Annotated in this window: 94 protein-coding genes (2 of these 94 running past the window's edge); 38 read left to right on the top strand and 56 right to left on the bottom strand. The window is 34.0% G+C overall.

From position 1 onward, the window contains the following. The 3 genes from DDD_RS16415 to DDD_RS16425 form a co-directional block, all read right to left on the bottom strand. Nucleotides 1-678, bottom strand: partial view of a DUF2339 domain-containing protein gene (locus tag DDD_RS16415; protein ID WP_015364084.1) — the 5' portion only. 1,815 nt of this gene lie to the left of the window's left edge; only the first 678 of its 2,493 coding nucleotides appear in the window; it begins with the start codon at nucleotides 676-678; its stop codon lies off the left edge, out of view. Between the two features lie 256 nt (nucleotides 679-934). Next, complete coding sequence (locus tag DDD_RS16420) at nucleotides 935-1,774, bottom strand: 1,4-dihydroxy-2-naphthoyl-CoA synthase (RefSeq protein ID WP_015364085.1); 840 nt, start codon at nucleotides 1,772-1,774, stop codon at nucleotides 935-937. A 34-nt stretch (nucleotides 1,775-1,808) separates the two neighbouring features. Next, nucleotides 1,809-2,075, bottom strand: coding sequence for a hypothetical protein (locus DDD_RS16425; RefSeq protein ID WP_015364086.1), 267 nt, complete (start codon nucleotides 2,073-2,075; stop codon nucleotides 1,809-1,811). Between the two features lie 274 nt (nucleotides 2,076-2,349). Here DDD_RS16425 and DDD_RS16430 point away from each other — a divergent pair, with 274 nt between their 5' ends. Further along, nucleotides 2,350-2,760 (top strand): DUF2452 domain-containing protein, encoded by a 411-nt coding sequence (locus DDD_RS16430; protein ID WP_015364087.1) that lies wholly within the window; start codon nucleotides 2,350-2,352, stop codon nucleotides 2,758-2,760. Here the strand turns inward: DDD_RS16430 and DDD_RS16435 are convergent. Next, on the bottom strand, nucleotides 2,757-3,818 hold the full coding sequence (locus DDD_RS16435) for a DUF3137 domain-containing protein (RefSeq protein WP_015364088.1): 1,062 nt from the start codon (nucleotides 3,816-3,818) through the stop codon (nucleotides 2,757-2,759). The two genes, DDD_RS16430 and DDD_RS16435, sit on opposite strands and share 4 nt — an antisense overlap. 8 nt (nucleotides 3,819-3,826) lie before the next feature. After that, a complete protein-coding gene (locus DDD_RS16440; RefSeq protein ID WP_015364089.1) occupies nucleotides 3,827-4,417 on the bottom strand; it encodes a LemA family protein in 591 nt (196 codons plus the stop codon). A gap of 149 nt (nucleotides 4,418-4,566) precedes the next feature. Between DDD_RS16440 and DDD_RS16445 the strand changes: the two genes are divergently transcribed. The 8 genes from DDD_RS16445 (at nucleotide 4,567) to DDD_RS16475 (ending at nucleotide 11,782) form a co-directional block, all read left to right on the top strand. Then, nucleotides 4,567-4,929 (top strand): BlaI/MecI/CopY family transcriptional regulator, encoded by a 363-nt coding sequence (locus tag DDD_RS16445; protein WP_015364090.1) that lies wholly within the window; start codon nucleotides 4,567-4,569, stop codon nucleotides 4,927-4,929. Then, nucleotides 4,926-6,713 (top strand): M56 family metallopeptidase, encoded by a 1,788-nt coding sequence (locus DDD_RS16450; protein ID WP_041567233.1) that lies wholly within the window; start codon nucleotides 4,926-4,928, stop codon nucleotides 6,711-6,713. Before DDD_RS16445 ends, DDD_RS16450 begins: the two co-directional genes overlap by 4 nt. A gap of 354 nt (nucleotides 6,714-7,067) precedes the next feature. After that, the gene (locus DDD_RS18360) at nucleotides 7,068-7,196 is read left to right on the top strand and encodes a hypothetical protein (protein WP_262491814.1); all 129 of its coding nucleotides are present in this window, start codon (nucleotides 7,068-7,070) and stop codon (nucleotides 7,194-7,196) included. A gap of 181 nt (nucleotides 7,197-7,377) precedes the next feature. Further along, on the top strand, nucleotides 7,378-8,571 hold the full coding sequence (locus tag DDD_RS16455) for a PQQ-dependent sugar dehydrogenase (RefSeq protein ID WP_015364093.1): 1,194 nt from the start codon (nucleotides 7,378-7,380) through the stop codon (nucleotides 8,569-8,571). A gap of 153 nt (nucleotides 8,572-8,724) precedes the next feature. Beyond that, nucleotides 8,725-10,155, top strand: coding sequence for a S41 family peptidase (locus DDD_RS16460; protein ID WP_015364094.1), 1,431 nt, complete (start codon nucleotides 8,725-8,727; stop codon nucleotides 10,153-10,155). Nucleotides 10,156-10,287: 132 nt separating this feature from the next. Next, a complete protein-coding gene (locus DDD_RS16465; protein WP_015364095.1) occupies nucleotides 10,288-10,935 on the top strand; it encodes a hypothetical protein in 648 nt (215 codons plus the stop codon). A 4-nt stretch (nucleotides 10,936-10,939) separates the two neighbouring features. Next, nucleotides 10,940-11,317 (top strand): VOC family protein, encoded by a 378-nt coding sequence (locus tag DDD_RS16470; protein ID WP_015364096.1) that lies wholly within the window; start codon nucleotides 10,940-10,942, stop codon nucleotides 11,315-11,317. 48 nt (nucleotides 11,318-11,365) lie between these two features. Further along, nucleotides 11,366-11,782 carry a hypothetical protein gene (locus DDD_RS16475; RefSeq protein ID WP_146250809.1) on the top strand — a complete coding sequence of 139 codons (417 nt, stop codon included), beginning with the start codon at nucleotides 11,366-11,368 and terminating at the stop codon, nucleotides 11,780-11,782. A 70-nt stretch (nucleotides 11,783-11,852) separates the two neighbouring features. Here the strand turns inward: DDD_RS16475 and DDD_RS16480 are convergent, their stop codons facing one another. Both DDD_RS16480 and DDD_RS16485 read right to left on the bottom strand, forming a co-directional pair. Continuing rightward, nucleotides 11,853-14,348, bottom strand: a complete 2,496-nt coding sequence (locus DDD_RS16480; RefSeq protein WP_015364098.1) for an ABC transporter permease — start codon at nucleotides 14,346-14,348, stop codon at nucleotides 11,853-11,855. Nucleotides 14,349-14,395: 47 nt separating this feature from the next. Next, nucleotides 14,396-15,085, bottom strand: coding sequence for an ABC transporter ATP-binding protein (locus DDD_RS16485; RefSeq protein WP_041567235.1), 690 nt, complete (start codon nucleotides 15,083-15,085; stop codon nucleotides 14,396-14,398). Between the two features lie 75 nt (nucleotides 15,086-15,160). Between DDD_RS16485 and DDD_RS16490 the strand changes: the two genes are divergently transcribed. The 5 genes from DDD_RS16490 to DDD_RS16510 all read left to right on the top strand — a co-directional run bounded on the left by DDD_RS16490 (nucleotide 15,161) and on the right by DDD_RS16510 (nucleotide 22,369). Next, entirely contained in the window at nucleotides 15,161-15,862 is a 702-nt protein-coding gene (locus DDD_RS16490; protein WP_015364100.1) for an arylesterase, read from the top strand. Between the two features lie 249 nt (nucleotides 15,863-16,111). Then, on the top strand, nucleotides 16,112-17,365 hold the full coding sequence (locus DDD_RS16495; RefSeq protein ID WP_015364101.1) for a hypothetical protein: 1,254 nt from the start codon (nucleotides 16,112-16,114) through the stop codon (nucleotides 17,363-17,365). A gap of 60 nt (nucleotides 17,366-17,425) precedes the next feature. Continuing rightward, nucleotides 17,426-18,244, top strand: a complete 819-nt coding sequence (locus tag DDD_RS16500; protein ID WP_015364102.1) for a hypothetical protein — start codon at nucleotides 17,426-17,428, stop codon at nucleotides 18,242-18,244. 342 nt (nucleotides 18,245-18,586) lie between these two features. Beyond that, nucleotides 18,587-19,156 (top strand): hypothetical protein, encoded by a 570-nt coding sequence (locus DDD_RS16505; protein WP_015364103.1) that lies wholly within the window; start codon nucleotides 18,587-18,589, stop codon nucleotides 19,154-19,156. 81 nt (nucleotides 19,157-19,237) lie between these two features. Continuing rightward, complete coding sequence (locus DDD_RS16510; RefSeq protein ID WP_015364104.1) at nucleotides 19,238-22,369, top strand: WD40/YVTN/BNR-like repeat-containing protein; 3,132 nt, start codon at nucleotides 19,238-19,240, stop codon at nucleotides 22,367-22,369. Between the two features lie 76 nt (nucleotides 22,370-22,445). Here DDD_RS16510 and DDD_RS16515 read toward each other — a convergent pair whose 3' ends face one another. The 3 genes from DDD_RS16515 to DDD_RS16520 form a co-directional block, all read right to left on the bottom strand. Then, a complete protein-coding gene (locus DDD_RS16515) occupies nucleotides 22,446-23,882 on the bottom strand; it encodes an NADP-dependent isocitrate dehydrogenase (RefSeq protein ID WP_015364105.1) in 1,437 nt (478 codons plus the stop codon). 374 nt (nucleotides 23,883-24,256) lie between these two features. After that, nucleotides 24,257-24,403, bottom strand: coding sequence for a hypothetical protein (locus tag DDD_RS18120; RefSeq protein ID WP_015364106.1), 147 nt, complete (start codon nucleotides 24,401-24,403; stop codon nucleotides 24,257-24,259). A 76-nt stretch (nucleotides 24,404-24,479) separates the two neighbouring features. Continuing rightward, nucleotides 24,480-25,064 (bottom strand): RNA polymerase sigma factor, encoded by a 585-nt coding sequence (locus tag DDD_RS16520; protein WP_015364107.1) that lies wholly within the window; start codon nucleotides 25,062-25,064, stop codon nucleotides 24,480-24,482. Nucleotides 25,065-25,272: 208 nt separating this feature from the next. Between DDD_RS16520 and uvrA the strand changes: the two genes are divergently transcribed. The 4 genes from uvrA to DDD_RS18065 all read left to right on the top strand — a co-directional run bounded on the left by uvrA (nucleotide 25,273) and on the right by DDD_RS18065 (nucleotide 30,745). Continuing rightward, nucleotides 25,273-28,077 carry an excinuclease ABC subunit UvrA gene (gene uvrA, locus DDD_RS16525; protein WP_041567237.1) on the top strand — a complete coding sequence of 935 codons (2,805 nt, stop codon included), beginning with the start codon at nucleotides 25,273-25,275 and terminating at the stop codon, nucleotides 28,075-28,077. A 65-nt stretch (nucleotides 28,078-28,142) separates the two neighbouring features. After that, complete coding sequence (gene corA / locus DDD_RS16530; protein WP_015364109.1) at nucleotides 28,143-29,219, top strand: magnesium/cobalt transporter CorA; 1,077 nt, start codon at nucleotides 28,143-28,145, stop codon at nucleotides 29,217-29,219. Further along, entirely contained in the window at nucleotides 29,210-30,505 is a 1,296-nt protein-coding gene (locus tag DDD_RS16535) for an SH3 domain-containing protein (RefSeq protein WP_015364110.1), read from the top strand. Before corA ends, DDD_RS16535 begins: the two co-directional genes overlap by 10 nt. A gap of 99 nt (nucleotides 30,506-30,604) precedes the next feature. Then, complete coding sequence (locus tag DDD_RS18065) at nucleotides 30,605-30,745, top strand: hypothetical protein (RefSeq protein ID WP_015364111.1); 141 nt, start codon at nucleotides 30,605-30,607, stop codon at nucleotides 30,743-30,745. On the opposite strand, the gene DDD_RS16540 is transcribed toward DDD_RS18065, so the two are convergent. Further along, a complete protein-coding gene (locus DDD_RS16540) occupies nucleotides 30,742-31,743 on the bottom strand; it encodes a PorP/SprF family type IX secretion system membrane protein (RefSeq protein ID WP_041567238.1) in 1,002 nt (333 codons plus the stop codon). The genes DDD_RS18065 and DDD_RS16540 overlap by 4 nt on opposite strands. Before the next feature lie 5 nt (nucleotides 31,744-31,748). Beyond that, nucleotides 31,749-37,832 carry a T9SS C-terminal target domain-containing protein gene (locus tag DDD_RS16545; protein WP_041567239.1) on the bottom strand — a complete coding sequence of 2,028 codons (6,084 nt, stop codon included), beginning with the start codon at nucleotides 37,830-37,832 and terminating at the stop codon, nucleotides 31,749-31,751. Nucleotides 37,833-38,070: 238 nt separating this feature from the next. Here DDD_RS16545 and DDD_RS16550 point away from each other — a divergent pair, with 238 nt between their 5' ends. Next, on the top strand, nucleotides 38,071-38,631 hold the full coding sequence (locus tag DDD_RS16550; protein WP_015364114.1) for a hypothetical protein: 561 nt from the start codon (nucleotides 38,071-38,073) through the stop codon (nucleotides 38,629-38,631). A gap of 120 nt (nucleotides 38,632-38,751) precedes the next feature. Here the strand turns inward: DDD_RS16550 and DDD_RS16555 are convergent, their stop codons facing one another. The 3 genes from DDD_RS16555 to DDD_RS16565 form a co-directional block, all read right to left on the bottom strand. Then, complete coding sequence (locus DDD_RS16555) at nucleotides 38,752-40,008, bottom strand: aminotransferase class I/II-fold pyridoxal phosphate-dependent enzyme (RefSeq protein WP_015364115.1); 1,257 nt, start codon at nucleotides 40,006-40,008, stop codon at nucleotides 38,752-38,754. A 208-nt stretch (nucleotides 40,009-40,216) separates the two neighbouring features. Further along, nucleotides 40,217-41,257: a PLP-dependent cysteine synthase family protein gene (locus DDD_RS16560; protein WP_015364116.1), complete on the bottom strand. Its 1,041-nt coding sequence runs from the start codon at nucleotides 41,255-41,257 to the stop codon at nucleotides 40,217-40,219. Nucleotides 41,258-41,380: 123 nt separating this feature from the next. Beyond that, nucleotides 41,381-43,432 (bottom strand): S9 family peptidase, encoded by a 2,052-nt coding sequence (locus tag DDD_RS16565; RefSeq protein ID WP_015364117.1) that lies wholly within the window; start codon nucleotides 43,430-43,432, stop codon nucleotides 41,381-41,383. A 148-nt stretch (nucleotides 43,433-43,580) separates the two neighbouring features. Here DDD_RS16565 and DDD_RS16570 point away from each other — a divergent pair, with 148 nt between their 5' ends. Beyond that, the gene (locus DDD_RS16570) at nucleotides 43,581-43,904 is read left to right on the top strand and encodes a YbaB/EbfC family nucleoid-associated protein (RefSeq protein WP_015364118.1); all 324 of its coding nucleotides are present in this window, start codon (nucleotides 43,581-43,583) and stop codon (nucleotides 43,902-43,904) included. Between the two features lie 107 nt (nucleotides 43,905-44,011). On the opposite strand, the gene DDD_RS17425 is transcribed toward DDD_RS16570, so the two are convergent. From DDD_RS17425 to DDD_RS16585, 3 genes are all read right to left on the bottom strand, one after another. Next, on the bottom strand, nucleotides 44,012-48,190 hold the full coding sequence (locus DDD_RS17425; protein ID WP_015364119.1) for a PQQ-dependent sugar dehydrogenase: 4,179 nt from the start codon (nucleotides 48,188-48,190) through the stop codon (nucleotides 44,012-44,014). A 75-nt stretch (nucleotides 48,191-48,265) separates the two neighbouring features. After that, nucleotides 48,266-53,980 carry a GEVED domain-containing protein gene (locus DDD_RS16580; RefSeq protein WP_015364120.1) on the bottom strand — a complete coding sequence of 1,905 codons (5,715 nt, stop codon included), beginning with the start codon at nucleotides 53,978-53,980 and terminating at the stop codon, nucleotides 48,266-48,268. 288 nt (nucleotides 53,981-54,268) lie between these two features. Then, entirely contained in the window at nucleotides 54,269-54,646 is a 378-nt protein-coding gene (locus tag DDD_RS16585) for a LysM peptidoglycan-binding domain-containing protein (RefSeq protein ID WP_015364121.1), read from the bottom strand. Nucleotides 54,647-54,673: 27 nt separating this feature from the next. Between DDD_RS16585 and DDD_RS18070 the strand changes: the two genes are divergently transcribed. Then, nucleotides 54,674-54,811: a hypothetical protein gene (locus DDD_RS18070; RefSeq protein WP_015364122.1), complete on the top strand. Its 138-nt coding sequence runs from the start codon at nucleotides 54,674-54,676 to the stop codon at nucleotides 54,809-54,811. Nucleotides 54,812-54,829: 18 nt separating this feature from the next. Here the strand turns inward: DDD_RS18070 and DDD_RS16590 are convergent, their stop codons facing one another. The 6 genes from DDD_RS16590 to DDD_RS16615 form a co-directional block, all read right to left on the bottom strand. Then, nucleotides 54,830-55,573 (bottom strand): YebC/PmpR family DNA-binding transcriptional regulator, encoded by a 744-nt coding sequence (locus DDD_RS16590; RefSeq protein WP_015364123.1) that lies wholly within the window; start codon nucleotides 55,571-55,573, stop codon nucleotides 54,830-54,832. Nucleotides 55,574-55,687: 114 nt separating this feature from the next. Further along, nucleotides 55,688-56,065 carry a hypothetical protein gene (locus DDD_RS16595; RefSeq protein ID WP_015364124.1) on the bottom strand — a complete coding sequence of 126 codons (378 nt, stop codon included), beginning with the start codon at nucleotides 56,063-56,065 and terminating at the stop codon, nucleotides 55,688-55,690. Between the two features lie 93 nt (nucleotides 56,066-56,158). Next, nucleotides 56,159-57,061, bottom strand: a complete 903-nt coding sequence (locus tag DDD_RS16600; protein ID WP_015364125.1) for a hypothetical protein — start codon at nucleotides 57,059-57,061, stop codon at nucleotides 56,159-56,161. Between the two features lie 123 nt (nucleotides 57,062-57,184). Further along, entirely contained in the window at nucleotides 57,185-58,069 is an 885-nt protein-coding gene (locus DDD_RS16605; protein WP_015364126.1) for an OmpA/MotB family protein, read from the bottom strand. A gap of 99 nt (nucleotides 58,070-58,168) precedes the next feature. Beyond that, nucleotides 58,169-59,167: a glycosyltransferase family 2 protein gene (locus tag DDD_RS16610; protein ID WP_015364127.1), complete on the bottom strand. Its 999-nt coding sequence runs from the start codon at nucleotides 59,165-59,167 to the stop codon at nucleotides 58,169-58,171. After that, nucleotides 59,164-59,610, bottom strand: a complete 447-nt coding sequence (locus tag DDD_RS16615; protein WP_015364128.1) for a type I restriction enzyme HsdR N-terminal domain-containing protein — start codon at nucleotides 59,608-59,610, stop codon at nucleotides 59,164-59,166. The genes DDD_RS16610 and DDD_RS16615 overlap by 4 nt, the downstream gene beginning before the upstream one ends. Before the next feature lie 33 nt (nucleotides 59,611-59,643). Between DDD_RS16615 and holA the strand changes: the two genes are divergently transcribed. The 3 genes from holA (at nucleotide 59,644) to DDD_RS18280 (ending at nucleotide 62,446) form a co-directional block, all read left to right on the top strand. Continuing rightward, a complete protein-coding gene (gene holA / locus DDD_RS16620) occupies nucleotides 59,644-60,654 on the top strand; it encodes a DNA polymerase III subunit delta (RefSeq protein WP_015364129.1) in 1,011 nt (336 codons plus the stop codon). Then, on the top strand, nucleotides 60,654-61,721 hold the full coding sequence (menA, locus tag DDD_RS16625; RefSeq protein ID WP_015364130.1) for a 1,4-dihydroxy-2-naphthoate octaprenyltransferase: 1,068 nt from the start codon (nucleotides 60,654-60,656) through the stop codon (nucleotides 61,719-61,721). The genes holA and menA overlap by 1 nt, the downstream gene beginning before the upstream one ends. Nucleotides 61,722-62,248: 527 nt before the next feature. Further along, nucleotides 62,249-62,446 carry a hypothetical protein gene (locus DDD_RS18280; RefSeq protein WP_041567242.1) on the top strand — a complete coding sequence of 66 codons (198 nt, stop codon included), beginning with the start codon at nucleotides 62,249-62,251 and terminating at the stop codon, nucleotides 62,444-62,446. A 160-nt stretch (nucleotides 62,447-62,606) separates the two neighbouring features. Here the strand turns inward: DDD_RS18280 and DDD_RS16635 are convergent, their stop codons facing one another. Continuing rightward, nucleotides 62,607-63,545: a hydrogen peroxide-inducible genes activator gene (locus DDD_RS16635; protein ID WP_015364132.1), complete on the bottom strand. Its 939-nt coding sequence runs from the start codon at nucleotides 63,543-63,545 to the stop codon at nucleotides 62,607-62,609. Between the two features lie 418 nt (nucleotides 63,546-63,963). Between DDD_RS16635 and DDD_RS18380 the strand changes: the two genes are divergently transcribed. From DDD_RS18380 to DDD_RS16705, 14 genes are all read left to right on the top strand, one after another. Next, nucleotides 63,964-64,410: a c-type cytochrome gene (locus tag DDD_RS18380; RefSeq protein WP_322785941.1), complete on the top strand. Its 447-nt coding sequence runs from the start codon at nucleotides 63,964-63,966 to the stop codon at nucleotides 64,408-64,410. A 68-nt stretch (nucleotides 64,411-64,478) separates the two neighbouring features. After that, entirely contained in the window at nucleotides 64,479-64,979 is a 501-nt protein-coding gene (gene tpx, locus DDD_RS16645) for a thiol peroxidase (RefSeq protein ID WP_015364135.1), read from the top strand. Further along, nucleotides 64,980-65,357 carry a diacylglycerol kinase gene (locus DDD_RS16650; protein WP_015364136.1) on the top strand — a complete coding sequence of 126 codons (378 nt, stop codon included), beginning with the start codon at nucleotides 64,980-64,982 and terminating at the stop codon, nucleotides 65,355-65,357. Between the two features lie 107 nt (nucleotides 65,358-65,464). After that, complete coding sequence (locus tag DDD_RS16655; RefSeq protein WP_015364137.1) at nucleotides 65,465-67,888, top strand: FtsK/SpoIIIE family DNA translocase; 2,424 nt, start codon at nucleotides 65,465-65,467, stop codon at nucleotides 67,886-67,888. Nucleotides 67,889-67,897: 9 nt separating this feature from the next. After that, on the top strand, nucleotides 67,898-68,542 hold the full coding sequence (locus tag DDD_RS16660; protein WP_015364138.1) for a LolA family protein: 645 nt from the start codon (nucleotides 67,898-67,900) through the stop codon (nucleotides 68,540-68,542). Between the two features lie 38 nt (nucleotides 68,543-68,580). Beyond that, nucleotides 68,581-69,957 carry an LptF/LptG family permease gene (locus tag DDD_RS16665; RefSeq protein ID WP_083892409.1) on the top strand — a complete coding sequence of 459 codons (1,377 nt, stop codon included), beginning with the start codon at nucleotides 68,581-68,583 and terminating at the stop codon, nucleotides 69,955-69,957. 96 nt (nucleotides 69,958-70,053) lie between these two features. After that, complete coding sequence (ribB, locus tag DDD_RS16670; RefSeq protein ID WP_015364140.1) at nucleotides 70,054-71,202, top strand: 3,4-dihydroxy-2-butanone-4-phosphate synthase; 1,149 nt, start codon at nucleotides 70,054-70,056, stop codon at nucleotides 71,200-71,202. A gap of 38 nt (nucleotides 71,203-71,240) precedes the next feature. Then, nucleotides 71,241-72,056 (top strand): N-acetylmuramic acid 6-phosphate etherase, encoded by an 816-nt coding sequence (murQ, locus tag DDD_RS16675; RefSeq protein WP_015364141.1) that lies wholly within the window; start codon nucleotides 71,241-71,243, stop codon nucleotides 72,054-72,056. Nucleotides 72,057-72,058: 2 nt separating this feature from the next. Next, the gene (locus tag DDD_RS16680) at nucleotides 72,059-72,292 is read left to right on the top strand and encodes a DUF6095 family protein (protein WP_015364142.1); all 234 of its coding nucleotides are present in this window, start codon (nucleotides 72,059-72,061) and stop codon (nucleotides 72,290-72,292) included. Beyond that, complete coding sequence (locus DDD_RS16685) at nucleotides 72,292-73,071, top strand: hypothetical protein (RefSeq protein ID WP_015364143.1); 780 nt, start codon at nucleotides 72,292-72,294, stop codon at nucleotides 73,069-73,071. The genes DDD_RS16680 and DDD_RS16685 overlap by 1 nt, the downstream gene beginning before the upstream one ends. Before the next feature lie 44 nt (nucleotides 73,072-73,115). Continuing rightward, the gene (locus tag DDD_RS16690; RefSeq protein ID WP_041567243.1) at nucleotides 73,116-74,813 is read left to right on the top strand and encodes an OstA-like protein; all 1,698 of its coding nucleotides are present in this window, start codon (nucleotides 73,116-73,118) and stop codon (nucleotides 74,811-74,813) included. Further along, the gene (locus DDD_RS16695) at nucleotides 74,800-76,017 is read left to right on the top strand and encodes an aspartate aminotransferase family protein (RefSeq protein ID WP_015364145.1); all 1,218 of its coding nucleotides are present in this window, start codon (nucleotides 74,800-74,802) and stop codon (nucleotides 76,015-76,017) included. The genes DDD_RS16690 and DDD_RS16695 overlap by 14 nt, the downstream gene beginning before the upstream one ends. Before the next feature lie 78 nt (nucleotides 76,018-76,095). Continuing rightward, a complete protein-coding gene (locus DDD_RS16700) occupies nucleotides 76,096-77,478 on the top strand; it encodes a tetratricopeptide repeat protein (RefSeq protein WP_015364146.1) in 1,383 nt (460 codons plus the stop codon). A 3-nt stretch (nucleotides 77,479-77,481) separates the two neighbouring features. Then, entirely contained in the window at nucleotides 77,482-78,219 is a 738-nt protein-coding gene (locus tag DDD_RS16705; protein WP_015364147.1) for a tyrosine-protein phosphatase, read from the top strand. A gap of 23 nt (nucleotides 78,220-78,242) precedes the next feature. Here DDD_RS16705 and DDD_RS16710 read toward each other — a convergent pair whose 3' ends face one another. From DDD_RS16710 to DDD_RS16860, 31 genes are all read right to left on the bottom strand, one after another. Beyond that, nucleotides 78,243-80,639, bottom strand: coding sequence for a GumC family protein (locus DDD_RS16710; protein WP_015364148.1), 2,397 nt, complete (start codon nucleotides 80,637-80,639; stop codon nucleotides 78,243-78,245). A gap of 3 nt (nucleotides 80,640-80,642) precedes the next feature. Then, nucleotides 80,643-81,422: a polysaccharide biosynthesis/export family protein gene (locus tag DDD_RS16715; protein WP_041567244.1), complete on the bottom strand. Its 780-nt coding sequence runs from the start codon at nucleotides 81,420-81,422 to the stop codon at nucleotides 80,643-80,645. An 18-nt stretch (nucleotides 81,423-81,440) separates the two neighbouring features. Then, the gene (locus tag DDD_RS16720; protein ID WP_041567245.1) at nucleotides 81,441-83,390 is read right to left on the bottom strand and encodes a polysaccharide biosynthesis protein; all 1,950 of its coding nucleotides are present in this window, start codon (nucleotides 83,388-83,390) and stop codon (nucleotides 81,441-81,443) included. Nucleotides 83,391-83,516: 126 nt separating this feature from the next. Next, entirely contained in the window at nucleotides 83,517-86,909 is a 3,393-nt protein-coding gene (locus DDD_RS16725; RefSeq protein ID WP_015364151.1) for a T9SS type A sorting domain-containing protein, read from the bottom strand. Between the two features lie 236 nt (nucleotides 86,910-87,145). After that, entirely contained in the window at nucleotides 87,146-88,285 is a 1,140-nt protein-coding gene (locus DDD_RS16730) for a DegT/DnrJ/EryC1/StrS family aminotransferase (protein ID WP_015364152.1), read from the bottom strand. Between the two features lie 12 nt (nucleotides 88,286-88,297). Then, nucleotides 88,298-88,807, bottom strand: a complete 510-nt coding sequence (locus DDD_RS16735; protein ID WP_052329279.1) for a sugar transferase — start codon at nucleotides 88,805-88,807, stop codon at nucleotides 88,298-88,300. A gap of 210 nt (nucleotides 88,808-89,017) precedes the next feature. Beyond that, nucleotides 89,018-89,854 carry a formyltransferase family protein gene (locus DDD_RS16740; protein WP_041567247.1) on the bottom strand — a complete coding sequence of 279 codons (837 nt, stop codon included), beginning with the start codon at nucleotides 89,852-89,854 and terminating at the stop codon, nucleotides 89,018-89,020. Between the two features lie 11 nt (nucleotides 89,855-89,865). Then, the gene (locus DDD_RS16745) at nucleotides 89,866-90,429 is read right to left on the bottom strand and encodes a sugar transferase (RefSeq protein WP_015364155.1); all 564 of its coding nucleotides are present in this window, start codon (nucleotides 90,427-90,429) and stop codon (nucleotides 89,866-89,868) included. A gap of 7 nt (nucleotides 90,430-90,436) precedes the next feature. Continuing rightward, complete coding sequence (locus DDD_RS16750; RefSeq protein ID WP_015364156.1) at nucleotides 90,437-91,120, bottom strand: PIG-L deacetylase family protein; 684 nt, start codon at nucleotides 91,118-91,120, stop codon at nucleotides 90,437-90,439. A gap of 56 nt (nucleotides 91,121-91,176) precedes the next feature. Beyond that, nucleotides 91,177-92,082: an NAD-dependent epimerase/dehydratase family protein gene (locus DDD_RS16755; protein WP_015364157.1), complete on the bottom strand. Its 906-nt coding sequence runs from the start codon at nucleotides 92,080-92,082 to the stop codon at nucleotides 91,177-91,179. A 6-nt stretch (nucleotides 92,083-92,088) separates the two neighbouring features. Next, nucleotides 92,089-93,270 (bottom strand): glycosyltransferase family 4 protein, encoded by a 1,182-nt coding sequence (locus tag DDD_RS16760; protein ID WP_015364158.1) that lies wholly within the window; start codon nucleotides 93,268-93,270, stop codon nucleotides 92,089-92,091. After that, the gene (gene wecB / locus DDD_RS16765) at nucleotides 93,263-94,396 is read right to left on the bottom strand and encodes a non-hydrolyzing UDP-N-acetylglucosamine 2-epimerase (RefSeq protein WP_015364159.1); all 1,134 of its coding nucleotides are present in this window, start codon (nucleotides 94,394-94,396) and stop codon (nucleotides 93,263-93,265) included. Before wecB ends, DDD_RS16760 begins: the two co-directional genes overlap by 8 nt. 3 nt (nucleotides 94,397-94,399) lie before the next feature. Then, nucleotides 94,400-95,521, bottom strand: coding sequence for a polysaccharide biosynthesis C-terminal domain-containing protein (locus DDD_RS16770; protein ID WP_015364160.1), 1,122 nt, complete (start codon nucleotides 95,519-95,521; stop codon nucleotides 94,400-94,402). Continuing rightward, nucleotides 95,518-95,976 (bottom strand): cupin domain-containing protein, encoded by a 459-nt coding sequence (locus tag DDD_RS16775; protein ID WP_015364161.1) that lies wholly within the window; start codon nucleotides 95,974-95,976, stop codon nucleotides 95,518-95,520. The genes DDD_RS16770 and DDD_RS16775 overlap by 4 nt, the downstream gene beginning before the upstream one ends. Then, nucleotides 95,954-96,964 carry a polysaccharide biosynthesis protein gene (locus DDD_RS16780; protein ID WP_174270039.1) on the bottom strand — a complete coding sequence of 337 codons (1,011 nt, stop codon included), beginning with the start codon at nucleotides 96,962-96,964 and terminating at the stop codon, nucleotides 95,954-95,956. The genes DDD_RS16775 and DDD_RS16780 overlap by 23 nt, the downstream gene beginning before the upstream one ends. A 61-nt stretch (nucleotides 96,965-97,025) precedes the next feature. Continuing rightward, nucleotides 97,026-97,652 (bottom strand): HAD family hydrolase, encoded by a 627-nt coding sequence (locus DDD_RS16785; RefSeq protein ID WP_015364163.1) that lies wholly within the window; start codon nucleotides 97,650-97,652, stop codon nucleotides 97,026-97,028. Next, a complete protein-coding gene (locus DDD_RS16790) occupies nucleotides 97,649-98,386 on the bottom strand; it encodes a 3-deoxy-manno-octulosonate cytidylyltransferase (protein WP_015364164.1) in 738 nt (245 codons plus the stop codon). The genes DDD_RS16785 and DDD_RS16790 overlap by 4 nt, the downstream gene beginning before the upstream one ends. Nucleotides 98,387-98,388: 2 nt before the next feature. Then, complete coding sequence (locus tag DDD_RS16795) at nucleotides 98,389-99,933, bottom strand: aldolase catalytic domain-containing protein (RefSeq protein ID WP_015364165.1); 1,545 nt, start codon at nucleotides 99,931-99,933, stop codon at nucleotides 98,389-98,391. Continuing rightward, nucleotides 99,917-101,308, bottom strand: coding sequence for a hypothetical protein (locus DDD_RS16800; RefSeq protein ID WP_015364166.1), 1,392 nt, complete (start codon nucleotides 101,306-101,308; stop codon nucleotides 99,917-99,919). The genes DDD_RS16795 and DDD_RS16800 overlap by 17 nt, the downstream gene beginning before the upstream one ends. Then, nucleotides 101,305-102,531, bottom strand: a complete 1,227-nt coding sequence (locus DDD_RS16805; protein WP_015364167.1) for an MATE family efflux transporter — start codon at nucleotides 102,529-102,531, stop codon at nucleotides 101,305-101,307. Before DDD_RS16805 ends, DDD_RS16800 begins: the two co-directional genes overlap by 4 nt. A gap of 1 nt (nucleotide 102,532) precedes the next feature. Beyond that, nucleotides 102,533-104,065 (bottom strand): capsular polysaccharide export protein, LipB/KpsS family, encoded by a 1,533-nt coding sequence (locus DDD_RS16810; RefSeq protein WP_015364168.1) that lies wholly within the window; start codon nucleotides 104,063-104,065, stop codon nucleotides 102,533-102,535. Nucleotides 104,066-104,070: 5 nt separating this feature from the next. Beyond that, complete coding sequence (locus DDD_RS16815; RefSeq protein ID WP_111474750.1) at nucleotides 104,071-105,303, bottom strand: O-antigen polymerase; 1,233 nt, start codon at nucleotides 105,301-105,303, stop codon at nucleotides 104,071-104,073. A gap of 65 nt (nucleotides 105,304-105,368) precedes the next feature. Continuing rightward, nucleotides 105,369-106,064, bottom strand: a complete 696-nt coding sequence (locus DDD_RS16820; RefSeq protein WP_015364170.1) for an acylneuraminate cytidylyltransferase family protein — start codon at nucleotides 106,062-106,064, stop codon at nucleotides 105,369-105,371. After that, on the bottom strand, nucleotides 106,061-107,104 hold the full coding sequence (locus DDD_RS16825; protein ID WP_041567248.1) for a nucleotidyltransferase family protein: 1,044 nt from the start codon (nucleotides 107,102-107,104) through the stop codon (nucleotides 106,061-106,063). Before DDD_RS16825 ends, DDD_RS16820 begins: the two co-directional genes overlap by 4 nt. Nucleotides 107,105-107,376: 272 nt before the next feature. Then, nucleotides 107,377-108,489, bottom strand: coding sequence for a UDP-N-acetylglucosamine 2-epimerase (neuC, locus tag DDD_RS16830; RefSeq protein ID WP_015364172.1), 1,113 nt, complete (start codon nucleotides 108,487-108,489; stop codon nucleotides 107,377-107,379). Continuing rightward, nucleotides 108,486-109,508: an N-acetylneuraminate synthase gene (gene neuB, locus DDD_RS16835; RefSeq protein WP_015364173.1), complete on the bottom strand. Its 1,023-nt coding sequence runs from the start codon at nucleotides 109,506-109,508 to the stop codon at nucleotides 108,486-108,488. The genes neuC and neuB overlap by 4 nt, the downstream gene beginning before the upstream one ends. Further along, nucleotides 109,508-110,149, bottom strand: a complete 642-nt coding sequence (locus tag DDD_RS16840; RefSeq protein ID WP_015364174.1) for an acetyltransferase — start codon at nucleotides 110,147-110,149, stop codon at nucleotides 109,508-109,510. Before DDD_RS16840 ends, neuB begins: the two co-directional genes overlap by 1 nt. A gap of 101 nt (nucleotides 110,150-110,250) precedes the next feature. Beyond that, nucleotides 110,251-111,411, bottom strand: coding sequence for a LegC family aminotransferase (locus DDD_RS16845; RefSeq protein ID WP_015364175.1), 1,161 nt, complete (start codon nucleotides 111,409-111,411; stop codon nucleotides 110,251-110,253). A gap of 4 nt (nucleotides 111,412-111,415) precedes the next feature. Continuing rightward, complete coding sequence (locus DDD_RS16850) at nucleotides 111,416-112,603, bottom strand: UDP-N-acetylglucosamine 4,6-dehydratase (RefSeq protein ID WP_015364176.1); 1,188 nt, start codon at nucleotides 112,601-112,603, stop codon at nucleotides 111,416-111,418. A gap of 83 nt (nucleotides 112,604-112,686) precedes the next feature. Further along, nucleotides 112,687-114,084 carry a nucleotide sugar dehydrogenase gene (locus DDD_RS16855; RefSeq protein ID WP_015364177.1) on the bottom strand — a complete coding sequence of 466 codons (1,398 nt, stop codon included), beginning with the start codon at nucleotides 114,082-114,084 and terminating at the stop codon, nucleotides 112,687-112,689. A gap of 1 nt (nucleotide 114,085) precedes the next feature. Beyond that, nucleotides 114,086-115,343: the 3' portion of a nucleotide sugar dehydrogenase gene (locus tag DDD_RS16860; protein WP_015364178.1), read on the bottom strand. It continues 23 nt past the right edge of the window; the window shows 1,258 of its 1,281 coding nt (coding positions 24-1,281); the start codon falls outside the window, past its right edge; it ends in the stop codon at nucleotides 114,086-114,088.

Here is a 115,343-nt window from a genome sequence, read left to right on the forward strand (position 1 = left end):
GGTAAACACAACCATTAAAATAAAAGCAACTGTTTGAGGTATCAACTCATAAAAGCTGTAAGCAAAAAAGGTAATAAAGTAAAGAATTACCGTTGCTCCACTAACTAAAACAGCACTGTAAGCCTCATATTTTTTCTTCAATTTAATTCCAAAACCTAATAAGCCTAAAGCAGAAAGATAACCAAGAATAATGCGAGTCAGCGGACTGATTAACTCATTTTCTATAGAGTATTTTGCTCCTATTCCTACACCTATAATTGTAATTAAAATTCCAATTTTATTCAGTAAGTTTTCACCTATGAATTTTTCAAGATTGGATTTTCTATTTCTAGTTAGCCTATTTAAATTTTGAGACTGCTTTGGTTGAGGCTGATTTGATGGCTCCCTACTTATGGTTGAAGGGTAATTAAAAACCTCTTTGGGTTTGTTGGGTATTTCTTTTTGTAAGTCCTCTTTTTCAACAGGGTTTATAGCTTTTTCTTTCTGATTTACGTCTGTTGAAATTTTAAACTGATTTTCAAGTTTTTGATCCGTTGAATTCTTTTCTAATTCTTCAGCGGCAAGAAGATCAATCTTATTTTTGAGTTCGAATATCTCGTATTTAAAAGTCTCTTGCTTTTTAGAAAGCAATTCTAATTTTTCAATTAGTTGCTGTATTGCTTTTTGATTACTAGCCATAAAAAGTGCTTAAACAGAATAGATGTAGGATTACATCTGAGGCTAATTTAGTAAAAAAGAAATCGTGAAAGATTTTTCCTAAGTAGATATTTCTGGCAATGCAAGTCCAATTGTCCCGAGGACATTTCTCCAAAATGGAAATTATTTAAAGACCTAGTAAAAAGTACTGCCTACTTCTATTTGAAAACGCAGCGAACAAATAAATCTACTACCTCCTACTATAAACTGTTACTGCGACTGCGACTGCGACTAAAACTTACGGAATATACCGATCCTTACCCCAATCTGGAGCGCGTTTTTCTAAAAAGGCTTCTCTTCCTTCTCGAGCTTCGTCAGTCATGTAAATAAGACGTGTCATTTCTCCAGCAAATACTTGTTGACCTACCATACCATCGTCCGTAGCGTTCATTGCAAATTTTGCCATTTTAATAGCAATAGGAGATTTTTTAAGGATTTCTTGTCCCCAATCGTAGGCTGTTTGATCTAATTCGTCATGGGTTACAACTGCATTCACCATTCCCATATCCATGGCTTCTTGAGCGCTGTACGTACGTCCTAAAAAGAAGATTTCGCGTGCTTTTTTCTGTCCTACCATTTTAGCTAGATAAGCACTTCCGTAGCCGGCGTCGACACTAGCAACATCAGTATCCGTTTGTTTAAAAACTCCGTGTTCTTTACTTGCTATAGTCATATCACAAACTACATGCAAACTGTGTCCACCACCTACTGCCCAACCTGGAACCGCGCAAATCACCACCTTAGGCATAAAACGTATCATGCGTTGTACTTCTAGAATGTTTAATCTTCCTGTTCCAGAATCATCTTTATAACCATCGTGTCCACGAGCATTTTGATCGCCACCACTGCAAAATGCCCAGCCACCATCTTTCTTTGATGGACCTTCACCAGTAAGAATAACAACTCCTATAGAAAGATCTTCTTGCGCATCATAAAATGCTTTTATAAGCTCAGCAACAGTTTTAGGTCTAAAAGCATTGCGCACTTCTGGCCTGTTAAAAGCAATACGAGCAATACCATTACTTTTTTTATAGGTGATATCTTCAAATTCTATGGCAGTTTTCCAGTCGATGGACATAAGTCTAATTTTATTACAAATATAAGGTCTATAACTATGTATACCACACACGTATGGTTTCAATCATATACACAATTCCTCCTTGCATATTTAACTTATTGGTATTGGTATTCTTTAAAGAAGTACTGGATTTTGGAACAATGATCGTCTCCACATTAATAATTTTGCGATTGTAATTCTTCCTTACCCATTCATTAGCTCGTTCCAGAACGATTGCCGTAGTCTCGTAGGTTTTTGTACCCCAAAAGTTCTTTTCTAAAATTTGAGGCTCAAAGTCGATGTAATTGATTTCGTTAGTCATATCATATTAGTAGTATGATACTTGTTTTTGTTACGCTTTCGCGAAAGCGAGATCACATCAAACCAACATAACCGTTCCTGCCATGAGAATATCAAATCATCTAGTGACGCTTTATGGAAGCCAAGAACAGGTGTAAGTTAGCAGTGTAATTTTACAATTTGGGGGAATTGAAAAATTGGCCAAATCGAGATAGAGTAATTCTATCTCGATTTTTTGTTTAAGAAAATCATGTTAATCTTCTACAAGAAAAGCTGCCAAGTTGTAAATTTGCTATATGAGTGAAGAAAAAAAACCAGATTACGTAGTTTACGATGAAGAAACCGGCACTTATAATGCTGCGCTTCTTCCCTATTCCAGTGGCGTGTCTGCTCCTAAAATTACTACTCCAGACATCACTTCGTGGAAACAGACTAATATCAATAAAGTCAACCATGAGATTAAATCACAATTTGACCAACTCAAAGAGCAATATGATGCCATGGTTAAAAAATATGAGGATAACCAGCTGGTTTATGGTGCAAAATTCTCCTTTGAACCTATTGTAGGAGAAACTTACCACCTTTATAAAGGACGTAAAGATGGATTACCGTTCTTATCTGTAATACATCCTACAGAGTGTTCATGGGATTTTGTCGGTACGTATCGATTGACTTCTGAAAAGCTTTGGGAAGAAATAGAAGGTTAAGATTTACTCCATATTCTTACATCTAATTTCAAATGCTTGATGATTTTTTCAAAGGATTTGATATCTTCAATATAATTGGTAAAATAAGCCGCTCCGTTTACCGGTTTATTGATATCTACACTGAAGTAATCGCGATCCCAAGGAATAGTCATGTACATTTTGCCCGACCTAAAAGAAATCATAGGATGTACTTTCTCATTATCGATGATTTGAACTATAGAGTTAATCAAGCTAGGCGATAATACATAATACCCCATTTGCGCATTAGTAGTATAAACAGAGTAAGTACTGCTAATGGTATGATCTTCTACTTCCATTTTTGAATAAGTTGATCCAAAAACAGAATCACTAAATTTCTCCCAATTACTTTCTAATTTTTTAGGAATCAAGATCACGTCTCCATCAAAACTTTTATGGAAGTCTGCATAAAGGAATAAACCACGATAGTATTTAATGGTATCTCGCACAAAACCAAATTCTACTATAGGTTCAACGCCGTCTTCCTGATTAAACAATCCATGGATTATGGCTATAGGAAATAACAAAATGGCGAGAATAAATGCACCAAATGATTTTAACCAATTAATATCTTTTCTATAAAACGCAACTTCAGTAAAATCAACAGCCACATTATCTACTGTTCCTGTTACACGATCTTCTCCATGAATGAAAACATTATTTTTAAAAAATGATTTATTAAAAAAACCACTATTACTTAATGCCTCGTTGTTGATACCAAATGGATGGTATTCATAATTAGGATGGACCTCTTTAAAAATTTGAGGTAAAACATCTTCCTTAACGTAGTCGTGGTAACTCTCCTTCGGATGTGGTACAAAGCTCAGTCCTATATAAATTGCAAATAGTAAAATAAGCCAAAGCCAAAACGGTGGAAAAAAAATCCCGACCACTATGACTGCAACTGTAGCAATTTGCAGTAAAAAATTGAGAGGTAATATGGTTATTTTATACAAGCCGTAAAAGCGTTTTAATTTAATACGCTTTTTTTCTAATTGAGTTGCTTTAGTTTCCAGCAATTGAAAGAGTTGATGCTCCATGAATTTGATTATTTAAATAAAGAACTAACGTTTGGGTTACTTTTCTCACTTTCGCTAGCTTCAAAATATATAGCTGGCTTGTATTCTAAATATGCGGCTATCACATTAGTAGGAATACTTACTATTTTATCATTAAGAGCAAGAACATTAGAATTATAAGCTCTTCTTGCGCCGCTTATTTGTTCTTCCATCTCCGTAAGCGTTCTTTGCAACTGGATCATATTCTCGTTAGACTTCAAATCTGGATAGTTTTCCATAGAAACATTGATGCCTCCTAAAAGTTGGGACATTTGATTTTCCATCTCAAAACGTTCTTCTTTAGAAGTTGCATTGGGAATTTTACTTCTCAACGAAGTAATACTTTCAAAGACTTCTTTTTCATGATTCATATATTCTTTTACACTTTCAACAAGATTAGGAATAAGATCGTATCGCTTTTTAAGAACTACATCAATACCACTGTAACTCATGTCTACCCTATTCTTCTGTCGTACCATACCGTTATAAACAATTAATAATACAGGAATCCCAATGAAACAAAACGGACTTGTAACGATAAGAAAAACAATGATGATAATTAAAGCAGTAGACTTACTCATTTGAATAACTATTATGCTGCAAAATACTTCATTTAGCGCTTTAAAAAAAGGTTCATAATGAACCAACAACATATTTTAACTAAATAATTAGTTTAAACTAAAAACTTAGTTTATATTTGAACTAAGTTTTTAGTTAATCTTTTATATTTATGAAAACACTCACTACTGCCGAAGAAGACATTATGCAACACCTTTGGGTGCTTAAGGAAGCAAACGTTGCTCAAATCATTGAGCAAATGCCTGAACCTAAGCCAGCTTACAATACCGTTTCTACTATTATAAGAATTTTAGAGAATAAAGAGTTTGTCGATTACCGTAAAGAAGGTCGTGGACACATTTATTTTCCTAAGGTTTCTAAAAGTGCCTATTCTAAAGCAACGGCAAATAAATTAGCTAGTAATTATTTTAAAGGATCTTATAAAAGCATGGTCTCCTTTTTTATGCAACAAGAAGATTTGAGTGTTAAAGACTTAGAAGAAATATTAAACGAAATAAACAAAAAGAAATCATGATACAGCATTTGATCCACAGTTCGGTATTGGCTTTTTTATTTTATAGCGTTTACCATTTGTTTCTAAGAAAAGAGACTTTTTTTCAATGGAACAGAGCTTATTTGCTTGCCATTCCTCTATTAAGTATTGTAATACCGTTTATCAGTGCTCCTTTTAGTATTGAATTAGCACCATTAAATGAAACTGTTATTGCACCAGTATCTCTAGAAATGTCAGAAACGTTAGTGATTACAGATAATGCAACTACTGCTCCTATAGAAAAGCCTATTGATTACCTGATGATCGCATTCCTTATATATGGAATAGGTGTTTTTATAAGTCTATTATTATTTCTCTATAAAATTTCAACCATAAAAGAAATTATTAGAAAAGGAACGACTCAATTTACTAATGGACTTTTAATAACGAAAACAAATCAAAAGCTCACCGCTTTTTCATTCTTTAATAATATAGTTATTGATGAAAATATAAATCCAGAAAAAACAGAAGAAATCATTGCACATGAGCGTATTCATATAAAACAGCTTCACTCCTATGATTTAGTCGCTTATGAGATCTGCAAAATTATTTTTTGGTTCCATCCTATTCCTTATATAGCACAACGTGAGTTGAAGTTAGTTCATGAATATATCGTAGATCAATTCTTCTTGAAAAATCAAGAAAGTAATACCTATCAAGAATCTTTATTAAAAGCCGTTTTTGGAACCGATCAATTTACACTAGCCAGTTCTTATTTCAATAAATCCTTATTAAAAAACCGCATCCTTATGTTACAGAAAAAGAAAAGTACCGCAAAATCATTAGTTAAACTCGCCTTCATTATTCCTGTCGTTTTAGGTAGTATCATTTTTACGGCTTGTACGCAGGATCCAGAAGTAACTGCTGAATCCACTGAAATAAATGAACAAGAAAAATCAGCGTTTATACCTAGGCTTTCAAAATTTGAATATGGTCAAAAGGATTTTTATCAAGGGCTGAGTGAAGATGATATTGCATTTTATAATTCAGATGTGTTTCCAAACAGTATTTTAAAAGATTCCACAAGAAAAACTAGTAAGGAAGAGATTTGGAATAAAATGCAATCGGATGATGGACAACGTTATCTTAAAATCTTATCAATAATTATGGACAACTCTAGAACGTTAGTCGTAGACGATCTAAATGAAAACTTTAATGTGACTTATATAACTGAATCACCTAAAATGGAACCAAGCTATATGACTGCTCCTTTTAGCTGGAATAGTGAGCAAATCCACTCTTATGTAGATGGTTATTTAAGTGGTGCATTTAAAGATCGAGTTTCTGAGTTAAGTGATAGTGAATATCAAAAAATGATATCACGTGTTGTTGAACTACACAATGAGATCAGTATTGAAGAAACCATAGAAATAGAAGAAATCAAAAATTCTGAATTTGGTGTTGAATCTATTGATACAGACGTCCCATTTGCCATAATAGACGAAGTGCCACATTTTGAACACTGTACCGGTACAGAAGCCGAGATTAAGAAATGTACACAAGACAAGATCACTCAATTTGTAAACAAAAACTTTAATACTGGTATTGCTAAGGATATGGCAGGTCGTCACAAAATATCCGTTCAATTTAAAATTGATCAAAATGGAAATGCAGTAGATATAAAGTCTAGAGCTAAAAGTCCAGAACTTCAAGAAGAAGCTGCTCGTGTCATCAATATGCTACCTCAAATGATTCCAGGAAAGCAAAATGGTCAACCAGTGAATGTTATTTATGCGTTACCTATAATTTTTCAAGTTCAAGAGTAACTGGTTTATAATCTCGCTTTCGCGAAAGCGGAACACAACAACCTAAAGCGGTTCTTTACTAATAAGAATCGCTTTTTTATTGCGCTGCTAAAATAATTAGCAATTTATTTATCTGTAAATCAGTATTTTAAATAATTTATTAAAAATAATTATTCCTTTTGCTGTAACAATTGAAAAGTAGAGTCGTCTATTAGATATAACCACAAAATATAAATATTATGAAAACGACTAAAGGATTTTTAAACGGAAACAACGCAACGAACAACAGAACTAGCAACCAGAATACATTTGCAGATTCTTGGAATTCTAAACGTAGACATAGATAATTCAAACCAAACTCTTAAAACCAAAAACATGAAAAATTCAAACAGAATTCTCAACCTCAACTCTGACTTCCCGATTCTCTCTAGAAATCGCTCTTTTGATGAAAATCTACCATTTGATGAAGATATGGAGGCTTCAAGATTGTTTTTCTTATGCTAAGAAAAAAAGTGTTTTTTAAATATCATTTATTTGAATTAGCCATCTTTAAATTTATTAGAAAACACTACCATATAATAACCACCAGAAACTGATTAATCCCTTTGCATTCACAAAGGGATTTTTCTTTTAATTAACGTTTTGTAACTTGTTAAGATTTAATTTTAAATTAAATAATTAAGCCATGATACGTTTTACTTTAATTATCTGTTTCTCATTAATACTAATCAGCTGTAAGAATGATTCAAAATCTATTGATAACCTAGCAGTGAATGATAGTTCTCCGATACTAGAATCAAATGATAAGAGCAATCAATCAAAGCCTGCCGTTCAAAACATACCGCTTATTGAAGACCAAAAAGACTATACCGTTACTACTGTAGTAAAAGATCTTACCAATCCTTGGGGAATGACATGGTTGCCAAATGGTGATGTGATTTATACCGAAAAAGCTGGTGAAATGTACAGGTTTGATGGTACTACTTCAAACGAAATATCTGGTGTTCCAGAGGTTTATTTAAGAGGACAAGGCGGTTTACTAGATGTAACGATACATCCTAATTATAAAGAGAATAATAAAATTTATATCTCCTATGCGAGTTCTGAAGGTGAAGGTTCTGGCGGTAATACCGCTATCGCCAGTGCTGTTTTGAAAAATGATGAACTTACTGATTTAAAAGTACTCTACAAGGCAACGCCCAATACGAGAAAAGGACAGCATTTTGGAAGTCGTTTTGCTTGGGACAGTGAAGGATATTTATATTTTTCTATTGGTGAGCGTGGTGAGCGAGATGTGAATCCGCAAGATTTAACTAGAGATGGTGGTAAAATTTACAGGATTCATGATGATGGACGTATCCCAGAGGACAATCCTTTCGTGGACGTAACCGGAGCAAAAACTGCTGCTTTTACTTATGGAAATAGAAATCCGCAAGGGATGACTGTTCATCCTAGGACTGGAGAAATAATTGCTCATGAGCATGGTCCACAAGGTGGAGACGAGATTAATTTTATAAAAGCCGGACGCAATTACGGCTGGCCAGTCATCAGCTATGGAGAAAATTATGGTGGTGGCGAGTTTGCAGAAAGCACTGCAAAAGAAGGAATGGAACAACCATTTTATTACTGGGTACCTAGTATTGCGCCTAGCGGTTTTGCGATTATTGATAATGAAGCATACAAAAACTGGAACGGCAATTATCTCGTAGGTTCTTTAAAGTTCCAATATTTAGAGATGCTTTACGTTAATGATAAAGGAGTATCCAAAAGAGAAAAATTAGTCGACGGATTAGGTCGTATGCGCAATGTAAAAATAGGTCCAGACGGAATGATTTATATAGGCGTGGAAGGAAAAGGAATCTTCAAAATTACGAGGTAGTAATCGGCTTATACGTTTGATACTAAAGTGAATATTTTTATCTCAATTTTCGAAATATAACAGTACGGAAGTGATAAAGCTTTAGGAGTACACCAGATTCTTTAATCTTTTGTGAAGTGTTTTCTTTATTTTTGGTTCAAAATAAGCCATTAGATGAATAAATTTTTTAAGTATATAGTTTTTGCATTACTCGCTGTAGTAACACCAACCAGTTGTTTTCAGGATAATGATGATGTTTTTGCTGGCAAAAGCGAGATCAATAATTTCGTTTATCGTGGCATGAACGCATTTTATTTATACAAGCCAGAAATTGATGTGCTAGATGATGATAGATTTGCAACTATTGGAGAATTAGAAGCTTTTCATGCGCAGTATGACTCACCAGAAGAGTTTTTTGAAACACTAGTTTTTGATAGAGCAAGAACAGATCGTTTTAGTGTCATATTTGATGATTATGTGGCTCTTGAAAATATTTTATCCGGAAATTCTTTAACTACTGGAATGGAATTCGGTACTGTTGCTGAAGCTGGTAGCGCTACTGATATTTATGGATACGTAAGATATGTTCAACCCAATACTAGTGCTGAAAGAGAAGGCGTTACTCGTGGTATGATCTTTAATACTATAGATGGCATTAGAATGACCAGAGAAAACGTTAGAACTTTACTTGCTCAAGACGTTTATACTATAGGTCTTGCAGATCTTAATAATGGGATGACTACTTCAAATGGAATAGAGATTACACTTTCTAAAGAAGTAAATCAAGAAGATCCTATACTAGTCACTAACGTGATAGATCAAGGAACTCAAAAAGTAGGCTATTTAATGTACACGGGATTCTTATCACAATTTGACGAGCAACTTAATGATGTTTTTGGTGATTTTAGAGCTCAAGGCGTGACGCATTTAGTACTTGACCTCAGGTATAACGGTGGTGGCTCGGTAAATACTGCGATTATTCTTGGAAGTTTAATTTCTGGAAATCCAGTTACCGATGTATATTCTACTGAGGAGTGGAACCCAGACATTCAAGCGCAGTTATCAGCAAATTCTCCTCAAGATTTAATTAATTTCTTTAAAAATCAAACCAACTCAGGAACCACTTTAAATAGCTTGAATCTTAGTAAAGTCCATGTGATTACTACAGGCAATACGGCGAGTGCTAGCGAGTTAGTGATAAACTCTTTAGAACCTTATATAGATGTGGTTCAAGTAGGTGATGATACTGCAGGGAAGTTTCAAGCAAGTGTAACCTTATATGACAGTCCAAATTTCAGAAGAAATGGCGCTAATCCAGCACATCGTTATGCGATGCAACCGCTAGTTCTTAAAAGCTTGAACTCCGTAGGAAATACAGATTATTTTGATGGTTTATTTCCAGATATTGTACAAGAAGAAGACTTTGAAAATTTAGGAATTCTAGGTGATGAAAATGAACCACTTTTAGCCAGATGTTTAGAAGATATAAGACTCAATGGTCGTGCTTCTAGATTTGAATCATCTCCTAGAACTTATGATGAGTTTATAGGTAGTAATGAGTTGCGCCCTTTTGGCAATGGGATGTGGAAAGAGATAAATTTGTGATTTTGATTGCCTTAAACACCATTTAACTCTGGAAATCATAATTTTAATTTAAAGCTGTAACTACTATTTAAAAATCATATACATTTGATGCGTTCTAAAGGAAAATAACTTTCTATCCTTTTGAAAATCAACATGATAAATATTTATTTTTTCCGTTTTAATATTTTGATAATAGTAGCATTGCTTTTTGCGTGTAGTACTGGTTTTGCGCAGCAATCAATTGAAAAACCCAGCTATTATTTTGGTAACAAAGGAGAAACTATTTCCAAAGAAGAGTTTGCTCAAAAAGCGATGTCGTTCGGTTATGATTATAAGTACAAAGAAATGGACACTGCTTTTGTGGGACGTCTTATATTAAAAAGAGAAAAAGGAACTCTAACTAAAGAGCAGCTTGTAGAGGTAAGAAAATACCTGAAAAAACTTACTGGCAAAAACATTAATACAAATTCGACTATTGTAATCAACTACTTTGTAGCTCCTAAAGATGGAGACAAAACTTGTGCAGACTCCTATGTAAATGATAGCGATTATGCTAAAAGATTGCAACAACTTGATTTAACTGAACAATTCTTTATAGCCGAAAAACGATACCAACTCGAAAAAAAGAATGTTTATCAAGAGAGCGCAGATTTCTTAAAGCATTATCTATTTGAAAATGCAAGAACTTGCGGTAATTACATGATTCTTAGACCAGATGGCTCCTTTTATTCTAAATATGGCGAATACGAGCAAGATAAAATCATATCTCTTATTGACGTAACTTGGGATATTAACAAGTAACAAAATGAATCTTAATCAAATCACACTTCCTGTTTTAGATCTTCATAAATCCATTTCATTTTATGAAACGCTAGGATTGAATTTGATTGTTCACACTCATGATGCTTACGCACGTTTTGAATTTCCTCATGGAGATGCTACTTTGAGTCTTTCTGTGGTAGACCAGTTACCTCAAGGAAATGGTATCAAAGTATTTTTTGAATGTGACGATCTTGATAAAAAAGTCAGCTATTTGAAAGCTCAAGAAATTAAGTTTGAGTCCGAATTAGAAGATCAACCTTGGTTGTGGCGAGAAGCTCATCTATTCGATCCAGACGGCAATCACTTAGTTCTTTATCGCGCAGGTGAAAATAGAAAGAATCCGCCGTGGAGGAAAAAGTAATCTCACATTGAAATTTCAAAATGGAATAATTATTGAAGTTTCTATGCCATGAAATTACTTTACTCCGTTTTATTTATTCTAGTCGGCTCCTTTGTTTATTCTCAAAATGAGACGTCATTGTCCACTGGTTATATGGTGGGAAACTGGAAACAAAGTCAGATCAATTTTATCGATGGTAAAAAAGTAACCACTTTTGTGAGAAGCAATTATAAGGAAGACGCAAATATGTTTCGTTTTTCTAGAAATTTCATCGTCACTTACATCCCTTATTATAAGTCTTCAAAACCCCTTAAACCGCGCGGCTGGTGCGGTAATGAATTAGGGAATCGTCAAAAACCCTATTACTACACTTATCATCCAAAAAAGAATCAATTGATTTACTCAAATGACGATCGTAGTGTTATAAATCAAATAGAGCTTATTGATAAGAATACTTTTATCATGTACATTGCCTCTAGTGATTGAATAAATTGTATTACTTATCTCGCTTTCGCGAAAGCGGAATAAAAATTTCAAACTCATTTAAAAGTAAATATTAGCCTTCTCTTCTTAGCACTTCTAATGGAGAACTGCTCAAAACCGTACGAATATTGCTTAGTCCTATCAATAATACCAAAAGTGTTATTCCAGGTAAAAAGATTAAAAACGGAATCCACGATGGTACAAATGGTTCTTGGAAAACAAATAGTGCGAGACCGAAGCTGCTCAATAAAGCTAAGGAAATACCAACTAAACTTCCCAGTAGCCCTAAAAACACATATTCTAAAGTGGCAATTTTTAAAATCTGAGTGTTCTTTGCGCCTAAGGTTCGTAGTAAGGTGCTTTCCTTAATACGCTGGTATTTACTAGTTCTTACAGAGCCTATTAAAACAATAATTCCTGTAAGAATGCTAAAAAAGGCCATAAAATTGATGATCCAAGAAACCTTATCTAAAACATCCTCTACAATAGTAAACACCTGTCGCAGGTCTATTATTGTAAGATTAGGTAATTTTGCTACTAAATCCCGCTGTACTTTTGCTGAAACTTCTTCATTAGGAACCGAGGTTGTAACGACATTAAATTGAGGCGCTTGCTCTAAAACGCCTTTAGGAAATACGATACTAAAATTAAGCTGAATTTGTCCCCAATCCACTTTACGGATGCTTCCCACGGTGGTTTCCATAAGTACTCCTTGCACATTAAAAACGATGGTGTCGCCTACAGTGACTTTAGCATCTTTGGCAAGATTATCTGAAATCGAAATCTTTACGAGGTCATCAGTCTTTGACTCTGGAATCCATTTTCCTTCTATAATTTCTTCTGAATCGATTAATGTATCACGATAAGTAGTCCTGAATTCGTGATTTAAAATCCAACCGCGAACTTCTCTAGTGGAATCCTGCTGGATCTCATTGATCAATCGATCTTTTAACTTATGCATGCGCATGGTCACCAGTGGTATATTATCAAGAATAGGCAGGTCATTACTATTAAGTTGCTTTTCTACTTCCTCACGTTGATCTGTTTGGACATCTAGAATGATCATACTGGCATTTTCTGTAGATTGCTCGATATCTGTTTTGGCTAATAGAATATCTTTAGTAAAATATAAAGTACTGATTAAAAAAGTTCCTAAACCGATTGCTACTACTAATACTACAGTCTGGTTATTTGGTCTAAATAGGTTTAAAAGACTTTGGCGCGAGGTAAAACCCCATCGCTTTGGGAAATAGGTCCTGATGAGTTTCATAAACCACAAAGCGGTTCCTGCCAAAATAAGAAAGGTGACCAGCGTGCCGCCAACAAAACTCAAAGCATAGAGCGCATCCTCAAGCAACCAGAAGGAGAATAAAAACAAAAATATCAGTATGCCTGCAAACACTATAAATCGTACTTTTTTAGGTCCTTGAGCGGCCTCTTCATTTACACGTAAAACTTCTAAAGGTGAAACATACCAAGTACCGATAAGAGGCAAAAGTGCAAATAATACAGACATAAACAATCCTAAAAACACTCCTATGAGTATAGGTTGTAGTGAGATACTTATCTCTACTGTAAATGGAAGAAACTCTTGCAAGATATAAGGGAACAAAACTTGAAGTCCGACGCCTATGAGAGATCCTATTAAACCGCCTATCATACCTATTCCAGCGATTTGAATAAGGAAAATAAGAAAACTTTGCTTTCTAGAAGCTCCCATACATTTTAATACTGCAATGGCTTTTAATTTTTCTTTGATATAAATATGAACCGAACTAGCAATACCTATACAACCTAAGAGCAAAGCAATAAATGCTGCCAGATATAAGAATTTGCCGACGTTCTCATATCGTCTTCCTAAACGTTCACTGGTACTAGTATGTGTATCTAAGTCTGAGTTTTCTGCATCCAGCATGGGATCTATTTTCTCCTCAAACTGACTTAAATTTAAAGTGTCCGCAGCTTTATAGAAGAATTGATATTCCTTACGACTTCCAAATTGTAAAAGCTCTGTGCTTTCCACAAACCTGTTAGGAATGATTACTGGTGGAGCTACAGAAGTAGAAATTGCCGTTGATCCAGGAATAGCCTTCAATGCTCCAGCTATAGGAAGAGTAAGTTTGCCAACTTTTATGGAATCACCTGGCTTGATATTGAACTGAAGCATTAAAGTGGCATCTACTAATGCTTCTCCATTATTTTGATACGTACTAGCCACTGATGCTGGCTCTGTATCAATAGTACCATAAAAAGGAAAATCTCCTTTCAAGGCACGTACTTTTACCAGTTTAGTACCTCCATTTTTAGGAAATGCTATCATAGATACAAAATTGACCTCAGAAGCATCTGGCTTAAGAGAATCAATAATGGCTTGCGCGCGTTCGGTAGGTTTTTGTTTGCTGTCTATAATGTAATCTGCACCCATTAAGGCTTTAGATTGAAGCTGTATATTGTCTTTGAGATTAGTACTGAATAATTGTATAGAAACTACAGCCGCAATTCCTAAAATGATCGAAGCCATAAATAAAAGCAGACGCACTTTACTCGCTTTGGCATCACGCCATGCCATCTTAAACAGCCATTTTGTATGTAGATTCATAAAAATAGGATAGTTCTTTACTGCACCTTGGTGCGTTCATTAGTTAAAATTTGACCACCTTTAAGACGTAATATTTGCTGCGTCCTACGGGCTAATTCTAAATCGTGCGAAATAATCACCAGCGTCGTTCCTGCCTCCTTATTCAATTCAAATAACAATTGGATGACTTTTTCTCCGGTTTCTTCATCAAGATTCCCTGTAGGCTCATCGGCAAATAAAATAGAAGGTGCATTTGCAAAAGCTCTCGCTAAAGCCACTCGCTGTTGTTCACCACCGGAGAGCTGAGTAGGATAATGGTCTGCACGTTCACCTAGACCTACTTTCTCTAGTAAAGTAATACTCTTTTGAGTAGCTGATTGATCTCCTTGCAACTCTAAGGGAACGCTCACGTTTTCTAAAGCAGTAAGAGTTGGCAACAATTGAAAATTTTGAAAAATAAAACCTACTTCTTTATTTCTTAGTTGGGCTTTTTGATCTTGATCCAAAAGACTTAAATCTTGACCACATAACTCTACGCTTCCAGTATTGGGATCATCGAGTCCTGCACACAAGCCTAAGAGAGTAGTTTTTCCACTTCCCGAAGGTCCAACAATAGAAAAGCTCTGACCTTTCTCTACTTCAAAGGAAATATCTTGTAGGACTGTTAATTCTTTTTGACCACTAGAATAAGTCTTTCCCAACCCAGTAATCTTCAATATCTTTGACATATATGCTTAATTAAAACGACAATAACTTTAGAAGCTCAAAATAAACAATTGAATCTGATCCTACCCAATCTCGATATGCAGAAACTCTTAAGACTTTGTTATATTCTTCCTCTACTCTTTATATTAAGTTGTGGAAGCGATAAAAAAGAAAATATTACCTCAGGAAATATAGACACCGAACCAACGGAAGAATCCCAAATCACTGAAACATCAGACAATGGTTCGGGCACCATTTTATTTTTTGGCGATAGTATTACTGCCGGCTATGGACTAGACGATAGTGCAAATGCTTTCCCTGGTTTAATTCAAGAAAAGATAGATTCTCTAAATTTAAATTACACAGTGATCAATTCAGGATTAAGCGGTGAAACTACAGCTGGTGGTAAAAGCCGCATCGACTGGATTTTAAATCAAGATATCGATATTTTTCTACTGGAACTTGGTGCAAATGATGGTCTACGCGGCGTTCCTTTATCTGAAACACGAGCAAATCTTCAAACTATAATCAATACCGTACAAAAGAAAAGTCCTGATACCAAAATTATCCTCGCTGGTATGCAATTGCCTCCTAATATGGGACAAGATTATACCACAGAATTTAAGGAACTCTTCATTGAGATAGCAGCGACTAATGACATTGCCTTTATTCCGTTTATCTTAAAAGACGTTGGCGGAATTGCAGATCTCAATCAGAATGACGGAATCCACCCTACCGAAGAAGGACATAAAATTATAGCTCAGACAGTTTGGGAAGTAATGGGACCGATGGTTAATTAAAAATGAGTCTTTTCCGTCTTTTGGCTTGATTTTAGTTGTTGACATTAACAAATCACTTAAATTTTATACTTTTCATTTTAAGGCTTTATCTTTAAGTTTTTAAGGAAAAACTCAGGGAAAAAACCTTTTGATTAAATAATGAAATTAAAATTCCGCTTTCGCGAAAGCGTATTATAATTAATAAATATCACAATAGCCTCTAGATTTTACTATAGAGATTTAATTTCAGCAATTCATTCAACTATATCAATGCAAAAAATAATTCTTTTTACTTTTCTCTTTTTCACTACGATCTTATACAGTCAGAAAATTTATATCAATCCAAACGGAATTGAAATTTCTAAAAAAGAATTTAGAAAAATGAAAAGAAAGGGAAAGGACAGTTTAATCGCTATCTCTTCGTATGATAAGGAATTCAATGAATTATTTCTTAGAAGAAAATCTGCTAAATTTAACGATGCAAAAACTGAAATTGAGTCCATTAATCAAATCACAAATAATGAATTTAATTCAGATATACCGTTGCTTGTACTGTATTATCCATCCATTGAAGAAGCCACCTTATCTCGCGATGAAATTTTACAATCAAAACATTGGTACACCTCTCAGTATGCTATCATTTTGAGAGACATTCAAAACAATCTAGGTAATATGTTGATAGTAGCCGCGCCCAATGTCTATGATAGTTCATTACCTGGTATCTATAATGATGAGCTAGATTTTTTCCATCTGACATATTTTAATTCTACCGTTAGAACACCTCATTTTTTATGGATATCAAAGGAAAATAGTTTTATAGAACCTATAGACTTTATACAAAATTATGCTGTTTTAAATACTCGAAATGTTACCAGAATATCTAATAATATAAAAACTGATAGTATCGTAACAGTTGATAAAAATTTAAAGAAAGTCGATCCAGTCAAAATTAAAAAACCTATTTCTAAAATTGAATACCTAAATTTTGATAACTCTAAATTATTCAAGGTTCTTTATGAAAATGATTTAGAGAGAAAAATAGATACTACCATACGCAACGGTTATGCAGAGTATTTGAGTGAGATAACAGGTCAAAATCTTAAACGTAACGATACCATCATAGTAGACTATCATTTGTACACTACTAACTACGATTTTTTTGAAACAGAAAATCAAAGGCGTAGAATGTTGCAAAAAAAAATCAATAACACAAAGGGTATGAAACTGGTTTGGATTGCTCAAGCAGGTTCTCTATACGTTCCAGAAGGCTGTTATTATGATTATGATGATAAAGTAAGAAAAAAACTAGCTACTCAAGGTCCTACCGATGGTGATCACTTTATTTTATATCCAGATGGTACTATACTAAGCCTACCCTATGATCACAAAGATAATATCGATATCACACTACTCAAAAAAGGTGAAAAAACAAACCTAAGAAGAGAGGTTAATGATAGGCCGTTTTCATTACTAATCTCCAAAAATCCGTTACCACCTCCCAAGATTTTTGATCCTTCTAGGTAAATTTTTATCTCGCTTTCGCGAAAGCGAGACAACAACTATCTTTATTAAAAATATTAACTAATGCGACATATCCTAACTAGCCTTTTCCTGTTATTAAGTCTTTCTTTATCAGCTCAAAACTTAGAAAAAAAGGCAACCGAAATACTCAAAGAAGCTAAAGAACTACTTGTTATGGAGCAGGCATCTTGGCATGCTACAGATCATTTTCTAGCTACTTATCCAGAAAAGCGTGCTGATATAAGAGGTTATTTTTCGTATGTAAATAAAGACGAAGATGCCGTTACACTATTTTATGGAGAAGAGAATGCAGTGCTAGCTCGTTACCTATTTAAAGGTGTTCCAGTTCCCGAGAGACTTTTTGTAGAAACTGAAAATCTGGTAATAAAAGAACAAGAAACCGAACTACTAGAAATTAGGAAAAAGGCTTTTGAAGACATGATGAGTAATGAAGATGGTTTTTATTCCTTTTATGAGAATGTAAACCCAAACCTGATTCCCATAATATATGAAGGGAAGAAAAAGGTTTATATCATATCAGGATCTTCAGAGCCTCAAATGCTTATAGGAAATGATTATAAATTGACCTTTAACAAAAAAAACAAGATTAAAAAGCGTGAAAAACTGCATAACAGTATCTTAAGCTTTGATTATACTGAAAATGAAAATATAGAATCTTCTTTCCATACTCATATTGTTTCAGACTTTATTGATGTTACTGATGTTTGTACTTTGTTACTTTATAAAAACTACACTCGTATAGGTCAACATATAGTGATGAGTAAAAAGTATGTTTCTATTCTTAACTTAGAAAAAGAGACCTTAATAATCTTGACAAGAAAAGCTTGGGATAAAATTAATGGAGATGGAGAAAAAAAGTAGATTAGTTATCAATGATCAACTTGAATAAAATATCCTTTGTTATAACTATCGTGATTCATATTTACATAGCATTGTCATATAAACTATTAGATAATTTTAATTCAATCATATTCACTTACGCAATCAGTACTTTATTTGGCTTTCTGTTAAAATTATTTTGTTCTAAAAATTTAAAAAAAATAGGATGGGGAATCTATTATGGCTCCATAGTGCCACTCATATTGTTAGGGGTTTTTATGATTTGGTTATATGCTTACTATCCAAAATAAACGAAATCCAATTATTTTTAAATTCGAAATTAAATAGGTTATTTACAATGATATTATTGCATTAGGTTTGAAGATGAACGACACCCAACTTATATTTATAACGATAGGACTTATCAGCCTATTTTTAATCTACCAAGCATTAAGAATTTTTATAAAAGCTTATAGATGTAAGACAATAACTGAGTTTCCTTTAGAAAATGGCGAACAAAACATAACCTTTCAAAAAAGCGGATTATACACCATTAGTTTCATAGGTGCCAGGCACGTTAATTTTCAGAGAGGTTTTCAACTTAAAATGACATCTAAATCAGGAGCACCTATTCATTTAAATCAATCGATACCGCAATTTACGTTTCGTTCTAAAGGTATTTATGGAGTAACCTGTTGGAGTTTCTCTATAGATTCACCAAGAGAATGTGATATAGTGTTATCAAATATTGAAAACCTAGCTTTTAGTCAATCTCAATTATCACTGAAGAGAATATTTACTAAAGAGGAACCTCCTAAGTTTGTAAAAGTTTTAATTAAAGAAGGTATTACTACTTTTGAAAGACTAGTTTCGATAATTGGATTGGTTTTGGGAGTAAACGGTCTAGGATGGGGAATAATGATAGGTGTTTTTAATATGTTTGATAATATTTAAAATTGCTTTTAACTTAGATTCCTTCCTGTTCTATATTCTCACATTTAGGTTTTATCTTTAGGTCTTCAAGAAAAACCAAAAATGAAAAGACTCTTACTTCTCGCATTTTTATGCGTCGCAGCAACTACAAATGCTCAAAAATTAGATTTAGAATTGGTCAAAAACCTAGAACCTAGAAATATAGGCCCAGGAGGCATGTCAGGTCGTGTCACTTCAATTGATGTCGTACACGACAATCCAGAAATTATTTATGCAGGAACCGCAAGTGGTGGTTTGTGGAAATCGGCTAATGGTGGGATCACTTGGGACCCTATTTTTGATGATCAAGAAACCGCTTCTGTAGGAGCTGTTGCCGTACAGCAATCTAATCCTAGCGTGATTTGGGTGGGAACTGGTGAAGGAAATCCGCGTAATTCTCTTAATGGTGGAGAAGGAATTTACAAATCTCTAGACGCTGGAAAATCGTGGAAACGTATGGGACTGGAGAAAACACGCAACATTCATCGAGTGGTTATCGATCCTACAAATCCTGATGTGGTTTACGCTGCTGCAATAGGTTCGCCATGGGGAATTCATCCAGAACGTGGGGTTTTTAAAACTACCGATGGTGGAAAAACATGGAAGAAAATACTTTACACTAACGACAAATCTGGAGCGGCAGATCTTGTAATGGATCCTACCAATCCTAATAAATTAATCGCTGCCATGTGGGAACACAAACGTGATCCATGGTTCTTTAAATCTGGTGGAGAAGGTTCTGGACTCTACATGACTCACGATGGTGGAGAGAATTGGAAGAAAATAACTGAAGAAGATGGATTACCTAAAGGAGAATTAGGACGTATAGGTGTTGCCATCGCTCCTAGCGAGCCTAACGTAGTTTATGCACTTGTAGAAGCTGAGAAAAATGCGTTGTACAAATCTACCGATGGTGGTTTCAACTGGAAAATGATTAATAATAAAAGTGACATTGGTAATCGTCCATTTTATTATTCAGAGATTTATGTAGATTCTCAAAATGAAAATCGCGTCTATTCTGTATTTACCTATGTAAATGTGTCTGAAGATGGCGGTAAGAATTTCTCGCAATTAATGCCAGCTTATGGTGCTAATAACGGAGTACATCCTGATCATCACGCTTGGTATGTGCATCCTAAAAACGGCAAATTCATGATCGATGGAAACGATGGTGGATTAAACATAACTCGCGATCGTGGTAAAACATGGCGTTTTATAGGAAATCTTCCTGTGGCGCAATTCTATCATATCAATGTAGATATGGAAATACCCTACAACGTATATGGAGGTATGCAGGATAATGGTAGCTGGCGTGGTCCGGCTTACTCTTGGAGAGCACAAGGAATAAGAAATAGTTACTGGCAAGAAATTAGTTTTGGAGATGGTTTTGACGTGGTGCCAGATCCTGATAATAATCGATTTGGTTACTCTATGAGTCAGCAAGGTTATGTAAGTCGTTACGACTGGCAAACTGGTAATAATTATAGTGTACGACCTACACATCCTGATGCAGATGTACAATTGAGATTTAACTGGAATGCTGCCATTAATATGGATCCTTTTGATAGTTCTACATTATATTTTGGAAGTCAGTTTGTACACAAGTCCACTGATAAAGGTCTGACTTGGGAAGTGATTTCTCCAGATTTAACGACTAACGATCCAGAAAAACAAAAGCAATCAGAATCTGGTGGTCTTACCATGGATGCTACAGGAGCAGAAAATCATACTACTATTTTAGTGATCGAACCTAGCGCAGTAGAAAAAGATGTTCTCTATGTAGGTACCGACGATGGTCTTGTTCATATCACTAAAAATGGTGGCGAAAGTTGGGATAATATTACTAAAGGTTTAAAAGGACTACCAGAAGGAAGCTGGATTGCACAAATCAAAGCTTCGAAAACTAAAAAAGGTCATGCCTTACTCGTTGCAAACGATTACCGCAGGTTCAATTTTGAGCCTTATGCTTACCGTACCACAAATTATGGAAAAAGCTGGACACGTATTGTAAATAAGGACGATGTGATAAGTTATGCTTTAAGTATTATCGAGCATCCAGAAGAAAATAATTTGATCTTTCTAGGAACAGATGACGGACTTTACATAAGTATTGACGCTGGCGATAATTGGACCAAATACACCAACGGTTTCCCGACGGTTTCTGTTAAAGATTTGGTGATTCATCCACGTGAGGACGATCTTATCATTGGGACTTTCGGTAGAGCTGCTTGGGTACTTGATGACTTGGAACCTCTTACCGCTTTCGCGAAAGCGAAACAGAGAAAAGCAATAGAATTATACGAGCCTCCTACAGCCTATTTTGCCCGTTATCAGCAACCTACAGGAAGTAGATTCGGTGCAGATGCTATGTTTCATGGAGAAAATAGAAGTCGACCTATAGGAAGATTCAAATACTACTTTGACAAAGAACTAAAAGCAAAATCCGACACCGTAAAATCAGATTCTTTATTCCTCAAAATCTACAAAGGAGAAGAATTGATTAGAACTTTAAGTAGTAAAATACCTAAAGAAAAAGGAGTACATGAATGGTCATGGAGACTAGACGAAAAAGGAATCGAATATCCGTCGCGAAGAGTGAGGGATTCTAAAAGAGAACCAGGAGGAAATGATGTCTTACCAGGAACTTATAAAGCAGTATTGCACTATGGAGAAATGACCAGCGAGCAGATGATTGAGGTCATGGAAGATCCAAGAATAGACGAGTTCTCGATGGCAAATCGCAAAGAACAGCGCGCTGCACAAGAAAAGCTGCAAGGCTTGATTATGGAAGTCGAAGCCGTAACGTCGCAACTGGTTAAAAACAAAGAAACCGCAGAAAACTTCAAAAAGCTCTTGAAATCTCAAGATAAAGAGGCATTTAAAGAACAGATAAAAGCGACTGATTCTATTGTGAAGCAACTAGAAAAACACCAGAACAAATATTTCGGTACGCCAGATGAGCGTCAAGGAATCACTCGTAATCCAGAGGTTACAGTTATGAATCGTATTTATGGTGCTTCTAGTTATATAGGAAGTCGTCAAGGACCTCAAACCGCAACTGAGGAGCAATTATACAATCAGGCTGCTGCTCTTGCAAGAGAAGTCAATGCAGAATCAAAATCCTTTCTTGAAAAAGAATGGGCCGCTTTCGTAGCAGAGATGAAACAAGTGACGATAGATATGTTTGAGGAATAATTGCAATTCCTAAAAACCTGATCATTAAAAAAGCAGCTTATTATTAAGCTGCTTTCTCTATGTTAAATAAAGTCTTTTATTGACCTTGGCCTAGTGAATACCCTAATTGTCCATCAAACTCGTAAAGGTTCTCAGTTTTAATAGCATCTAGATTTTCGTTACCTATATTTCCTAAAAGATGGACAACATTCTTGTTAGAAACTTGTTCCAATTCTGCAGATTTTTCAAATCTACATCTCCAGTGGTCTGTACAGAAAGTCTCTTCAAAACCATTAGGCCAAACTTTGACGCCACGATTAGTAATCATTTTTAATTCTAGACCATTGTTTGCCTTGCTCAATTCTTCTGCAAGTTGATTAGCACCTTTACCTCGCCAATCTATGAATACATCCACACCTACTAGATTCTTGGCTTGTGGTACTGGACGTTCATACTTCTTGATGGTAATTTTTGCATTTGTATCATATTGAACCTCTGGCAATTGTTGTGGTTTTTGACCTAACCTTACTATCACGGCATCTGCAAATTCCATTGTATTTACAAGACGTTTACTCGTTCCTTCTTTATAAATATCGGCTGTATGAATTCCCTCTTCAATTGCACAAGACCAAGCATTCTTTATTTTCATGGCTACTTCTTGCTCACCGATATGATTTAACATCATTATAGCACCTCTTAATAATCCAGAAGGGTTTGCTATTTTCTTACCTGCAATCAATGGAGCAGATCCATGGATAGCCTCAAACATAGAACATTCTTCTCCTATGTTTGATGATCCTGCAAGACCTACAGATCCAGAAATTTCGGCAGTGATGTCAGATACAATATCTCCGTATAAGTTAGGTAGTACTACGACATCAAAAAGTTCTGGCTCATTAGCTATTTTTGCAGCTGCAATATCCACGATCCAGCTGTCTGATTCTATTTCCGGATATTCTTTAGCAATTTCTTTAAAGACAGTGTGAAACAAACCGTCAGTCAATTTCATGATGTTGTCCTTTACAAAACAACTTACTTTCTTACGATTGTATAATTTTGCATATTCAAATGCATATCTAACAATCTTCTCACATCCTGGACGAGTGATTAATTTAAGACATTGATATACCTCATCTGTCTGACGGTGCTCTATTCCTGCGTATAAATCCTCTTCATTTTCACGTACTATTACAACATCCATATCTGGGTGCTTTGTAGCAATATAAGGAGAGAAACTATTACAAGGTCTCACATTTGCAAATAAGCCTAAGGTTTTGCGCAAAGTGACATTTAAGCTTTTGTATCCTTTACCTTGTGGAGTGGTGATAGGTGCTTTTAGAAAGATTTTGTTTCTTCTTATCGTGTCCCATGCCTCTTGAGGAATACCAGTCGTATTTCCTGATAAGTAAACTTGTTCTCCTATGGCAACTTCATCCCATTCGATCGGAGCTTTTGCAGCTGTCAAGATTTTGAGCGTTGCGTCCATAATTTCTGGACCTATTCCATCTCCTTTTGCAATTGTGATTTTTTTCATTTGTTATGTTTTAGACAGTGCAAATAAACAAACATAAATCCATAAGTTTTTATATATAATTATAATCAATCACATAAGTAATATTTATATATTAGTATTTTAACTTTTTCTTTTGAAAGGTTGTTACTTCATTTCAAATTTATCTGAATCGTATATCGTTTGTTACTAATCAAATACGATTCAAAAACAATTTTTTAATTAATTTTCGTTAACAAGTAGGACGTTTTTCAATACCTATGCCCTTAACAAATAATTTAAAGTTCTACTGATGGATCAAACTGAAAGTAGTATTTCAAATAAAAAAGAAAACCCATTCTCAGTAGCTTCGAGAATGGGTTTTCAAATTGAAAACAAAAATTGACACTGGTTAAATGTCAGTTGTTAAGCGTTTCAAACGTCATATTCTTATATTTAGTAACACTTAATGCTTTTGAAAAATTGAGCAGAAAATTTATCGTTTCTGCTTTCGGACCTGTAGGTTTCACTGGTTCTGGGAAAGATTCATTGTAAAGTTTTGCCATGCTAGTTAATTAGATTAGTTTCCAATAAAACGAGCATTAAAAGCTTTTATTATACAATTCCTTATTTTTTAATTAATTACCTAGTTAAAACAATGTTATGCTTGTCAATTACTTTACGTAAATTAATAAGTGCATAACGCATTCTACCTAATGCGGTATTGATGCTCACATCAGTACAAGCAGCAATTTCTTTAAACGACATTTCTTTAAAAATACGCATGGTAAGCACTTCTTTTTGATCTGCTGGTAGCTCTTCAACTAGCTTGCGCACATCTTCATGCATCTGATTTGTAATCATATCATATTCCATACTTTCTTCTCCATCACTGATGACGTCAAAAATATCAAAATCGTTACGTGATTGGAATTTAGGCATACGCTTATTACGACGGAAGTGGTCTATAACAAGATTATGTGCGATACGCATTACCCATGGTAAAAACTTACCTTCCTCATTATACTTTCCTTTCTTAAGCGTACGAATCACTTTAATAAAAGTATCCTGAAAAATATCTTCGGTAATATCTCGATCCATTACCTTAGAAAAAATAAAACTGTAGATTCTTTGCTTGTGGCGAGTGATTAAAACTTCAAGTCCTTTCTCGCTTCCATTAATGTACTGTTTAACCAAAACAGCATCTTTCACATTTTCAATTTTCATAATATAACAACTTAATTGATCTCAGTATTTGAGCCTTCGATCAGATTTTTAAAGTAATGTTATACTATACGCAGAGTGTTTAAAAAATGTTAACGGGATAAATATAGCAACATTTATTCCACTTATCCAAAATTTGATAACTTAATTTAACATTTAAATTACAATATTCGATTCTTTCAAGCAAAAACTCACACTTATCTTTGTAGCTATGCCTGAAACAAAATTGTTTGCCGATATAGATCAATTAAGCCCTAAGAAGAACATTCTTATAAAAGGGGCTGAGCTTCATAATCTCAAAAGTCTAGACGCTGTTATCCCTAGAAATAAATTAGTGGTCATCACTGGTTTATCTGGTAGTGGTAAATCATCTTTAGCTTTTGACACCTTGTATGCTGAAGGTCAACGTCGCTACGTAGAAAGTTTATCTTCTTATGCAAGACAGTTTCTTGGACGGTTAAACAAGCCTAAAGTAGAATATATAAAAGGTATTGCTCCTGCAATTGCTATCGAGCAAAAGGTAAACTCTACAAATCCACGATCTACTGTTGGTACTACAACAGAGATTTATGATTATCTCAAATTACTCTTTGCTCGTATAGGTCACACCTACTCTCCTATCTCTGGTGATGAAGTAAAAAAAGATACGGTTACTGATGTTGTCAACTACGTAAAAGAACAAGAAGAAGGTTCTAAGCTATTGCTTACTACTAGATTGATAGTTAAAGGTAAGAGAGATATTGCAGAGCAACTTCAAGTCTTACAACAACAAGGGTATACGCGTATTAAAATTAACGATTCAGTTCATAGAATTGATGAAGAAAATCTGACGTATTCTAAAAAAGACGAAGTAAAAATAGTTGTAGATCGTATTATAGTGCGTGATGATGAAGATTTTTATAATCGCCTTGCAGACGCTATTGACACAGCTTTTTTTGAAGGAAAAGGAGTTGCTTTTATAGAATACATGGATGGTAGCAAAGTCCGTGAGTTTACAAATAAATTTGAACTAGATGGGATAGAATTCCTAGAGCCTAATCCACATTTATTTAGTTTTAATAATCCATACGGAGCTTGTCCTAAATGTGAAGGTTATGGCGATGTCATAGGAATAGATGAGGATCTTGTGATTCCTAATACGGCACTTTCTATCTATGAGCAAGCAGTTTTCCCATGGCGCGGCGAGAGCATGTCGTACTACAATAATCAACTTATCAAAACTGCCGATAAATTTGATTTTCCTATCCACCGACCATGGTTTGAGTTGACAGATAAACAAAAACAGTTGGTATGGGATGGAAACCAGTATTTTGAAGGAATTCACAGCTTCTTTGAAGAGCTCGAGGCGAAAGCTTATAAAATTCAAAACCGTGTGATGCTTTCTAGGTATCGTGGTAAAACGAAGTGTAGCAACTGTAATGGTGCTCGATTGAGAAAAGAAACCAACTACGTTAAAATTGCTGGTGTTACTATCACCGATTTGGTAACTATGCCTATAAAAGAACTGGTTCCGTTTTTTGAGCAATTAGAATTGAGCCAAAACGATCAAGATATCGCTAAGCGATTACTCATTGAAATCAACAATAGGCTGGCTTTTTTATCAGATGTCGGGCTTGATTACTTGACCTTAAATCGCAAATCTAATAGCCTCTCTGGTGGAGAATCACAGCGTATTAATCTAGCGACTTCTTTGGGAAGCAGTCTCGTAGGTAGTATGTACATTCTCGATGAGCCTAGCATAGGACTGCATCCACGAGATACTAAGCGATTAATAAAGGTTCTCAAGAATTTACGTGATTTAGGCAATACAGTAATTGTCGTAGAACACGATGAAGAAATAATGCAAGCAGCAGATGAAATCATCGACATCGGTCCTGAGGCTGGAACGCATGGTGGTGAAGTTGTTGCCGCAGGAAATCTTAATGAAATATTGAAATCTGACAGTCTAACAGCACAATATTTAAATGGTTCTATGGAGATTCCGCTTCCGCGAAAGCGAAGATCACATAAATATTATATAGATATTAAAGGTGCGAGACAGAACAATCTTAAAAACATAGACGTAAGATTCCCGTTAGGAGTTTTGACTATGGTTACTGGAGTTTCTGGTAGTGGAAAGTCTACTTTAGTAAAGCAAATTCTTTATCCAGCCATTTTAAAAAAATTAGGTGGTTATGGTAAAAAAGCTGGGCAATTCACTGAGATTTCTGGCAAATTTGAAAACGTAAAAACAGTTGAATTTATTGATCAAAACCCTATAGGTAGAAGTTCGCGATCTAATCCTGTAACTTATATAAAGGCGTACGATGACATACGTAACTTATTTGCAAATGAGAAAGTTGCAAAAATAAGAAACTATAAACCAAAGCACTTTTCCTTTAACGTAGATGGCGGGAGATGTGAAACTTGCAAAGGAGATGGTGAGGTAACCATCGAGATGCAATTCATGGCAGATGTTACTTTGAAATGTGAAACCTGCAATGGAAAACGTTTCAAAAAAGAAATTCTTGAAATCAAGTTTCATGATCATAACATAGACGACGTTTTAAACCTTACCATCAATGACGCCATTGAATTTTTTGAAACTAATCAAGAGGCCAAAATAACTAGAAAACTTAAGCCTTTACAAGACGTAGGTTTAGGTTATGTAACTTTAGGACAAAGCTCCTCTACTCTATCTGGTGGTGAAGCACAACGTATTAAATTAGCTAGCTTTTTAGTAAAAGGTACTACATCAGATAAAACGCTTTTTATCTTTGATGAGCCTACAACAGGACTGCATTTTCACGATATCAATAAATTGCTAGATAGTTTTAATGCTCTAATAGAAAAAGGACATTCAGTTATTGTAATAGAGCACAACATGGATCTTGTTAAATGTGCAGATCACGTCATTGATCTAGGACCTGAAGGAGGAAAAGCTGGTGGACATTTAATAGCTGCTGGAACGCCAGAAGAAGTTGCAAAAGTAAAAGACAGCTACACAGCACCTTATATTGCAGAGAAATTGAAGTAAATTCCTAGTTTAGGTTTAAACTTATTACATTTGATTGTGAAGCAATTCACATAACCAGCTGATTCATGAAAAAAATCAATCTACGACTAAGACGTAAAGCAACGCCCAAATCCACCGGTACTGTATTCCAGCCACCAGGAACTATTTCATACGTGGGAGAAGAAAGAACTGGTGAAGTGACCACAGAAACCATTCTTTACGATGTGGACCACTACTCAAAACAGGATGGGATATTTTTAGATCAGCTTAAGGAAGATCGTGTCAACTGGTTTAACATTGACGGAGTTCATGATATTAAACTGCTAGAAAAAATAGGGGCTAAATTTCACTTGCACCACCTACTTTTAGAGGATATAGCAAATACAACACAACGACCAAAAACAGAATTTTACGACAATCATATTTATCAATGCATCAAAATGATTTCTTATGATGCCGAGAATAATGAACTGAATGAAGAGCAAGTAAGTATCATTCTTACTGAAGATGCCGTAATTTCTTTTCAAGAAAAAACTGGCGACGTTTTTGAAAATATACGAGATAGAATTGAAAATAGCCGCGGCCGCATAAGAGGCGTTAAAAGTGATTACTTATTTTATGCATTAATCGATAGTATCATTGACCATTACTTTTTAGTTATTGAGCAAATAGGCGAATATCTTGATAGACTGGAGGATGAAATTTTTATCGAACCTACTAAAGATTCTCTCAATCAAGCGCAAGATAATAAACGAATGTTGTTGAAATTGCGCCGTGCGATATTTCCTTTACGAGAATCCATATCTAGATTACTAAAAGAAGATAGCTCAATTATAGAAAAACGAACTCATGCCTACCTACAAGATGCTTATGATCACTGTATCCAAATCATAGAAACTGTAGAAACCTATCGAGAGATAAATGCTGGTCTTAGAGACATGTATTTATCGAGTGTGAGTCATAAAATGAACCAAATCATGCAAGTGCTTACTATCGTGTCATCACTATTTATTCCTATGACATTTGTCGCTGGAATTTATGGGATGAACTTTGAGCACATTCCAGAATTGACATGGGAGCACGGTTATCAATATTTCTGGATCATCAACGCTGTCATATTTTTTACTTTACTCGGTTTCTTTAAATGGAAGAAATGGATTTAAAGAAAAGTTTCATATTAATATTATACTTCTTAGTTGTTATGGCTGCTTTTATTAGCTGTAAAAAAGAAACATCTGAGAATGATTCTTTAGATCTTAGTCAGAAGCTACAACAAGAACAAACTATTGATACAACTGATAATAGAAAGCCATCCATTCCTCAGGAGCAACCAAAACCTCATAATAAATTAAGTGAGAGACCAATTCAAAAATATGTCAACGCAGCTTCTGGATTAAATTTTAGAGATGCGCCAAATGGAAAGATACTCGGTAAGTTTCCATTTAATTCTAGCATCGCTATAATTGGAACTACTGGAGTTTACGATACCATACAAGACGCTGGAAAAAAAATTACTGGGGAATGGGTAAAAGTAAAAACTTACAGTACATCTGTCTACGTATTCGATGCTTTTTTAAGTGAATCCTACACGGAGCAAGAAATGCTCAAGTCTGAACTACGCATATTTTCTATGATGACATATAATCCAGATAAAAATTATCCTTTTGTTTCATTAGGTGATGCATTCATGGGAAATTATGATGATAGCAATGTTAAGACTTTGGAATTAAACTTTACTAATCAAAAGGACTGGACAACCTTGTCAAAAAAAGATCGTAAAGAATATTTAAAATTTCTTCAACTTCATGAAAACGAGCAAGTGCACGTTTACGACTATCATAGAAATAAGTATTTTAAATTTGCTATCAAGGAACTTCCATTAATAGCTGTTAGTGCGTACTACGATACAGATTATTATATAGGTTTTGATTTTAAAAACAAAATACAATGTGATGTAGCATGCCACCAGTCCTTTGTAGCAATAGGTAAAGAGAATCCTTTTTCTGAAGAAGGTGTCACTCCTATTTTATGGGAAGCTATTGATATTAAGAAAATAGAAAAACCAGTTCTTGTTTACTTTCACCATTATATGAAAGATTATGATATAAACGAGGCTTATATTTTCCGTCTGGACGGTCATGAATATCAGTATTTGCAGATTTCCTTTGAAACTCAAGAATTACCGCAGCGTTATGTTATCATAAAAGATAAAAATGGGAGACTTATCAGACAGCACCATCTTACAAGTAGTGAAGGCCATGGCCCAACAGGATTTATCAGGAAAGGTGATGCTGATATGCCATATTCACAACAGTATGCAGGAAATTTATTTCAAGGTAAACCTCAAGTATATTTTAGTTTTATAGATGAATATTACGATTGCAATACAATAGAATTTGTTGACACCACAATTCCTCCTATCAGAATCTCGTGCGATAACAGACATTAAGCATATCTGCTTTGATTAATAAAAAAACGTTAAATTAAACAACTTAACTGACATACTGTGCATGCATAATAGTTTGGCACAGCTATTGCAACATTATATATGAAGGTTATTAAGAGTAATTTTCATAAGTTTTTTGGTTGGTTAGTAGGAAATCCTGAGGTGTCATTTATGACTACTTGGGATTTCTTCATTTATGGAATGTTTTTAATCTCGCTTTCGCGAAAGCGAGACCTCAATTAAATTCTTTCATATAAAGGACAACCAAAACATTTAGCTTTCTGATCGATTGTAAAGATGACAGAGAGCTCATAAATCCCGCCAGTACGACCTAATCTGGAAACATTAACATCGTGTGATATTCCAAATTTAAAATTCTCGTATTGTAAACCTCCGATCAAATTTATACTAGTCAATAAATGAGAGTTTGCAGAATTACGATTAGGGTTTGTTGCTACGATGGCGCCTATATAAAATAAGTCTATTACAAACATGGAGCCTATATCAAACCGGTTGTAATTACCTTGCTGCATATAGTTTGCTGTAAGTAAGAGTTTAGTAGAATAAGGTAAAAATCTTAGATTAAGATAATCTGCTAGCTTCAGTTCATATCCTGCGGTAAAAGCCGCTAAAGGATTTAAAGGTAAGTTGCCACCAGGCGCAAGTGAAATATTAGGACGATTGAGATGTTTGAGAGCAATACCAAACCATAAGTCTTCATTATTAAATAACAATGATGCACTTACATCTAAGTAGGAAACACGGTCATTAGGGTCTAAATTATCTATAGAAATAGGGTTTATTGTATTGCTGCCTAAATCGATTTGATCTTCTAATACTATATTATTAAAATTAAAGGATTTAAATCCATAGCCTAATTCTAAACCTGGTCTAAAAACCCATTGATCTGTGAGCTGTACTTTGTAAGCATAAGCTAGATTGAACTGACTCAGACTAAAATTAGTAAACCGTTCTCGCTGACTTAAAAAATTCACTCCTATCCCACTGTTCATCGTTGGCACCCAAGTATTAAAATTAGCATAGTCGCTATCGACTCTAAAATTAAGATCTGGCCACTGCGTGCGATGTAATATTCCAGCTTTTGTAGTTTCTTGAAAACCGGTAAATCCAGAGTTGAGCGTTTCAGGAAATAAATAGTACTGAGTAAAAATAGGGTCTTGGGCAAACAACTTTAGAGAAAAGCAACATGCCATACATATGTATATAATCTTAATTCTCATAATTCTCAGTCGATTTTAATGAAAGCTCCCTCGGCATTTATCTCTTCTCCGTAGAATGTTTTTGCAGTTAATTTAAAATAGTAATTACCGTTTTCGGCTTCACGATCGTTAAGTAATCCGTTCCATCCAGCTATTGTTGCTCCAGATTCAGAAAAAATGAGTGAGCCCCACGTATCATAAATATCAAAGCGCAATTCTTCGAGACCTTCCTGAATAGGTCTAAAGTTATCGTTAAGGCCATCATCATTAGGTGTGAAAGCTGTTGGCATTAGGAGTTTGTAACCTTTTGTAATGAATAAAGTTCTTACAAAAGTTTTAATACAACCGTAACCATAAACTACTGTTTGGATAACCGTATACTGCCCTGGAGTGGTATAAGTATGAATAGGGTTTTCATCGTTTGAAAAAGCTCCGTCTCCAAAGTCCCAAGAAATACTATTAAAGTCCTCTGTGGAAGTATTTGTAAATTGAATGGGATCAAGAATCGAATATTCCCCTAAAGTTATAAATCCTATTGATTCAGAGTTGAATGAAGGCTCGCCTATGCGTTCTAAATCCACATCAAAGTTAAATGTGCCGATACAACCACGTGAATCCACCGCCTCAAGGATAATCAATCCATTTTGATTTGTAGACATGAATTGATTATTTGCTCCAGAGACATTTCCATTAGACCAATTAAAGGTAAATGGAGCTACTCCACCACTGACGACAGCTTCAAAATTTTGTTCTACCGTACTAGTATCACAATCTACAGTTAAAGAATCGGTTACTGAAAGTTCTATGGGCGCTGGTCTTACAACAGTAAAGCTTGATGCTTCAATACATCCTTCACTATCTGTAACAGTCACTAAATAATTTCCTGAACTGATATTATTTAAGTCTTCGGTTATAGCTCCGTTTGACCAATTGTAGGTATAAGGAGGCGTTCCTCCAGAAACTATTAGGTTAATAGCTCCAGTATCTCCATTATTACAATCTAGGGCGTTAGTAACATTGGCGTCTACTACAAGTGCTTGAGGTTCTATAATTATAAATGTTTCAGTTATAAAACAAGGCGTTCCATCTTCTATGGTTACCGTATAAGTACCAGGACCTAGATTATTTCTATTAACTCCAGAGGTACTACCGTCATTCCATGTAAGAGTAATAGGCTGTAGTCCACCTACTAAGTTTAGTGCTATACTTCCATCGTTAGCTCCTATGCAAGAAATATTTTCTACAATTGGACTAATATCAAAAATTGGAGCTTGAGGAATAACAATACTTATTAGTTCAGTACATCCTAATCGATCTGTTACAGTAATGTCATAAGTACCAGCACCTAAATTTGCTTGAAAAAAACCAGTTGCGAGATTACTCCAATCAGCAGTATAAGGTCCACCATTTCCACCAGAGACATTTAAGGTAATAGAAGCATCATCTGCCCCAAAACAAGAAATAGATGTCTGAGAAGCTGCTATCATAATCATATCAGGTTGCAAAATTTCTAATCCTGATAGTTCCGTAATTCCTCCATTGCCATCTGTAATACGTACAGTAAATATTCCTCCGGATAAGCCTGTAAAAGTTTGACTCAACACATTTGAATTTGCAACGCTTCCTACAACTGTTCCCGATGCATTGATAATTTCAAAGGTATATGGGGCAATTGATTCTTGAGTTATATTTACACCTATTGCTCCATTCATATCGCCAAAGCATTCTAAATCCAAATGAACGCTCAAGTCTTCTTCAAATAGCAACTCGGCCGGTTCAATTAAGACAAAATCTAAAATAATAGGTGCGCAAGAACCGTCATCTATAGTGACTTGGTAATTTCCAGCTACAAGTGAGTTAATATCCTCTGTAGTGGCAATAAAACCATTTGGACCTATCCAATTGTAAGAAAAATTTCCAGTCCCGCCAGAAACTGTTAAATCAATAGAACCATCATTTGCTCCGAAAGAACTTACGTTAAAGCCATTAAAGTCTGATACTATTGTAGAAGTAGTAATCTCTGGATTAACGGTTATTGAATAATCATTAGCTGGTCCTTGACAACTAGAAGCTCCCGTATTAAAGGTAGCTGTCGCAGTGTATACAACAGTTAAAGGCACTGTCGTTGAATTATTTAATGTTTGAACTGGTATTACATCTGTTCCAGATAAGGTTACACCTGTGATACCAGCTGGTACATTTGCTGTCCAAGAATATGAAACATTTCCAACAATTGTGGAACTCAAACTTACACTAGTTGATGTATCAGAATTACAAAGGGTTTGATCATTTATGCTAAAATCTACAATCGGTGTTGGAAACACATCTATACTCACTGTAAAGTTATTTCCAGAACATGAACCAGCAACAGGAGTAACTGCATAAACTACCGTTCCAACTTGAGTAGTTGAGTTAGTTAAGTTTTGTGTAAAATCACTTTGAGGGACAGTCTCATTGGTGGCACCAGTCACCACTCCTGTCGGAGAGTTAGTTAAAATTGTCCATACGTACGTAGTGTTAGCAGGAACCGTATTCATTCCTCCTTGTAATGGATCCATCGTAAACACATCTGTAGTACAAATCACATAATTTTGGTTTGCGATACTTGGAAAGTCCGAGATAGTAACCTCTGCTGTATCAGAAAAGATTTGTGGGCAGCCTCCAGATGAGAAGGAGATTTCACAATAATAGTAAATAGTTCCCAAATTAGTATTCGGTGGCTGATAAGTATCTGCATTGGCACCAACAATAGGTGATCCACCTACCGTACTATCTAACACATTACTATACCATTGATAATTAGGTAATGAAGCTCCGTTAGTAACCGTTACACTCAATGGATTAATTGATTCACCTAAGCAAATACTATCATCTATAGGTTGGTTCGTTATTACAGGTGCTGGTATTATGATAACTTCAGCAACATCACTTACGATGTCACAACCTAAACCAGTCTGTGAAATTTCACAGTAAAAATATGTTGTTCCTACTATTGAAGCATCCGGAATATAGCTATTTGACGTTTCTCCTGTTAAAAGTGTGCCACCAATAGTAGTGTTTGATGTATTACTAAACCATTGGTAAGAAAAGTTTCCAAGACCACCTATAGATGTTACCGATAACGTATCTGTCATAGCACCTTGGCAGTGAGTTTGTGTTGTAACTGGTTGGCTGGTAATTACTGGTTCATCTACAACTATAACTTCTGCCGGATCGCTAATTATTGTACCACAACCACTCGCGCTAAAATTTATCTCTACGTAATAATAAAAAGTACCAGCGGTAGTAAATGCAGATGGTGTGTAGGTCATCTGATCTGCTCCAGAAATAAGAGTTCCTCCATTATTAGAATTAACTGTATTACTGAACCATTGATATGTGACTGTTCCAGCACCATCCATAAAGCTTAATGTTAAAGGAGAAATTATTCCTCCTACACATAATTCTTGTGATTGGGTAGGTTGATTCACTATGGTAGGAATGGGAAGTATTTCTACTTGAGCAACTTGAGTTAAAACAGAAGTACAACCTCCTTGTGAAAAGAATATCTCGCAATAGTAATAGTTTACTCCTAAAGGTGAATTAGGTGGAGTAAATACTGCTGAGGTAGCACCTGAGATGGAAGTACCTCCAATCACACTATTTATAGTATTACTATACCATTGATAAGTAAGCGTTCCTCCTCCAGATGCAATAGAAAATGATAAATCGGTAGTTGTACCTCCAAGACAAATTTGTTGATTTGACAAAGGCTGTGTAGTGATTACAGGAGCAGGAAGAACATCAAAATTAACAGAGGCATCGCAACCATTTTCATCAATAAATGTGATTAATGTGGTTCCACCTGTTATACCGGTCACTGCACCAGTGGAATCTACAATTGCAATTGAAGTATCTGTTGAAAGCCAACTATTACCCATCGTTGATGAGGTCAGTTGAGTTGTTTCACCTTGACAAACTGATAAATTACCTGAAATACTGGTTTCCGGATGGATAGTAAAAGAAACTGTATTTGCAGTTGTAGGACCGCATTCATTATCAACAGTAAGATCAATAAAATATGTTCCAGGCGCATTGTAAGCAATATTTAATGGATTTGGATCAGTTGAGCTTGACGGAACACCTCCGGGAAAACTCCACAGGTAACTACTAGAACTCGTAAGTGGTGCGCAATTATCTACAGCAGCTGTAAAAGATATTAAATTTGATCCTGCATTATTACAAATATCATTTATAGGGTTTATGGTTACTATTGGAGGTTGTTTAACAACAATATCTTGTGGTGTAGAGACCACATCACCACAAGAGCTACCAGAAATAGTAGATTGGAGAGTGTAAACGCCAGGTGTAATGAACTCAAAAGAAGGTTCTGGTGAATTTATGTTAGTACCATTAGTAAAACTCCATACCTCTGGTAAACTACCACAATAGATATCTTGATAGCTAACGTTCCATTGATAAACTAACGGACTGCAAGCATCTGATGTAATCGTATTGTTAGTAGTTGATACTTGAACAGGAAAACAACCTTCTATTGTATCAAATACGAAGTCTGGAACGATAGGGTTTTCAATACAAATTTGATTTGAAACGGAATCCATTCCACAAGCTGAATTTGTAGAAAGTGTCACTGTATAAGTACCTGGTGTAGTGTACGTATGCACTCCATTAAGCGGCGTTGGAGAAGGCACCTCTATGGGAGTAGTTCCATCACCATAATCCCAAGTATAAAAAACATCAGACGAACAGTTTGGTCCAAAACCAACCTCAGAGGTATTAAAAAAGGTGACCTGGTTGCTTACGCATGCAGATTCAATATTGACAAAATCGGCAATAGTTTCTGAAATAACTGAAATCGGTCCTACTTGACCTGTTGTTATCGAACACTGATTTTCAATTTCTAAATTTACAAAGTATTGCCCTGGACAGCTAGTTAATAAGTATTCATGAGGTACAACAAAAGGTGATGTCAACGATGGAGCTCCAGCAATGAGTTGTGATTGAGAATAATTTACGGTATTTCCATCTCCAAAATCAATTCTATATTCCGTATCTAAGGAATTGGTGCCCCAATTAGAAATACTAAAATCCAAAATTCCAGAAGGCGCACAAATATTAGTTGTGGAACCAGGACTATTTATTCCACCACTGGGATTTGAAATATTAAGAACTTGATAAGTCTGACTAGCTGAACATTGCCCTGCAACTGATGGCGCTGTGACTACCATGTTGTAAACTCCTAAATCAGCATAAGTATGTGAAATTGGAAACATTACATTATTTGATATTGTTGTGCCATCACCCCAATCTATAGTGTATAATGTGCTTGCATTATAGCCTGTAGGTATACCTGTCTGAGCAACGGTTATGGAATAATTTGTTCCAGCATTATTACAATTATTAAATGCTCCATTAGGATTTCCTGGAGATTCCGTGATGTTTAAATTTGGCTCTGATATTATGGTTACAAAATTACTTACCGTTTCAGTGCAACCAGTCGAAGAACTAACGATAAGAGTCACATTAAAATCCTGAGACATACCAGATCCAACTGCTGAAAAAATATGTATTGGGTTTTGTACATTAGAAAAGTTTCCATCCCCAAAATCCCATTCATACATTAATGTTCCCGATCCCATCCCACTAGTACTAAAATTTACTGGCTGTCCAGAACAAACATTATTATTAAAAGTGAAATTTGCATCCAGATCATTTAAAACAACATCTATAGTTACAAATTGACCTGGTGTTAGAGTAGCGCTAGAAATTTGATCAGATACACTGATTAATTCATAAACTTGAGCTCCTAAATTTGTAGTTGGAACATCAACAACTACAGTGTTTGAATTACCTACAGTTGTAACCGTTTGAACCATTCCAGATCCAAGTCGGTATTCAAAAGTATATGGCCTTACGCCACTCTGACCTCTAAAAGTAATAGGCACTGTTCCCGAATTTTGACATACAGTAGTCGACCCTGAAATAGTTGCACTTGGCATTATAATAGACAGATGATTACTTGGGGTTTCATCATCTATTGTTACTCTTTCAATTGCAGAAGAAATTGAAAAAATGTTAAGACTTAAAAAAAGTACAGCGATCTTATTCATAACCCATCGTTTAACTTTTGTGTACAATTAGTAAGATGAAAAAAATAAACCTATGCATTACTAACTATTTCTTATAAAAGCACTTACAATTCTATACTTTTAAATCGAGAACTTAACAAATTATTAAGTTTTTTCGGTGAAAAACATTACTTCAACTTATTTCTTAACATCTGATAATCATTTATTTAATATTACAAGTATAAAACTGAGGAGTGAAAAATTTATTTACTTTTGAATTATGAAAAAACTAGCTTACATAATTGTACTCCTTTCAATCATTGGATGTAACAAGGATTCGGATAAAAATTCTAATCTAGAAACTACTAAAAAGAAAGTTATTGAAAAGGAGTTCCAATTCCCAAATGACTACTTAGGTATTTATAAAGGTGAACTACTAAATACATCGAGCAACGGTACTGAAAAAATACCTATGGAGCTGCATTTATTAAAAACGCAAGATTCTATACGTTTTGATTATAAAATATTTTATGGTCAAGAAAGATCTGAAAGAGGTTATACGCTGGTAAAGACGGAAAATCCTAACATATACGAACTAGATGAAAATAATGGGATTGTATTACCTATCGCCTATTCTAAAAACACTTTATTTAGCACTTATGAAGTAGCTGGTAATTTGTTAAATAATAGTGAGGTCTTCTATGAAGATAGAATGGATTTTATGATTACTATGTCAAGCCTCAAGACAAAAGAAGCCGCTGGAGAAGCTGAAGGTTATCAAGTAACTAGTTATCCTGTATTAGTTATGCAACAGGCCACACTTTACAAAATCAAAGAATAAATAAACCATTAGGGTTATTATTTTAATTTAGTAATAATGCATGTTTAATATTGAATAATAATCCTGCATAAAAAAATGCCCTATATAAATAGGGCATTTTAAATAATTTATAGTTTTAGTCTAAGCAAATGCTGCGGCAACGCTTGCGCTCAACCTTTTATAAACGCCTCCATCTAGACGCTCACGTATACCTTCAAATGCTGTTAGTGTTTCTTCAATATCCTCCATCGTATGAGACGCTGTAGGAATCAATCTTAATAATATCAACCCTTTAGGAATCACAGGATAAACGACGATAGAACAAAATACACCAAAGTTTTCTCGTAAATCTTTTACTAAAGCCATTGCTTCGGGAATACTTCCTTTAAGATAAACTGGAGTTACACATGACTGTGTTGTTCCTATATCAAAACCTCTATCTTTTAAACCATTTTGTAATGCATTTACGTTTTCCCATAACTTTTCTTTAAGCTCTGGCATAGTGCGTAACATGTCTAAACGTTTTAAAGCTCCTACCACTAATTGTGATTGAAGAGACTTCGCAAACATTTGAGAACGCAAATTATATTTTAAGTAATCGATAATTTCTTTATCGGCAGCAATAAAAGCACCTGTACTTGCAAGTGACTTTGCAAATGTTGCAAAATATACATCTATTTGATCTTGTACTCCTTGCTCCTCTCCTGCTCCAGCACCAGTTTTACCTAATGTTCCAAAACCGTGTGCATCATCTACAAATAACCTGAAATTATACTTTTCTTTTAAAGCAACTATTTCTTTAAGTTTTCCTTGCTCACCACGCATTCCAAAAACACCTTCAGAAATAACTAGAATACCACCACCAGTTTGCTCAGCAATTTTAGTAGCACGTTGTAAGTTCTTTTCAATACTATCAAGATCATTGTGCTTATAGGTAAAACGCTTTCCATGGTGCAAGCGCACTCCGTCTATGATACAAGCGTGAGCATCTACATCATAAACGATCACATCATCTTTTGAAACTAAAGCATCAACTGTAGAAACCATTCCTTGATAACCAAAATTCAATAAATAAGCCGCTTCCTTATCGACAAACTCTGCTAATTCGTTTTGAAGTTGCTCATGTAAATCAGTATGGCCGCTCATCATGCGAGCACCCATTGGGTAAGCGCTACCGTACTCAGCTCCAGCTTCAGCATCAACCTTTCTTACTTCTGGATGATTTGCTAGCCCTAGATAATCATTTACACTCCATGTGATCACTTCTCTACCGTTAAATCGCATGCGGTTTGCTATAGGACCTTCTAACTTAGGAAATACAAAATATCCTTCAGCTACACTCGCCCATTTTCCTAATGGTCCTTTGTCTTTGTAAATTTTATCAAATAAATCTTTCATGTCATAAAATTAGGCTACAAATATACGATTCTAATAATAATTAGCTTGTGTATTATGCGTGCATAGTAAATAAGTTAATAACAACAATCTATTGATAAATAGACTATTAAATAGTGTAAGGAATTTCACTTTCGCGAAAGCGAAATAAAAAAATCGCTATCTAATTAAAAGACAGCGATTAATACAATGTTAAATATATGAAGTAGGATTACTTTATGTACTCTATATGTTGCTCATTTGCGGTAGACTTTGAATCTACAAAGCCTTGTTCCTGCATCCACTGATCGTTATAAATTTTACTCATATATCTTGAACCATGATCAGGAAATATGACGACCACATTAGAATTTTTATCAAATTCACCTTCTACTACTAGTTGCTTTACAGCCTGCATAGCGGCTCCACTTGTATAACCTACAAAAAGGCCTTCAGTTTGTGAAATTTTTCTGGCCATGTGAGCGGCATCTTCATCTTTTACTTTTGTAAAGCTATCAATTACATCAAAGTCTGTTGCAGTAGGGATTAAATTTTTACCCAATCCTTCTATGCGGTAAGGATAGATTTCGTCCTTATCAAACTCTTGAGTTTCGTGGTATTTTTTAAGAACACTACCATAAGCGTCTACACCTAGAATTTTGATGTTAGGGTTTTGTTCTTTTAAGAAACGAGCCGTTCCTGAAATAGTTCCACCTGTACCACTACAGGCAACAAGGTGTGTAATTTCTCCAGCAGTTTGATTCCATATTTCAGGACCAGTGGTTAAATAATGAGCTTCGGTATTTAAATCATTAAAGTACTGGTTGATATATATACTATTTTTTATCTCATCGTGTAATCGCTTTGCAACTTGATAATAACTACGTGGATCATCTGCACTAACGTTAGCTGGGCAAACATAGACTTTTGCGCCCATAGACTTTAGCATGTCTATTTTATCAGCACTAGATTTTGAACTTACGGCAAGGATGCAATCATAACCTTTGATGCGACTTACCATTGCAATGCTAAAACCTGTATTACCAGACGTAGTCTCTATTATGGTATCACCTGGTTTGAGAATTCCTTTTTTCTCAGCTTGTTCTATAATATGTAATGCAATGCGGTCTTTTGAAGAATGCCCTGGATTAAAGGCTTCTGCTTTTGCGTAATAATTACCTGGAAAACTTGCTACGGTTTGAGAGAGCTTGATAAGTGGTGTTTCTCCTATCAATTCCAGTACATTATTGTACGCTTTAATATTGTTACTCATATTTAGGGTTTTGCTTAGAAGCTCAACATCAGATTTTGTTTAATAAACAAGCATTTCACAATGTTTAAGTTTCCAGATATGCATTCGTTTTTGCACAAACGTTGCAAATTTACATAAATTTATCTAGCCTTTCCTATTTTCTAGATCTAGTAAAAAAGCGAAATCGATTGCGACCTCTTTAAGTGCATCATACCTACCTGATGCACCGCTGTGACCACTAGCCAAATCGGTTTTGAACAATAACAAATTGTTATCTTTTTTCTTTTCTCTTAATTTTGCGACCCATTTTGCCGGTTCCCAATATTGAACTTGAGAATCGTGATAACCGGTAGTAACTAACATGTTAGGATAATCTTGTTCCTTCACTTGATCATAAGGAGAATAGCTTAACATATAATCATAACTATCCTTATTATTAGGGTTTCCCCATTCATCATATTCACCTGTAGTAAGCGGGATACTATCATCCAGCATAGTTGTCACCACATCCACAAATGGGACTGCACTCAAGATGCCGTTGTATAAATGAGGGGCCATATTAATGATAGCGCCCATCAACAATCCTCCAGCACTGCCACCAGAGGCATAAAGCTGGCTGGCTGAAGTATATTTTTCCTGAATCAAATACTCACTACAAGCAATGAAGTCCGTAAACGTGTTTCTTTTTGAAAACATTTTACCATCTTCATACCATTCCCTTCCTAAATACTCGCCACCTCTGACGTGTGCTATCGCAAAAATAAAACCTCTATCCAGTAAACTCAATCTAGATATAGAAAAATAAGGGTCGATAGTATGACCATAGCTTCCATAACTATATTGCAATAATGGATTTCCTTCTTCTTTAATTAAATCCTTCTTATACACTAAACTTATAGGAACTTTCACTCCATCTTTTGCCGTTGCCCATATTCTTTCAGATTGATAATCATCTGCATTAAAATTAGGATCTTCTATAGGTTGCGTTTTGAGAATGACTTCTTCCCGAGTCTCCATATCAAACTCGATGACTGACGGTGGTAAAGTCATTGAATTGTAATTGTACCTCAATTTCTTAGTTTGAAACTGAAAATTGGCACTCGTAAATGCAGTGTAAGTCTCATTTTCAAAAGGTAAAAAATAATCTACCGTATTATCCCAAGCTTTAATCCTAATACGATTCAAGCCATTAAATCGATCTGAAATAACAAAGTAATCCTCAAATAAATCGAAGTCTTCTAACAACACCTCTTTATCGTGCGCAATAAAATCCTGCCAGTTTTCCATTTCTGGAGTTTCTATAGCAGTTTTCATGACTTTAAAGTTAGTTGCACCATCCTTATTGGTCATGATGTAAAAGCTGTCCTGGTAATGCGACACGCTATATTCCATCACGTCTTGACGTTCCTGCACTATTTTAAATGTACTATCAGGAAAATCGGCATCTATAAATCGTACCTCGTCAGATAAAGTTGCTGATGATTTAATCATGATAAATCGCTCCGAAAGAGTTTTGTAAACAAAGCAATTAAATATTTCATCCTTTTCTTCAAAAACCAATTCATTTTCAGTCGCTGGAGCGCCTATTTTGTATTTAAAAATTTTATTGGCTCTTAAAGTCTGTGGATCTTTTCTTGTAAAAAATAAAGTTTCATTATCATTTGCCCAGACAGATCCTCCTGTGGTCAGTTCTAGGTTTTGGTCAAGAGTCTCTCCTGTTTCTAAATTCTTAATGAAAATAGTGTACTCGCGACGGCCTTTAGTATCTATACCATAGGCTAGCATTTTATTATTAGGCGAGATATTGATAGAAGTGAGTTTGTAATAGTCATGACCTATTGCCATTTCGTTTACATTAAAAAGCAATTCTTCCTTTTCTTCACCATCTTTTCTTCTGTAGTAATACGGATAGCTTTCACCAGTTTTCATTTTACTGATGTACCAGTAGCCATTTAATAGATAAGGCACGGACTCATCATCTTCTTTGATGCGGCCCTTGATTTCTTCAAATAACTGCTCTTTCATTTCATTAGTATGCTCAGTAACCTTTTCATAGTAAGCATTCTCACTCTTTAAATAATCCATCACTTCTGGCGCATCGCGTTGCGTCATCCAGTGGTAATTATCAATTCTTTGATGACCATGCTTATCATGGACATGGGCAATTTTCTTTGCAATAGGAGCCTTTAAGGACATAAATTTCTGGTAATTTAAAGCGCTGCAAGATATAAAATAGAGCAGCATTTGTGACTATGTTATCTAGATAGTTATTTTTGTAAAAAATGTATGAAAAAGTTCCGCTTTCGCGAAAGCGAGACTACAAATAAACTTAAATAAAGAAACTATGTTTGGAGATATTTCAGGTATGATGGGTAAGTTAAAAGAGGCTCAGCAAAAAGTTGAAGACACAAAAAAAAGAATGGATACCGTTTTAATAGACGAGCAGTCTAACGACGGATTACTAAAAGTAACAGTGACTGCAAGTCGCACCATCAAAAACATTGTTGTGGCAGACGAGCTTCTAGAAGACAAAGATCAATTAGAAGATTATCTTGTAATGGTCACTAATAAAGCACTTTCTAAAGCCGAAGGTATTTATGAAGCCGAAGTCGCTGCAGTTGCAAAGGATGGAATGCCTAATATTCCAGGAATGGATATGTTTAAGTAATAAAAGTAAGAGCAAAATTAATAGATCTTTGTTTAAAGAAATCTTTATAAAAACAAAAGTCCTTTTGAACGATATTCAAAAGGACTTTTTTAATAATTATAAAATTTTTACTTTACTATCAGTTGTTTAGTATCAGATCCTGAATCATGATTAATTTGAAGGATATAATTTCCAGCTCTTAGGTTTTCTAGGTCTATTTCTAAACTATTGTCTACATTGTTAATGTTGCTCCAGTTTTGGATTTTTTGACCAAGCATATTGTACAAGGCAATACTTTTTACGTTATCGATCAAGCTTCCTGTTATGAATATCTTTTCATTATTTGATAGTGGATTAGGATAAACAGAAAATTCTGTATTTGCTATTTCTTCTAAGGATAATACCGTATTTGAGAATACCAGCTCAAACCTATTAGACGCAACTGATAATGCATTACCAGAAACAACCGAGTAATGATAATTATTAGAGCCATCGTTGAGCGGCGTGTAGCTACTGAGGTAATTATCTTTTAAGTAAACTGGTACATTAATCGAACTTAAATTAAAAGAAAGCACATAATCTGTAGCTCGATACGTATTTATGTCTAAAGGTATAACTTCTGAATCTTGAGGCAAATTGCGCTGCTCAATACTTAGGTTGTCAACGCCGTTTATGATACTTAAATTTTCATCAATATTATTGAATTTTACCGCATCATAACTATTTACTACGTTGAGTTGATTACTATCAAATCTAATTACTGCACCATCCCTAGAATTCTCACCATCTTGAAATTCTGATGATTCATACAGTGCAATCTCTATACGACTAAGAGTTGAACTACTTCTGGCAGAGTTTAAAAATCCAGAATTTATAGCTTTGTTTGCTTCGGTAAATGTCAAGCTAGCAGGACCATTTGCCAAAGTAGTTGCAAAGAAAGATGTATTGGGCTGTACGTATTTGTTCATTAAGGAGCTAGGATTGTTTGACGAGTTAGAAAGGACATCAACTGTCACATAGGCTCCTCTGGTATTAATGGCAGGATCCCAATAATATACAAATGATGTGTTCATATTTGTAGCCGCTGTTAGTACCTGATTGAGGTCTACTGGAGCCTGGTAAGGATTACCTATAAAGTTAAAACCGCCAGCAGCTGGACTCAAGTCGTTTACCGTTACATTTCCTGTAGCAATATTTCCAACAGCTTTAAGAGTAGTGTTGTTTGCAGTAGATGCATTGTTACTTAAATCTATGGTACGATCTCCTCTTACAAATAAACGGTAGGCATCACCAGCAATTAAATTAGTAGCATCTGTATTATTAATAGGTGTCCAAGATTGATTTGTGTTGTCAAATGTAAACATAGAAACATTTCCAGATCCAGTAGCGTCAAATCCATTTGCACCAGAAATTGACCCAGTAATATGTGTTCCTACATTAGAACTTCCAAAATCACTTTGCCAGTTATTTGCAATAAAATTATTTGTAGTAACAGAAGGACTCATAAATCTAAAAGAGCGTTTTCCTGGTATATAATTTTCTACCATAAAAGTTCCTGAAATGTTTCCGTTTACTTCATCTACATATGCCGTTCCAGAATCATTACTTTTCAAAATCATTTGATTCATAGCGGCTATGGTTAAATCATCATTTACATCTAACACATTTTTTATACTAACATCAACACTTACTATAGCGCTGTTGCTTATTATTAAACGACTTATTTCAAAATCGTTCCCATTAATTTGTTGATTACTATCACCTGATAGTTCTAAAATACCGTTTGAATCGTTTAATGACCCATTATTTTGTAAATCTTCTGTAATGTTTAAACCAGAATTATTCAAGACTAGAGTTGCACCAGAGTTGATTGTTACATTCTTAAATAAAGTCATATCAGACAAAGTAGCACTACCATTTTGAATCACTGCATTCTCTGCTTGATAACTAGAACCACTCGGATCATATGGTGACCAAGAATTATTATACGTAAAATCGATGTTCTCTCCTTCACCAGCGGTTACATCATTAAAATTTGAAATAGTTTCAATAATCCATTCTGATGCTTGCCAAGTATTACTTGCCTCTGCGACAGTAATTTTTCTTACCGCACGACTATTTGAATATTCCCAAGGTTGACCATTTCCGTTTTGACCTAATGCGCCGTATATATCTACTATCTCATCATCACCATTATACAAAACATATGCATCATTACCACTACCATTTATAACATTCCATGCCGTAAGATCTGGATTGAGAGAACCAGAGGCTCTACCTATAGTATAGTATTGACCAGGTTGCAACGTTACTGTTAAATCTATATCATTTCCTGTTACTCCGCTTCCATCGTAAGCAATACCTAAGTAGAATCCTTCGGTAGCTAAATCAACTGGTAATGTTCCATAATTAAAGATTTCTACATAAGCTTCAGGAATGCTGTTACTAACTACTTCAGTAATTATAATAGTAGGTTCTAAAGATATTGTTGTGGTTGCAGAAGCTTCTGGAGCTACAGGTGATAATAGGAAATCAATGTCTTTTGCAAGATTGGAATATGCAGTGATTTGAAAATAATAAGTTGTATTATCAGCTAGGTCCTCAAATGTATAGGATTCTTCACCGTTAGGAACTAAAACCAACCCATCACCATCTGAAAGGTCTAAATCATTGTTAGGCTGCTGTCCATCTATATATGTTGGGAAACTACCAGCTGTTGTGCTTACTGCGATCGCATATCCGTCGGCTGTGTTTCCACCTATTGCATCGTTCCACGACAAATCTATAGTATTGCCATTATCTTGTGCGTTGAAATTAGTTACTTGATTAGAAGGCTCTGGAAAAGCTTGATATTGAATTTTAAAAACAGCACCTGGATTAGTAACACCTACATTTGAAGTTCCAGAAGGACCAGAAGTACTTCCTCCACTATCTGTAACGGCATAAATAGTTGAACCGTCAGGCGATATAGCCACATCTCTATACCTATCATTAGACGAATGAAATTCTATCAATTCACTTACCACAGAGTTTCCATCTGCACTTAATTCATATCTATAGATTGTTCCTTTTTTTAATGTGGGAATTAGGATACTTTTATTCCATGGAAAAATATTGGATTCATACACATCAATACTTGCAGGAGCAACTGTAGGCCATGTTAAAAAACCACCTGTTGGTCTCGTTGCTGGTAAATCTACATAGGTAGCAATGGGTGATTGAAAATCGATAGGCTCTGGAAAGGCAGTTTCTTGATGAATTGTTGATCCAGAAGGACAACTATTTCCATCGGCAGCGCTACAACCATTAGGATCTGATGCTTTAATACAGTAATCATAAGCTTGTGCATCTCTTTGACCAACGATTAATGGCCAACCATAATTTTTACCTGCTGTAATTATATTTACCTCATCATCAACTCGGTCTCCATGTTCTGATTGATACAACTTTCCAGTACTATCAAAAACAATTCCCTGAGCATTTCTGTGACCATAAGAATAAATATGGCTTCTTACTTTTTCAGAATCTGGTCTATTTGTATCACTATTACTAGGAACTGGGTTTGAATCAGTAACCGTAAATGGAAAGAATTTTGGATTATCGGTAGGTATAGAGCCATCAAGATTCATTCTCAGCACTTTGCCTTTATAAGAATACCAGTTTTCATTATCTACATCATTTTGTGTAGGTAAAGCTTGTGATTGAATTCTACTGCATTTATTGCGGAATTGATTCCAACCTAAATCACCTATCGTGTAATATAACTTGCCGTCTGGACCTATTTTCATTCTTCCAGAATTGTGATCGTTACTTGCATCGATATTTTCAATTAATGACCCAGCAACCTTGGTAAGTCTTTTGTTAGAATTATTAAAACTCATTTTAATAATTTTTAATTTCAAATTACCTTGAGTTCCATAAGTATGGGCAGCATAAACAAAATTATTAGTACTTGTATTAGCATTTGCCATTAAATCTGGATGAATAGCCATACCCATTAAACCATCTTGACCATCAAAACCATCCACATCATTATGTAGATCTATCATTACAGTTTTTGCGCCAGTATCCGGATGCACTCGGACAATTCTCTCACCGTTAGTTGCATCGCTTGTATTATCTAATGCAGATCTTTCTGTAATCCATAACCAGCCGTCTGGACCATAAGTTATTTCATTAGGGTAGGATACCAGTTGGTTTGTATTGGCTAATTTGGTAACAGTAAAATTTCTACTGTTTGTTTCTGGGTTCTGTGCAAATAAAAATGTTGCAAAGCAAAGAGTTAAAAGTAATAATGTTTTTCTCATAATTTAGTTTGAAAGTGATCTATAATTGGAAAGTAAAACCTAACTTCATAAGAAAATGAAGTCAGGCGATTAAGTTTAATTGACTACTATTTTGACACTCTTCTTAGCGCCTTTAAATTCGACTTCTACCAGATAAATGCCAGAAGATATCTCTGGAATGTAAATACCATTATTAATGTTGATCAGTTCGCTTTCGCGAAAGCGGAACAGCATCTTACCTGATAGATCGTAAATATTCATATAATCTAATGTTTCATTAAGGTGATCTACATAAATTTTACCATCATTATTGAGGTAATAAATATCTATGAGATCAATAGCTTCTTGATCTAGTCCAAGGGTAGTTTGTTGAAATACTATCTCAAATCTAGAGCTATTTCTTCGGTTAGCAGAAACGTTATAGAAGTAATATCCGTTTCTAAGATTATGGTAAACATTCATTTCATTATCATAAAGAAAAATATCTTGAGAACTGTCAATATTTGCAATTTCTTTAGCACTGAAACGGTAATTCAAATTTGCTTTACCATGAATAGTGACAGGAATTACTTTATTAGGCGTTATTTGAGCTAATGATCTGATAACATAATTTTTACCTGAATAAGAAATATAAATATCCGTTTCTGCTGGATTATCATACTTTACTGCGTCATATCCATAATCAATACCATCAGTTACAAAATCTGCAAAACCTATTACCGTTTCAGATCCAGCACCATTATCTGCCTCAATCTCTAATCGTAAGATTCCCATATCTGGGTTTTGGCGGTTAGAACGATCTGCAATAGGCTGTGAAGTTCCTGGTGCAGCAACAAATACACTTTCAGCACCTTCTGTTTTAAATTCTCGCTGACCGTTATTAAAGTTAACAGATCCATTATTTGTTATAGTTACATTGAAACCTTGACCTACGGGAATATAAAAACCTGGTTCTCTCCCACTTAATCCGCCACCTAATGCGCCACTTCCTATGGGAATGCTTGTAGCTGCTAGAGTTGCAGTATTATTAATAGTCATAAATCCTCCTTCATAATTTGCAAGTAAATGATCTGTCCCTCTAAAATGATCCCATAAATAAACTGCTCCATCTATAACGCCAGCATTATCATCAATAAACTTTCTAGCGTCTATAGCACTTGGATACGGATTTCCTAAAAGGGAAAAGGTTAGATCTGCAGCAGGATCGCCATCTGCATCTACAGCAGCCACATTTATAGAACCGTTATTAGGTTTTCCTTCAAAGACATAACCTGGATTTATCGCTCCGGCTCCTTTCATGGTCCAGCCATGACCTGCAGGTATAGGCGTTGCCGCATCTATAGGGTTCCAATCTTGATAGGTCTGTCCATTCCAGTAGGTATACAGCCATCTTCCACTTACAGTAGCTGGTATCGTTACTGGCGGTGTCGCTACATTTCTACCTGTAAATACGACGTTTCCTAATCCATTTGCATCTTTAAGCAATGAAAGCTGGAATGAAGTATTATTTGATGTAGCGCTACTAGCTCCTACTGGAGAACTCCAGTAGTTATAATTGCGTGCATCAGAAATACCTTCTTGTCTAATTAATATTTTACCTGAACTAGTGAGATCTAATTCACTGTTTTCTCCTTGAACTAATTGAGATTCTCCTAAAAAATCAACGGTTCCATCTAATTTCAAATACCAAGTATTATTTACCTCTAATCCATCGTTTACAATCAATGTATTTCCCGTATCTATAATTAATCCAGCATTATACATATTCATAGGTTGAGTCACGTTATTTTTCACATGCAAAATTGAATACGGGAAGTTTTGTAAATCTAATGGATCCCAAACACCTTCTTGTTTAAATGTTGTTGGGTTTAAAAGTGAACCATCTTGTTTTGTTTCATAAGGCAGCGGTGCAGATTGAGGTAAAATAGATTTAATGTTGTACATAGTACCATTACTGATTACATTTCCTTGATTGAAAACTTGGTCTGCTGTTATTTTTTTAAAATCGTAATGCAAAAGCAGGTCAGAGGTAGCTAATCCATTAAATACTTTATCAATTACTTTACCTTTAATTGAACTACCTGATGGTTCAATTTCTTGATACATCATTTGCCTCATCACAATAGTATCTAAGGCTTTGTTGAAGATTCTTAATTCATCAATAGAACCTTTAAAATAATCGCTTGTACCATCAGATTTATTTCCTAAAGTAAACTTATCATCAGCAACTGTTTCAAGAGGTAAAGCACCGGTATTTTGCATGTCCTCTTCAATACCATTTATATATAATACTGTTTTTGAAGTGTTTTGATTATAAATCACAGAAACATGATACCATTTGTTTATTGATAGTGTTGAGGAAGACTCCAAATTAAATAAAGTCCCAGAGTTATCTTTTATGGTGACTTCTATTATACCAGTAGATCTAATTCTCATATTAAAGTTAGTCTCGCTGATTATAGTGCTAGAAGAGAATCCATCACCTAGCATAATCCATGTCATAGCTGTAAGATTATCTAATCCAGCAGTTATAGCCATAGAATTTTGAACATAATCATTACGACCATCAAAATCTATAAAGAGATCCCTATCTAAATCTATAGGAGCACCAAAAAAACCAGTGTCAAAGTCAGAATTACCATCGCTTACTCCATCTTGGTCAATGTCTGATGTAAAATCTACTTCTCCATCATTATCAGTGTCGAGATCAGCATACAATGAGTTATCAATGTCACTACCGTTAGTGAGGTCATTTAATGGGTCGTTACTATCGATATCTATGTAATCTGGTATGTCATCTCCATCGGAATCTACTGGAATCATAAAACCAATTGTTCCGTGATCTACTTTATCAGCATCATCATCATTTAAGTCAATCAAAGAAAGTAATCCATCTCCATCAAAACCATCGTTATCTACTCCTGAAGAAGCATCTGTTCCATCTCCTATTCCATCGCCATTAACATCTAGATCGCCTAATCCGTCATATTCTAAAATATCAAATATCCCATCATTATCACTATCTAAATCTAAATAATCTGCAACTCCGTCCTGGTCGGTATCTCTAGGTGTAAAACTTTCGTAATCATCATGCATCCCGTTTTGATTTAAATCTAACCAATTACCATCTCCAAATGAAGTTCCATCAAGATTAACATCAATAGTTGCTATTGCTCCTGGTTTACCTAATTCGTAAATATTAGGAATTCCGTCGTTATCGTTATCTAGATCCACCACGTCAGCTACTCCATCTCCATCCAGATCACATAATTCTTGTGTTATTCTTATATCATCCAGCGCTAGATCGTTTCCTAATCCACCTGGTGCATTATTTACTAATTGAATAACAAAATCACTAGCTGGTAATGTCAATGAAGTAGTTTTCTGAATCCATTCTGAAATGGTACACATATTCGTAGGATCACTATCGCATCTAGGGATATCTCCTGCGTTAAAAGTTTGATATAAAATTGTTTTATCAATGCTATAAAAGTTAACTGAAATATTTGGTAATATCCTAGGTAGCTCACCTGAATTAAACTCACTATCTAACCGATCTAAATTTAGTGCCCAAAAAGAATAATCAAGAGGCGCACCAGCTACGGTACCTACAATTTCAGTTTCATAGAAAACACCTGGATCAAAATCTGCATTGAAAATAGCCATTCTACCGTTTGTATCTCCAGAAGTATGATCTTCTCCAAAATACCAAACACGGTCTGCCCAACTTGATACATCTGGTAGGTTTGTACCTCTATTTAGGACTCCATCATTATCAGTTACAGAGTAGTGTACTGTATATTTTCCATCTCCTAAGTTGGGATCGTTATTACATTCATTAGGTCCTTGACCTGTGGTACCATCTTCATAACAGTAGGAAGTAGTAACTCCAGCAGTAGCTCCATCAATAGTTATCCTAGTTAACCCATTACCAAATGTTTCATTCAAAAAAATCACATCGGCAGTGGTACTTAATGGATTTGATAAACAAATATTTTGCTCCTCCGTATCTGTGATGCCATCATTATCATCATCTATATCCACATTGTCAGCGACGCCATCACCGTCAGTATCAGGATATATTTGAGCTCCTTCTCCTTCTATAATGAAGTTATATTGATTTGTTCCCGTCGCGCGAGAATTTGACCTTACATTCACTTTTGTTGTAAAAGAATTGACACTATTAGGATCAAACTCTATAACAAAATTAGCCGATCCGCCTGAAGGAATAATGGTACCTCCGGCAGGCTGTGAAACAATAGTAAATTCTGGAGTTATCGGATTTACAAACCTCACTGGTGTATTATTTAATCTGAGATTGCCTCCTCCTATATTTGTGATGGTAAATGTTCTCTGTCGTCTTCCTGAACTTATATCTACCGTTCCAAAATCTGTGTTGTTACTTGTAGATGTAATTATAGACTCATCTTCAATTCCTACAGAGTTACCAGAAATAGAAGCTCTACGATCAGATCCGGGATTAATTATTACCTCAACAACATAATCTTCAAATTCTTCTGGAGCAGCACCTGTATTTCCACAAGGGTCATTAGAAGAAAAGTATTGTCTAGTTCCTACTCTCAATATATACCTACCTAATCCCTGGTTTGCTGGAACAGTAAAATTGATTCCTGAATATGGCAATGCGACTTCTCCATTAGTATCGATAATTTTTTCATCTCCGAATGTATTATATACACCATCTCTATTATAGTCTATATAAGCAGCCCAACCAGAATTAGCTCCGACTGCATCAGGAGTTAACGTATAAGTACCACCTGCATAGACTTGAACTGCTGTCAGGTTAGTATAATTACCAAAACCATTATCATCGCCAGAGTTGTTATTAATTTGTGAGCCAGATTCTCCATTAAGGAGCACGCTATCTAGATAATGAGTTCCACTAGAATTTGAGGTAGGCGTACATGCACCAAAGCCTACAGCTACTTCGACCACTGCGGTCGTACAAACGCCACCAGCATCACATAATTGATAGCTAAAACTATCAACGCCTATAAAATCAGTTAAAGGGACATAATTAAAAAGTCCATCTGATACTTCTGTAACCGTACCTCCGTTTGCAGTGGTTAAAGGATATGAAGCAATTGAATAATCATCACCATCTGAACCATAAGTAGATCCAATCAAGTCATTTAAAGAAACATCTATAGAATTACCTGCTCCTCCTAAACTATTAAAAAGAACATTCAAATAATCGTTGTTTGCTATAGGGCTTGAAGGACTTGAAATTACAACAGTATAATCTTCTGTCTCACCATACCAGTCAGTGTCAGAAGCACAGGCATCCCCAACTTCGTACCATGATTTCATGATAAATCGCATACGGTAAGTACCAGGTGAAACTGTAGTAGGAATACTAATAGTAGCGGTTCGTACGGCAGCATTCGTATCATCTAAGGAAATAACTTTTTCTGTATTATTATTAAAGGTTCCGTCAGAGTTAAAATCAATCCAACCAACTATTCCCGCTCTCAGCCAGTTAAACTCATGATAAATGTCTAATGTCAAGGTATAATTTGATCCAATTTCTAAGTTGGCTGTTTGAGCAGTATAATCATGATAACCTTGCGCATTACCGGTGTAACCAGATGAATTATCTAAATTATTTAACCGTACACGGTCGATGAATTGATCATTATTGTAAGATATGTTTGGAGTACAATAGGTTTGTGCAAATAAGCTTCCTGAGATTCCTAATAAAAATAGTATAAGTATTTTTCCTACAATACTATTGATCGATTTAAGACCGAAAAGGAAAGGCTTATTTGAGTTTAAGTAATTTGGTTTCATAATGTAACATACATTAAAATAGTATGTTACAAACATAATCTCAGTTACCAGTCAAAGCATAATAAATCCGGATAAAAGGTTGTTTATCGACTAAATTCGTACAAAATCCGTCAAAATACACTGTAATCCACCTTTAAAAGTGTCGTTCGTCGATGTTTTACACTTTTAAATTATAGAGATTATCGATAAAAAAGGGCTTTTTGTCTGATAATTAAACTCCTATAAAGGACAAAACGCAAAAAGCCTTGCAAATCGCAAGGCTTTTAATCGTTAAAAGGTAATTACTGACTACAAATTAGGAATTGTCAACTCTTGACCTGGATGAATTAAGTCTGGGTTTTTAAGCTGATCTGTATTTGCTTCAAAAATTTGCTTGTACTTCATTGGGTCTTTAAAGTAATGCTTTGCAATAAGACTTAATGACTCACCACTTTTTACAGTGTGCTTTGCATATATAGAATCGTCAGCTACTTTAATATCTGCCATTAAATCAGAAGGGTTCTCACCACCTACTTTTTTGATCTCATCCCAAAGTAAATTTTTATGATGTGGCGTTGCTGCAGTACCTCTTATTTCTAGTTTTCCGTCTTTTACTTGTACGTCACCATCTTGAATGTTCAATTGTTCTCCTAAATCTAGAACGCTTTGATATTTTGCTTTTACCATTGTTTTATTTTGTTTTAAATTAATAATTTGAAAGTTAAGAATATTAATTGGCTTTTGAAGAATGGATGGCGTATTTACCACCTAATCGGTAAAAGTTCATTAAATCAGATGTTTGGTATGTATTCCGCTTTCGCGAAAGCGAGAACAGCAACTACATATATTTAAACAAAGAATAAAATAAAATTACTCTTCGTCCTTGAGAGTTGTGTAGACATTATTTACATCGTCATCTTCGTCTAGTTTTTCTAAAAGTTTATCTACATCTTCTCGTTGCTCAGAAGTCAGCTCTTTTTGAACTGTTGGAATGTATTCAAAATCAGAACTTAAAATCTCTAAGTCCATTTCTTCTAGCGCTTTTTGAAGAGCTCCATAATTTTGAAACTCTGCATAGATCATGATGCCATCTACAGAGTTATCATCTTCTTCATCCTTTTCATCTAGGAACAACTCCTCAGCACCATAATCTATAAGTTCTAATTCTAACTCTTCTATATCTAAATCATTTGCAGCTATTCTAAAATGACACTTGTGCTCAAACATAAATTCTACCGATCCAGAAACGCCTAAGTTTCCATCACTCTTATTAAAGTGACTTCTTACGTTTGCTACGGTACGGTTATTATTATCAGTAGAAGTTTCTACAAGAACAGCGATACCATGCGGTGCATATCCTTCAAAAAGTACGGTTTCAAAATTTGCAGTATCCTTATCTGTTGCTTTTTTAATCGCTCGCTCCACGTTTGCCTTAGGCATATTAACCGACTTGGCATTTTGGATTACAGCTCTTAATCTAGCATTTGAATCAGGATCAGGACCACCTTCTTTAACGGCAATAACAATGTCCTTACCTATTCTCGTAAAAGCTTTAGACATTGCGCTCCATCTTTTCATCTTACGCGCCTTGCGAAATTCAAATGCTCTACCCATTTTTTAATTTTTGATTTATAATGTGTAAATATAAAATCTTGTCTTAAGGCTCGCAACTAGAAATAAAAAAAGCCACTTTAAAAATGGCTTTTGTACAGATTTTATCAAATTTTACTATTTTAGAATAACTATCAACGGATCAATTTTATTTCTTACTTTTTTATACACATCATATTGTGGCTGTGTAAGTATTTCTTTCATTTCATTTGCTTGCTCTTGATATAAGGCCAGCAACATGCCATTGATTTCTTTTCTAGTTCTTTGCGAGTTCAGAATACTTTCATTGACAGCTATAAACTCGGCTTGTTTAGTTTGAAATAATAGTTCTTGCTTTTCTGTTAAAGAGAGTTCATCATCAAATTGCAAAACAATTTTATTTGCTTTTACTTCTTGCGCTGGAGTCGCTTTAACTGATGAATAGGTTTGAGCACTCGCTAAATTCACAGAGAAAGAAAGTACGATGCTAACGAAGAGTAATTGTATGATTTTCATAACTATAGATTTGTTTTAATTAGTAATTATCTATAAGTTAAGAATAAATCGCTAGCACGTCGCTAATTTTAATATAATCGTTGTTAAAAATTCTTAATAGGACTGTATGTGCTTTTGTAAGAATTTAGGGTAGCTGCTATTCCAAAGCTCGTATATGTGTTTTCTATTTTTATTAGACCATTTTAAAGATTGATTGTAGCGTTCTGTTTTGCGTGTAATTTGATCTCGATTACCTGTTAATTGATCTTCTTTGATAACGTAAATGGCTGGTAACTTTTCACTGACTGCGGTCTTCAAATAATTACTCATATCGTTTAAAATGTCTATCAAAGTAGAATCCTCATTAAAACTGTTTAAATTAGTAATTGTTTCTAGCTCTTGAAGATTTGTCATTACAATGGCAGCATCTTTTTTCAATGACACGATACTTTTTTCATTTATATCTGTCCATAAGATTCTATCAGCTCTTTGAAGTTTTAAAAATTGAATTTGAATAGTGTGGAAGTAGTCATATAATTCAATAGTATGACTCATTTGCCTAGCAAGAGTAGAGTTATTTTTTAAGATTTTAAAATCATATTTATTACCATAATTCAAGATAGCCAGATCATAATCAGTTCTCAATTGTAATATTGATTTTCTTATATGTTGCAACAACTCAATTTCACTCATACTCAAAGGCTCTTGATCTTCTAATTGAATAAGTTGAAGAAATTCATTTTTTACAATGCTTAAGTTACCATTGAGGTATTTTATAACTGCCATTTTAAGCTGCTCGTCATAAGCTTCTATCTTTTCTACTTTTCTTATAGCGCTCTTTAGTACGTTTTCTAGTCGCTTGCGTTGCCCTTTAATCGCTCTATCATTCTTACGAGCGGTATAGGCTTCCATATAATTCCAAGTCTGTCCAACTACTTGTTCATGTGTTGAATCAATAAACTTCAAATAACTTTGGGCTGTATCAACTTTTTGAGCAGCAAGAAGTTGTCCAAACATAATTAGCAATAAAAAAATAGTACTTCTCATAACCGCAAAAATAATTCAACTAATTTCATTTTAATAGAAACAAAAAAAGACTGTTTTTGCAAACAGTCTTTTTGTATAAATGAGAAAACAGATTTACTTTTTGTTTTCCGTCTCTTTTTTAGCATTAACTTTAGCTTGCTCCATTCCTTTTTCTACCATATCAAAGAACTGGTCTAGCTTAGGAAGTACAACGATACGAGTACGTCTGTTTTTAGAACGACCTTCAGCAGTATCATTACTTGCAACAGGCATGTAATAAGACCTACCTGCAGCAGTCATACGTTTAGGTGATACTTGAAAATCTTCTTGTAAAACTCTTGTTACGGCAGTTGCACGAGCTGTACTCAATGCCCAGTTGTCAGCAAATTTTGCCGAAGAAATAGGCTGGTTATCTGTATGGCCTTCTACCATAATATCAATTTCTGGTTTGTCATTTACCACTTTAGCAACCTTACCCAAAACTAACTTAGCGCTTTCATTTACTTTATCGCTACCACTAGAGAAAAGTAATTTATCAGAAATAGAAATGAATACCACTCCTTTTTCCACATTTACACTAATATCTTCATCTTGAAGGTTTCCTAAGGAACTTTTTAAACTTGTAACTAGCGCTAAAGTCACACTATCCTTCTTTGTAATCGCATCGTTCAAAGATTTGATCTGCATGTCTTTTTCTCTAATGCTTTCTAAAGAACGCTCTAAATTACGGCTACCAGTAGTAGATAATGTAACTAGATCGCCTTGATTGCTAAGTAACGCATTGTTAGAATTCTTAAGCGTTTCAATTTGCTCACGCATACTTTCAATTCTTGCTCTTGCCGCTTGCTCGTCTGCATAACAGGCATTTAATTTTACTGTTGCAGTATCAAGAAGTTCTTTAGTTTCTTTTTGTTTTGCTATAGCTGCTTCAAGATCTTTTTTTGATGCACATGACACTAGAAGTCCACCAGCAAGCAACATTAAAAATATTTTCTTCATTTTAGTTTTTTTCTTTTGTTTGTTAAATTGTACGACAAATTTAAAAATATTCAACACTTTGTTAGGTCTATTAACAAGGATTTAGGTTAATCAACGTTATTATCGATAAGTCTTTTTTCCCTTTATAAAATACTGATACACAATACTTAAATCTGCATATTCCGTTTTTTCAGCATTTTTCAACTCCTTAACTTGTTTTCTTTTATCTAAAATTGTTTTAAGCGAACCATAAAAATGAAAATGTGCTTTTAGAACGGCTGCAAAATGATTCCATTGTAATGCAAAAAGAAATTTTATTGCCGCAATACCATCGAGAACCATTCTTACAAAAAGAATCCAGATCCATGAAGTGGAATGGTCATTCTTTACAATGTTGTACAAACTATTTCTAAAATTGTAGAACGTCTTCTTAGGATTCAAATTATTCAAAGTTCCACCACCTAAATGATAAACCGTAGATAACGGCTCATAACTTATGGTGTATCCTGCATGTCGCAATCTCCAGCACAAATCGATTTCTTCTTGATGTGCAAAATAATCTTCGTCAAATTTTCCTACTCGATCAAATGCATCTTTTCTAAGGAATAAACAAGCACCACTTGCCCAATGAATATCTACTACATCATCATATTGACCTTCATCTTTCTCGATCGTATTAAAAATGCGACCTCTACAATAAGGATATGCATATCGATCTAAAAATCCTCCAGCAGCACCAGCATACTCAAAATAGTCTCTTTTTTTATCGTCTAGCAATTTAGGTTGACATACGGCAAGTTGTGCATCTGCCTGGAATCTTGTAGCAATCACGTCGCACCAGCCAGAAGTAACTGCGACATCACTATTCAAAAGACAAACTACTTCTTCATCGACCTTTTTCAACGCTTCGTTATAACCGCCAGCATAACCGCGATTCTCATTCATCGCAATGATCTTCACCTCTGGAAAGGTTTTTTGTGTCCATTCTATGGAAAGGTCTGTAGAGGCATTATCTGCTAGATAAACCACGTGATTCATACTGTACTCTACCACACTAGGTAAATAGGTTTTGAGCAACTCTATACCATTCCAGTTTAATATGACGATTCCTATTTTCATAAAACGTATTCTGGTAGGTCTGGAATAAAATTATAAGTCTGCTTGTCATAATTCATTGTACAAAAATAATGATCCATACCATTAGTTACCATCAAGTATTCTGCTTTTAAAGCTAGATTGTATCGGGCGATTTGATCAAAAACAGATTGATCGATTTTAATTTCTGGTGCTTTGCATTCTACGACTAGATGTATAGAACCATCTGTGTTGTAGGAGATAATGTCGTATCGTTTTGTAGTTCCTGCGATGATCAATTGCTTTTCTATGTTGATGAGATTTTGCGGTATCCGCTTTCGCGAAAGCAAGAACAAAACAACATGTTGCCGCACCCATTCTTCTGGTGTCAAGTGTACAAACTTTTTCCTGATTGGGTCAAAGATAGCACGTCCTTTTTCAGTACTTTTGACTCTGAAATTTCCAGCTGGTAGTCGCAATGGCTTCATAGCGCAATATTACAAAAACCTCAACAGCTCTCGATGAGTGATGCAACAAAGATTATAGCCGATTTAAAGCAAAAGCGATATGCGCCTGTGTACTTTTTGTGCGGTGCAGAACCTTATTTTATCGATCAAGTAAGTGATTATATAGAAGATAATGTGCTGGACGAAGGCGAGAAAGGCTTTAATCAAATGGTGATTTATGGAAAGGAAACCACCATGGAAGAAGTGTTAGAAAATGCGAAACGCTATCCTATGATGGCCGAGCATCAGGTAATTATAGTTAAAGAAGCGCAACATCTGGTAAAACAACTGGCCAAATTAGAAAGCTATGTAGAAAACCCACAAACTACGACGATTCTAGTTTTTGCTTACAAATACAAAACTCCTGACGGACGCAGCAAGATTACTAAATTGCTTAAAAAACACGCCGTTTACATGGAAAGCAAGCCGCTTTATGAGAATAAAGTTCCTGCTTTTGTTACTGGTAGATTGAAAGAAATGGGTTATCAAATTGATCCTAATGCAACTAGAATGTTAGTGGAATATCTAGGAACGGATTTGGGTAAAATCAATAACGAGCTTTCAAAACTCGCGATCGTACATTCTAAAGATCGACCAATAACTCCACAAGTCATCGAGGACAACATAGGAATCTCAAAAGACTACAACAATTTTGAGCTGCGCAAAGCCATGGGAATGCGTGATGTGGTAAAAGTGCATCAAATCATCAACTATTTTGCAGATAACCCTAAGGATAATCCGCTGGTGCTGACTACCGCGCAATTGTATTCTTTTTTCACGCAGTTGTTGAAAGTGCATACTATTAAAGACAAAAATAACGCGCAAGCAGTTGCAAAAGCAGCTGGAGTGAATCCGTTTTTTGTACAGGAAATAATGACTGCGGCAAAAAACTATCCTATGAAATATTGCAGTCGTGCGATTAAGACCATAAGAGATATGGATGTCAAATCAAAAGGTGTAGGAACACATCAAGCAAATCACCACGATCTTTTAAAAGAAGCTCTCGTTAATATCATGTCTAAATAATGGCAAGTACAAAATTAAAAGCCTGGATCAGTGCTGCGAGATTAAGGACGTTACCCTTGAGCATAAGTGGGATTTTGGTGGGAAGTGCGTTTGCTTATTACAATGTTTTTGCGATTGAGAATAATTCAGAAAAACTTTTGAATTCAATCGAACTGAACTTTAGCTACTCGATTGCGGACAACGTTAGCTTATTTATGTTTAATTATATTTCTATTGTGATTTTAGCACTTATCACAACCCTAGGTTTCCAAATTCTTTCCAATTTTGCCAACGATTATGGCGATGGTGTCAAAGGAACTGATAATGAAGATAGAATCGGTCCTATGCGAGCGATCCAAAGTGGTATTATTTCTCCGCAAGAAATGAAACGTGGAATGGTTATTACGGCTATTCTTACTTTAATTAGCGCGATCCTCCTTATATACGTAAGTCTAGGAATAGATAGGTTATTAGTTTCTTTATTCTTTTTAGCTTTAGGAATAGCCGCTATTTGGGCAGCGATTAAATATACGGTAGGTGATAATGCTTATGGATATCGTGGTCTAGGTGATGTGTTTGTTTTTATATTTTTTGGTCCTGTAAGTGTGATGGGTATTTATTATTTGATTACAACGATTGTAAATTGGGAAATGATCTTTCCTTCTATGACAATCGGCTTATTAAGTGTGGCGGTTCTCAATCTTAATAACATGAGAGATGTTCAGAGCGATAAGAAAGCTGGTAAAAATACGATTGTGGTGAAGCTGGGACTTTCTAAGGCAAAAATGCTGCATTATGGGTTTGTTATAGTGGCTTTTATTTGTGCACTTCGCTTAACTGGTAGAATATATTTTACACAATATATTGCTAACGATATTGGAGAATCTTGGATGTTAGAAAATGAAAATATCAATTTGATTGCATTCCTACCACTTCTGGCTTTTATCCCATTACTCATTCATTTAATTAAAGTTAAAAAAACAACATCTCCTGCTCTACTCGATCCTGAATTGAAAAAAGTAGCGCTTTCTACGTTTTTGTTTGCGGTTTTGTGTTGTGTAAGTGTTTGGATAATTAGCTCGTTTTAAGATTATTGATTTGTTTCTAGTTAAGCTTAATCATTGATTTTTATTATCTCCTTTATTAAGAATGAGTCATCATTCTAATCAATCGATGCATATTAGGTTTCAATTTGATTTCATAAGGGCAGAATTAATTCTGCCCCTATGAAATCAGATTACCAAAATCAGTAATAAATAACTTCAGCAACCCTACTCGATCCTGAATTGAAAAAAGTAGCGCTTTCTACTTTTTGCTTGCACTGCTTTGTATCCTTAGTGTTTACTTGGTAACGGCATAAATCCCTATCTATATCGTGAAAATTGTCGTAACTTATTTATGGATTCCATAAGAAAGTTTTAAGCATTATGCAAAGCATAATAACTAGCTGAAAATCAGTTTCAAAAAAACGTATTAACAAATATTTAAGTGTGAATATCTGAAGTTTAAAAATGTAAAGTATTGTAAGTATGGTAATTAAAAACTATATTTAGCCTGTGAAACAATAATCCCTCTAACTATTGAAACAAAATTACTTAACTTAAATCTTGAAATTATGGCTAGGGCTATGTTTGAGTACACCAAAACAATCCTTGAGAAGGTTAGTTTTAATTCGGCTCTTTTTTGCAAAGAGTTACAAAAGGCAGTTGGAAGATTATTGCCTTATGAAATTCAAGAACTTGAGATTTGGATCAAGCAATTGATACTTCAAAATCCAGACTTGAAATCTTGCGTTCCTTTATTAAGAGGATGACCGTATTTTTTTTAAATGAAAAGCTGAAAATCTAATAATAATTAGACTTTCAGCTTTTTTTATGCTTTAATGAAAAAGGTATTATAAATTAAATTTTCTCTTTAATGACAATTGATCTGTAAAACGATATTATCGATCAAAATAATTCTAACGTTACTTACTACTTCCCAGCGACTGGACTGATAATTTGCACGTTTTGAAAAGCGATTGCTCCTTTAATCACGCCAGTAATAACAGCATGTAACGCATCAATTATTTGCATTTTAAGCTCGCTTTTATGGTATATCAAACTTATCTCTCTGGCAGGAGATGGATCTTCAAAGAACCTAAGATTTTCCTTTTTATGCTCTGATAAGTCCATGGTATTGAGATAAGGTAATAAAGTCATACCTAGTCCTTCATCGGCAAGTTTAATTAAGGTTTCAAAACTACCGCTCTCTAACATGAAACGTTCACTTTCTGTATCACGAGTATTGCGACATAAATTTAAAATACTGTCCTTAAAACAATGTCCATCTTCTAATAGTAAAAGATCATCTACGTTGATATCGTCTACTTTTATTTTAGATTTAGGTTTTCCAGATAATCTTGGATTATAAGCTACAAACGGCTCGTAATACAACGCGCGCTCTTTAATCAAATCATGTTTTAAAGGAGTGGCAGCAATCGCAGCATCTATACTACCGTCTTGTAAACCATCAATTATATTTTCAGTGGTTAATTCTTCTATTCGTAGTTTTACTTTTGGATATTTATTGACAAAATTTGCTAGGAACATCGGCAATAAAGTAGGCATTACCGTTGGGATTACTCCTATTTTAAACTCACCACCTATAAAGCCTTTTTCTTGATCTACTATATCCTGAATACGATCGCTCTCATTAACAATATTACGAGCTTGATTTACGATTTTTTTACCAGTATCTGTCAGTTCGATAGGTTTTTTACTTCTGTCAAAGATCTGCACATCCAGTTCATCTTCCAGCTTTTGAATTTGCATACTTAACGTAGGTTGCGTTACAAAAACTTTATCTGCTGCTTTAGTAAAATTTTGATATTGAGCAACAGCAAGAACATATTTTAACTGAGTAATTGTCATTATAGATATTTTCTACAAAAATAAAAAACACTATTCGCAAAATTGATGATGAAGCAGTTTATTTTGATTTAAATAACAGTCCGTATGTAGGACAATTATCCAGTTTTCTATAAAAAATATATGTGCATTCTACAAAATATGACTTTTCACTCTGTAAAAATTATCAGGCTTTTAAATTGTTTATCAAAAGATAAAATTACCGCTCTTTGAATGAAATTATTATGAACATTTAACGACTTAAAAATGGTAAATGCTTGTTATAAAAATTGATTCTTAAAGACATGGAATTCCTAATATTAATATGGAATATACGTTCTTAAAATCTTTCAATCATGTCTTGGAACTTATCTTTGTAGTAAGCTTTTATTCCGCTTTCGCGAAAGCGGAAACTTTAATAATAATTAAAAAATAAACGACTATGTTTAACGATTTATCTAAGGGTCTGGCAATAATTTCTGGCTTAATATTAACCATGATTCTCGTCATATTTGGTGCTGCATTTTTTGTTGCCCAAGAACAACAAAAGTATACTATTCAAGCGCCACAAGAACCTATCGAAGTGAAACCTCCAGTAGTGCTTACAGAACAACAAGAACTAGGAGAATCCCTTTTCAAAACAAATTGTGCTTCTTGTCATAAAAGATATAAAAAAGCCGTGGGACCTGCCTTGTATGGTGTAACGGAGCGTCGTGATCAAGAATGGTTGTATAAATGGATAGTGAATAGTTCGCAACTTATTCAATCTGGAGATGCGCAAGCAGTTGCCATATACAATGAGTACAATCAGTCTAACATGAATGCCTTCCCGCAATTATCAAATGATGATATAGATGCCATTTTATCTTGGGTAGAGATTCCTAAATAATTAACAAGACATTACAAACGCAATGCAAGGTTAATTGTAAATTTATCCTCTAATTAAAAATTAAATTCATGGCAACGATCACAATTGGAGGAAACGAAATTTCAACTAGTGGACAACTTCCAGAAGTAGGAACCCAAGCACCAGACTTTAAACTCAAAAAAGCCGACCTTTCTGAAGCTTCTCTTAACGACTATAGTGGTAAACGTGTTATCTTAAATATCTTTCCTAGTATAGATACAGATGTATGCGCTACATCAGTACGTAATTTTAATAAACGTGCAACAGAACTTGATAATACTGCTGTATTATGTATATCTAGAGATACTCCATTTGCTCAAAAACGATTTGCAAACGATGAAGAAATAGAGAACGTAGAGAATTTAAGCGATGTGATAGATGGTTCTTTTGGTGAAAAATATGGTTTAACCATGACATCAGGACCTCTTGCCGGTTTTCACTCTAGAGCTGTAATTGTTCTCGACGAACAAGGAAAAGTGATGTACAACGAGCAAGTTCCAGAAATTGCAGACGAACCTAATTACCTAGAAGCTCTTAAATCGCTTTTATAATTGGGATTTATTAAATTCATTACAGGCAGGATTAAGGCTATGGGATATGCCACAAAAGGCGCGATCATTCTACTTAAAACCGAACCTAGCATACAAGTACAAGCCGCAATAGCGGTAATTATGACTATTGCTGGCTTTTATTTTAATATTACTAGTACAGAATGGATCGCCCAAACCTTTTGTATAGGTCTCGTCATGGGACTAGAAGGAATGAATACGACCGCAGAGGCTATTGCAGATTTTATCCATCCTGATTTTCATGAAAAAATAGGACACATAAAAGATATCGCTGCTGGTGCTGTCGTGATTACTGCTATTGCTGCGGCTGTCGTTGGGTTTATTATTTATACGCCTTATGTCGTGGCACTTTTTGAGTGAATAAAATAGAGAGCATATTTCATTTCATTTATAAGTTAACTAATAACTCACAACTACTTCTTTAAATGCCATGCAATATTCTTATTTTTGCTCGTTCACTATAGTTCATGGCGCGTAAAAAATCTACAACCAAAAAATCTACAGCAAAGACTAAAAAACCTTTGCAAATCCCTAGCTTTAAACTCAATAGATTACAACAAGTAATTCTAGGTAGTGCGCTCATGGTTTTCAGCCTATTATTGTTGTTCTCCTTTACTTCCTTTTTATTTACTGGAGCTCAAGACCAGAGTATCATTGAAGAATTGGGCGGCCGCAGCGTAGTAACTCAAAACTGGATCAGCCAGCTGGGTGCATGGTTAGGACACGTATTTATTTATAAAGGATTTGGTATTCCCGCATTTTCTATAGCGATTATGACTTTTATCTCTGGAATTTATTTATTTGCCAGTGGTGATGATGCGTTCTCGCTTTCGCGAAAGCGGATTTCTAACCTATGGTTTTGGGGATTGCTATTAATGTTGTGGTTTTCTGTCACTCTAGGATTTTTTCATAAATCTAATGCCTTGTTAGGCGGAAAAGTGGGCTATGAATTGAATGATTTCCTGCAAGATTATTTAGGTCTTATAGGTGCTGTTTTAGTCATGGTTTTCATTGCGATCGTTTATCTCGTATTGAGATTAAAACTAACTCCTGAAATTATCAGTGCCTATTTTTCTAAGAAAGCAGGAGAAGTAAAAGAAGAATTTGACGGAATTGCATCTACCGACGAAGAGAGTGAATGGGAGAAAGCTACTGTAGAAGGCAGCTCGCTAGAAGATGAAACTGTAACAGAAGAACCTATTAACCTTTCTGGAAATGATATGGAGGTTACTGTTCCTGAAGAAGAAATTATTCCAGAACCGGTTTTAAAGAAAACGGTCGCGCCTAAAGATGAGGACGACATAGGAATGGATATCGAGCCTACTCAAGAGGAAGAAGAAGTGGATAATAAAGCTTCTAAGCTTGTGGAGGATTTTGGCGAATTTGATCCTACTTTAGAGCTGAGCAATTTTCAATTTCCACCTATTGATCTATTGAAGGATTACACCAAAGGGAAAACCATCACGATCAATGAAGAAGAGCTGCAAGCTAATAAAGATCGTATTGTTGAAACACTCAAGAATTACAAAATTGGGATCGCAAAAATCAGTGCTACCATAGGACCTACGGTAACACTTTATGAAATTGTACCTGAGGCAGGAATACGTATTTCAAAAATCAAAAATCTAGAAGACGATATCGCCTTATCGCTTGCTGCGCTGGGAATACGTATCATCGCTCCTATTCCAGGAAAAGGAACTATAGGAATTGAGGTGCCTAATCAAAATCCGTCCATAGTATCTATGCGATCGGTTATTGCATCGCCTAAGTTTCAAAATGCAGAGATGGAACTTCCTATCGCATTTGGTAAAAATATCTCTAATGAAACCTTTGTAGTAGACCTTGCCAAAATGCCTCACCTACTTATGGCTGGTGCGACTGGACAAGGTAAATCTGTAGGATTGAATGCGATTCTTACTTCGCTACTTTATTCCAAGCATCCAGCAGAAGTAAAGTTTGTTTTGGTAGATCCTAAAAAGGTAGAATTGACCTTATTTAATAAAATAGAGCGTCATTACCTAGCTAAATTACCTGATAGTGAAGAAGCGATCATTACTGACAACTCTAAGGTAATCAACACCTTGAACAGTCTTTGTATTGAGATGGATCAACGTTACGATATCCTGAAAGACGCGATGTGTCGTAACTTAAAAGAATACAACGCAAAGTTTAAAGCACGCAAACTGAATCCAGCAAATGGTCATAAATTCTTACCGTACATCGTACTGGTAGTAGATGAGTTTGCCGACTTGATCATGACCGCTGGAAAAGAGGTAGAAACACCTATTGCTAGACTTGCCCAACTGGCTCGTGCGATAGGAATTCATTTAATAATAGCAACTCAAAGACCATCGGTAAACGTAATTACTGGTATGATCAAGGCTAACTTCCCTGCAAGAATCTCCTTTAGAGTAATGCAAAAGGTAGACTCGCGCACCATTCTAGATAGTGGTGGCGCAGACCAGTTGATAGGTCGTGGAGACATGTTATACACCGCAGGAAACGAGTTGATACGTATTCAGTGTGCATTTGTGGACACTCCAGAGGTTGAAAAAATCACCGATTTCATAGGCGGTCAGAAGGCATATCCAGACGCACATTTACTGCCAGAATATGTAGGTGAAGATGGTGGCACAAGTCTTGATAATAATATAGACGATAGAGATGCAAAATTTAAAGAAGCTGCAGAAATTATTGTTGTGGCTCAACAAGGAAGTGCCTCGCTTTTACAACGTAAATTAAAGTTGGGATACAATCGTGCCGGCCGTATTATCGATCAACTGGAGGCTGCAGGTATTGTAGGCGGCTTTGAAGGTAGTAAGGCGCGACAAGTTTTAATTCCAGATTTAGCTTCTCTAGAAGTGTTTTTAAATGAAGAAAGTAATAAATAAAAAATGAACATGAAAAATTATTTCCTATCTGTTTTTATGATTTTCGCTTTCGCGAAAGCGGTAACGGCACAAGATGCTAAGGCAGATAAATTGCTTAATGAAGTAGCTGAAAAATTTAAGTCTTATGATAATGTCTCTTTTGACTATAAATTAAACATCAAAAATCCAAAGACAGGAACAGATCGAGATATGCAAGGAGATGCAAAAATGTCTGGAGAAAAATACAATGTCAATTTTGAAGGCACCAATTTAATTTTTGACGGGAAAAAGCAATATGCTATAGATAAGGCAAATGAACAAGTAGATATTTCTAAAGTAAGTAAGGATGATGATCAAGCGATCACTCCTTCTAACATACTAACCTTTTATGAAAAAGGATACATTAAAACATGGGATATTTTACAAAATGAAGGTGGTAGAAAAATCCAATTTGTAAAATTAACTCCCATAAAATCAGATTCTGAATATAAAAACGTTCTTTTAGGAATAGATGTTAATACAAAACATATTTATAAGGCAATCATCACAGACACTTCTGGAAATGTTGTGACGTTTTTTATGAAGTCTCTTAAAACTAATGAACCATTACCTAAAAATTCATTTACCTACGATCCTTCTAAATACAAGAATTGGACAATCCAAGAAATGAATTAAGCGTTAAAAAGGAATATACTTAGTTCTTAGCCTACAATTTGAAAATATTAGATCGATACATATTAAGCCAATACATAAAGACGTTTTTAAGCGTCTTTATTGTATTAATGTTTATTCTTATTCTACAAGCGATATGGTTATACATAAAAGAGCTGGCTGGTAAAGATCTAGATGTTGTTACCATAGTTAAATTTTTATACTACTCTACTCCTGTTGCTGTTCCTATTGCATTGCCGCTAAGTGTACTTCTGGCTGCCATTTTAGTTTTTGGGAATATGGCTGAGAATTATGAGTTTGCTGCCATGAAGTCTAATGGAATTTCTTTGCAAAGAGCTATGAGGTCTCTCACTATTGTAATCTTAGGAATAGGAATAACGTCCTTTTTATTTGCGAACTCTGTAATACCTTGGGGACATTTAAAACAACGTAATTTAAGGGGAAACATCGCAAAAATGAAGCCTGCGATGGCTATAGGAAAAGGTACCTTCAATCAATTAGGAGATATCAATATTAAAGTAGCCGACAAGTCTGGTGAGAACGGTAAATTTCTTACCGACGTTATAATCCATAAAAAGAATCCTAATAAAAATGGAAATTACACGGTCATCAAAAGTAAACGAGGTGAGTTAAAAAGTTCCCTGAAGTCTAACGTAATCCAGTTAGTCTTAGAAGAAGGTAACTATTACGAAGACTTATATTTATTGCAACCTAGAAAAGCAAGAACTTCTCCTTTTGTAAAGAGCTATTTTGATACCTACACGCTTAACATAGATGTTTCTAAATTGAATCAAGTAGACGTAGATGAAGAGTCTGTTACTGATAATCATAGGATGCTTAAAATTAATGAGCTGTACAATCGTATAGATACGTTCTCATTAGCGCTTTCTAACAACTATAAAATTTATCGTAATAATCAACACAATGCTTGGGCTCCAAAGGCATTAGACAATAGAGTAGAATTGGATACTATTAAAGAGAATCCAGAAGATTTCCTAGCCTCTTTAGATATTTATAATCAGCGTAGAGCATTAGAAGTGGCTCTTTCAAAAATGCGCAGTCAGCGAGCAGCTGTTCAAAATCGTGAGGCACAACTTAAAGGTGAAGCCTCTAGACTTGCCAAACATGAAATTGAGATTCATAAAAAATATGTTTTGGGAGTCGCTTGTATTATACTTTTCTTCATAGGCGCGCCATTAGGTGCTATTATAAAAAAAGGAGGAATGGGTTTACCTCTTGTGGTTGCTACATTATTCTTTTTGACCTATCACTTTATAGGAATCTTTGCAGAAAAGGCCGCAACAGAAGGTGCTTTTCCAGCCTGGTTAGGTGCATGGATGAGTACGTTTATCATTTTTCCTATAGGTATTTATCTTACCTATAGAGCAACTACTGATCAAGGAATTTTTAGTAGTTAAAGCTTTAATTACTCTATTCCAAAACCTTTAAAATTAGACTAAAATATCGGAGTGGCTGCGCTTAATCCGTATCTTTGTAATTAAAGCATTTACTATATGATTACTCAAGAAAAAACTTCGACAAAAATTAAATTAGATCGAATTGAGGACGCTATTGAAGATATTAAAAATGGTAAAGTAATCATTGTAGTAGATGATGAAAACCGCGAGAACGAAGGTGATTTTCTTGCTAGTGCACAATCTGCAACTCCAGAGATGATCAATTTTATGGCCACACATGGTCGCGGTTTAATTTGTGCACCGCTCACTCAATCAAGGGCTAAAGAATTAGAACTAGCCATGATGGTTAACAATAATTCAGATCCGATGGAGACTGCTTTTACCGTTTCTATAGACTTGAGAGGACATGGAGTGACCACTGGAATTAGTGCTAGTGATAGAGCTAAAACTATCAAAGCCATGATCCATCCAGATACGCAACCACATGATTTTAGTAAACCTGGACATATTTTCCCGCTTAAGGCTAAAGATGGTGGTGTATTACGTAGAACTGGTCATACTGAAGCTGCTATAGACTTCGCAAGATTAGCTGGTCATGAGCCTGCAGGAGTAATCGTTGAGATTATGAATGAGGATGGGACAATGGCAAGGCTTCCTCAACTTATGGAAGTGGCAAAACAACACGATTTGAAACTAGTTTCTATTGAAGATCTAGTAGCTTATCGTATGAAAAACGATAGCCTTATTGTAAAGAAAGAAGATTTCAAGCTCAAAACACGTTTTGGCAGTTATCGTTTACGCGCTTATCAACAAACGACTAATAATCAGATTCACATTGCGCTTACCTTAGGAGATTGGAATCAACAAGAAACGGTTCTTACTCGTATGAATTCTACTCAAGTAAATAACGACCTCTTCTCTACCCTAACTAGTAATGCTGATAGAAAAATAGACGCGATGTTTGACCTTCTTAATAAAGAAGGAAAAGGCGCCATCGTTTTTATTAATCAGCAGTTTGAACCAGAAAACATGCTTGGTAGGCTTGAACAACTTAAAGACCTTCAAGAAAATGGTGTGGTGAAGGCGCCAAGACGCAATCTAGATAATAAGGATTATGGTATAGGTGCTCAAATTCTACATGATTTGAACATCACTAAGCTTAAATTAATGACCAATTCAGAGCAAAGTAAGCGCATAGGAATGATAGGCTATGGTCTTGAAATCGTAGAAACTATTTCTTATTAATAAAGTGATCTCGCTTTCGCGAAAGCGGAACTTCCATTATGACATTTAAAAAAATTACAGAGCAAGATTCTCGTTACAATGATTTAGAAAAAATGACTTCTAAAGAACTGTTAGAGAATATTAATAAAGAGGATCAAACGGTAGCTGTTGCTGTAGAGAAAGTACTTCCTGCAATAGAACAACTGGTGACTGTGATAGTTGATAAAATGAAATCTGGTGGTCGTTTATTTTATATTGGCGCTGGAACTAGTGGAAGATTAGGGATCCTAGACGCTAGTGAATGTCCACCTACTTTTGGTGTGAGTGATGATAAAATAATAGGTATCATCGCTGGTGGAGATATTGCGATAAGAAAAGCTGTTGAAAATGCAGAGGATGATGCAAACCAAGCTTTTAAAGACCTTAAAAAACACCAAATAACTTCTAAGGATGTCGTGATAGGAATCGCTGCAAGTGGTACTACTCCATACGTCATAGGCGGATTAAAAACCTGTAATGACAATGGTATCGCTACAGGATGTATAACTTGTAATCCAGAGAGTCAACTAGATATAGTAGCTGCTTATCCTGTTGCAGTCGTAGTAGGACCAGAATTTGTGACAGGCAGCAGCCGCATGAAGGCTGGTACTGCTCAAAAAATGATTCTCAACATGATAAGTACAAGTGTTATGATTCAATTAGGTCATGTGAAGGATAATAAAATGGTAGATATGCAGTTAAGTAATGACAAGCTAGTCGACCGTGGTACTCGCATGATTATGGAAGCTACTGGAACTGATTACGAAATTGCTAAACGCTTATTAATGGATCATGGTAGCGTTAGAAATGCTATTTTAAATTATGGAATTTGCTAATTATGGAACAAAAATCAACAGATCGTGATGTATTAGTAAAAGGAATTCAAAGACTTGCGATAAGTGTTTTGTTCTTGTTTGCAGGTCCTATTTTGATTTATATAGGAGCCGGATCTGATCATCCTATCATATTTTTAATGCCTGGAATTGCTTTTGCCATATTAGCAGTGGTATTCATTTTTCAAGGAATCAATTTGATTCTAGATTCTATGTTTAAATCTAACAAAACCAGATAATGAATAAATTATTTCTCCTTTTTTTACTAATTGTGGCTAGTTGTAAAACTCCTACGTCCAATGATAAGGAAACTAAAACCACATCTAATATTGATGAAGCAGCAACAGCGATTACCTTAAAAGGAACTGTTTCTAACCATAATGGTATGGCTGGCGATATCAATATTATGGGATATTTTGTTCAACCTGAATTCTACGGAGCGCTGAATCAAGATGGAAGTTTTGAAATTAGATTGCCAGAAGATTTTGATAAAATCACTACAAAGGCTTTTAATACTTATAACTCCTCTGATGTGGCAGATTATCAATTAAATTATAACACAGCGCTGGAAAGTTTTCCTAACGCTGCAAATGTATCGTTTAGTGGAAAAGAATCAAGACTTGCCTATGTAGGTAAATACTATAGATTTGAGGTCAATACTGGAGATAGGAGTGCTTATTTGTATCCAGCTTCAAGTGAGAATTTTGTAAAATATGTAGTAGGTACTAAAGATGCTGTACCAGAAACTGGATTCAATTATTATTACATCTATGCAAAAGAGCCATTCTCTATAGATGGAAACACCACTTATGATAACCTTTTTGAAGATGGCACAGAAGAAGTCTATACCAGAACTGATCATTATGATTTAAACATTAAAAAAGGATGGAATTTACTGCGGTATGAAATCAATCAATTAGAAGAAAGTAGTTCAGGTACTCAAGAAATTGCAGAAACGACCGTTTCTAATGCAGAACTCAATAGTATCCCAGAATCTTGGTTTATGAGTGCTCTTTAACATGGGCTTTAAACTGCTCTATTTAACTTATCAAAATTTAATATTTGAAATATAAACTTTTCATTTTTTCATTTCTCTTTACCTGTTTGGCTTTTAGTCAAAATCAGGTACAAGATTCATTGATTCAAATTACTGCTGGATTTCAGCAAATAAATGAGGATGAATTTCCTGATGCTATTATTTATTCTGGTACCAGCAGTAAGCAAGTTTATGTGCAACATAAAGGAATCAAAATGTGGTGTGATAATGCGGTTTTTTATCGAAATGAAAATTTTGTTAGGACTTTTGGTAATGTGCGCATGAATCAAGGCGATACGATAAGAATGAGTTCTAAATATGCGGAGTACAACGGTAAAACAAAATTTGCTTTTGCCAGTGGTAACGTAGATATGAAGAATCCGAGTACGACACTTAAAACCGATTCCTTGTTCTTCGATCGAGTAAAACAACAAGCTTATTACAGAAGTGGCGGAACAGTACAAGACACAGCAAGTACTCTTAAAAGCCGAATAGGACGCTACTTTATGGCAGAAAAACGCTATCAATTTCTAGATAAGGTTACCGTTACAAATCCGGAATATACCATTGACAGCGACCACCTAAATTTTTACACAGAGAATGGACATGCCTATTTATATGGTCCGTCAACAATCAAGAGCGAGACCAGTACAGTCTACTGTGAACGTGGATTTTATGACACTAGAGCAGATGAAGGCTATTTTATTAAAAATTCAAGAATTGATTATAACAATAGAACTGTAACTGGAGATAGCTTGTATTTTAATCGAGGTAATTCATTTGCAAGCGCAACAAATAATATCATTGTCACTGACACGATCAATAAATCCATAATAAAAGGACATTACGCAGAAGTCTATCGGGCAAAAGATTCTGTTTTTATCAATAAAAGAGCTGTTGCCATATCGATACAAGATCAAGATAGCGTCTATATTCATGCAGATAAGTTAATGGTTACTGGTCCTGAAGATGATAGAATCGTGAGAGGTTTTTATGATGTACGACTATATAAAAGTGATTTAAGCGGCAAATGTGATTCTATTTATACTAGACAAAGTACAGGACTTACTAAAATGATTACCCAACCTATTCTATGGAGTGGTAAAAGTCAAATGACCGGTGATAGCATTCATATTCAAAGTAATGTAGAAACTGAAAAACTAGACAGTCTGCATGTATTCTATAATGCATTTATTGTAGATCAAGATACAAGCGGCGGATTCAATCAAATAAAAGGTAAAGAACTGATAGGAAAATTCGATGATGCTAATCAGTTAGAAATAGTAAACATCAATAAAAACGTAGAAAATTTAATCTACTCTCGTAACGATGCTCAAGAATTAGTAGGTATTAATAAAGGAACTAGTGGTAGAATGGAAATTTTATTTGAAGATAAAGAAATGAGCATCATTACTAATTTAGATAACCCAGATGACGTTACTTATCCTCCGGATGAATTGCCAGAAAATGCTCGAAGATTAAGAGGAATGGTCTGGCGTGGTGATGAAATGATTTTAACTAAAGAAGATTTATTTAAAGGAAAGCCTATTCCAGTATTAACGCCTATAAAAGGAATACCTTTGCCTAAATTAGAAGATGATTTCTTTGATAAGAAAGCAAGTGAGAATGTCAATAAAAACTCTAGATTAAAAAAAGCAGACTTTAAAACTAGAACAAACGATATTCCTAAAACGACAAGCAAAGCAAAAGATGACAAAGAGTGATTTCTACCATTATCAAGCGCAAACCACGCCATTTGCGCCAGGCTTAGAAATAGAAAGCGCATCTGGGAATTATATAGTTGATACAGCTGGAAATAAATACCTCGATATGGTAGCTGGCGTGAGTGCATTGCCATTAGGCCATTGTCATCCAGCAGTCACAAAAGCCATTAAAGATCAAGTAGATCAATACATGCACGTCATGGTTTACGGCGAGTACACGCAACAACCTGCCGTAGAGCTATGTAAAAAGTTAGCCTCACTCCTGCCCGATCCTTTAGAAACCACCTATCTAGTTAATAGTGGTACAGAAGCGATGGAAGCCGCTATCAAACTTGCAAGAAGAGTTACTGGAGCTACAGAAATCATAGCCATGAATAAATCCTATCACGGCAATACTATGGGATCACTTAGTTTAATGAATTATGAAGAGCGCAAGGCACCTTTTAGACCATTATTACCCAGTATATCACATATAAAATTCAATTGCCTTCAAGACTTAAGATTGATTACCGAAAAGACCGCTGGAGTAGTGATCGAAAGCATTCAAGGTGGTGCCGGATTTATAGTACCCAGAAAACAATGGATGCAAGAATTAAGAAAACGATGTACTCAAACTAACACGTTATTGATCGTAGATGAGATTCAGCCTGGAATAGGCCGCACGGGAACCATGTTTTATTTTACCCAACATGATATTATTCCAGACATGGTGATTACTGGTAAAGGCCTAGCTGGCGGCATGCCTATAGGAGCATTAACTACCAGTAAAGAACATATGAGCCGCTTCAAAGAAGAACCCATGCTAGGTCATATCACGACTTTTGGTGGTCATCCTGTAATAGCAGCTGCAGCCTTAGCAACACTTATAGAAATTGAAGAAGGCAAGTACATGGATAAGATGTTAGAAAAAGAGTTACGCTTTCGCGAAAGCTTACAACACAAAAACATCAAAGAAATAAGAGGTAAAGGTCTCATGCTAGCAGCTATTCTAACAGATGATAGATTTACAGCACAAATTGTTGAAGAGTGCCGAAATCGAGGTGTGATTTTTTTCCTTCTTTTATTTGAAAAAAGAGCCATTAGAATTACGCCACCTTATACCATAACCGATTCTGAAATTGATCACGCCTGTAAAATATTACTTGAAGTAATTGATATTTTCTACTTAAACTTATCCAAAGGACACCTGTTTATAAGTTGTTGACAAGAGATTTGCTGAATTTGCCAATCCCTTGACAAAAAAAAAGAACTTAGTAAAACAAGAATTTTTAATATTCTATGTATGCAATTTGATTTAAATAATGATGGAGAATTGAGTATTCAAAAATTTGAACTCATGTTAAAATCTAACGAGGTAGGATTCTTTGATAGCGATGAATTTGATCAAATAATTGAGCACTATCTTGATGAAGGAAAAATAGCGCTGGCTCGCAAAGCCATAGGTTTAGGTATTTCTCAACATCCTACATCGGTTAATTTAAAATTGTACCGTGCAGAGATGTTTATATTTGATAATCAGTTTGATGAGGCAGAAAATGTACTCAATGAATTGTTTGAAATAGAACCTAATAATGCCGAAATTTATATTCAGAAAGCTAATATATTTTCTAAAACTGACAGACACAGCAAATCTATCGAATTGCTCAAAAAAGCATTAGACCTTACTCACGACCAAGCAGATGTTTACAATCTTATAGGAATGGAGTTTCTCTTTATAGAAGATTACTCTAATGCTAAGGTTAATTTTATGAAATGTCTAGAGTTAGATGATTCAGATTATTCGGCTCTTTATAATATTATTTACTGCTTTGATTTCTTAAACGAGCATGAGCGAGCTGTAGACTATTTGAATTTGTTTCTGGATAGAAACCCTTATAGTGAGGTTGCCTGGCATCAAGTCGGTAAGCAGTATTTTGACTTGAAAATGTACGAGAAATCATTAGCTGCTTTTGAATTTGCTATAATTTCAGACGATCATTTTGTAGGTGCCTATTTAGAGAAAGGTAAAGTTCTTGAAAAGTTAGGGAGATATAATGAAGCCATAGAAAATTATCAAATTACATTAAAGTTAGATGACCCAACTTCTTTTGCATATTTAAGGCTTGGTAAATGTTTTGAGAAATTAGGCCTTGATGAAAATGCTGTCAAATACTTTAAACAATGTGTTAAAGAAGATCCTTTGCTCGATAAAGGCTGGCTTTCTATAGTTAATTATTATACGAAAAGGTTAGATTTTCAAAACGCCCTATCTTACATTGAAAAAGCAACTGAAATTGATGCTGATAATGCCTTGTACTGGAAAAAATATGCATCAATAAATAAGAGGTTAAATTTTATTGAAGAAGCTGAATATGGTTATCGTAGAGCTATAGAATTAGGTAATTATGAATTATCGACATGGATCAATAGATGTGATATTCTCATTCAATTAGGAGAAATAGAACCGGCGATTTTAAATGTAGAAAATGGATTAGAATTTTATCCTCAAGAAGTCGAGCTAGAGTATCGTTTAGCTGGTCTCCATCTCAAAAGAGGGGAATTAATTAAGGGTAAGTTTCACCTGCAAAACGCCTTAAAAAGAGATTCAGAATATATTATTATTCTAGAAGAAATATTTCCTGCCGAATATCGGCTTAAAGATGTACAAGACCTTTTAAAAAGATAATTTATGTTTTTCTTTAGTAAATCAGTTTATTTAATTGATTTCTTAGACGGTATAACTGATATACATAATCATATACTTCCTGGAATTGACGATGGATCTCCTGATATAGATACCACTCTAGACATGATTAGAGCAATGAAATCCTTAGGTTTAAAAAATTGTATCGCCACACCACATACAATGGAAGATTATTACGGTAATGATCAAAGTAAAATCAAATTAGTTTTTAATAATACGATAAGTGAATTAGAAGCAACAGATGGTAGAGGTTTTATTGTTTCTACTGCCTCAGAGTATATGATGGACAGCAAGCTTGAACAAATTGTAGAAAACAATGATTACCTATGTATTCACAAGAACTATCTTCTAACTGAGCTTTCCTACTTTCAACGCCCTGATAATCTAGAAGAATTAGTTTTTAAAATGTGCCAGAAAGGTCTTGTTCCCATATTAGCGCACCCTGAAAGGTATCGTTATATAAAGTCAGTCGATTCATTTCAAGACTTAAAAAGTAGAGGCTTTGAATTACAACTCAATCTTCTTTCTTTATCAAAACATTACGGAGAACAAGCTTTTCAAAAGTCAAAACTCCTACTTGAAAATGGGATGTACGATTGCTTAGGAACAGATGCTCATAAAGTCTTGCATCTAGAAAAAATTAAAGAAATTAAAATAAAAGAAAAGCTTACACCGCAAATAAAAAAGCTTGTGGAAAACCACAAGCTTCGATTTAGTATATAGTTCTCAAATAGAACCAAATAATATTATCTGAAGAAGGATTTTATTTTAGTCAATAAATTTTTCTTATCCTCACCGTATACATAACCATATTTATTACCATAACCAAAATTAGCTAATTTCACATTATTAACTATTACGGCTACATTTTTCAATTTACCAGCTTTTATTGTATCTGAAACAAAGTCAAGTAATGATTTGTCAGTGTAACTAGCTCTTGTGACATAGGCCGTAACATCAGCATATTTATTAATCAATAACGTATCAGTAACTAAAATTGTAGGAGCGCTATCAATAACAACTAGATCGTAATTAGATTTTGCCTTATCAAACAACTCCTTAGTTCTATCTTGCATCCAAAGTTCGGCAGGATTAGGAGGAATAGCACCAGATAATAAAATATCTAAATTATCATTTTTTGAGGAATGAATTACTAGATCATTAAGAGTTAAATCATTATTTACCAAATATTCAGTTACTCCTTTAGTTCTTTTAGATGCGTTACTAGAAGAATATCTGTGTAGCTGAGGGTTTCTGATATCACCACCTATTAATAACACTTTCTTTCCAGAAAAAGCAAATGTATTTGCAATATTATAGGAAACCAAGGTTTTACCTTCACCTTTCACCGTAGATGTGACTAAAACAATTTTTGTTTCATTACGTTTTATAGCATTCAACTTATATTGTAAGTTAGTACGAATTATTCTAAAAGACTCAGCCAAAACTGAACGGTCATTGACAGTAATAAAATCAACCGTGTCCCTATCTAGCTTGGGTACTTCTCCAAGAATATTTACAGTTGGAAGCTGTTTTTCGATGTCTTTTCTTGACTCTATTTTATTATAAAAAATCGAACGTACATAAAGAAAAGTAACTGGAACTAGAACTCCTGCAATTAACATCGCTAAATAAACAATTTTTCGTTTTGGCGAAACAGGATTTTTAGCAGCTAACGCATAATCAACAATTTTTGCTTTGGGTGCGGTTACGGCAAGAGAAATTGCGGTGGTTTCCTTTTTTTCGTTTAATAACAAATAAATTGCTTCAATGACTAATCGATCTCTTTCTATATCACGATTTACACGTTCGTTTCCTGGAATATTTGAAATTTTGCTTGAAACATTATTTAATTCCTTTTCTAAGCTATTTTTTTTGGTGTTAATTGAAAAGATTACATTATCTAGAGATATTAGTATCGCCTCTTTTAGACTTTCTATTTGATTTAAAAGATTTTTTAATATTGGATTATCTTCACTAGAATTTTTCCTGAATTTCAAATACTCTTGAACTAAAAGGTTGTAGCTAGCACTACTCGCTTGAATATCGAAATCGTTCAATCCTACATTCTCTGGAATTAATTCTATTTGACTACGTTCAAGCCTTTTTTTAAGGCTTTCGGCAATATTTAACTGTGTCTCAGCTACAATTACCTCTCTACTTATCCCTAACTTAGATGTTAAATTAATTTCAGACTCTGCGATTAAATCAGTTAAATTTTCTGAGGTCTTAAAATTTTGAATACCTCGTTCTAAACTATCTAAATCCTTACGAACAGATGATAATCTCTCCTCAATAAATTGAGCTGTATTTTGGGCAACTTCATTTTTGTCTTTAATAGCATCCTGATTAAAAACTTTTATTAAATTATTTAGTATGTCTTGCGCTCTGAGTTTGAACTGATCTTTCAGTCGTAGTTCAAGGACACTACCTCTTCTATCTGACTTTTTAATATTTAGATTGTTTTTAATAGATTCAGTAGTCTCTCTAACAGGATTTATATTTATGAATAATTCGCTCCAATCTTTATTAGCGTTTTTCTCTCCATTATTAAATGGATTAGTTGAACCTATATTATTTGGTAGAACTAATAAATCAATATTTTGAAAAGAAAATCCTTTCCCATAAGTTTGAACGCCAATTTCTTTATCATTCAAATCATATAGTTTAAATTTCTCATCACCTATATTTTCAATTTTCATACCTATACTTTCAGGTAAAAAATAATCAATAGAATCATTTAATATTGTCAATTTGATAGGATTGTCTCTATAAAGTTGACCAGATTTAATATTCCCTTCGACAGAATAAGAAATATTTAAATCTAGCTGGTCTACAACCACATTTATTAATTTGTTAGACCTTAGTACTTCAATCTCGTTTTCTACCGTATTAAAAGAACTTCCTAAAACATCAATATCTCCTAAAGCCGCTAGTTCTGAGAACCCACCACCACCTTGCGTGTCTTTAATTAAAATTGTGGCCGTTGCTTCATATTGATTTGTCGCATACCTAAGATAAATAAAGCCTGCAATAAGAAATAAAACTATGCTAGTTATAAACCAAGGCCAATACCTCAAATATTGATTCAATTGTTCTGACAGAGGAGATGGTTGATCTGTTTCCATATTATTAGTACTCATAAATTAATTTCTTGAAATAATCACTATTAGTGAAAGTAAAACGGAAGCTATAGAGACAAATAGTGAAGCGTTTCTATTAAAACCAGCCGCCTGAACTTGAGCGTAATTAGGTTCAACAACAACTACATCATTTTGCTGAAGATAATAATAGTCTGAATCAATAAAATCAGAATTAGTTAAATCTATACTATGTGATGTTTGATTACCGTCAATATCTCTCAAAATAGTAATATTTTGTCGATTTCCATATATTGTTAAATCACCTGCGATACCAATCACTTGAAGCAAAGTTATGCGATTATGATCCAAATTAAAGGTTCCTGGATTATTTACCTCACCTAAAACAGTTACCTTAAAATTTACTATCCTGACGTCAACCACAGCATCATTAACATACTTATCGCGAATTTTATTTTGGAGAAAGTCAGTCATTTCTTCCCTAGTTTTACCTGCGGCATCAATACGGCCTAATAAAGGGTATACTATTTCACCACTATTATCCACCAAATATCCAAAAATCTGGCTTTGACCAACAACATTTAAATTATTTTGGTTAACAGGGTTAACAAATTGATTAAATGGCTGCACCAACTCCATATCCTTACTTGTGACTGTAATTCTTAAAATATCATCCTTTTTGATCAATGATTTGTAATTCAACTCTTTATTAGTTAAAGAACCGTCTATATCCTGCATGTATATTATTTTACTCTTAGATACACAAGAGCTGATCATGGTAACACCGATCATAATCAAAAATCCTTTCAATAATTTATTTTTCATTTCTTAATTAAGATATTTTTAAAGATTTACTTTCTTATCTAGCAATTCAAATACACTGTTTTTACTTATAAATTCTGGCACTAATTGTTTGATTTTGCTTACAATGTAGACATCATTTTCAGAAATAGCCGCGTTGGATATTTCTTCAACATGAATTAATACTGTTTGATGGTCTAAAGCCTTATCCTTTGCTATCATAATTTTTTTATGATGTGTGGGAAGTGTAGTAGAAGAATCGCTCAACAACTCCTCATATAATTTTTCACCTGGTCTTAAACCTATTATTTTAATATCTATATCTTCATATGGTTTAAAACCAGAAAGCTTAATCATTCTTTCCGCTAAATCCATTATTCTCACAGGTTTTCCCATATCAAACACAAAAATCTCTCCACCATTACCCATTGTTCCAGCTTGAAGAACTAATTGACAAGCTTCTGGAATAGTCATAAAGAATCTAATTATATCTGGATGGGTTACTGTAACTGGACCACCATTTTCTATTTGTCTCTTAAAATATGGTATTACAGATCCATTAGACCCTAAAACATTTCCAAATCTAGTCGTGATAAATTTCGTCGTTACATTATCTTTTTGTTGTAGTGCTTGGACATAAATTTCAGCAGCTCTTTTACTAGCGCCCATGACATTAGTAGGATTAACAGCTTTATCTGTGCTAACCATAACGAACCGATCTACATTATATTGAGCTGATAAGTCTGCTAAATTCACAGTTCCTAATATATTAACCGCAACAGCCTCCTTTGGATTTTTTTCTATCATAGGCACATGCTTGTAAGCCGCAGCATGAAAGACTACCGAAATGTTGTGAGCTTCAAAAACTTGCTGTAACCTCTCTCTGCATCTTACATCTGCCAAAATAACTTCATAATGAACCTCAGGAAAATCTTCTTTCAATTCTAACTCTAGGTCATATAACGGAGATTCAGCTTGATCTAAAATTAAAATACAATCTGGCTTATAGGTAGAAACTTGTCTTACGATCTCACTTCCTATGGATCCCGCACCACCAGTAATCAAAACATTTCTATTTTTCAAGTAACTAGATATCTGAGAATCGTCCAAGTGTATAGAGTCTCTTTCTAGTAAGTCTTCTATTTGAATCTCCTTTATCTTTGAAGTTACGTCTTCCTTATCTGTCCATTGAGTAATTTCTGGGACATTAAATATTTTAAGGTTATTAGATAAAGCCTTATCTACTAATTCATTTTTTTGAGTAATTGATAACTGAGAACCAGCTATAATAATTCCTGTTATTTTCATAGGAGCGATCCTATCGTAGAACTTACTACCGTATTTAATGATGGGTTTTCCTAATATCTTGATCCTCTGATGATCCTTTCTAAACGAAATAAAACCAGCTAGATTAAAATTTTGATTCTTCGAGGTTGATAACGCTTCAGCTAAGGCTATACTATCATCATTTACACCTACGATAAGAACATTATATGATTCTAATTTGCTTTGTGATACAAGAGAATACATTCTTTTGACTAGCAACCTAAAGGATAATAAAGCCACAAAGGTTATTGTAGTATTGACAAACAAAAAAGGCATTAGAAAGACCTTTTGATCAAATAAATAATAATAAGAATAATTCACTGCTATAACGACCAAAAGTGTTGAGGTACAAGCTATAGCAATTTTAAATACATCCACAAATGTACTATGCCTGATTAAACCAGAATAGGTACTAAATACAAAGAAGGAAGATAGGTATACTAATACGATAAATAAACCTTGCTGAAACAAAGAAAGGACTTTGTAAAACGTTGAATTTAAATTATCAATTATTAAAAAAGATATATAAAATGAACATATAGCTATAAATAAATCAATAGCTATTACCATCCAGCGTGGAAGGTATCTTAAATTTTTGAATTGAAGATTGTTATCTCCATTCCAAAAAATCGCTGCGACTCTATTTCTGAAGTATTTTGCTTTCATTTCCCTGACGCAAAAATAGGATAAAAAAAAAGGCAATGCGTGAACATTGCCCTTAAATTACTAAAATATAAGATTAATCTTTTATCAAAAAATAATTAACGCTTTAAAAGCATTTAAAAAATTTATTTAATTTTTTATAAATCTTTTTACCACAGTTCTAGTAGCTTGCTCAATATTCAATAAATAAATACCACTTTCTAATATCTGAAGGTTTTTAATTTCAATAACGCCATTCGCCGGTGATTCTTTAAATGATTTTACGACTTGACCTAAAGAGTTAAGCACTTTAATATTCACATCTTGACCAGAATCAAGATTTTCTATAGTTAAAATTGAATTGCCTAAAGGATTAGGGTATAATGTTACCGCTTTCGCGAAAGCGGAATCATCAACCGATAACGTACTATCACTAAACTTTATAGAAAACCTATCTGCTGCATAGCTCGATGGCTGTGAAGGATCAAAAACGACTGAAAAGCTATTAAGACCTTGGTTTAAAACTGTTTCTGTAAGTAGGTAGTGATCCACCCAAATTGCTTGAAGACTAGAGAAATCATTATTCACCTCAACGGTATAGTCGTTACCAGTTAATCCATTCAATTCTAAATTAATAATTTCACCATCTGAAGGTGTATTTGATTTAAGGATACTTAAAAATTGGTTGTTTTTAGATATTGCTAGGTTCTCATCTGGATTTTGAAACTTGACTGCACCAGCATCTATTACCTGATTAGCATCAAATCCCATTATAACACCATCTCTTGCAAGACCTGTATTCAACTCAGTATCTTTATACAATGAAATTGCTATCATCTCACCATTGTTAGAATTACGGTAAACATTGTTAGTGTCTGTAGAACTTACTTTGAAAGATTGCTTGAATCTCATACCAGGTGTTAAACCTGCATTATCACCATCTTCAGAAGTGACTACAAATACTGCTTGACCAGGCTGAAGAAATTGATCTACCTCAGAGCCTCCTACATTGTTCATGCTCAATCCAAAATCATATGTCACATAAGCTCCATTATCTCCTATCGTTGGGTCCCAAGCATAGTATACTGTTTCATTAATATCTTCCGTATCAGCATCTGCCATAAGGGTAGCAAAATTTACTTGAGCTTGATAAGGATTTGCAATGAAGTTGAACGCACCATCTGTAGTAGATAGATTGTTAATATCAACAAAGCTATTTGACAAAGCACCTTTAGTTCTTAAAATTGTACTCGTTGAAGGTGCGTTTGCTGTAGTAAGAGAAACACTTCTATCACCTCTTATAAATAATCTGTATGCATTTCCTGGCGATAGAGAATTTGCATTTGTATTAGTCACTCCTTGCCAAACTTGGCTTACATTGCTGTAAGTAAACATAGAAACCGCATTTGATCCAGATTGATCAAAACCATTAGCTAGAGTACCACCGGTAATATGCGTTCCAAAACCACTTTCATAACCCAAATCACCTGGGTTAAGTCCACTTTGTTGCCAGTTATCAAAGATACTTCCTGTAGAAGTCTCTACTGTAGATCCAACTAATCGATAAGCTCTTTTATCAGAATAATATTGTTCCACAGTTACATCTCCGATAATTGAACCGCTCAGTACAGGGGCAACAACAGCGCTTTTACCAGCGCTACTTGTTAATTTAAGATTACTATTAGTATTTAATGCGCCATTTGATAATGTAAGCACGCCTTCTAAACTAACTGCACCATTGAGACTAACACCGTTTGCATTGTTTAAAATTAAGTTTTCTAATATAATATTATCGACATTTAAGTTTTGTAAGTCTACGCCTGCAAAATTTATCGAGGCTTCACTACCCATTAATGTACTACCGGCTGGCGAACTTACATCACCTACTAAATTTAAAGTATTAGCTCCTAGGTCTAAACTTGAAGATCCTAAAAGTGTTAAATTATTCATATCCACATCTCCTGTAAATGCTATAGAGCCTTCTGCTATTAGAACATTATTGCTAGTTGTAGAATTACCTTCTGGAGTAGATGGTGTCCATGAAGAATTATTATAAACGTAATACGGAATACCTCTCAAATTACTTATTAGTGCATTATTTAAATCTCCATTCCCAAATCCAGGAGTTGCATTAGAAGCTGCGACTGTAGACCAGTTAGCTTCCATTGCTAACTCTGATAATGATACCAAATTGCTATTATAGCCCTTAGCGTTACCACTACCAGGACTCTCAACAGAAGCATTAGGATGTGTAATCGCCATATCATGAATTATATTTGAGCTTGCATCTCTAATTACAGCTGTATCATCACCATCAGAATTACCAAACGATCCCCAAGAGCCAGTAAAATAAGTTGCATTGTTAGAAGCAATAGTAACAGATAGGTCGGAAAAATCAGTATCAGGAGTAATAACTCCATCCACGTCACTGGCATTATAAACTACAATAATCGTTCCCGCTGATACAGCAGACCATGCCATGTCATTGCTAAAAGTCACAAAAGAGGTGAAGCTTCCATCGTCATTATCACCTAATTCAAAGCCACGCATATCAAGATTATTTTGAACTACTAATAATTCAGCCCATTCTTTTGACCCACCACTACCTTGAGACATTTCATTAATAATAACGCTTATAGCGACTGGATCTTGAACAAGGTAAGATTGCTCAGCAGATGTTGTTGTTTCTCTATCCATTACATTCATAACATTATCTGTTGCAACAATTTGAAAGTATACATTAGTACCGTCGGCTTGTGTAGGAATTTGAGCAAAATAAGTATCACCTCTATCGAGCATCATAGTTATAGGAGCTTGATCATAAACACCAGGTGAAAAACCATATTGAATTTCTACATTTGATAAACCCTCAGCATCAGTTACATCTGCTGCTACTCCTACTAGGTCTGATGATGTAGGACTACTAGGATTAATATCAATATTGGAAATTACAGGTGCTGGATTACTTGTACTTGAAGTATCTGTAACTTGAAATACCGATATGTCGTATCCATCACCTCCACCATTTTCGTTAAATTCAAATCCTACAATTAGACTAGTAGCACTTGAAACATCTAAACCTACTACTGAGTAATTTATCGAATCTCCGTTACTAGATGCTCCAATAGAAGTTTCTACTCTAGAACCTCCATCTAAAATATAGAAATAAGTAAAATTATCATCATTAGCTCCAGAATTTACTCCTGTAGCCATTATATTAGTTGATGATATGGAAGATACATCTATGTTCTGACTGAGAAATATTCCCTGACCACCCCAGTCGTCACTTTGTAATTCTCCAGACACAACTTTAAAACTATTTGCGGAACCATCAGTGCTTGGCGTTGTTGAGTAAGATAATTCCCAAGAATTGGGACTTAATCCAAATGGCCCAACTGATGTAGGACCAGCAACAGGTGGTGCCGAAGAAGTATGATCAGGAAAACCGTCTCCGTTATTGGAGAAATCAGCGTTATAAATAATCGTCTGAGCGTTTGAAAAAACAGCTGCACAAAAGGCTGCTAGTAGTAGTATTTTTTTCATTGTATAAATTTTTACGTCTTCAAAAATAAGAACTTAACAGTTTATCCCACTATTAAAAGTATTAACACTAGGTTAAGTTATTAAGTAGTATAGCAATAAATCTATTTATTTATAAATTCAAATAATACTTTTAAACTGAATTTATGGCTGTTTATCTTGATATTGGTAAACATAAAAAAGACAGTCGCTGTTTAAGAAATAGCGGCTGTTGATAAATATCAGATTATATTCTAAGTTTACTTCTTAAAAACCTTCAATATAGAACTTTTGATTCGCGATCTATCATTGTCGTTTAGATTAGAGCCAGAAGGTAGACAGAGCCCGTTTTCAAATAGTGTTTCACACACTTTATTCCCATAATAAGGAAAATCTTCACATAATGGCTGTAAATGCATAGGTTTCCAAAGTGGTCTGGACTCAATATTGTCTGCCTTTAGGGCTAGTCTTAAATCTTCTCTAGTGATACCGCCTGTTTTTGAGGAATCTACAAGAATTACAGTCAACCAGTGGTTAGACGCAATATCCTTACTGTATTCTTTTTGAACCCTTACTCCTTCAATATCCTTAAATATTTCTTGATAAAATTTGTTCATTCTTTGTCTCAAAACAATGTACTTATCAAGCACTTCCATTTGTCCACGACCTATTCCAGCGCTGATGTTGCTAAGCCTATAATTATAACCTACTTCACTATGTTGATAATGAGGAGCTTGATCTCTTGCTTGAGTAGCTAGAAAAACGGTCTTATCTTTTGTTTCTTTAGAATGACACACCAAGGCTCCACCACCGCTGGTAGTTATTACCTTGTTACCATTAAAGCTTAAAACTCCATAATCTCCAAATGTCCCACATTTTCTACTTTTATATGTGCTACCTAGCGCCTCTGCACTATCTTCTATAACTGGTATTTTGTGCGCTTTCGCGAAAGCATGAACCTCATCGATCTTATAAGGCATGCCGTATAAGTGGACGGCTAGTATTGCTTTAGGCTTTTTACCTTTAGAAATACGGTCTTCAACGGCTTCCTTGAGCGCTTTAGGGCAAATATTCCACGTATCTTTCTCACTATCTACTAAGATAGGTCTAGCTCCTAAATAAATTATAGGATTTACAGTTGCACAGAATGAAAAGCTTTGACATATAACTTCATCATCAGGACCAACACCTGCCTGAACAAGAGCTAAATGAATAGCTGCAGTTCCACTAGAAAGTGCTGCTATATGAGTATTTTCTTTTAAATATGACTCTAAATCTTTTTCAAACCCATTAATATTAGGACCGATAGGTGCAACCCAATTAGTATCAAAGGCTTGTTTTACAAAATTTAATTCTGATCCTGAAAGATGTGGGGATGAGAGCCATATTTTATTATCCATTAGAGTCAATCATTACTTAAAAATAGCTAAAATAGTTCTAAGAACGATAATCGTATCCAATTTGAGGCTCTTATTATCATAATATTCTAAATTCATTTTTACTTTATCGGGAAATAGAACCTCATCATTATATTTTTGAGGATTTTCCTGTTGCGCTAAAATTTGTTCCTCATTGCGGTATTTTAAGGCTGCAGAACTAGTTAAACCTGGTTTGAGAAGTAATACTCGTCTATCGCTTCCTTTTAATTGATCATAATAACCAGGTACATCAGGTCTTGGGCCTACAATAGCCATGTCACCTTTCCATATATTATAAAGCTGCGGTAATTCGTCTAACTTAGTTTTGCGTAAAATCTTACCTAGAGGTGTAACCTCACCCTCAAGCATTGTTTGTAATTTATAAATCGTAAATGGCTTTCCATACTGACCGATTCTTACCTGAGTAAATATCTTAATATGATAGATTAAATAACATAGACCTATCGTTATTAAACAGAATAATACAGTAATTAAATAAAACATTGCGCTTTTAATTATTCACTAAATCATATTTCTAAAAATAGTGTGTAAACAAATATGTGAAAATAAGTTACATCACTCATAACAGCTCGAGATCAATTTTAAATTCAATAAAAATTATATGATTATAAGCAAACGCCAGCAATCGCATAAATCAAATGGTAATTTGTATCATATAGTCAGTTTCATATCAAGAATAATTAAGAAAGGACTCTACAAAATTACAGATTCAAAATCATCACTATAAAAATAACCATCATTTAATTTAAATTCATAGTACAATTCATCAATGATTGCTTTTTTGGAAGTAAAGCCACTCCAGAAAATGACCTTAATTTTATCATTCTGTATAAAAGCTCCTGGATAAGGTCTTGAAGTAGCTCTAACTAATCTATCTACATATAGCATCGTCATATCTTGCGTTATTAATCCATCGGCTGGTTTTCTACCTTCCCAATAAGAAGCGTTTGCTTCATTTTGTTCATGAGCCGTCACCGTTCCTGCTAGAAGTTGAGGATATAATTTTTTAATGAGTATTTCATGAGCTTTATTTACTTTACTATACAAGGTGGTTGCATTCTCAGTACTCGCAATGGGAACTTCCTCTTGACCTAATATTAAACCGGTATCAACGCCTTCATCCATTTTAAAAAAAGTGACTCCTGTTTTATCAAGTCCTTTTAAAATAGCCCATGGAATAGCAGCTCGACCTCTACCTTCTGGTAGTAATGTAGGATGTGCGCCTATGGCACCTATTTTAGTTGCATTGATAACTTCCTTAGAAGCAATTTGTGACCAGCCTATAATAAACAACCAGTCTATATTGTGCTCCTTAATTGCATCAATTGCACTTTGATCATTAATATGATTTATTTTAATTAATGGTATATTTTTACTTTGCGCAAATTCATCTAAATAAATTCTTCCAGATTTTTTTACGGATTTATCATCTGGTAAAGTCATTAAAAGATCTAATGAACCATTGATCTCATAAATAGATTCTATACAACTTAACCCTATTTGTACACAGGTAACGAATGCAAATTTCATAAATTAAAATATTAATATGTTGGTGGTTTTTTAGTAAAGTAAACTACAGTCTTTAAAAGAATTTTTAAATCCATTTTTAAAGAAATTTTGTCGTAGTACTCGCCGTCAAATTTTGCTTTAATATTCTCGGGCATGTTATCATAAGAATTAACTTGAGCCCATCCAGTTAACCCAGGTCTTAAATTTAACGAACCATTTTCTTTTCTCAATTTAATTAATGAAAGTTGTTTCAATATAGGTGGTCTAGGGCCTATAAAACTCATATCGCCTACAAGTACATTAAAAAATTGAGGTAGTTCATCTAGATTTGTGCGCCTTATAAAAGTACCAAACGGAGTGATTTCTAGTTTATCTCTTTCTTTTGACTCTAAGTCAGGAGTATCAAGTGGCATACTTCTAAATTTGTAAAAAAGAAATTCTTCACCATTTTTACCCAGTCTTTTTTGTTTAAAAATAGGAGTACCAAAATCTTGAATATAAATAATTAAAGCGATAACCGTAAAAAGAGGCAGTAATATTATAAGTAAAAGAATTGATAACACTATATCAAAAAAACGCTTGAACAGTAAATACATAATTGCTTTAGAAATTTATTATATTCATAGCTGTTTGAAATGACTCACAATACATTTTACCAGCTTGTGATCCTCTTAAAACTGCTAGTGCAGTGATCGCCTCGTCACTTCTAGGATGGGGATAAGGTCTCATAACACCTTCATAAGCGTGTAGTGCTTTTAGCTTTTGCTCTACACCTATCTTTCCTACTTCTATAAAAGTATCTGGTCTAAAAGTCTGTCCATCTACAGGAAATGCCCAGTCTGTAGAAGAAGGAATTTCCATGAAATAAAATGCTTCAATAGGTTTAGTTGGTTTTCTTTGAAATAGTCTAGCTGCCGCTTGACATGCTTTAGAGGTATGGTAATGATCATTGTTGAGATCATAAGGGTGATGCGTTATGAGAACATCTGGTTCTATTTCTTCTATAATTTTTTCTATGTACTGGACTAATTCTAAATGCGCAACCGTATTGAACTTGATGTTAGGAAAATTTCCTAAAATAGGTTTTTCAGCACCCATATATTCTTGAGCCTTATTAGTATGAATTTTCAAATCCTCTTGATCTGGTTTATGTCTTCTAGCGTCTACAGAACCTGATAAAATGCAGTTATAAACTTTGTGCCCTTTTTGCGATAAGACATAAGAACTCGCGCCGAATCCTAAAGCCTCATCATCTGGATGAGCAGTAATTGTAAGAAATGTTTTCATAAGAATATTTTAAATTTTTAACCCAATTTTTACTACGTAAGCAACGTCCATTAGGATTATAACCAGTTGTTTGGGTAATCAATTATTTTTTTGGGATTCCATCCAATTTTTCTCGCCTTTTGATCACTGAAAGTTAATGAGTTAGTCATCTTTAAAAGTTGCCTTTTATTTATCGGCATTTTCTTTTTTAATATTTTTTGTAACATATCAGCACAATTTGCAATAATGAAAATAAAAAAATATGGTAAAGATATTGGTTTACGAACATTATAATGACTTGCAATTATGACTGATAACTGCTTAAATGATGGGTGATGTCCATCAGTTAGATTGTAAATACCTCCATAAGTAGCTACTTTAGGTAGAAAAGAAGCTACATCACTAGCGAATACCATTGATTTTCTTACGTTACCATCATCTATATTAAAATAATATCCTTTTCTAATTGCATTTATCATAGAATTTAAATTACCGGGAGGATTAACACCAAAAAGAAGTGGTAACCTTAATATTGTAATGACGACGTTATGCTTCTCTCCCCATTCTAACACGCTTTTCTCTGCCATTAATTTACTTTGACCATAAGGCTCTAAAGAATTTAAAGGCATATCTTCATTTATATCTTTTCCTACATCTAAGCCGTAAACCGAAACGGTACTGATAAAAATAAAATACTTTGGTTTTTTTATCAAGGCATTTAATAAGTTGGTAGTCCCTTTTAAATTGACATCATAGAATTCTTTCCTTTCCAAAGAGGTCTTAGGAATTGAATGAGCCTTTCCTGCAACATGTATGATACAATCATAGTGTTGCTCTATATTAAAATCATCCATTACAAGATCGGCAAAAATAGTAGAACTTTTTTTTCTTCCTAAAGTATGTACCTTAAAACCTAACTCTATCAACTCACTTAAGATATATTTACCTAAAAAACCAGAACTACCTGTAACCAAAACTTTCATCCCGTACTAATCTTTAAAAATTTCTACAAAACGAGATAAAACAATTTTCTTATCATAGCGTTCAACAGACAAATTTCGTGCATTTAATGACATTTTCCTCAGTGTATTAAAATCTGTATTGATTATTTCCATAATCGTTGTACAAATCATTTCTGTACTGCCCGATTCTACAAACCAGCCTATATTATTCTCCTTTAAAACATAATAAAGCTCAGAATATAAATCCCCAATATATAATATAGGTTTACCAGCAGCCAAAAGGTTATAAAATTTAGAAGGTACACCTAGTCCTACCATTCCTTTTTTTAAAGTAACAACGCCAATCGTAGAATTTGCTAGAAACTCATTCTGTTTAGAGCGTTCAATCCAACCCAATTTTTCTATATGAGAAAGATTATTATTTTTTATGAAATTATCTATAGTTGCTGAAAAGGCTCCATTACCAATAAAGGTAAAAGTATAATCTTCATTTCTAGTTTTATACAAAGCACTTAAAAGAGAATCAATTCCTTGCAATCTGCCTAAGTTACCTGCAAAAAGTAAGTTTTTAGATGACTGCTCATTTAAAATACTAGCTGAAATCCTCTCAGTATCAGCCCAATTCTCAATCACGTGAATTTGTACTTTATTGGCTACTTTATTTTGAAATATTGCTTTCATGTCCCTTCCCAACACAATAATACTGTGCATTTTTTTGAATGAACGATTAAAGAAAATTTCTAAAATTTTAAAAATAAAATTCTTAGATTTAAGAACATTCGATAGCAATAGATTTTCTGGAAAAACATCGTGAACTAATAAATTAATTTTCCACTTTTTAGATTTTGAATAAAAGCTTGCAATTAATAATAAAAAAATAGGATTAGTAACCATTAGGACTTTAGAGTCTGATGGAATCTCACTTTTCATTAATTGGAATAATTTGAAGGAAACTAAAAAATTACCAAAAACTCTAGAAAGTAGTTTATTTTTATTGTACCCATTTGATTTGATCCTAAAAATATCTATATCTGGTAGGGAATCAACTTTTTCAACTTTATCTTTCTTTTCATAATACTCAGGTCCACAGATAACCTTTACATTATAAGTTTTAGCCATTTCTGCAGCAATCTCAGTCATTATATATCCTGTAGAGATTGTTTCTGGATAAAAAAGTTCAGAAACTATATAAACATCTTGTTTACTCACGCCAAACTACTTTTTTGATATAATCAGTGTAGCTAATTATTATTCTAACCACTTTTTCACTTACGTTAGGCATTGAATAGTCAGACACCAATCGTAAATTTCTTTTATCATCAATATCTTGAAATTGAAGATGTTCTAAACCTTGTATAATGCGTTCTTTTTCTAATCCTACCATCATGACTGCACCTTCTTCCATTGCCTCTGGCCTTTCATGAGCTTCTCTAATGTTTAAAGCTCTAAAATTAAGAATACTTGATTCTTCAGAAATTGTACCACTATCTGATAAAACAGCAAAGGCATTAGCTTGAAGGTGATTGTAATCATTAAAACCTAGAGGTTTTAAAAATTTAATATTTTCATGCAATTTTAACTCAGCTTGGTCTATTCTGTTTTTAGTTCTTGGATGAGTAGAAAATATAATAGGGTAATTATATTTTTCGGCTATTTCATTAAGCGTGTCAAACAAGTTGAAAAAATTTCTATCACTGTTTATGTTTTCTTGTCTATGAGCTGAAATAACAAAATACTTACCATTTTCAAGATTTTGCTCTTTCAAGACGTTAGATTCTTTAATTTCCTTCATATAATAGTTAAGAACCTCAAACATAGGTGACCCAGTTTTGATGATTCTATCTGCTGGAAGACCTTCTCTCAACAAATATTCTCTTGCTATATCACTGTAAGTTAAATTAACGTCAGCTGTGTGATCTACAATTTTTCTATTTGTTTCTTCAGGTACTCGTTGATCAAAACACCTATTTCCTGCTTCCATGTGAAAAATGGGGATCTGACGCTTTTTAGCAGGAATAGCACATAAACAGCTGTTTGTATCACCTAAAACAAGAAAAGCTTCTGGCTTTAACTTCTCTAGTAATACATCTATCTTAATCATGATGTTACCCACAGTCTCCGCTGCATTTTTACCTGCTGCCTCTAAGAAATAATCTGGTTTACGTAATCCTAAATCATCAAAAAAGATTTGATTCAATTCATAGTCATAATTTTGTCCAGTATGAATTAATGTATGCTCAATTGCTGGAGATGCATCTAATGCTGCAAGAACTCTTGATAATCTTATTATTTCAGGTCGTGTTCCTACAACCGTGGCTACTTTTAATTTTTTCATTTTTTAAACTGTTTCAAAGTAAGTGTCTGCATCATTAGGATTATAAAATTCATTGATCCAAAACATTGTATATAATTCTTCATCACCTATATTTTTAATATTATGAGTATACCATATAGGCATATCCACGTAGGAAGGTTGATCACCATCAAGATAAAAGCTTAAAATTTCATCTGTATTTATTTTACGAAGTTCTATTAAAGCTTTTCCTTTAATCACAGAAAATCTTTCTATCTTTCTAGTATGGTAATGATTACCTCTGGTAACACCTGGTACGGTAGTAGAAAATGAAACTTGTCCATGTTGTTCTAATCTAATGATTTCTACAAAAGCTCCTCTATCGTCTTTATGTTGAGTGTAAACAACTGGAAAATGGTTCTTATGATCAATGAAACTCCTAAAAGTATTGAACATATTGAGCTCAAATTGATTCTCTAATGACGGCATTATACCTTTATTTAGGTAATCATTTTTATATCTATTTAATAAGTGAAGAACCTCGGTCACTTTATACGTCCCATCTTCAGGTACTGCAATCCTATTTATAGAACCTTGTTTATTATTTAATGGTTTTAACATCGCGTTAACGAGATTTTGAACATAAATCAAGTTAACCTCACTATCATTGACAACCTCTGGCGTACCATCATTGTTCAAAAGGTGACAAAAGGTAGAAACAAAAGAATTATAAAAAGGACTTCCAAAAGGTCCGTAAACATTAGGAATAATAAAACCTGTAAAACTAGCATTATTTTCTTTTGCCCAAAACTCTAACAGCTCTCTCCCTTTAAGTTTTGATTTACCGTATAAATTATCTTGAACTTCCTGAGAGGATGACGAAAACAAAATGTGTGGTTGTGAGCTAGTTCTATTTAATGATTCGATCAATTCTTTTACCAAATTAACATTAGTATCATATATAAATTGCTGATCTTCATGTCTATTCATAGCTGCAAGATGGTAAATAACGTCACAACTTGAAACAAATTGATCTAAAGAGCTTTTATCTGCAAAAAAAGATTTATCATAATTAATGATTTCATACTCATCTGGAAACAACTTTAAATTATTAAGAATATGACGTCCTAAAAATCCTTCTTGTCCAGTAATTCCAATTTTTTTCATTGTCGTTTTTCTATTATAGTATCAAAATAGTCCAATTCAAATCTTACCTCATCTTTAATCGCATTAAGAGAGTAATTTGAGAATACTCCCAAACAGTGTTCTTTAGTCTTTGCTTTTATACAAGAAACATAACCAGGTGGGACGTATAAAACCTGAGGTTTATCGCATGACAATTCAAATAGGCTACATCTAACCTTATCACCTTTTTTATAATCTTCAAAAGCAATTAAACTTAATGAAATAGTTCCTTTCAGAGATTGAAACCACCTGCTTTCTATTTTATGGCCTTGCCATCCTCTCTCAAAGTTAGTATCACAGTTAGAAATTTGATAAAATCTTCGTATTTCTTTTAAATCAAAATCATTAACAAAAATCACGCTGCCACGACTATCTTCCACACTGCCTCCGTTAATTATATAGGGTTCTTTTATTTTATTGCTTTCGCGAAAGCGCATCCTTAATTATTTTTAGTTTTTCTATAAGCACTTTCATGCCAGTTGCATCTAACTGTTGGGTATTATGAGAGTGATAGTCATCCACAGTGGATATATCTTGTTCACCTTCTGAAAAGAATTGAGCATAATTAAGATCCCGATTATCTGCAGGTATTCTAAAGAAATCACCCATATCTTCTGCTTTCAACATCTCCTCTCTAGTACAAAGGGTTTCGTATAATTTCTCACCATGTCTAGTGCCTATTACTTTAACAGGATTTTCTACATTAAATATTTGTTTCATGGCAGTTACAAGATCTCCTATCGTTCCTGCTGGGGCTTTGTTTACAAATAAATCTCCAGATTTACCGTGCTCAAAAGCAAACAGAACTAATTCTACAGCGTCATCGAGTGACATAAGAAATCTTGTCATATTAGGGTCTGTGACGGTAAGACTTTCTCCTGATTCTATTTGATCTATAAATAATGGTATTACAGATCCTCGACTTGCCATCACATTTCCATATCTCGTAAGGCAAACTGTGGTTTTAGTGAGATTACGTGATGCTGCTATTGCAACTTTCTCCATCAATGCTTTAGAAATTCCCATAGCATTTATAGGGTAAGCTGCTTTATCTGTGCTAAGGCAAATAACCTTATTTACTTCACATATCTCAGCGGCATCGATTACATTTTGCGTTCCTATTACATTTGTTCTAGTTGCCTCCATAGGAAAAAACTCACAGGAAGGAACTTGTTTTAATGCAGCTGCATGAAATACATAGTCTACTCCACGCATAGCTTTTAAAATACTATCACTATTCCTAACATCGCCTATGTAGAACTTTAATTTAGGATTATTGAATGCCTTACGCATGTCATGCTGCTTTTTCTCATCTCTAGAAAAAATTCGTATTTCTTTAAAATGGTCAGTATCAATAAATCTTTTAAGAACTGCATTTCCAAATGAACCTGTTCCTCCTGTAATTAACAATGTCTTACTCTTCATTTCTTTAAATTCTGGTCTGTTTACAACCATCAAGTGGTTGAGTTATAAACAATTTGATTTACTATTGAATTACTAATCTTTCAAAACTATTGATATATGAATCACTAACACTTTTCAAGGAAGTATTGTTAAAACCATAAAATGTCAAGCTATTTGCCACGGCAGCTTCATAGTCGTTAATTGAATCTCCAATGAGTATAGTTTCATTTGAATCATATTTATTCTCAAACATTAAATCTGAAACAAGTTTGTTTTTAGGTGTAGGAGACCCATGAATAGAATTAAAGTAAACTGCTAAGCCTAATTCCTTACAGATAAATCTCAGTTCTTCTTGATCAGATCCCGAGACAATGTGAAAATTATAATTTGAATGGTTTGCTTCAATAAAATCTACTGTTTCTTTAATAAGGTTTTTTTTATCAGTTAATTCACTCCTCATTAAATCAGAAAAAGCGGTGGCGTGAACTAATACTTCTTCGTCAGAAATATTTTTATTTAAAATAGACTCATAAAAGTATCTAATTTTAACATATCTAGAAAGACCTCCATTCACACGATGATAATCTATCAGTTTGTCAACCTTTTCCTTATCAAAATGTTCAAAAATCTCTCTAAATCCCCAATCTCTAACTTTCATTGAATCTAAAATGACACCATCAAAATCCCAAAGTATGTTTTTTATTTTCATTGTAATTTTTTTAAGGCATTCTCTACTTTAATTATGTCTCCAGGATTATCTACCGCTATGGTTTCGGTTTCCATCATTACCATTCTAATTTTTATATCAAAATCCATAAATCTCAAGATTTCAATATCTTCAAAACTTTCAAATAAACTTTTTGTATTATTTGAACCATAGATCTCTAGCTCTTCATAGCTAAAGGCATAGATACAAACCTGTTTTAGGTAAGTAGGTTTAAATTTCATGTTACTGTCTTTAATACCAGGAATAGGTAAACGAGACATATAAATCAAATCATTATGTTTATTTACAAGAACTTTAGGAATATTAATATCTTTAGGATCTTCTTGAGTTGACATGGGTAGCATGCCATTCACAACGAGATTCATGTTTACTTTTTTTTCTACGATGATTTTGAGAATATCTTCAGGAGATACCATAGGTTCATCTCCTTGAACATTTAAGTAAATATCAGCGTTGACTATTTTTGCAAATTCCCAAATCCTGTCAGTTCCAGTTTTGCAATTATCTGGAGTCATGACACACTGATATCCTGAGGAAATGACTAGATCATAAATCCTTTGGTCGTCGGTAGCCACAAATGTATTATCCTTACCTATAGCTTTTTCAACTTGCTCTGCAACATGAATGATCATAGGTTTTTTATTTATCAACGCAAGTGGCTTACCTTCAAATCTGGAAGACTTATATCTTGCTGGGATTACTCCTACAACTTTCATTATTATTTTATTTTGCTATAGATAGAACTTTCCTTTATTTGATACTTTGTGCTTGTAAGAGAAGAAAAGTTGATGTCTTGAGACTTAATTTTATCAAATAAATATTGGTTTTCTTTTGCTATATCAAATTCAGATTTATTTACAGTGATATCGTAACCATCAAAGCCAATAAAATCTAAGTTTTTAATACTTAAATAAAGACATATATCTATGGCTATAGCAAGAGGTGAGTCTTGATATTGATCGGTAAAGGTAGCTTCTGATAGCTCGAAGGTGTGATTCAATATTTCTTTCGGGACAAAAGACCCCATACTTCTTTTAGACGGTAATACACATTTATGCTCAATTAAAGATAAATTATCAAATACTTTTTGCAGTCTATAACCTTCATTACCAGCTAAACAATAAAATTGAGGAACTTCAAAGGTGTTAAAAACCTCTGCGTACCTTGTTCCCGCATGTATAATACAAAGACCATCATCTTTGTAAAGCTCTATATACGATTTAACAGCTTTAAAATTAGACAAGGTAGAATCGCCTCCTCCAATAATAATAGCCCTATTAAAAGATGCGTCACGAGGAAGAAGATCAAAACTATTAACATCTCCTTCTATTACTTGTTCTTGTAATGCGTTTACAATTCCACCTATCGAATATCTCCTTTTTGATATCCAACTCATTACATCTTTTTGAGGAAGAGAGTATGCACCAGAAATCATGTAAGGTAAATTTGTTCCCCATTTATGATATTCTTGTAATTTCTCAAAATCTGCGACCACATCACTGAGTTTGTCAAAAGACACATCCCAATTCAATTTAGATGCAAAATAAGTCATTAGAAGTTCCGTTTTGAGGTTTCCAGCACCTCTTCCCATCCCTGTTATAGTAGAATCTATTATACTACAACCACAGTCAATTGCTGTTATACTATTTATCAAACCCATTTCAAGATTATCGTGACCGTGAAAACCAATTTGACAATTAGTTTTTGATTTAACTAACTTTGCTATTTGTTCTACATCTTTAGGGAAAACACCTCCATAAGAGTCTACCATATAAAAGTAGTCAACAAGACCATCTATTAAAGGAATCTTTTCAATAAAATCCTTGTTTTCAATCCATGATGACATGTACATTATATTAAAACCTACTTCAAATCCTTTTTCTTTAATTGCCTTTGCTAGAGGAATTGCTTTATCAAAACTATTTGGAGAGATCGCAATTCTAACCATTGATATAAAATTGACACAAGGATCTAATAGATCATCAATATCTTGAATACCTACATTTTTCTCGTCTAAAATGATCACCAGTTTTTTGTTAGGCATCATACCCTTAAGCTCTTTCATCTTATAGACTGGACAATAAAAATATTCTCCTAAATAACCATCTAATTCTACACTACGATATCCTATTTCCACATAGTCTATAGGTAGCGATTCCATAGCAGAGCAATAATCCTTAACTAATTGCTTATCAAAATCCCAATTAGTGTAGTATCCTCCATCTCTTAAAGTACAGTCGAGTAATTTAAGTCCTTTTTTCATCTATTTTCTTTTTATATGATTCTATTATCCAACTCTCGAGTTCGTGAAAACTAAAAGCTTGATTTATCTCTTCAGTCTGTAACGATGGGAAATTGGAAAAAAAAGTTCTATCCTTGTTATTCAACAAAATAGCCGATGACATAGAATTATTATATAACGCCTCTAATAAAATTGTAGATTTTCTTGAAAAACAAATATTTCCAGTTATTGCATTGTTAAAATTTTCAATTATTTCTACATCATAATCATCATAATCTTCCTCTCGTTCTTTAGGATGGAGCTTTAAACTTAATATCATGTTTTGCTTTTTAAAAAGCGGTAATAGACCTCTTATTATATCATGGTTAACAAAACTTTCTCTAGGCTCAGAAAAATAAACAATTTTAATATCATTATTATCAGTTTGTTTTTTTCTAAATATAGAAGTAATGAACTCCTTATCAAATACAAACTTACTGGTTTTATAAAGATTATTGAAGTATTTAACTGCAAAATCGCTAGTTGCATAAAATATATCACCAGTGAAGCACTTCGGGAATTTAAACCCATATTCTAGACCGTGTGGAATACCTATCAATTGAACCTTATATTTTTTAGCTAATTTTGACTCCACCATAGCAAAGCGATCTAAGTTATTGCTCGTAAAAAGTCTATCCAAATTATTTTGTTTAAGATAGGCATCTAGAACTTTTTTGTACAAGTTTAAATGTACTAATCGTTTTCCGTAAAATTCATTAATCAAATGAATTGAATTAGTACCTTGATAAGATATGATTAATTTTTTAAGAGAGCTGTATTGATTGAATGAAGTAAACAGGGATGTGCATACCCATGAACATCGTATGGTTCTACTAAAATATTTATAAATAGAAGTTTTATCATAAGGATCTTCATACTCACATCTCATGTTTAAAGACTCGACTTTATTTTTTAGAGCCGTTGTTCTAACGATGGTGATATCTCCTTTAATCTTTTTAAGTTTTTTCTTCGATATTTTTATCATTAAAAAAATTAGGAAAATACTTGAACTGAAAATATGAAAAAAAAACATACACCAGTTCAAAAACTTTACAAAATAGAAAGAACCTTTAATATATAAATCATGCTTGCTTGCGATATCAGAAAGATAAAAAAACAGCATATTAGATGATTGAAGTGCGTCAATCTCAGTAATTTTATTAGTTACTACAAAAGATTCTAAAACAAGAAAATTCTGAGTAAAGTTCAAATAAAGCTCATTAACGAAAAAGGAATCGTTATTGTAATCTTCGACATTTCCTTTAGCTTTTTCGAAAAATTCAAGGTCGTATAAATCCTCCAATATGAAAGATTCACCTTGAAAATTAATTGTATCACCAACGATTACTACTTTCATAAGCTTGATTTAATATATTTCCTTTCCATACGGTAACTAACGATTAACATCACCAATGCCATAAATAGGTTTGAAGAAAGTATAGACAAAGGCGCGACAATAATTCCTTGAAGTGGCAAAAAAACACTTAAAATTATTATGTTAAGTATTGCTCCTAGAAAATAAATCAACAATGTTATGTGCGTTTTCAAAGCGTAAGTAAGATATATTCCCATAACACCGGCAAAGACAACAAAGAACTCAGAAATTACTAGCAAGCTATATAAATAGCTATAATCGGTGTAACTAGAAGCGCCCATTAACCAATATATTTCGTCTCGAAATATAATTGATAAAATAGATATTATTATCATAATCAAAAGAACTCCCAAACGTATTCTATGTATAAATCTAATGTTTTTTAGTTTAATTTCTCTAAAATATAAAACAGGGAAAAACATTAATAAAAGACTTGAAAAAAGCTTGACACTCAGTAAGACACGAGTGGAAATTGCATATTTAGAAAGTTCAACTAAATCAAACTCATTTTTAATTAAGAATTGAGAGGAGACATCTAAAGACAATCTTACAATCACAGCTCCTAAACCTGGTAAGGAATAAAAAAGGATCTTTTTCCAAGTAATCACCTCCAAATTGACTTTAATTTTCTCTTTAGTGAAATAGAAAAAAAGAGCTAATGCAAAACCCAACCCATATGCAAATAAAACATAATTAGGTTTTATTGATTTAAAATACAAAAGTATTAATAATGTTATCAATGTAAAAACAGCAACAATTATCTTAAGAAAGTTAACCTTTTTTACTTTCATTAAAGATCTAAAAAAATATAACCGCTCTTCGTAAAAAATAAAAAATGGGAATAATAAAGCGATATAACTTTTAGTCAAGTAAAAAGCAAACAACTCTAAACAAACAAAGGCTATAAAATTAACAATTTTGACTTTTTTAAATAGCGAAATGTTATTTCCCGCAATGTTAAACCTAAGATATCCCCTATACAGTAACATAGATGAAACATAGGCTGCAAACTCTAAAACACTTTTATTGTAGTTATAAAGACCCAATTCGGCTTTTGACATATTTTTATTCACAATAATAGAAATACATAGAGCTATTGCTGAAGAAATAAAAAAACCAATTCCAAATGCAATAAAATCAATTAAATATTTTGCTTTTTCTTTGGATAATTTTGACAATACAAATCTTAAAATTTTCAATTTCATGTCACTCCTCCTTTTTAGGTAACGAAAATTTATCGGGAAACAACAGTAAACTCAAAAACTTCAAACCTGCTATGTAGTAAGCTCGAAGCTTAGTTGAATTGAATAATTTTTGATAATGATAACCAACTGCAATCTTATTAAATAATTGATATTTTATAGGATTGTAATTGAAATAACTATAAACAGGATTGCTCTCTATGTAAGTAGATTTTCTGTAGTAAAAAAATAATCCCAGCTTAAGAACATTAGAATTATATTTAGGTTTCAACTCTTGCTTTATCAATTTAAGAAACTCATTAGTAGTTTTGGGAATATAACAAACGTCTTCATAATAATACCATGAGCAACCCAAGAGAATTACTGGTTTACCCCAATACACTGCTTCTAGTCCCATTGTAGAACCAAAAACAATCACCTTTTCACTAGCGTCAAGCAAGTCATAAGAGTTTATTGATTCCTCAGCACCAATTATGGTGACATTTGAATATTCCTTCTCAAATTCGTAAAGATTTTGATGATACTTATAAGCTATCCCTTTCAAATTAGGATGTACTCTCAAATAAAAATGAAAGCTTTCATCATTTTTATAAGATTCAAAGGTGAACTTTAAGCCTTCTATTTGCTCTTTGAATAAAGTTAAGCTTTCCCATTCTTCACCTATAGATACATATTCATCTTCAGAAGAGTTAAATATCACTATATTTCTCTTATTTGAGTTCCAGTTATCTGGCAATTTACCTGTAGTTGTACCTTTTACATAAACTTTATCACCAGCAGCTATTCCATTTCTTTTATTATGAAAAAATTCTTCAGAAAGCTTAACGTTTTCACCAGGAACTAAATTACTGTCGTTCCAACAATGTTCAAATTTCCATTTATTACCTACAATACTATGCGGAAGAACATTTTTAAAAACTACTTTTGCACTTTGACCGTTTCCAAGAGGTTCAAATTCATATAAATAAGCCTCTACTTTTTTGATTAGGGCAATTTCAAAAACAGGTCTAATCTCGTTAAATCTACCATTAAAACTACATACTCTATCAGGTTTTATGTCGTCAATTAAGTTAGAAAAGGCATCAATTAGCTTCATAGACTGTAATAATTGATTCTTAAAATAATCTATGGAATCTTTATCTATCTTTGGTTTTTGATTTCTTGTTAAATGTACGTAGCTAGAAAGGGCGCTGTATCCTATACCAATATCCTTATAATTGAATTTTTTAAATTCCTCTGATGTACTAATAGATATCTTGTCTTTACTTAGTTTTGAGTCATAATAATCAGATAATTTTAAAATAGTTGCTTGATCTCCTAAAGTATTGCTAATAATTTTTTTTGTTTGACTTTTACAAAGCGCACATATTCCTGTATTACCGGTGGGATTTGTTAAACAGTGGTCAAAAAAACCTTCACACATAACTATGTAAACTTTACTCTTTTTAGCTTCGATCAACTTTTTAGCTTCATCAAGTAAAACCCCAAACATAGATCCATTTAGCGATGAATAGAAATAGAAAACAACGGTATTCATAGAATTCACAGTTTTATACGTTTAAGCAAATAAACAAATATTATATAGAAGACAACTCCAATATTGATTGCTAGGTTGGAGTATACATTATTGGAAAAAAAGAGTAAAGGTAACGGTATTAAAAAAGCAAAAGACATGAAATTAGATAAAGAAACTTTTCCATTAGAAGGTCCTGTAATTCTAGAAAATTTATTAAAAACAAGGGCAAAAATAAAAGTGAATATGTAACCAAAGTCATACAATAGAGTGGCGACTACACCATTAAAGGTATGATCATAATCATCAGTCAAATATATTTCCCTAAGCTCAGGAAGCCTACTAACCTCTAATCCTATTCTTTCTGCGGTAAAATCAACGATAGGTAGAGTTGACTTTCCATACATAAGTTTATCATAAGAAAAATTCCCCATGACCTTTATACCATTATGATTCCACTGTGATGCATAATCTATTGAAGAATAATAAATAGGGTCTTGAATCGTACTTTCGATAGGAATATTGTAAAATTTAGAAAATCTAGAATCTGTAATAGAATTGAGCAGTGACAAGAGGCACAACGCAGCTGTACCGCCAAAAATAAAGATAAACCTTCTTGATTTTTGACTCAGAGCTGGTAGGATATACAACAAATAAAAAAAATACGTCAGTAAGAACTGAACAGCTGCTGATCTTGATAACCCATGAAATCCAAGCAACGGTATGTTTAATGAGATTAAAAAGAAAAGAAAGCTGAACCATTTTTTCTTTTTGAGCAAAAAGAAAAAATGAAGCCCAAAAGCTAGATATCCTATGGGAGAAATAAGCCTAGAATATAACAATAAAATAGGGTTTACCCAACCTGCTAACATATCAGCAGCACCTCCATCATTTTTGTATTCAGTAACGTTGACACTTTGATTAAATAAAGCGCTAAATGCTTTAAAAGTTATAAAAATATTTATCAGTAAAACACTTAATCCCAGTATTAAAATTACATTCACTATTTTAACTAAGTTTTCATTTCTTCCTGAAAATTGAATCTGTTCAAGTTTTTTATAGGAGTTAAATCCATGAATAAAAATCAAAAGAATTGCAGAAGTAAAAATTACATTTAATACATCTTGTACATTATTAACCTCGTATTCTTTGCTAATTAGAATTGAACCCAAGTACGAAACTAAAACCAATCCCAAAAGGAATAAAACTATTAAACTCTTCTTTCTAGCTAGAAATAAATATGAAGTGAATATGTATAACATTTTTTTCTTTTTATAAAGAGAATCTATAAAGTTGAGAACTAGAACAACAAAAAACAAATATTGTTTTAAATGTCATTCTCTTGGTTCAATAAAAACTCAATCCATTTCCAGTCAAGTGGATCATCAATGTCTGCAGAATATTTATTATCCATTTCAAATTTTATGATGTTTTGGAAATCAATTAACGCCTTTTGTTTTAAAGCTTTTACGTTATAAATATAAATTGCTCCATTATATTCATAAACAGCAGGTAAGTCTTGCCTTCTTGTGCTAGTGGATTGCATGCACTTTTCAAGATAACCCATTGAATTTTCCTCAACAAGTACATAATACGGATTCGCATCTGTTTTCTTTACAGATGCAAGCATTTCAACGTCCTTATTGCTTTTCATGTATAAACTTAACGCCTGCTTTATATGTTCACCATTTCTCAACGGTGATGTAGGTTGTAAAAGAACTACATGCTCTACAATTTGACCCTTAGATTCATAAAAATTTATTGCATGTCTTAGCATGGATTCACTAGTTGCAGTGTCTGTAGCTAACTCACTTGGTCTTATGAAAGGAACCCTCAAACCTGTTTTCTCTACTACATCTATTATTTCTTCACTATCTGTACTGACACAAATTTGGTCATCATTGAAACATGATCTAGCTGCTTCAATAGTGTAATAAATCAAAGGCTTGTTATTCAAACTTTTGATGTTTTTTTTAGGAATTCCTTTAGATCCTCCTCTAGCGGGAATTACAACTAATATCATTTAAAATGTTTTATAAATTCTTGAGCTTGTTTATAGTCTGACGGTTTACCTATATCAATCCAAAATCCAAGAATAGGATCATATACTAGCTTACCTCCATCACTAACTAACTTTTCCATAACATCGGTTATATCGCAGTATTCATTTTTATTCATTTGTTCTATAAGTGACCTTTTTAAAATATAAATTCCCGCATTAGACTGATAAATGTAAGAAGGTTTTTCTTTAAAAGCTTTAACTTTATTATCTTCTGTCTCAAAAACAGCATAAGGTACATCAACCTTATATTCTGTAGAAGCTACAACCATATCTGCGTTCTCTTGAAGCATTAGTAAATACATGTCTTCAAAGTTAACGCTAGTGAAAAGATCACTGTTCATTAATAGAACATGTTCAGAGTTGAATCTATCTACTAAAGCAAGAGCTCCAGCGGTGCCTAGAGGTTGATCTTCCCATACATATTCAATCTCTATGCCTTTTGAACTACCATCACCAAAATAGGTCTCCAATTGATCGCCTAAATATTTAACAGATATATATATTTTCTTAATACCGTAACTAATTAAGCGGTCTATATTGTGTTCTATAATCGGTTTATTTCCTAACGGTAACATAGGTTTAGGTACGGTATCAGTTAAAGGACTTAATCTCTTACCTCTTCCACCAGCCATGATCATGCATTCTAAAGGAAGAGTAGACTCAATAACATCTAAGTCAAGAACTCTGGATAAAGTCATATCTTCATTAAGAATAGGCAGTATCTTAATATTTTGTTCTCGATAAACTGAAAGATCTATAAAATTACCATCTTCTATATGATGAACAAAATTTTTGAAACAGACTTCTTCTACCGGTTTTTGCAAATCTTGATTAATAGTTATAGATCTTCGAATATCACCGTCTGTTATAGACCCAATTATTTTGTTTTTCTTATCCTTAACAAAAAGTATCAATCTACTTACACTCCTAACTTGATTAAGTTGATGAAGTGCGTCCAGTATTGTTGCGTTGGATGGTATAGTAATTTGATTAATGTCCATAAAGATACTTTATTGTTTATTTGATTGGTTTTTAATGATAATTCGTTTTGCAATAAAAACTTATAATAATAGAATTTGATAGTTTTAATACTAGTTATTTTATTCCGCTTTCGCGAAAGCGTGATAATTAAAAAACTAAATAAAACATCGATAATTCTTAATTAATACACGCAATGAACTTAAAATCCAAAATATTTTAACTCCAGCGTAATTAAAGGAAATGAAATATGGATTACTTTTTTAACAATAGGTTCCAATCTTAAAATCCTAATCTAATTATTTTTATATTTTTTTAATATTCTTATAATGCTTTCTACACTATTATGACGGTAGTACACATTATCACCATAGTACGTACCTCGTTTTACCGCTTCATTGTACTTGTCTAGTATGTCGACCGAGTTAAAAGTAGCATTTAAAACGTTATCACTTTGTGCCCTACCTTTTTGTCTATCTCCTACATTCACTGTTAATTTACCGAAAGATGCGGCTTCAACAATGCCACTAGATGTATTTCCTATTAAAAGCTTTGCATGATACATAGCCGAAAAATAATTTTTCTTTCCAAAATTTTCTACTAAAAATATCTTATCTGGTTTATTACTTCTTGTTTCAAATAGCTTATCTCTGTATAACGACCCCATAGTATCTGCATTAGGCATAGTAACTACTACGTTACTTGATTCAGCAATTTTAAGCAATGATACTTTCATTTCTTCAGCATACAGCTCGTTTTCTTCTGTGGCGATAGTTTCTGGATGAAATGTCACCAAAACATAATCATCAACAGGTATATTATATTCAGTAAGTAAGTCTTTTTTTGAAACTGGCTTGAAAGATGCAATTTCATTAAGACTTATTGTTCCTATAGTAAAAATGTTTTCTACCTGATTAGTTATTTTCTGAATTTTTTTTGAATGATCTTCTGTAGCTGTAAAATGCAAAAAGGATGCAAGGGTTATTTGATTACGATAAATATCGTCTATGGCACCGAGTGTAGTATCTCCACCATATAAATGAACAAATTTAATTCCAAAGGGAATTCCTGCTTGAACTGCTGCACTCATTTCAAATCGATCTCCAAGACAGAAGACCATTTCATATTCATGATTGTGTTCCCAGAACTCTGCAAACTTTAAGGTAGTTAATCCGTAAGAACTAGATATAGAAACTGCATTATCGTTAGCGATTAATGCACTAATCTCATGAATTTTCTTGTATCCGTGTGATTTAACCTTAGATAATGTATAGCCATGAGCTTTTGAGCAATGCGTTCCAAAACAGATAACCTCAAGGTCAAAGAAGCTGTCATTTTTTATTTTTTCTAGAAGTGGAAAATAAATTCCATAATCAGCCCTAGAGCTTGTAAGTACAGCTATTTTCATACAAAATCAATCCAAGATAATTTTTCAAATTTAGTTTTATTTCCCTTCAACTTCTTTCCTATAATGTCATCCCATTTCATAGGAGAAATACCATCACCAGGTCTCAATGCGATAATGTCATCCTCTGTAATGATTTTTCCAGAAACAAGGTCTGTTTTAGTATGGATGCTTTTTCTTGCGATTGAAACATTCTTAGATTCACTTGGGCTTCTTTCTTTACGACCGCTGCCGCCTATTGCTTGTTCAATGTTTCTAATCGCTTTAACCATTGCAACAAGTTCCTCAGGCTCGAGAGAGGCATTATGATCTGGGCCAGGTAACGTCCTGTCTAAAGTAAAGTGTTTCTCTATGACTTTTGCTCCTAACGCTACAGCTGCAGTTGGTACTTCAATTCCTAAAGTATGGTCGGAATAGCCTATTCTCACTCCAAAACAATCTCCTATGACATTCATTGCTTTTAAATTGACGTCATTCATTGGGGTTGGATACTCAGTGTTGCAATGTAGAACAGTAATATTTTCCCTATCCACCCCATATCTTAGAAGAACTTCGAGCGCGTTTTCTATTTCTCCAAGTGAGGCCATCCCAGTAGAAAGTATAATCCTCTTTCCCTTTTGAGCTATCGCTTTTAAAAAAGAGTAATTTGTAATTTCTCCACTTGGTATTTTAAAATATTTTGGATTAAAAGAATCTAAAAAGTCAATACTTGGTAAATCAAAAGCCGTAGACATGAACCCCACGTTGAACTCTCTGCATTTTTCTTCAACGATTAAAAATTCTTCATAGGTGAGCTCTAGTTTTTTTACCATTTCATACTGGTTTTCTTCTTTTTCAGTATTATTTTTCTGGTATTCGGCTTTTTTAGCAGATTTTGAAATATTCAATTCAGTTTTAAATGTTTGAAACTTCACATAATCTACTCCAGCCTGTGCAGCAACTTTTATTAATTCAATAGCTCTATCTAAACTACCGTTATGATTTACTCCAGCTTCTGCTATTATAAGAGTTTTTTCTTGCATTATAACCTATTTTTAGCAGGAATTCCTACCATTACACTATTGTTTTCAATGCTTTTAGTTAATAGGGATGAAGCACCTACAATATTATTATCTCCCACGGTAAGCAACTGTAATACCGTTGAGTTTACACCAAATAAATTATTAGAACCTATCTCGACCTGTCCGCTAATATTAGTAACTGGATTGAAAATATTACAATCTCCAATGTTTACATCGTGACCTATCGTTGATGAAAGATTGAAAATATTAAAAGAGCCTATTTGTATGTCCACTGTTAATATACATCCAGAGGTAAGAATATTTCCTTTACCAAACCTCACTGAACTGGAATCAAAAATAACTGTAGGATGTATTAAATTAGGAAATAAATAATTTTCAAAAGTCTTAGAAAGCTTATTTAATAGTTTAGGATCTCCAACACCGAAATATAGATTAATATCATTATTGGGGTCAACGTTATTTAAAAACAAATCTTCATCAATTACGGGAAGTCTCTTCCCTCTTGCATGGACAAAATTGTTGACTGGTTTATAATCAATAAAACCCTTAAAACGATTGGTTTCATCTAAACATTGATCTGCCAGAAAGTATACTTCCTTAGCAAACCCTCCTGAACCTATTATATAATAATCTTTTTTCATCTCTATACTGATTAATTTTAAAAAACTTTCCGACAACCAAATTTATATAAAATTTAGCTTCAAAAAGTACTCTTTAATTGACAATAACTACCTATCAACTTTCATTTCAATCTTCTACTGATTACACTACTTGGTATATTCACAACTCTTTCAGAAAGCCATTTAGCATTTTTTAAGTCAGATTTTTGACAATCTTTGAACATAATCATATCAGTCATAAGCTCCCAGATAGGACGACACATCACTCCGGCATCATTTAGTTCTGTTAAAAATTGCTGTTGTGCTGTATTATCTTCCAAAATAACGGCATTCAACCAATAGTTCGATGTTTCATTTTCTCTTTCCTGAAAGACATCGATACCTATAGAGGTAAAAAAATCGATATAAACCTCTGCTAAGGCTCTTTTTCTATCAAGAATATAGTTAAGATTCTCAATTTGCGCTAGCCCAAGAGCCGCATTTATGTTCGGCATCCTATAATTATAACCTATTTCATTGTGCTCATATTTCCATTTATGAGGAATTTTTGCTTGCGTGCTTAAATGCTTTATTTTATCTGCTAACTCTTCATTATCTGTAATAATAGCACCACCGCCACCTGTAGTCATCGTCTTATTGCCGTTGAAACTAAAAGTTCCTAGCAATCCATAGGTTCCTAAATGTTTTCCGTTATAAATGCTACCTATGGCTTCAGCAGCGTCCTCTATCAATGTAAGGTTATAATCTTGACATATTCTTGCAATTTCGTTGATACGAGCTGCATGACCAAAAGTGTGCATAGGTAAACAAGCTTTTATCCTACGCCCAGATGTTTTATTATAGCAATAGCCATTTTTCATTATGGTTTCTTCTTCCAAAAACCGTTTCAATGAAGATGGAGATAGCCCCATAGTGTCTCTATCCACGTCCACAAAAACAGGAGTGGCTCGCGCATATGATATTGCATTAACAGTAGCAATAAAAGTTAAAGGTTGTGTTATTACTTCATCTTCCTCATTGACTCCACTTGCTAGCAAAGCAAGGTGGATTGCATTAGTTCCATTAACACAAACAACACACCTTTTTGCTCCAGTTAAATTCTCGATCGATTTTTCAAAATCATTAACAAATTGTCCGACGCTTGAAACAAATGTGGATTCAATACATTCAAGAACATATTTTTTTTCATTCCCAGAAAAGTGAGGGATATGAAGAGGAATAAACTCCGTAGACTCATTAAATAAGTCTCTTATTTTTTGAATTACATTTTTATAATCCTTCATTGATCTACATTTTACTGTCTAAGAACTTACCTTTTTCTTCATGTACAAAATTTGGTAAAGTCTGTTTGAATAAATCTACTATTTGAGACTTTTGCCACTTCTTAGCAACTTGCATTTTATCAATCGCATTTTCAAAATTATTAATTTTATCATCGTGATCAAGAAATTCATTTTTGATCACCCCTAAGTTTTCAAATCGATCTAAATCAATTATTTCATTCTCAGTATAAAATTCTTCGTATGGTTTTTCTCCTGTAGTGTCAGAAACTGTAAAGTAACAAGGCCATTTTCCTTCTTTAGGTAAGATAACCATTAAATCTCTAGCTTGCTGTTCAGAGTCACATAAAAAAGGCTCGTATCCTTTTTGTTTCAAATAATTGATAGCGATATCTGCAAAAGAAATTAAGTCTAAACCTTCTTTCAAATCAGGAAAAAATATATCTCGATTATCTCCTAATATACAAGACATTAAACATAATTCCCCTGCTTCTTGAGGCACCACAAAATATCTAGTAACATCTGTAGGGGCAACTATAGGTTGTAATTTCTCAATTCTTTTATTAAAACCATGTAATAGAGATCCATCAGAAAACGCAACATTTGCAAATCTAGCAGTTGAAATATTTATACTCTGGCTAGACTTCATTATAAACATCTCCATTATTCGCTTAGAAGCTCCCATCATGTTAACAGGATTTGCAGCCTTATCAGTAGAAACACAGAAATACTTTTTTACTCCTTTATTTACTGATTGTTGAATAGATTTGTATGTGTTGAAAATATTAACATTAATCATTCTCATGAGAGTGAAAGGATCCTTTTCACTTCTTACATGTTTCAAGGCACTTAGATTCAATACATAATCATATTGACCATCAGCCTCGATAAATGCATCATACTCTACACTTCCTATATCTAAAGCAAATGTTTGAAAATCTCCATCTATATAACCTATGGAACTTCTAATATCCCTAACTAGTTCGACCATATTATTTTCACTTATGTCAACTACGTGTAATTTAACTGGATTACGTTTAAATATTTCTTTCACAACCGCTTGACCAATTGACCCTGCGCCTCCTAGGACAAGAAAAGAACTTGAACCAACTTTATTAGATAACACTTTTTCATTATCTTCTATATCAGTTTTAAATAGAAGATGATTGCGACCTATGAGATTTAAAATATTCATTGTTTATTTTTTGTAACTTTATCTGCCATTATGATTATAAGATGAAAGTAAATTAATATATCGATAATTTTACGTTCTAGTCTTTACTCACCTCTACCTATCGTGTAAACATTAAAGCCAATATCTTCCAATTCATTATGATTAAGAAGTATTCGACCGTCAAATAAAAATGCTGGTTTTAACATATTATTATATATAATTTCCCAATCGAAATGCTTGAACTCATCCCATTCAGTCAATATAGCAGCGGCATGAGCTTTATGAACAGCTTCCAAAGGGTTTTTTACTACTTTTAATAATCTTCTATTCTCCTCATGAGATCTTGTCCCTAAATAATCTAGGTCACTATATATTTGTTCAGAAGTAACCTTGGGATCATAAACTACGACTTCGGCTTGCTCGTTTAACAAATAATCAGCTACATATATAGAAGCAGACTCTCTAGTATCGTTTGTGTCTTTCTTAAAAGCCCAACCCATAAGAGCTATTTTCTTACCGGAAACAGTATTAAACAATGTTTTTACTATTTTTTTTGCAAACCTTCTTTTTTGGTGATCATTCATTATGATCACCTGTTCCCAGTAATCTGCAACCTCATTGAGACCGTAAGTTTGGGCTATATACACGAGGTTCAATATATCTTTTTGAAAACAAGAACCTCCAAAACCGACTGAAGCTTTCAAGAATTTAGATCCAATTCTAGAATCAGAACCTATTGCTCTAGCTACTTCATTCACATCTGCTTCCGTAACTTCACATAGTTCTGATAAGGCATTAATACTGCTAACGCGTTGCGCTAAAAATGCATTTGCAGTTAATTTAGAAAGCTCAGAAGACCAGACATTAGTAGTTAGAATTTGCTTTTTTGGTACCCAATTAGCATAAACATCTACAAGAGCTTGCTGTGCTGCTCTGCCTCGATCAGAATCTTCTCCTCCAATTAACACTCTATCAGGATTCAACAAATCTGTGACAGCGGTCCCTTCCGCTAAAAATTCAGGATTTGAAAGGATATCAAAATTCACCCCATTACCAGTATTGTCTAAAATACTCCTCAAAGCTTCGGCAGTTCTTACTGGTAAAGTAGATTTTTCTACTATTATCTTATCACTTGTTGCGACAGCTGCTATTTGTCTTGCACAAAGCTCAATGTATTTCAAGTCTGCTGCCATACCTTTTCCTACCCCATAAGTTTTTGTAGGAGTATTTACAGATATAAAAATCATATCTGCTTGGTGGATTGCAGCGTTCACATCCGTAGAGAAAAAGAGGTTTTTTCCTCTAGTTTGACCAACTAATTCTGATAACCCAGGCTCGTAAATTGGAATATTATCGACATTAGAATCATTCCATAGAGCAATTCTATCATTATTGATATCTACCACATTAACCTTAATATGAGGACATTTTGCTGCAATCATGGTCATCGTAGGTCCTCCAACATATCCTGCGCCAATGCAACAAATATTCTTAATCTTCATATTATAAATTTTGGTCTGCAAACTTACCTAAAATCCCTTTAACATCATAAACAACAGTTAAATGATTCATGAATTGTTTGATATCAAATGAATGATAATAACTGTGTGCCACCGTCAAAACTATGGCATCATACGTTTTAATGGTAAGTGATGATTCACACTTGACACCGTATTCTTTGTAAACCTCAGCTGGACTTGCGATAGGGTCATGAAGTGTTACTTTCATTCCGTACTCTTTCAATTGATTTACAACGTCGATAGATTTAGTATTTCTGACATCGGGACAGTTCTCTTTAAATGTGACTCCTAATACTAAAACTTCACTATTTTTTACAGAGATGTCATTTTTAAGCATCAATTTCACAACTTGACTGGCAACATAAGAGGCCATACTGTCATTCATGCGCCTACCTGCCAAGATTATTTCTGGATGATAACCCACTTGTTGGGCTTTTTGTGCTAAATAGTAGGGATCGACTCCTATACAATGACCTCCTACAAGCCCTGGAGTAAAAGGCAGAAAATTCCATTTGGTTCTTGCGGCTTCTAAGACATCATTGGTATTTATTTCAAGAAGGTTAAATATTTTAGCCAGTTCATTTACAAATGCGATATTTATATCTCGTTGAGAATTTTCAATCACTTTTGCAGCCTCTGCTACCTTGATAGAAGGTGCAAGATGTGTTCCAGCTGAAATCACACTTTTGTATAAATCGTTTACCTTAACCCCAATATCTTCTGTACTTCCTGAGGTTACTTTAAGAATTTTATCAATTGTATGCTCCTTGTCCCCTGGATTAATTCGCTCAGGAGAATAACCAACAAAAAAATCTACATTGAAATTTAAACCGCTATTTTTTTCCAAAACAGGAACACATTCGTCTTCGGTAGCACCAGGGTAAACCGTTGATTCATAAACAACAATATCGTTTTTACTCAACGCTTTACCAACAGTTTCACTAGCTTTAAACAAGGGTGATAATATTGGTTTATTATTCTTATCGACTGGTGTGGGAACAGTAATTACGTATATATTAGAATCTTTTATCTCATTAACGTCTGATGTGCAATAAAGGCCCTCTTCATGAGAATTATCTTCCTTAAGAACGTCCTGTAATATATTTTTCTCTACTTCTAAGGTTTTATCAATTCCCGCTCTTAACTCCTTTACTCTTGCCTTACTGATATCATAGCCTACTACCGCATATTTTGTTGCAAATAGTCTTGCCAAAGGTAGTCCGACGTAGCCTAAACCTATA

The sequence above is a fragment of the Nonlabens dokdonensis DSW-6 genome (assembly GCF_000332115.1).
GTDB lineage: Bacteria > Bacteroidota > Bacteroidia > Flavobacteriales > Flavobacteriaceae > Nonlabens > Nonlabens dokdonensis.

What these genes read in the sequence shown, in the direction of transcription:
- DDD_RS16420 (WP_015364085.1), bottom strand. Translation starts at nt 1,774, where the DNA reads ATGTCCATCGACTGGAAAACTGCCATAGAATTTGAAGATATCACCTAT.
- DDD_RS16425 (WP_015364086.1), bottom strand. Translation starts at nt 2,075, where the DNA reads ATGACTAACGAAATCAATTACATCGACTTTGAGCCTCAAATTTTAGAA.
- DDD_RS16430 (WP_015364087.1), top strand. Translation starts at nt 2,350, where the DNA reads ATGAGTGAAGAAAAAAAACCAGATTACGTAGTTTACGATGAAGAAACC.
- DDD_RS16435 (WP_015364088.1), bottom strand. Translation starts at nt 3,818, where the DNA reads ATGGAGCATCAACTCTTTCAATTGCTGGAAACTAAAGCAACTCAATTA.
- DDD_RS16440 (WP_015364089.1), bottom strand. Translation starts at nt 4,417, where the DNA reads ATGAGTAAGTCTACTGCTTTAATTATCATCATTGTTTTTCTTATCGTT.
- DDD_RS16445 (WP_015364090.1), top strand. Translation starts at nt 4,567, where the DNA reads ATGAAAACACTCACTACTGCCGAAGAAGACATTATGCAACACCTTTGG.
- DDD_RS16450 (WP_041567233.1), top strand. Translation starts at nt 4,926, where the DNA reads ATGATACAGCATTTGATCCACAGTTCGGTATTGGCTTTTTTATTTTAT.
- DDD_RS18360 (WP_262491814.1), top strand. Translation starts at nt 7,068, where the DNA reads ATGAAAAATTCAAACAGAATTCTCAACCTCAACTCTGACTTCCCGATT.
- DDD_RS16455 (WP_015364093.1), top strand. Translation starts at nt 7,378, where the DNA reads ATGATACGTTTTACTTTAATTATCTGTTTCTCATTAATACTAATCAGC.
- DDD_RS16460 (WP_015364094.1), top strand. Translation starts at nt 8,725, where the DNA reads ATGAATAAATTTTTTAAGTATATAGTTTTTGCATTACTCGCTGTAGTA.
- DDD_RS16465 (WP_015364095.1), top strand. Translation starts at nt 10,288, where the DNA reads ATGATAAATATTTATTTTTTCCGTTTTAATATTTTGATAATAGTAGCA.
- DDD_RS16470 (WP_015364096.1), top strand. Translation starts at nt 10,940, where the DNA reads ATGAATCTTAATCAAATCACACTTCCTGTTTTAGATCTTCATAAATCC.
- DDD_RS16475 (WP_146250809.1), top strand. Translation starts at nt 11,366, where the DNA reads ATGAAATTACTTTACTCCGTTTTATTTATTCTAGTCGGCTCCTTTGTT.
- DDD_RS16480 (WP_015364098.1), bottom strand. Translation starts at nt 14,348, where the DNA reads ATGGCATGGCGTGATGCCAAAGCGAGTAAAGTGCGTCTGCTTTTATTT.
- DDD_RS16485 (WP_041567235.1), bottom strand. Translation starts at nt 15,085, where the DNA reads ATGTCAAAGATATTGAAGATTACTGGGTTGGGAAAGACTTATTCTAGT.
- DDD_RS16490 (WP_015364100.1), top strand. Translation starts at nt 15,161, where the DNA reads ATGCAGAAACTCTTAAGACTTTGTTATATTCTTCCTCTACTCTTTATA.
- DDD_RS16495 (WP_015364101.1), top strand. Translation starts at nt 16,112, where the DNA reads ATGCAAAAAATAATTCTTTTTACTTTTCTCTTTTTCACTACGATCTTA.
- DDD_RS16500 (WP_015364102.1), top strand. Translation starts at nt 17,426, where the DNA reads ATGCGACATATCCTAACTAGCCTTTTCCTGTTATTAAGTCTTTCTTTA.
- DDD_RS16505 (WP_015364103.1), top strand. Translation starts at nt 18,587, where the DNA reads ATGAACGACACCCAACTTATATTTATAACGATAGGACTTATCAGCCTA.
- DDD_RS16510 (WP_015364104.1), top strand. Translation starts at nt 19,238, where the DNA reads ATGAAAAGACTCTTACTTCTCGCATTTTTATGCGTCGCAGCAACTACA.
- DDD_RS16515 (WP_015364105.1), bottom strand. Translation starts at nt 23,882, where the DNA reads ATGAAAAAAATCACAATTGCAAAAGGAGATGGAATAGGTCCAGAAATT.
- DDD_RS18120 (WP_015364106.1), bottom strand. Translation starts at nt 24,403, where the DNA reads ATGGCAAAACTTTACAATGAATCTTTCCCAGAACCAGTGAAACCTACA.
- DDD_RS16520 (WP_015364107.1), bottom strand. Translation starts at nt 25,064, where the DNA reads ATGAAAATTGAAAATGTGAAAGATGCTGTTTTGGTTAAACAGTACATT.
- uvrA (WP_041567237.1), top strand. Translation starts at nt 25,273, where the DNA reads ATGCCTGAAACAAAATTGTTTGCCGATATAGATCAATTAAGCCCTAAG.
- corA (WP_015364109.1), top strand. Translation starts at nt 28,143, where the DNA reads ATGAAAAAAATCAATCTACGACTAAGACGTAAAGCAACGCCCAAATCC.
- DDD_RS16535 (WP_015364110.1), top strand. Translation starts at nt 29,210, where the DNA reads ATGGATTTAAAGAAAAGTTTCATATTAATATTATACTTCTTAGTTGTT.
- DDD_RS18065 (WP_015364111.1), top strand. Translation starts at nt 30,605, where the DNA reads ATGAAGGTTATTAAGAGTAATTTTCATAAGTTTTTTGGTTGGTTAGTA.
- DDD_RS16540 (WP_041567238.1), bottom strand. Translation starts at nt 31,743, where the DNA reads ATGAGAATTAAGATTATATACATATGTATGGCATGTTGCTTTTCTCTA.
- DDD_RS16545 (WP_041567239.1), bottom strand. Translation starts at nt 37,832, where the DNA reads ATGAATAAGATCGCTGTACTTTTTTTAAGTCTTAACATTTTTTCAATT.
- DDD_RS16550 (WP_015364114.1), top strand. Translation starts at nt 38,071, where the DNA reads ATGAAAAAACTAGCTTACATAATTGTACTCCTTTCAATCATTGGATGT.
- DDD_RS16555 (WP_015364115.1), bottom strand. Translation starts at nt 40,008, where the DNA reads ATGAAAGATTTATTTGATAAAATTTACAAAGACAAAGGACCATTAGGA.
- DDD_RS16560 (WP_015364116.1), bottom strand. Translation starts at nt 41,257, where the DNA reads ATGAGTAACAATATTAAAGCGTACAATAATGTACTGGAATTGATAGGA.
- DDD_RS16565 (WP_015364117.1), bottom strand. Translation starts at nt 43,432, where the DNA reads ATGTCCTTAAAGGCTCCTATTGCAAAGAAAATTGCCCATGTCCATGAT.
- DDD_RS16570 (WP_015364118.1), top strand. Translation starts at nt 43,581, where the DNA reads ATGTTTGGAGATATTTCAGGTATGATGGGTAAGTTAAAAGAGGCTCAG.
- DDD_RS17425 (WP_015364119.1), bottom strand. Translation starts at nt 48,190, where the DNA reads ATGAGAAAAACATTATTACTTTTAACTCTTTGCTTTGCAACATTTTTA.
- DDD_RS16580 (WP_015364120.1), bottom strand. Translation starts at nt 53,980, where the DNA reads ATGAAACCAAATTACTTAAACTCAAATAAGCCTTTCCTTTTCGGTCTT.
- DDD_RS16585 (WP_015364121.1), bottom strand. Translation starts at nt 54,646, where the DNA reads ATGGTAAAAGCAAAATATCAAAGCGTTCTAGATTTAGGAGAACAATTG.
- DDD_RS16590 (WP_015364123.1), bottom strand. Translation starts at nt 55,573, where the DNA reads ATGGGTAGAGCATTTGAATTTCGCAAGGCGCGTAAGATGAAAAGATGG.
- DDD_RS16595 (WP_015364124.1), bottom strand. Translation starts at nt 56,065, where the DNA reads ATGAAAATCATACAATTACTCTTCGTTAGCATCGTACTTTCTTTCTCT.
- DDD_RS16600 (WP_015364125.1), bottom strand. Translation starts at nt 57,061, where the DNA reads ATGTTTGGACAACTTCTTGCTGCTCAAAAAGTTGATACAGCCCAAAGT.
- DDD_RS16605 (WP_015364126.1), bottom strand. Translation starts at nt 58,069, where the DNA reads ATGAAGAAAATATTTTTAATGTTGCTTGCTGGTGGACTTCTAGTGTCA.
- DDD_RS16610 (WP_015364127.1), bottom strand. Translation starts at nt 59,167, where the DNA reads ATGAAAATAGGAATCGTCATATTAAACTGGAATGGTATAGAGTTGCTC.
- DDD_RS16615 (WP_015364128.1), bottom strand. Translation starts at nt 59,610, where the DNA reads ATGAAGCCATTGCGACTACCAGCTGGAAATTTCAGAGTCAAAAGTACT.
- holA (WP_015364129.1), top strand. Translation starts at nt 59,644, where the DNA reads ATGAGTGATGCAACAAAGATTATAGCCGATTTAAAGCAAAAGCGATAT.
- menA (WP_015364130.1), top strand. Translation starts at nt 60,654, where the DNA reads ATGGCAAGTACAAAATTAAAAGCCTGGATCAGTGCTGCGAGATTAAGG.
- DDD_RS18280 (WP_041567242.1), top strand. Translation starts at nt 62,249, where the DNA reads ATGGCTAGGGCTATGTTTGAGTACACCAAAACAATCCTTGAGAAGGTT.
- DDD_RS16635 (WP_015364132.1), bottom strand. Translation starts at nt 63,545, where the DNA reads ATGACAATTACTCAGTTAAAATATGTTCTTGCTGTTGCTCAATATCAA.
- DDD_RS18380 (WP_322785941.1), top strand. Translation starts at nt 63,964, where the DNA reads ATGTTTAACGATTTATCTAAGGGTCTGGCAATAATTTCTGGCTTAATA.
- tpx (WP_015364135.1), top strand. Translation starts at nt 64,479, where the DNA reads ATGGCAACGATCACAATTGGAGGAAACGAAATTTCAACTAGTGGACAA.
- DDD_RS16655 (WP_015364137.1), top strand. Translation starts at nt 65,465, where the DNA reads ATGGCGCGTAAAAAATCTACAACCAAAAAATCTACAGCAAAGACTAAA.
- DDD_RS16660 (WP_015364138.1), top strand. Translation starts at nt 67,898, where the DNA reads ATGAAAAATTATTTCCTATCTGTTTTTATGATTTTCGCTTTCGCGAAA.
- ribB (WP_015364140.1), top strand. Translation starts at nt 70,054, where the DNA reads ATGATTACTCAAGAAAAAACTTCGACAAAAATTAAATTAGATCGAATT.
- murQ (WP_015364141.1), top strand. Translation starts at nt 71,241, where the DNA reads ATGACATTTAAAAAAATTACAGAGCAAGATTCTCGTTACAATGATTTA.
- DDD_RS16680 (WP_015364142.1), top strand. Translation starts at nt 72,059, where the DNA reads ATGGAACAAAAATCAACAGATCGTGATGTATTAGTAAAAGGAATTCAA.
- DDD_RS16685 (WP_015364143.1), top strand. Translation starts at nt 72,292, where the DNA reads ATGAATAAATTATTTCTCCTTTTTTTACTAATTGTGGCTAGTTGTAAA.
- DDD_RS16695 (WP_015364145.1), top strand. Translation starts at nt 74,800, where the DNA reads ATGACAAAGAGTGATTTCTACCATTATCAAGCGCAAACCACGCCATTT.
- DDD_RS16700 (WP_015364146.1), top strand. Translation starts at nt 76,096, where the DNA reads ATGCAATTTGATTTAAATAATGATGGAGAATTGAGTATTCAAAAATTT.
- DDD_RS16705 (WP_015364147.1), top strand. Translation starts at nt 77,482, where the DNA reads ATGTTTTTCTTTAGTAAATCAGTTTATTTAATTGATTTCTTAGACGGT.
- DDD_RS16710 (WP_015364148.1), bottom strand. Translation starts at nt 80,639, where the DNA reads ATGAGTACTAATAATATGGAAACAGATCAACCATCTCCTCTGTCAGAA.
- DDD_RS16715 (WP_041567244.1), bottom strand. Translation starts at nt 81,422, where the DNA reads ATGAAAAATAAATTATTGAAAGGATTTTTGATTATGATCGGTGTTACC.
- DDD_RS16720 (WP_041567245.1), bottom strand. Translation starts at nt 83,390, where the DNA reads ATGAAAGCAAAATACTTCAGAAATAGAGTCGCAGCGATTTTTTGGAAT.
- DDD_RS16725 (WP_015364151.1), bottom strand. Translation starts at nt 86,909, where the DNA reads ATGAAAAAAATACTACTACTAGCAGCCTTTTGTGCAGCTGTTTTTTCA.
- DDD_RS16730 (WP_015364152.1), bottom strand. Translation starts at nt 88,285, where the DNA reads ATGGATAATAAAATATGGCTCTCATCCCCACATCTTTCAGGATCAGAA.
- DDD_RS16735 (WP_052329279.1), bottom strand. Translation starts at nt 88,807, where the DNA reads ATGTTTTATTTAATTACTGTATTATTCTGTTTAATAACGATAGGTCTA.
- DDD_RS16740 (WP_041567247.1), bottom strand. Translation starts at nt 89,854, where the DNA reads ATGAAATTTGCATTCGTTACCTGTGTACAAATAGGGTTAAGTTGTATA.
- DDD_RS16745 (WP_015364155.1), bottom strand. Translation starts at nt 90,429, where the DNA reads ATGTATTTACTGTTCAAGCGTTTTTTTGATATAGTGTTATCAATTCTT.
- DDD_RS16750 (WP_015364156.1), bottom strand. Translation starts at nt 91,120, where the DNA reads ATGAAAACATTTCTTACAATTACTGCTCATCCAGATGATGAGGCTTTA.
- DDD_RS16755 (WP_015364157.1), bottom strand. Translation starts at nt 92,082, where the DNA reads ATGAAAGTTTTGGTTACAGGTAGTTCTGGTTTTTTAGGTAAATATATC.
- wecB (WP_015364159.1), bottom strand. Translation starts at nt 94,396, where the DNA reads ATGAAAAAATTAAAAGTAGCCACGGTTGTAGGAACACGACCTGAAATA.
- DDD_RS16770 (WP_015364160.1), bottom strand. Translation starts at nt 95,521, where the DNA reads ATGAAAAAAATTGGAATTACTGGACAAGAAGGATTTTTAGGACGTCAT.
- DDD_RS16775 (WP_015364161.1), bottom strand. Translation starts at nt 95,976, where the DNA reads ATGCGCTTTCGCGAAAGCAATAAAATAAAAGAACCCTATATAATTAAC.
- DDD_RS16780 (WP_174270039.1), bottom strand. Translation starts at nt 96,964, where the DNA reads ATGAAGAGTAAGACATTGTTAATTACAGGAGGAACAGGTTCATTTGGA.
- DDD_RS16785 (WP_015364163.1), bottom strand. Translation starts at nt 97,652, where the DNA reads ATGAAAATAAAAAACATACTTTGGGATTTTGATGGTGTCATTTTAGAT.
- DDD_RS16790 (WP_015364164.1), bottom strand. Translation starts at nt 98,386, where the DNA reads ATGAAAGTTGTAGGAGTAATCCCAGCAAGATATAAGTCTTCCAGATTT.
- DDD_RS16795 (WP_015364165.1), bottom strand. Translation starts at nt 99,933, where the DNA reads ATGAAAAAAGGACTTAAATTACTCGACTGTACTTTAAGAGATGGAGGA.
- DDD_RS16800 (WP_015364166.1), bottom strand. Translation starts at nt 101,308, where the DNA reads ATGAAAGTAGTAATCGTTGGTGATACAATTAATTTTCAAGGTGAATCT.
- DDD_RS16805 (WP_015364167.1), bottom strand. Translation starts at nt 102,531, where the DNA reads ATGAAATTGAAAATTTTAAGATTTGTATTGTCAAAATTATCCAAAGAA.
- DDD_RS16810 (WP_015364168.1), bottom strand. Translation starts at nt 104,065, where the DNA reads ATGAATACCGTTGTTTTCTATTTCTATTCATCGCTAAATGGATCTATG.
- DDD_RS16815 (WP_111474750.1), bottom strand. Translation starts at nt 105,303, where the DNA reads ATGTTATACATATTCACTTCATATTTATTTCTAGCTAGAAAGAAGAGT.
- DDD_RS16820 (WP_015364170.1), bottom strand. Translation starts at nt 106,064, where the DNA reads ATGATATTAGTTGTAATTCCCGCTAGAGGAGGATCTAAAGGAATTCCT.
- DDD_RS16825 (WP_041567248.1), bottom strand. Translation starts at nt 107,104, where the DNA reads ATGGACATTAATCAAATTACTATACCATCCAACGCAACAATACTGGAC.
- neuC (WP_015364172.1), bottom strand. Translation starts at nt 108,489, where the DNA reads ATGAAAATAGCTGTACTTACAAGCTCTAGGGCTGATTATGGAATTTAT.
- neuB (WP_015364173.1), bottom strand. Translation starts at nt 109,508, where the DNA reads ATGCAAGAAAAAACTCTTATAATAGCAGAAGCTGGAGTAAATCATAAC.
- DDD_RS16840 (WP_015364174.1), bottom strand. Translation starts at nt 110,149, where the DNA reads ATGAAAAAAGATTATTATATAATAGGTTCAGGAGGGTTTGCTAAGGAA.
- DDD_RS16845 (WP_015364175.1), bottom strand. Translation starts at nt 111,411, where the DNA reads ATGAAGGATTATAAAAATGTAATTCAAAAAATAAGAGACTTATTTAAT.
- DDD_RS16850 (WP_015364176.1), bottom strand. Translation starts at nt 112,603, where the DNA reads ATGAATATTTTAAATCTCATAGGTCGCAATCATCTTCTATTTAAAACT.
- DDD_RS16855 (WP_015364177.1), bottom strand. Translation starts at nt 114,084, where the DNA reads ATGAAGATTAAGAATATTTGTTGCATTGGCGCAGGATATGTTGGAGGA.